This window comes from Streptomyces sp. NPDC007088 (assembly GCF_042869355.1).
GTDB lineage: Bacteria > Actinomycetota > Actinomycetes > Streptomycetales > Streptomycetaceae > Streptomyces.
The window spans coordinates 1-115,343 of record NZ_JBIAFO010000010.1 but is presented as its reverse complement, the minus strand read 5'-3'; the positions used below and the strand labels follow the sequence as shown (position 1 = coordinate 115,343).

Annotated in this window: 77 protein-coding genes and 6 pseudogenes (1 of these 83 running past the window's edge); 42 read left to right on the top strand and 41 right to left on the bottom strand. The window is 70.1% G+C overall.

Going from position 1 to position 115,343, the window contains the following annotated elements; translation table 11 throughout:
- The 6 genes in view from ACFYMP_RS17775 to ACFYMP_RS17750 are tightly spaced (at most 44 nt apart) and all read left to right on the top strand, a layout consistent with a single transcriptional unit that may run on beyond the window.
- Positions 1-6 carry the 3' portion of an AMP-binding protein gene (locus tag ACFYMP_RS17775; protein WP_388857798.1) on the top strand. It extends 1,551 nt beyond the left edge of the window, so the window shows 6 of its 1,557 coding nt (coding positions 1,552-1,557); its start codon lies off the left edge, out of view; its stop codon occupies positions 4-6.
- Positions 6-1,889, top strand: coding sequence for a hypothetical protein (locus ACFYMP_RS17770; RefSeq protein WP_388857795.1), 1,884 nt, complete (start codon positions 6-8; stop codon positions 1,887-1,889). Before ACFYMP_RS17775 ends, ACFYMP_RS17770 begins: the two co-directional genes overlap by 1 nt.
- A complete protein-coding gene (locus tag ACFYMP_RS17765) occupies positions 1,886-3,022 on the top strand; it encodes a 3-dehydroquinate synthase family protein (protein WP_388857792.1) in 1,137 nt (378 codons plus the stop codon). The genes ACFYMP_RS17770 and ACFYMP_RS17765 overlap by 4 nt, the downstream gene beginning before the upstream one ends.
- Positions 3,019-4,026 (top strand): N-acetylglucosamine kinase, encoded by a 1,008-nt coding sequence (locus ACFYMP_RS17760; protein ID WP_388857789.1) that lies wholly within the window; start codon positions 3,019-3,021, stop codon positions 4,024-4,026. Before ACFYMP_RS17765 ends, ACFYMP_RS17760 begins: the two co-directional genes overlap by 4 nt.
- Before the next feature lie 44 nt (positions 4,027-4,070).
- The gene (locus ACFYMP_RS17755) at positions 4,071-4,862 is read left to right on the top strand and encodes an inositol monophosphatase family protein (RefSeq protein WP_388857786.1); all 792 of its coding nucleotides are present in this window, start codon (positions 4,071-4,073) and stop codon (positions 4,860-4,862) included.
- Between the two features lie 13 nt (positions 4,863-4,875).
- Complete coding sequence (locus ACFYMP_RS17750; RefSeq protein WP_388857783.1) at positions 4,876-6,222, top strand: hypothetical protein; 1,347 nt, start codon at positions 4,876-4,878, stop codon at positions 6,220-6,222.
- On the opposite strand, the gene ACFYMP_RS17745 is transcribed toward ACFYMP_RS17750, so the two are convergent.
- The 4 genes from ACFYMP_RS17745 to ACFYMP_RS17730 all read right to left on the bottom strand — a co-directional run bounded on the left by ACFYMP_RS17745 (position 6,206) and on the right by ACFYMP_RS17730 (position 8,822).
- Positions 6,206-6,766: an NUDIX hydrolase gene (locus ACFYMP_RS17745; protein WP_388857780.1), complete on the bottom strand. Its 561-nt coding sequence runs from the start codon at positions 6,764-6,766 to the stop codon at positions 6,206-6,208. The genes ACFYMP_RS17750 and ACFYMP_RS17745 overlap by 17 nt on opposite strands.
- Before the next feature lie 99 nt (positions 6,767-6,865).
- Positions 6,866-7,540, bottom strand: coding sequence for a hypothetical protein (locus ACFYMP_RS17740; protein WP_388857777.1), 675 nt, complete (start codon positions 7,538-7,540; stop codon positions 6,866-6,868).
- The gene (locus ACFYMP_RS17735) at positions 7,537-8,130 is read right to left on the bottom strand and encodes a hypothetical protein (RefSeq protein WP_388857774.1); all 594 of its coding nucleotides are present in this window, start codon (positions 8,128-8,130) and stop codon (positions 7,537-7,539) included. Before ACFYMP_RS17735 ends, ACFYMP_RS17740 begins: the two co-directional genes overlap by 4 nt.
- Positions 8,127-8,822, bottom strand: a complete 696-nt coding sequence (locus tag ACFYMP_RS17730; RefSeq protein WP_388857772.1) for a hypothetical protein — start codon at positions 8,820-8,822, stop codon at positions 8,127-8,129. The genes ACFYMP_RS17735 and ACFYMP_RS17730 overlap by 4 nt, the downstream gene beginning before the upstream one ends.
- Positions 8,823-8,902: 80 nt before the next feature.
- On the opposite strand from ACFYMP_RS17730, the gene ACFYMP_RS17725 reads away from it, so the two are divergent.
- Complete coding sequence (locus ACFYMP_RS17725) at positions 8,903-9,679, top strand: isoprenyl transferase (RefSeq protein ID WP_388857769.1); 777 nt, start codon at positions 8,903-8,905, stop codon at positions 9,677-9,679.
- A 2-nt stretch (positions 9,680-9,681) separates the two neighbouring features.
- Here ACFYMP_RS17725 and ACFYMP_RS17720 read toward each other — a convergent pair whose 3' ends face one another.
- From ACFYMP_RS17720 to ACFYMP_RS17695, 6 genes are all read right to left on the bottom strand, one after another.
- Positions 9,682-10,527, bottom strand: coding sequence for a hypothetical protein (locus ACFYMP_RS17720; RefSeq protein WP_388857766.1), 846 nt, complete (start codon positions 10,525-10,527; stop codon positions 9,682-9,684).
- Complete coding sequence (gene uppS / locus ACFYMP_RS17715; protein WP_388857763.1) at positions 10,524-11,213, bottom strand: polyprenyl diphosphate synthase; 690 nt, start codon at positions 11,211-11,213, stop codon at positions 10,524-10,526. Before uppS ends, ACFYMP_RS17720 begins: the two co-directional genes overlap by 4 nt.
- The gene (locus ACFYMP_RS17710) at positions 11,210-12,298 is read right to left on the bottom strand and encodes a polyprenyl synthetase family protein (RefSeq protein ID WP_388857760.1); all 1,089 of its coding nucleotides are present in this window, start codon (positions 12,296-12,298) and stop codon (positions 11,210-11,212) included. Before ACFYMP_RS17710 ends, uppS begins: the two co-directional genes overlap by 4 nt.
- A 192-nt stretch (positions 12,299-12,490) precedes the next feature.
- Entirely contained in the window at positions 12,491-12,667 is a 177-nt protein-coding gene (locus ACFYMP_RS17705; RefSeq protein ID WP_388857757.1) for a hypothetical protein, read from the bottom strand.
- Positions 12,668-12,809: 142 nt separating this feature from the next.
- Positions 12,810-13,091 (bottom strand): hypothetical protein, encoded by a 282-nt coding sequence (locus ACFYMP_RS17700; RefSeq protein WP_388857754.1) that lies wholly within the window; start codon positions 13,089-13,091, stop codon positions 12,810-12,812.
- The gene (locus ACFYMP_RS17695; protein WP_388857751.1) at positions 13,088-13,387 is read right to left on the bottom strand and encodes a hypothetical protein; all 300 of its coding nucleotides are present in this window, start codon (positions 13,385-13,387) and stop codon (positions 13,088-13,090) included. Before ACFYMP_RS17695 ends, ACFYMP_RS17700 begins: the two co-directional genes overlap by 4 nt.
- 135 nt (positions 13,388-13,522) lie before the next feature.
- Here ACFYMP_RS17695 and ACFYMP_RS17690 point away from each other — a divergent pair, with 135 nt between their 5' ends.
- From ACFYMP_RS17690 to ACFYMP_RS17675, 4 genes are all read left to right on the top strand, one after another.
- Positions 13,523-14,080 (top strand): hypothetical protein, encoded by a 558-nt coding sequence (locus ACFYMP_RS17690; protein ID WP_388857748.1) that lies wholly within the window; start codon positions 13,523-13,525, stop codon positions 14,078-14,080.
- 23 nt (positions 14,081-14,103) lie between these two features.
- The gene (locus tag ACFYMP_RS17685; RefSeq protein WP_388857746.1) at positions 14,104-14,940 is read left to right on the top strand and encodes a hypothetical protein; all 837 of its coding nucleotides are present in this window, start codon (positions 14,104-14,106) and stop codon (positions 14,938-14,940) included.
- Positions 14,941-14,988: 48 nt separating this feature from the next.
- Entirely contained in the window at positions 14,989-15,696 is a 708-nt protein-coding gene (locus ACFYMP_RS17680) for a hypothetical protein (protein ID WP_388857743.1), read from the top strand.
- A 150-nt stretch (positions 15,697-15,846) separates the two neighbouring features.
- A complete protein-coding gene (locus tag ACFYMP_RS17675; RefSeq protein WP_388857741.1) occupies positions 15,847-16,044 on the top strand; it encodes a hypothetical protein in 198 nt (65 codons plus the stop codon).
- A 126-nt stretch (positions 16,045-16,170) separates the two neighbouring features.
- On the opposite strand, the gene ACFYMP_RS17670 is transcribed toward ACFYMP_RS17675, so the two are convergent.
- Complete coding sequence (locus ACFYMP_RS17670; RefSeq protein ID WP_388857738.1) at positions 16,171-16,668, bottom strand: hypothetical protein; 498 nt, start codon at positions 16,666-16,668, stop codon at positions 16,171-16,173.
- Positions 16,669-16,718: 50 nt separating this feature from the next.
- Positions 16,719-16,841: a hypothetical protein gene (locus ACFYMP_RS17665; protein WP_388857735.1), complete on the bottom strand. Its 123-nt coding sequence runs from the start codon at positions 16,839-16,841 to the stop codon at positions 16,719-16,721.
- Positions 16,842-16,953: 112 nt separating this feature from the next.
- On the opposite strand from ACFYMP_RS17665, the gene ACFYMP_RS17660 reads away from it, so the two are divergent.
- Together ACFYMP_RS17660 and ACFYMP_RS17655 are read left to right on the top strand one after the other, a co-directional pair.
- On the top strand, positions 16,954-17,157 hold the full coding sequence (locus ACFYMP_RS17660; protein WP_388857732.1) for a hypothetical protein: 204 nt from the start codon (positions 16,954-16,956) through the stop codon (positions 17,155-17,157).
- Between the two features lie 56 nt (positions 17,158-17,213).
- On the top strand, positions 17,214-17,492 hold the full coding sequence (locus tag ACFYMP_RS17655; RefSeq protein ID WP_388857729.1) for a hypothetical protein: 279 nt from the start codon (positions 17,214-17,216) through the stop codon (positions 17,490-17,492).
- Here the strand turns inward: ACFYMP_RS17655 and ACFYMP_RS17650 are convergent.
- Positions 17,492-17,578 (bottom strand): annotated as a pseudogene (locus tag ACFYMP_RS17650) (haloacid dehalogenase); the annotation flags it as partial. The gene ACFYMP_RS17655 and the pseudogene ACFYMP_RS17650 overlap by 1 nt on opposite strands.
- Positions 17,579-18,477: 899 nt before the next feature.
- The gene (locus ACFYMP_RS17645) at positions 18,478-18,993 is read right to left on the bottom strand and encodes a hypothetical protein (protein ID WP_388857726.1); all 516 of its coding nucleotides are present in this window, start codon (positions 18,991-18,993) and stop codon (positions 18,478-18,480) included.
- Between the two features lie 152 nt (positions 18,994-19,145).
- On the opposite strand from ACFYMP_RS17645, the gene ACFYMP_RS17640 reads away from it, so the two are divergent.
- Both ACFYMP_RS17640 and ACFYMP_RS17635 read left to right on the top strand, forming a co-directional pair.
- Complete coding sequence (locus ACFYMP_RS17640) at positions 19,146-19,493, top strand: DUF6233 domain-containing protein (RefSeq protein WP_388857723.1); 348 nt, start codon at positions 19,146-19,148, stop codon at positions 19,491-19,493.
- Positions 19,494-19,732: 239 nt separating this feature from the next.
- Positions 19,733-19,993: a hypothetical protein gene (locus ACFYMP_RS17635; protein WP_388857720.1), complete on the top strand. Its 261-nt coding sequence runs from the start codon at positions 19,733-19,735 to the stop codon at positions 19,991-19,993.
- A 200-nt stretch (positions 19,994-20,193) separates the two neighbouring features.
- Here the strand turns inward: ACFYMP_RS17635 and ACFYMP_RS17630 are convergent, their stop codons facing one another.
- From ACFYMP_RS17630 to ACFYMP_RS17620, 3 genes are all read right to left on the bottom strand, one after another.
- Entirely contained in the window at positions 20,194-20,871 is a 678-nt protein-coding gene (locus ACFYMP_RS17630; protein ID WP_388857717.1) for a hypothetical protein, read from the bottom strand.
- Positions 20,872-21,155: 284 nt separating this feature from the next.
- Complete coding sequence (locus tag ACFYMP_RS17625; protein ID WP_388857714.1) at positions 21,156-21,518, bottom strand: DUF397 domain-containing protein; 363 nt, start codon at positions 21,516-21,518, stop codon at positions 21,156-21,158.
- Positions 21,515-22,372, bottom strand: coding sequence for a helix-turn-helix domain-containing protein (locus ACFYMP_RS17620; RefSeq protein WP_388857711.1), 858 nt, complete (start codon positions 22,370-22,372; stop codon positions 21,515-21,517). The genes ACFYMP_RS17625 and ACFYMP_RS17620 overlap by 4 nt, the downstream gene beginning before the upstream one ends.
- A 512-nt stretch (positions 22,373-22,884) precedes the next feature.
- On the opposite strand from ACFYMP_RS17620, the gene ACFYMP_RS17615 reads away from it, so the two are divergent.
- From ACFYMP_RS17615 to ACFYMP_RS17595, 5 genes are all read left to right on the top strand, one after another.
- Complete coding sequence (locus tag ACFYMP_RS17615; RefSeq protein WP_388857708.1) at positions 22,885-23,310, top strand: hypothetical protein; 426 nt, start codon at positions 22,885-22,887, stop codon at positions 23,308-23,310.
- Positions 23,311-23,884: 574 nt separating this feature from the next.
- Entirely contained in the window at positions 23,885-25,114 is a 1,230-nt protein-coding gene (locus tag ACFYMP_RS17610) for a M14 family zinc carboxypeptidase (RefSeq protein WP_388857706.1), read from the top strand.
- Entirely contained in the window at positions 25,111-25,788 is a 678-nt protein-coding gene (locus ACFYMP_RS17605; protein ID WP_388857703.1) for a hypothetical protein, read from the top strand. Before ACFYMP_RS17610 ends, ACFYMP_RS17605 begins: the two co-directional genes overlap by 4 nt.
- Positions 25,785-26,594, top strand: a complete 810-nt coding sequence (locus ACFYMP_RS17600) for a hypothetical protein (protein ID WP_388857700.1) — start codon at positions 25,785-25,787, stop codon at positions 26,592-26,594. Before ACFYMP_RS17605 ends, ACFYMP_RS17600 begins: the two co-directional genes overlap by 4 nt.
- Positions 26,591-27,628 (top strand): endonuclease/exonuclease/phosphatase family protein, encoded by a 1,038-nt coding sequence (locus ACFYMP_RS17595; protein ID WP_388857697.1) that lies wholly within the window; start codon positions 26,591-26,593, stop codon positions 27,626-27,628. The genes ACFYMP_RS17600 and ACFYMP_RS17595 overlap by 4 nt, the downstream gene beginning before the upstream one ends.
- Positions 27,629-28,061: 433 nt before the next feature.
- Here the strand turns inward: ACFYMP_RS17595 and ACFYMP_RS17590 are convergent, their stop codons facing one another.
- Complete coding sequence (locus ACFYMP_RS17590; RefSeq protein ID WP_388857695.1) at positions 28,062-28,835, bottom strand: hypothetical protein; 774 nt, start codon at positions 28,833-28,835, stop codon at positions 28,062-28,064.
- Positions 28,836-29,024: 189 nt separating this feature from the next.
- On the opposite strand from ACFYMP_RS17590, the gene ACFYMP_RS17585 reads away from it, so the two are divergent.
- Complete coding sequence (locus ACFYMP_RS17585) at positions 29,025-30,146, top strand: hypothetical protein (protein ID WP_388857692.1); 1,122 nt, start codon at positions 29,025-29,027, stop codon at positions 30,144-30,146.
- Between the two features lie 414 nt (positions 30,147-30,560).
- The gene (locus tag ACFYMP_RS17580) at positions 30,561-30,815 is read left to right on the top strand and encodes a hypothetical protein (RefSeq protein WP_388857689.1); all 255 of its coding nucleotides are present in this window, start codon (positions 30,561-30,563) and stop codon (positions 30,813-30,815) included.
- Between the two features lie 282 nt (positions 30,816-31,097).
- Here the strand turns inward: ACFYMP_RS17580 and ACFYMP_RS17575 are convergent, their stop codons facing one another.
- The 9 genes and pseudogenes from ACFYMP_RS17575 to ACFYMP_RS17535 all read right to left on the bottom strand — a co-directional run bounded on the left by ACFYMP_RS17575 (position 31,098) and on the right by ACFYMP_RS17535 (position 79,260).
- A complete protein-coding gene (locus tag ACFYMP_RS17575; RefSeq protein ID WP_388857686.1) occupies positions 31,098-31,688 on the bottom strand; it encodes a hypothetical protein in 591 nt (196 codons plus the stop codon).
- Positions 31,689-31,843: 155 nt separating this feature from the next.
- Positions 31,844-32,323, bottom strand: a pseudogene (locus ACFYMP_RS17570) (integrase core domain-containing protein); the annotation flags it as partial.
- Between the two features lie 38 nt (positions 32,324-32,361).
- Positions 32,362-32,571: a hypothetical protein gene (locus ACFYMP_RS17565; RefSeq protein WP_388857683.1), complete on the bottom strand. Its 210-nt coding sequence runs from the start codon at positions 32,569-32,571 to the stop codon at positions 32,362-32,364.
- Positions 32,572-32,610: 39 nt separating this feature from the next.
- Entirely contained in the window at positions 32,611-34,716 is a 2,106-nt protein-coding gene (locus ACFYMP_RS17560; protein WP_388857680.1) for a hypothetical protein, read from the bottom strand.
- Between the two features lie 13 nt (positions 34,717-34,729).
- On the bottom strand, positions 34,730-47,047 hold the full coding sequence (locus ACFYMP_RS17555; protein WP_388857677.1) for a toprim domain-containing protein: 12,318 nt from the start codon (positions 47,045-47,047) through the stop codon (positions 34,730-34,732).
- 2,374 nt (positions 47,048-49,421) lie between these two features.
- Positions 49,422-76,994, bottom strand: coding sequence for an SNF2-related protein (locus tag ACFYMP_RS17550; protein WP_388857674.1), 27,573 nt, complete (start codon positions 76,992-76,994; stop codon positions 49,422-49,424).
- Between the two features lie 62 nt (positions 76,995-77,056).
- On the bottom strand, positions 77,057-77,539 hold the full coding sequence (locus tag ACFYMP_RS17545) for a hypothetical protein (RefSeq protein WP_388857670.1): 483 nt from the start codon (positions 77,537-77,539) through the stop codon (positions 77,057-77,059).
- A gap of 420 nt (positions 77,540-77,959) precedes the next feature.
- The gene (locus ACFYMP_RS17540; protein ID WP_388857667.1) at positions 77,960-78,694 is read right to left on the bottom strand and encodes a transposase; all 735 of its coding nucleotides are present in this window, start codon (positions 78,692-78,694) and stop codon (positions 77,960-77,962) included.
- Positions 78,691-79,260 (bottom strand): transposase domain-containing protein, encoded by a 570-nt coding sequence (locus ACFYMP_RS17535; RefSeq protein ID WP_388858332.1) that lies wholly within the window; start codon positions 79,258-79,260, stop codon positions 78,691-78,693. Before ACFYMP_RS17535 ends, ACFYMP_RS17540 begins: the two co-directional genes overlap by 4 nt.
- A gap of 1,000 nt (positions 79,261-80,260) precedes the next feature.
- Here ACFYMP_RS17535 and ACFYMP_RS17530 point away from each other — a divergent pair.
- From ACFYMP_RS17530 to ACFYMP_RS17515, 4 genes and pseudogenes are all read left to right on the top strand, one after another.
- Positions 80,261-80,395, top strand: a pseudogene (locus ACFYMP_RS17530) (transposase); the annotation flags it as partial.
- Positions 80,347-80,847, top strand: a complete 501-nt coding sequence (locus ACFYMP_RS17525; RefSeq protein ID WP_388857664.1) for a transposase — start codon at positions 80,347-80,349, stop codon at positions 80,845-80,847. The pseudogene ACFYMP_RS17530 and the gene ACFYMP_RS17525, both read left to right, overlap by 49 nt.
- 3 nt (positions 80,848-80,850) lie before the next feature.
- Positions 80,851-81,482, top strand: a pseudogene (locus ACFYMP_RS17520) (IS5 family transposase); the annotation flags it as partial.
- A gap of 937 nt (positions 81,483-82,419) precedes the next feature.
- Positions 82,420-82,908, top strand: coding sequence for a hypothetical protein (locus tag ACFYMP_RS17515; RefSeq protein ID WP_388857660.1), 489 nt, complete (start codon positions 82,420-82,422; stop codon positions 82,906-82,908).
- Between the two features lie 265 nt (positions 82,909-83,173).
- Here ACFYMP_RS17515 and ACFYMP_RS17510 read toward each other — a convergent pair whose 3' ends face one another.
- Entirely contained in the window at positions 83,174-83,494 is a 321-nt protein-coding gene (locus ACFYMP_RS17510; protein ID WP_388857657.1) for a transposase, read from the bottom strand.
- A gap of 119 nt (positions 83,495-83,613) precedes the next feature.
- Positions 83,614-83,946 carry a transposase gene (locus tag ACFYMP_RS17505; RefSeq protein ID WP_388857654.1) on the bottom strand — a complete coding sequence of 111 codons (333 nt, stop codon included), beginning with the start codon at positions 83,944-83,946 and terminating at the stop codon, positions 83,614-83,616.
- A gap of 782 nt (positions 83,947-84,728) precedes the next feature.
- Between ACFYMP_RS17505 and ACFYMP_RS17500 the strand changes: the two genes are divergently transcribed.
- Both ACFYMP_RS17500 and ACFYMP_RS17495 read left to right on the top strand, forming a co-directional pair.
- Positions 84,729-85,808 (top strand): ParA family protein, encoded by a 1,080-nt coding sequence (locus ACFYMP_RS17500; RefSeq protein ID WP_388857651.1) that lies wholly within the window; start codon positions 84,729-84,731, stop codon positions 85,806-85,808.
- Between the two features lie 869 nt (positions 85,809-86,677).
- Positions 86,678-87,166 (top strand): hypothetical protein, encoded by a 489-nt coding sequence (locus ACFYMP_RS17495; protein WP_388857648.1) that lies wholly within the window; start codon positions 86,678-86,680, stop codon positions 87,164-87,166.
- A gap of 286 nt (positions 87,167-87,452) precedes the next feature.
- On the opposite strand, the gene ACFYMP_RS17490 is transcribed toward ACFYMP_RS17495, so the two are convergent.
- The 3 genes from ACFYMP_RS17490 to ACFYMP_RS17480 all read right to left on the bottom strand — a co-directional run bounded on the left by ACFYMP_RS17490 (position 87,453) and on the right by ACFYMP_RS17480 (position 91,233).
- Positions 87,453-88,796 (bottom strand): helix-turn-helix domain-containing protein, encoded by a 1,344-nt coding sequence (locus tag ACFYMP_RS17490; protein WP_388857645.1) that lies wholly within the window; start codon positions 88,794-88,796, stop codon positions 87,453-87,455.
- Between the two features lie 787 nt (positions 88,797-89,583).
- Positions 89,584-90,393 (bottom strand): hypothetical protein, encoded by an 810-nt coding sequence (locus ACFYMP_RS17485; protein WP_388857642.1) that lies wholly within the window; start codon positions 90,391-90,393, stop codon positions 89,584-89,586.
- A gap of 462 nt (positions 90,394-90,855) precedes the next feature.
- Positions 90,856-91,233: a hypothetical protein gene (locus ACFYMP_RS17480; protein ID WP_388857640.1), complete on the bottom strand. Its 378-nt coding sequence runs from the start codon at positions 91,231-91,233 to the stop codon at positions 90,856-90,858.
- A gap of 383 nt (positions 91,234-91,616) precedes the next feature.
- On the opposite strand from ACFYMP_RS17480, the gene ACFYMP_RS17475 reads away from it, so the two are divergent.
- The 4 genes from ACFYMP_RS17475 (at position 91,617) to ACFYMP_RS17460 (ending at position 95,664) form a co-directional block, all read left to right on the top strand.
- Positions 91,617-93,212, top strand: a complete 1,596-nt coding sequence (locus ACFYMP_RS17475; protein WP_388857637.1) for an AAA family ATPase — start codon at positions 91,617-91,619, stop codon at positions 93,210-93,212.
- A gap of 184 nt (positions 93,213-93,396) precedes the next feature.
- Positions 93,397-94,416: a hypothetical protein gene (locus ACFYMP_RS17470; protein WP_388857634.1), complete on the top strand. Its 1,020-nt coding sequence runs from the start codon at positions 93,397-93,399 to the stop codon at positions 94,414-94,416.
- 319 nt (positions 94,417-94,735) lie between these two features.
- Positions 94,736-95,419 carry a hypothetical protein gene (locus ACFYMP_RS17465; protein WP_388857632.1) on the top strand — a complete coding sequence of 228 codons (684 nt, stop codon included), beginning with the start codon at positions 94,736-94,738 and terminating at the stop codon, positions 95,417-95,419.
- Positions 95,416-95,664, top strand: coding sequence for a helix-turn-helix domain-containing protein (locus ACFYMP_RS17460; RefSeq protein WP_388857629.1), 249 nt, complete (start codon positions 95,416-95,418; stop codon positions 95,662-95,664). The genes ACFYMP_RS17465 and ACFYMP_RS17460 overlap by 4 nt, the downstream gene beginning before the upstream one ends.
- Positions 95,665-95,795: 131 nt before the next feature.
- Here ACFYMP_RS17460 and ACFYMP_RS17455 read toward each other — a convergent pair whose 3' ends face one another.
- Both ACFYMP_RS17455 and ACFYMP_RS17450 read right to left on the bottom strand, forming a co-directional pair.
- The gene (locus ACFYMP_RS17455; RefSeq protein WP_388857625.1) at positions 95,796-96,614 is read right to left on the bottom strand and encodes an IclR family transcriptional regulator C-terminal domain-containing protein; all 819 of its coding nucleotides are present in this window, start codon (positions 96,612-96,614) and stop codon (positions 95,796-95,798) included.
- Positions 96,615-97,017: 403 nt separating this feature from the next.
- The gene (locus ACFYMP_RS17450) at positions 97,018-97,371 is read right to left on the bottom strand and encodes a zinc-binding dehydrogenase (RefSeq protein ID WP_388857622.1); all 354 of its coding nucleotides are present in this window, start codon (positions 97,369-97,371) and stop codon (positions 97,018-97,020) included.
- A gap of 216 nt (positions 97,372-97,587) precedes the next feature.
- On the opposite strand from ACFYMP_RS17450, the gene ACFYMP_RS17445 reads away from it, so the two are divergent.
- The 4 genes from ACFYMP_RS17445 (at position 97,588) to ACFYMP_RS17430 (ending at position 101,841) form a co-directional block, all read left to right on the top strand.
- Positions 97,588-98,247 (top strand): hypothetical protein, encoded by a 660-nt coding sequence (locus ACFYMP_RS17445; protein ID WP_388857620.1) that lies wholly within the window; start codon positions 97,588-97,590, stop codon positions 98,245-98,247.
- Entirely contained in the window at positions 98,240-99,517 is a 1,278-nt protein-coding gene (locus ACFYMP_RS17440; protein ID WP_388857617.1) for a DUF6545 domain-containing protein, read from the top strand. The genes ACFYMP_RS17445 and ACFYMP_RS17440 overlap by 8 nt, the downstream gene beginning before the upstream one ends.
- Positions 99,518-99,591: 74 nt before the next feature.
- Positions 99,592-100,896 carry an FAD-dependent oxidoreductase gene (locus ACFYMP_RS17435; protein WP_388857614.1) on the top strand — a complete coding sequence of 435 codons (1,305 nt, stop codon included), beginning with the start codon at positions 99,592-99,594 and terminating at the stop codon, positions 100,894-100,896.
- 24 nt (positions 100,897-100,920) lie between these two features.
- The gene (locus ACFYMP_RS17430) at positions 100,921-101,841 is read left to right on the top strand and encodes a phytoene/squalene synthase family protein (RefSeq protein ID WP_388857611.1); all 921 of its coding nucleotides are present in this window, start codon (positions 100,921-100,923) and stop codon (positions 101,839-101,841) included.
- 30 nt (positions 101,842-101,871) lie between these two features.
- Here ACFYMP_RS17430 and ACFYMP_RS17425 read toward each other — a convergent pair whose 3' ends face one another.
- Positions 101,872-102,612, bottom strand: a complete 741-nt coding sequence (locus ACFYMP_RS17425; RefSeq protein ID WP_388857608.1) for a helix-turn-helix transcriptional regulator — start codon at positions 102,610-102,612, stop codon at positions 101,872-101,874.
- Between the two features lie 598 nt (positions 102,613-103,210).
- Here ACFYMP_RS17425 and ACFYMP_RS17420 point away from each other — a divergent pair.
- Positions 103,211-104,125: a helix-turn-helix domain-containing protein gene (locus ACFYMP_RS17420; RefSeq protein WP_388857605.1), complete on the top strand. Its 915-nt coding sequence runs from the start codon at positions 103,211-103,213 to the stop codon at positions 104,123-104,125.
- Between the two features lie 416 nt (positions 104,126-104,541).
- Positions 104,542-104,745 carry a cold-shock protein gene (locus ACFYMP_RS17415; RefSeq protein ID WP_388857602.1) on the top strand — a complete coding sequence of 68 codons (204 nt, stop codon included), beginning with the start codon at positions 104,542-104,544 and terminating at the stop codon, positions 104,743-104,745.
- 540 nt (positions 104,746-105,285) lie between these two features.
- On the opposite strand, the gene ACFYMP_RS17410 is transcribed toward ACFYMP_RS17415, so the two are convergent.
- Positions 105,286-106,071 carry a helix-turn-helix domain-containing protein gene (locus tag ACFYMP_RS17410; protein WP_388857599.1) on the bottom strand — a complete coding sequence of 262 codons (786 nt, stop codon included), beginning with the start codon at positions 106,069-106,071 and terminating at the stop codon, positions 105,286-105,288.
- A gap of 503 nt (positions 106,072-106,574) precedes the next feature.
- Between ACFYMP_RS17410 and ACFYMP_RS17405 the strand changes: the two genes are divergently transcribed.
- Complete coding sequence (locus ACFYMP_RS17405; RefSeq protein WP_388857596.1) at positions 106,575-107,792, top strand: hypothetical protein; 1,218 nt, start codon at positions 106,575-106,577, stop codon at positions 107,790-107,792.
- 757 nt (positions 107,793-108,549) lie between these two features.
- Here ACFYMP_RS17405 and ACFYMP_RS17400 read toward each other — a convergent pair.
- From ACFYMP_RS17400 to ACFYMP_RS17390, 3 genes and pseudogenes are all read right to left on the bottom strand, one after another.
- Positions 108,550-108,696, bottom strand: coding sequence for a hypothetical protein (locus tag ACFYMP_RS17400; protein ID WP_388857593.1), 147 nt, complete (start codon positions 108,694-108,696; stop codon positions 108,550-108,552).
- Between the two features lie 165 nt (positions 108,697-108,861).
- On the bottom strand, positions 108,862-109,314 hold the full coding sequence (locus ACFYMP_RS17395; RefSeq protein ID WP_388857590.1) for a hypothetical protein: 453 nt from the start codon (positions 109,312-109,314) through the stop codon (positions 108,862-108,864).
- A 325-nt stretch (positions 109,315-109,639) separates the two neighbouring features.
- A pseudogene (locus ACFYMP_RS17390) lies at positions 109,640-110,262 on the bottom strand (PHP domain-containing protein); the annotation flags it as partial.
- Positions 110,263-110,776: 514 nt separating this feature from the next.
- Here ACFYMP_RS17390 and ACFYMP_RS17385 point away from each other — a divergent pair.
- A complete protein-coding gene (locus tag ACFYMP_RS17385; protein WP_388857587.1) occupies positions 110,777-111,445 on the top strand; it encodes a hypothetical protein in 669 nt (222 codons plus the stop codon).
- Positions 111,446-111,510: 65 nt separating this feature from the next.
- Here ACFYMP_RS17385 and mihF read toward each other — a convergent pair.
- Positions 111,511-111,798, bottom strand: a pseudogene (mihF, locus tag ACFYMP_RS17380) (integration host factor, actinobacterial type); the annotation flags it as partial.
- Between the two features lie 34 nt (positions 111,799-111,832).
- Positions 111,833-113,026, bottom strand: coding sequence for an aminotransferase class I/II-fold pyridoxal phosphate-dependent enzyme (locus tag ACFYMP_RS17375; RefSeq protein ID WP_388857584.1), 1,194 nt, complete (start codon positions 113,024-113,026; stop codon positions 111,833-111,835).
- Positions 113,027-113,420: 394 nt separating this feature from the next.
- Here ACFYMP_RS17375 and ACFYMP_RS17370 point away from each other — a divergent pair, with 394 nt between their 5' ends.
- Together ACFYMP_RS17370 and ACFYMP_RS17365 are read left to right on the top strand one after the other, a co-directional pair.
- Positions 113,421-114,677, top strand: coding sequence for an MFS transporter (locus ACFYMP_RS17370; protein ID WP_388857581.1), 1,257 nt, complete (start codon positions 113,421-113,423; stop codon positions 114,675-114,677).
- An 86-nt stretch (positions 114,678-114,763) separates the two neighbouring features.
- Positions 114,764-115,198 (top strand): hypothetical protein, encoded by a 435-nt coding sequence (locus ACFYMP_RS17365; RefSeq protein ID WP_388857578.1) that lies wholly within the window; start codon positions 114,764-114,766, stop codon positions 115,196-115,198.
- Positions 115,199-115,343: the final 145 nt, after the last annotated feature.

Here is a 115,343-nt window from a genome sequence, read left to right as displayed (position 1 = left end):
TCCTGATGCGTACTTCACCCCAGTCCCCGCCGGCCCCGCAGGACCTGACGACCCTCGCCCGCGGCCTGCGCGCCTTCGCCTTCGCCGCCAACAAGCACCCGGGCGGAGCCTCCTCCGCCATCGAGGCGATCACCGCCCTGTACTTCTGCGGCGCCACCACCCTCGCCGAGCCGGGCCCGGTCCGCGACCGGCTCATCTACTCCAAGGGCCACGCCGCCGCCGGCTGGTACGCCGCGCTGTGGACGCTCGGCGCGATGCCCCAGATGACGTGGCAGGACGCGACCGGCTTCGGGCAGGTCGGCCACCCGGTACCCCGCATGCCGGTCCGCGGGAGCGTGCCGGGCATGGAGATGAGCACCGGCGCCCTCGGCCAGGGCCTGTCCTTCGGGGTCGGCACCGCCCTCGCCGACCGGCGCGACGGCCTCGGCACCCGGACCTTCGTCGTACTCGGGGACGGCGAGTGCACCGAGGGCCAGGTGTGGGAGGCGGCGATGACCGCCGCCCGGCTCGGCCTGAAGAATCTGGTGGCGCTCGTCGACGCGAACGGCTCCGGCAGCGTCATCAAGCTCGACCGCACGCAGTGGGCGCAGAAGTTCGCCGCGTTCGGCTGGCGCGCGGTGGACCTGGACGGGCACGACATCGGCGCCATCGCCCAGGAGCTGCGCGCCGACACCGACCGGCCGACCGCGCTCATCCTCAACACCGTCAAGGGCCGGGGCCTGGCCCCCGAGGTCGAGGGCTCCAACACCCTGTCTGCGGAGGTCGAGGAGGAGCACCTGCCCGACTGGGACACCGGCGCGCTCATCGAGGCGGCCCTCGCCGTCATCGACCGTCACCACCCCCACGCCGCCCGGGCCCGTGCCGCCTCCGGAACGCGCCCGGCAGTGACCGCGCCGGTCCGGCCCTCCCGCGCCGAGCTCCTCGGCCAGCTCGCCGGACACCCCGACGGGGCCGAGGTCGTGGCGAAGAAGGCTCTCGGCGGGGACCTCGCCCAGGAGCTCGCCGGGCTGCCCCTGCTGTGGATGGCCCCCGACGCCATCCGCAACAGCGGCCTCCTCGCGCGGATGGAGCAGGTCGGGTCCTGGACGTGGGGCACCCCCGGCGCGGACGTGCTGCAGTGCGCCATCGCCGAGCAGGACGCGGCCTCCCTGGCCGCCGGCGCGGCGAGCGCCGGACTGTGGCCGGTGCTGTTCTCCATGGAGGGTTTCTACTGGCGGATGCTCGACCAGATCCGTGAGTCAATCGCCTTCCCCCAGTTGCCCGTTCTGCTGGTGGGCACCTCCGGGGGTCTGGGTGACCCGCTCGGCCCCATGGTGCAGTCCGATGGCTGCCTGACCGCGCTCGCCGCCATCCCCCAACTGGAGCTGTTCGAGGCCGCCGACATCAACACGGCCAAGGTCCTGGCGGCCGAAGCCCTCGCCTCCGGCCGCCCCGCCTACCTGCGGCTGCCGCACGAAGCCGTGCCCGTCCGCCACAGCCTCACCGAACTCGCCGCCCGCCCGGCCGACACCGGCGCCTGGACACTCGCCGACGCCGCCGACCCCGACCTCGTCCTGGTGACTGCCGGGGCGCTGCGCGAGCGTGCCCTCCAAAGCGCCGAGCAGCTGCACGCCCACGGCCACACCGTCCGGGTCGTGGAGATCTTCAGCTACAGCCGCTTCGCCCGTCTCAACGCGGACCAGCGTGCCCAGTTCTTGCCGCCCGGGGTACGGGCCGTCAGCATCCACAACGCTCCCAGCAGCTTCCTCGGCCACCTGCTGGGCGAGAACGGGCTGGCCATCGGCGTCGACACGTACGGCATCGCCGGCTGGCCGCAGAACGCCCTGTACGAGGCGGCCGGCCTGACCACGGACGCGCTCGTCGCCCGCATCCTCAAGGAGCTGGCATGACCTCCTCGCACCTTGGTCTGTCCTTCCGTGACCAGGGCCCGATCCAGGTCAGGGCGCACCGGGTCGACAGCTACACCGTCGACGTCGACGAAGGGCTACTCAGCGGCCTGGCCGGGCTTCTCACCGACGTCCTGGACCGGCTGGAGAGCCCCGACGTGGTGATCGCCGTCGACACCGGCGCCGCCGAGTACCATCTCGGCGCTGTCACCGCCGCCGTGCTGTCCACCGGCCGGCCCTTCCAGGTGGTGCCGGTCCCGGCCGGCGAGGCGAGCAAGTCCCCGCGCGGGCTGCGCGCCCTGCACCGCGCCCTGCACCGCCACTGTGCCTCCCGGCGCACCCTGCTGTTGGCGGTGGGCGGTGGCATGGTGTGCGACCTGGCGACCACCGCCGCCGCCGGGTACATGCGCGGCATCCCCTACGCCTTGCTGCCCACCACGGTCCTCGCCCAGGTCGACGCGGCGATCGGTGGCAAGGGCGGACTCGACGACAACGGCGCGAAGAACCTTCTCGGAGCGTTCCACCATCCCGCGGCCGTCTTCGTCGACCCGCTGCTGACCGGCACGCTGCCCGAGCGGCACGTCCGCAACGGCCTGGCCGAGGTCATCAAGGTGGCGCTCATCGACGACACGGACGACCTGTTCCACGTCCTGGAGCAGCACCCCGACCAGCTGCCGACCGGGCAGGCGCTGACCGGGATCGTGCGCGCTGCCATCGCCGCCAAGCTGCGTCTCCTGGCGGAGGATCCGTTCGAGCAGGGCGACTTGCGGCGGCTGCTGAACCTCGGCCACTGCATCGGGCACCCCTACGAGGCAGCCACCGGCTACCGGGTCCTGCACGGCGAAGCCGTCGCCGTCGGCATGGCGGCTGCGGCCGCGCACGCCCACCTAGCCGGCGTCACGGCCCTGGACGAGCGGGACCGGATCCTGCGTCTCCTCGATGCTTATCGGCTTCCCGCCGTTTTGCCCGAGGCGATGCGGGAGCGCACCTGGGAAGGGATGGGCACGGTCCGCCGCGTCCGCGGAGGCCCGCTTCACCTGGTCCTGCCCCGCACACCCGGCCACTGCACCGTGACCGACGACCTCGACCGCGCCTCCTACGACAAGGCCGTCTCCGAGCTGGCGGCCCGCCCGTGAGCGATCCCGATCCGTACTGGCTGCTGATCGAGGGCGGCGGGAGCCGCACCTGGGCTGCCCTGGCCACCTTCGGCTCCGTCCGCGCCGAGGGGGAAGGGTCCTCGACCAACCCCCGCTCCGTGGGCCACGACCAGGCACACGACACCCTGGCCGAGCTGATCCGCGCCCTCCCCCGCAGCGGAACGCTGCGGGGAGTCGTCGCCGCCCATGGCGCCGCTTCCACCCGCGGCTGCGCCGACGAGTTCGCCGCCCTGATCCGGCGGGCGATGGCCACCGCCGGCCACCCGCCCGTCCCGGTGCTGGTCACCAACGACATCGTGCCGCTGCTGCTCGACGGCGACGGCCCGCGGTGCGTGGTGATCTGCGGCACGGGCACCGGGTTCGCCGCCCGCAACGGCGACCGCTGGGCGCGGGCCTCCGGGCTGGAATGGCTGCTGTCCGACGAGGGCGGCGGTCATGACCTGGCGGCCCGCGCACTGCGAGCCGTCGTCCGGTCTCAGGACGGGCGCGGCCCCGCCACCGCGCTCGTCGACGCCGCGCGCCGATGGTGCCCGCCAAGCCCCGACACGGACGCTTCCCTCGGCGAGAGTCTCTTCCATGCGATACACGGCGACGCCGCCCGCAAGCCGTACGTCGCTTCGTTCGCGCCGTTCGTGCTCGAGACGGCCCGCGCCGGCGATCCGGTGGCGGCCGCGCTGCTCGACGACGCCGCCCGAGAGCTGGTCGAAGGAGCCGGGGCGGTCTGCCGCGCCGTCGGCCTCGGCACGGCGGCACCGCCCGCGCTCGTCCTGTCCGGTTCCCTGCTCCACTCCGACATCCTGCGCGAGCGGTTCCTCAGCCGGGCCCGCGCACAGTTCGGTGACGGCGTTGTTCCCCGGGTGGCTTCGGCCCCAGGGCCGGGCCTAGTGAACCTGCTCAGCCTGTGGCAGGGCCCGGCGGCGATTGCGGCCCTGGGCCGGGCCATGCCCGTGCACGCCGACCCCATCCCGGGAAGCGGGCCGTGACCGCGCGGTGCGCTGGGGCGCCTGCGCCACCGGCAGGCGCGGACGTGGAGCTCGGGCGCGCGCTGCGCTCGGTCCTCGGCACCTGCCGCCGGGACATCGCCCGCTTCCGTGCGGCCCCGGCCCCCGCGCGGGACAAGGCGAGTGTCCACGGCGGCCGCGAAGTCGTCACCGAGCTCGACCTCACCCTGCAGGACCGCCTCACCGCCGAGCTCTCCTGCGCGTTCCCCGGAATCCCGGTGATCGCCGAGGAGGGCCTGGCCGAGATCCCCCAACTGCCCGACGAGTGCCTGCTCGTGGATCCGCTGGACGGCACCGCGCCGTTTCTCGCCGGCAGCAGCGACTACGCGATCGCCGTCTGCCTGGTCCGCGACGGCATCCCGGCCGAAGGCGTCATCGACCTGCCCGCCCACGACCTCCGCATCAGCGCGGCGCCCGGTCTCCTCCATGTCACCGGCGACGTGACCCGGCTGCCGCACCACGGCCCCCGCGCCGTCCTGACCAGCCCCGGCCACACCGGCACCGTCCAGGACCGGTTGGCCGGGACCGGCTGGTCCGCGCACCCGGTCGCCACCGCCAGCGTGAAAATCGCCTTCGTCGCTCTCGGCCGCGCCCCGGCCGCCCTCTACCTGCCCCGGCCCGGCCGCGGCGCCGCGCCGTGGGACTACCCGGCCGCCGCCCTCGCCGTCGCCGCAGCCGGCGGAACCGTCCACGACACCACCGGCAGCGACCTGGCTCGCACCCGGCCCGGCCGGCTCGACGGCTGGCTCGCCCTGCTCCGACCACCTGACGCGGACCTGTCGGCGCTGCTGCGCCCACCGGCCGCTCCCCATCTGTAGAAGGACCTCTTCGATGCGTTCCCTCGCCACCACCACCGACGGCTGGCGCGGCCGTCCCGGCCCGGACTGGGCCGAACCGCAGCTCCTCGCCGCCCTCGACCATTGCGCCGCCCAGGGCGCCTTGGGCGAGCACGTCCTGATCGGGCACGACGCCCGGGCCGGCGCACGCGAAGTCGCGCACCTCGCCGCCGACCTGCTCGCCCACCGCGGGCTGAGGACCCACCTCGCCTCGACACCCGGGCCCACACCCGCGTTCGGAAGTCTCGTGCACGCAAGGCCCGACCTGACCGCGGCCGTCGTCGTCACCGCCAGCCACAACCCGCCCGGATACATCGGCATCAAGGTCCGCGACCGCTCCGGGCACGGCATCCCCTGGCCCCAGCCCCCGGCGGACGCCGCCCTCGACCCGGGCCTGTTGGAGGTGCGCCACCACCAGCGCACCGATGTCCTCAGCCCCTACATCGGTGCCGTCGGCGACCCGCTCAGCACAGCCGCCGGAGCCTTCGACGGTGACGTCCTCCTCGACGCCGCCCACGGCGCGGTCGGCGTCCTGACCGGGCTTCTGCCCGGCATCCGGGTCCTGCGCGGGCGCCCGCTGCCGTTCTTCGCCGGGCAGAGCCCCGACCCCGTCCCCCGCGTCCACGCCGAACGCACCGGCCGCGCCCTCCTGGACCGACTCGCCCACCGCGAGCGGGCCCTGCTGGCGATGACCGACGGCGACGGGGACCGGCTCGTGCTGTTCACCCACCGCTCCGGCTACATCCCCAGCGCCGAACAGGCCGCCGCGCTGCTGTACGCGGGGCTACCGGTGCAACGGCTGATCACCACCCACGTCGCCCCCCGCATGGCCTTGCGCGCCGCGCGGCGCGCGCAGGCCGGCCTGAAGGTCACCGAGACCGACGTCGGCTTCAAGCACCTCGTGGCGGCCTGGCGCGAGGCGCCCGTCCGGGCACTGGCGCTGGAGCCCAACGGTGCGCTCGTCCACGTCGCCGGCCCGGACGGCTACTTCGAGCGGGACGCCCTCACCGCCCTCACCGCCCTCCTGCGCACCTTCACGTCCTTGGAGGACCTGGACGACGCCGTCCATGACGTCCGCCAGGCCCACCCGCACACCCAGCTCGTCCACACCACGCCCGCCACGCTCACCGACGTGCTGCGCGCTCTGCCCGGCCTGCTGCCCACCTGGCGTGCCGACATCACCGGGCCCGTCGCCCACTACGACGACGGCGCGCACGGCCACATCGCCGTGCGCGCCTCCGGCACCGAACCGGGCACCCGCCTCTACATCGAAGCCCCGGCCGAGACGGCCGAGCTGCTCACCCGCACGCTCGGCGGGCCGGCGTTCAAACTGTCTGCTTGAGCAGGCCGGCGGCCACCAGCCCGGCCAGGCCCATGTCCGCGTCGGTCAGCTGACCGCCCAGGACATGGGCCACGTACTCCGCCACCGGCAGGGTGAACGGCTCCACGAACTCGTCTCCGTCGGGCCGGGGCTCGGCGACCTTGCGGCAGCCCTGCGCGAGGACCGCGTAGCGGACGTGGGTGGCGTACGAGGCCAGGTAGGTCTGCATGACGACGGTGAGCGACCGGGCCTCGAAGCCGGTCTCCTCCAGCAGCTCGCGGGCCGCGGCGTCCTCGACCTCCTCGTCCGGCCCGACCAGGCCGCCGGGCAGTTCCTTGAGGACCTTGCCGGGGCCGGGGCGGAACTGGCGCACCAGCACTCCGCGGCCGTCGTCCGTGAGCGCCACCAGCGCCACGGTCCGCGGTCCGTTGAGGATGTCCCAGTCGCCCTCGCGGCCGTCGGGGTAGCGGTAGGTGCGGCATCCGACCTTCAGGAAGCCGGCCGGCTCGGACCGTTCACCGGTCAGGGCCCATTGCAGTGCATCGCGATCAGTCACGGTACGCATCCTATTCGGCTCGAAGAGTGACAGTGCTGGTGGTGTGGCGAAGGGCGCGGGGGTGTTGCGCAGGCTCCGCAACACCCCCGTCCCGGTCTGAGCCGGGGTTCAGGCGGCTGTGATGACGCCCTGGTCGGCGAGCTGCTGCCGCATGGCGCGGTACTCGTCCATCGTGACCGGGCGCTGCCCGCGCGCGTGCTTGGGCTTGCCCGCCTGCGCGGCCTGCGGCCAGTCGTCGGCGGCGGGCAGCATGTCCAGCGCGGCATGGGACCGGTCCTTGGCCCGCGGCCCCCGGATGAACAGGGTGACCGTCCCGGGCAGCATGACCGTCTGGTGGATCATCGGGTGCCCGAGGGTGTAGGCCGAGCCGGGGCGCTCGATAGTGATGATGCCCGGCTCGATGTCGGCGGCGGTGAACTCTTCTTCGCTGGTGCCGGTACGGCGCCGCCACACGTGGATGTAGGCGCCTTTGAGGATCTTCACCGTGAAGGAGTACTTGTGGTCGTGCGGCACCAGCTCGCGGCTGCCGGGCGACATGTGCAGGCGGATCTGCAGACCGCGGGCGTCGTCCTGGTAGAGGACGAGCCGGTTGATCAGCGGGTGGATCTCGCTCTCGGCCAGGCGGTGCGGATCGTGCTCGATCTCGTGGACGAGGCGGGTCAGCAGTCCCTGGTCGGCGCCGAGGCGTTCGAGGATCTCGCTGCGGACGCGGTGGCTGGCCCGCAGGTCCGTGTCGTCGATGGCCGGCAGGTCGTCGAGCCAGCTCCGGGCGGCGGTCGTCATCGCGCGTTCACCTCCGTGGCCGCGTGGCCCCCGGTGAGCGCGGGCGTGATCAGCGCCTGGGCGGCCGCGAGTATCTGCAGGTAGGTGTCGGCGTCGAGAGTCGGCCCTTCCGGCGCCAGAGGGGCGCGGGCGACGACCAGCTGGGCGCCGTCCGGGCTGGTCTGCGTGGTACGCAGGGTCCCCGGGTGGCAGGCGTAGGTGCTTTCGGGCTGGAAGGTACGCAGGTACCAGGGGTGATCGGCCTCCACGTCGCCGCGGTGGCGGAAGCACTCCAGGTAGTGGGTGCCGGCCAGGGTAAGGGTGACGGTCTTCTCGGCAGCCTCGGCGGGAGCGGGCGTGCCGTCGGCGTGGGTCCGCAGGTACAGGGCCACGTCGTCCTCGCGGTGCAGGAGGAGGTGGGTGTGGCCGTTCCCGGTGAACGACTCCGCGGCGTTGGCGGCGTCCGCTGCGGTGATCAGGGTGAGGGCCTGGCGGGCCGCGTACGGCAGCCATCCGCCGTGGAGGATGTCGGGGCTGTCTGGGACGTCGGAGGGAGCGCTGCTCTGGTCGAGCAGCGCGGTCACAGGCGCAAGCAGGGCAAGGCGGGTCACGGGCGGGCGGGCCTTTCTGTGGTGATGACGCCGAGGCGTGCCAGCTCCGCGACGCGGTTCTGGAGCTGGGCGGGGGACATGGGGGTGGAGCGCCGGTAGCGGGTGTCGTCCCGGACCGGGCGTCCGTGGTCGTCCTGGTGCAGGTCGTGCAGGTCTGAGGCCGAGTGCCATCGGCTTTGGCGCGCCGGGCCGCGCAGGAAGAGGGTGACCGAGCCGGGCAGGACGGCGGTCTGGTGGACCAGGGAGTGCATGAGGAGGTATCCGCTGCCCGGCCCCTCGACGGTGACGGTGCCGGCCGCGAGGTCGGCGGAGGTGAACGGCCCGGTCTGGTCCTGGCCGGTGCGCCGGTTCCACGTGTGGAGATAGCCGCCGTGCAGGACACGGACGGCGAAGGGGTACTTGTGGTCGTGCGGTATCAATTCCAGCTCTCCCATGGGGAACGCGTGCAGACGCAGCTGCCACCGGTCGGCCCCGGTGGTGTCCTGGGCCAGGACGAGCCGGTCGACCAGCGGGTTGGTCTCGCACCTCTGCCGCCGGGCGGGGTCGTCCGCCAGGGAGCACACCAGCTCGGTCAGCAGAGCCCGGTCCTTGGCCAGGGCGCTCAGGACTTCCCTGCTGGTTTTCGCGCAGGCACGCGGCCGGTTCCAGTCGATCGTGTCGAGCGCGGTGGCGAGATTTGTGATTGTCAGCATCGAACCTGCTTCGGGCCGGTGAGGATGGCGATACGGTGACGCTGATCTGGCAGCGCGGATGAACAGCGAAGGGGAGCGGCGTGGCACTCAAGGCCGTCCGGCGGGCGTTGGAGAAGGTGTACGTCAGGCGCCTGGCCGGCAAGCTGAAGGGCGCGCCCCGGCCCGCGCACGTCGGGATCATGCTCGACGGCAACCGCCGCTGGGCCCGCGGACAGGGGCACTCCGACCCGCGTGAGGGCTACCGCATGGGCGGGGCCAAAGTCAGCGACTTCCTGCGCTGGTGCGTGGAAGCCGACCTCGAGCACGTGACCCTGTGGATGCTCTCCGACGACAACCTCAACCGGCCCGCCGACCAGCTCGGTCCGCTGCTGGAGGTCATCGAGGAGACCGTGCAGAAAGTCTGTGCCACGCCGGGCCCGTGGGAGATCGAGATCATCGGAGCCCTGGACCTGCTGCCCGGGGACAGCGCGCAGAAGCTGAAGGACGCCGCCGCACAGACCGCCGGCCGGGGCGGGATGCGCGTCGACGTCGCCGTCGGCTACGGCGGCCGCCGGGAGATCGTGGACGCGGTCAAGGCCGCGTTCGAGCAGCACACCGCCGCCGGTGGCGACCCGATGGAGCTCGCGGACAGGTTCGACATCGAGCACATCTCCGAGCACCTGTACTCCTCGGCCGGGCGCGACACCGACTTCATCATCCGGACCTCCGGTGAGCAGCGGCTGTCTGGCTTCCTGCTGTGGCAGTCCACCTACGCCGAGGTCCACTTCGTCGAGGTCCTCTGGCCGGCGTTCCGGCAGATCGACCTGCTGCGCGCCCTGCGGTCGTATGCGGCCCGCGAGCGCCGGTACGGCCGGTGACATCAGGCCAGATGCGCGGTGCGCGGGTCGGCGAGGATCGTCTCGATCGCTCGCTTCACTGAGCGGTCCTGGTCCTCGTCGTCGCTGTCGACCACGACGCACCGCCAGCTCTGCGCCACGTCCTCGAAGGCCTCTTGGACCCTCACCATCAGGTCCATGTACGCCTCCCGGCCGGTGCCGCGGCCGGCCAGCCCATGATGCTCCAACACGCCCAGGCCGCCGCGCGTGGCGATGAGCCGGTCGTACGCGCGCTGCGGGTCGCACCGTACGAGGACCGGCACGTCCCGGAAGGGGTCGGGCGCCAGGACCATGGTGGCCGAGCGCAGCGCGGTGACGGCGGCGCGCCCGTGGCGTTCGTCGGACGCGATCTGGGAAGCGAGCAGGCACAGCTTGGTGACCATCTTCAGCGGGTGGGTCTCCTCGATCACCGCAGTGCCCCGGTCCAGCTCGGGCTGGACGACGCTGGTGTAGTAGACGAGGCTGCCGGCGATCTCGCTCAATGCGGCCGCGGTGATGGCCTGCGGGTCGTTGGCGCTGATGCGGGCCCCGCTCAGCTTCTGTTCCAACACGGTGTCGCGGAGATCTCCCGACGGGCCGGGGAGCAGCTCCCCGAGCGCCTGCCCCTCGTCGTTGCGGGCGAAGGAGTACAGCGAGCGCAGCCCCGCGTCGTAGAGCGCCCGGTTGGCGTGAGCGACGTGCCCTTGAGGCTGTTCACGCAGGTAGTCGCGTCGCGACAGGATGCGCACCTTCCTGCCGGCCGCTGCCAGTTCCTCGCGCAGCGCTCGCGCGATGGTGGACTTGCCCGAGCCGTCCACGCCCAGAAAAGAGATGGATGATCCAGGGGTCATAGGTATGCCTTCCGGTGTTCGGCCAGGGCCCGGGCCAGGTCGTCCCGGCTGAAGTCCGGCCAGTGGGTGCGGGTGAACCACAGCCGCGAGTCGGCGGCCGTCCAGAGCAGGAATCCGCTGCCGCGTTGTTCACCGGAGGTCCGAATGAGAAGTTCGGGGTCCGGCTGGCCGCGGCTGATGAGCTGGTGGAGGTCTTCCGGCGTGAGCCGTTTGGCCGCTTCTCCCGGCGAGATCCCCTCGTCGGCCCAGCCGGCGAGCAGTCGGCGGATGCCGCCGGTGATCTCGCTGCGGCCTCCGTAGCCAATGGCCAAGTTCACGGTCAGCCTGTTCGGTACCTCGGCAGTGGTCGTCTCAGCGTGTCGCACGGCGGCCGCGACAGGCGGAGGAAGGAGCTCAGCGTCACCCAGATGATGGATGCGCCACCGCTTCGACCACGCCAGCTGGAGCGCCGCAGCCGTGATGATCTCCATCAGCGCGTCCACTTCCTCCCTGTCGCGACGCAGGTTGTCGGTGGAGAGCATCCACAGGGTCACGAAGGAGATGCCCGCCTCCTCGCACCAGGAAAGGACCTGCGGAATCCTGCCGAAGCCGATCCGGTGACCGTCGGAGGGCGACAGCCTGTGCCGCCGTGCCCATCGGCGGTTTCCGTCGAGGACTATGCCGACGTGGCTCGGGACGGTACTCACAGCAGACGCTCGATGCCCCAGACGGGGACGTCCCGGAAGAACGCCACGGCCTCGCCCTCGCCCCAGTCGGCCCACGCGGCCGCCTCTCGGCTGGCGAGGTCAGCGTAGCGGCGCATGGCGGTCAGCAGCGCCCGGTCAACGCGGTGGTCGCGAATGATCTGCCGGACGTTGTCCACGTCCGCCTCCGAGGCGTCCGGCCGACCCAGGACCGACTCCAGCACCTTCCGCTCACTGGGCGAGGCGGCCAGCAGCACCATGCGGATCGGGTAGGTGACCCGGCCGTCGCGGACATCGGCGCTGGCTGGCTTCCCGGTGACCTTCTCGTCGCCGAACAGGCTCAGGTAGTCGTCCCGCATCTGTCCCGAGACGCCGAAGGCCCAGGCGTAGCGGCGCAGGGTCTCATTGTGCTCGCGCGGGTCCTGTTCCGCTGCGAGCAGGCCGAGCTGGAGCGGGGCGAGCGCGGAAGAACGGGCGGCCTTGTAGTCGCAGATGGAATGCAGCAGGTCCTCGTCCGGAACGCCGAGGAAGTCCCGCTCGAGGTCGAAGATCTGGCCGAGGAACGTGGAGGTGGCCGCGGTGAGCTGCAGTTGTGTCATCGACTGAACCATCCAGGCGGGCAGGGCGGTGTCGGCGATCACCTGAAAGGACAGCGCCAGTGCGAGGTCGCCCGCGAGCAGGGCGAGCCCGAGAGCGTGCTGGGGCCGGTCCGGGATCGCGTTGCGGTAGGCGTAGTACGTGGACGGGCCGCCGCGGCGTGTGGGGGCGTCGTCGATGATGTCGTCGTGGATGAGGAGGTGGGCCTGGAGCAGCTCGATGCTCAGCGCGGCCGTGTCGACCGCATCCTGACGACCCGTGCCGGGCACCAGATTCATCGCCTCGTACACGAAGGCGACGCGCTGCCGCTTGCCTCCGCGCAGTGCCAGTTCCTCGACGCGGTCCAGGGCCTCGGGAGCGAAACGGCTGAGCTGCGGCACATCCCAGCTGTCGCGCAGCGAGCGAAAGTAGGCCTCGAACAGATCCTGGAATCGGTTGCGGTGGACGACGATGCGGCGCCCCATCTCGTGGGTGACCACAGTGGCGTTCATGCGCGAAAAGAGCCCTTCTGTGCACACCAGCCGGCGATTCCGTACTCGGTGGAATCGCTGATCAGGACGGAAAGCGGCCGTACAGGCAAATGCGCCCTGCGGCCACGGCCAGTGCATCCCGCCCAGGTGTTGCGCCGGTAGAGGTGACGGTGTCGCGGTTGTCGCGCAACAGCCGGGCGCGGGCCCGGAGGCTCAGCGGCGCCTGCCCATCGACCGAGGAACTGCCTGCGTGACAGCAAGATGCGCGGGCCGGGTGACCATGTAGGCGATGGCGTCGGCGACATCCTGCGCGGTGAGCGCCGCACGGTCCCTGCGCAGCAGGCCGGCGGTCAGCGCTGTGTCGACGAGACCGGGCTCGATGACGGCCACCCTCACTCCGTGCTGCTCCAGTTCCTGTCGCAGGCCCTCGCCAAGGCGACCTGAGCCCCGAGTGCGGAAAGCTCAAGTGCCGCCGCGCGGCCGATCCCGCTCGTGGCCCCGGTGATCAGGACGGATACGCCCGCCAGACGGCTCACCTCCCCCCCCCTTCTCCGACGCGCAGAGCGGGAGTTGCTCGTGACCAGCCCACCGGCCTGGCCGCGTATGTCGCGGCCGAAGCCGTGGTCGTCCCCAGTACCGGGCTGGTCGCGATGACGGTGACCTCGGCGTGCACATTGAGCAGAGCGAGTCCGTCCTCCATCGACTGCTGAAGGCCGGCCAGCGTCCGACCGTGCGGGTAGACACCGTGAACCGCTCGTTCGGCCGCCCACTGCCGTCCTACACGGACCGCCCTGACCTCGATGGGCTCGCTCATGCCGCCGCCCCCCGGAGGTCTTCGATGATCTGTGTCGCGAGAACGTCCGGAATCGGGGTGGGCAGGACGATACGTCGGGCGACCACCGCCCCCGTCTCACAGGCCAGCGCCGCCAGCTCTACCGCGTCGAGCGCAAGGTTGCGGCCGGTCGGCCGGGTCCCGGGCAGTAGCGCGCGCGCCTCATGCCGGTTGAGGAGCACCAAGTCGGCGCCCAGCGCCCGGATGCGACACCTCGCCCTCGTGGAGAACGGGCTGCGCTCGTACCCGCATGCCTCGTAGACTTTGCCTGCTGTCATCGGGGGGCCACCCTCCTGTGCTCCGCCTGGTGTGTTCGTGTACCAGGCGGAGCTTTTTTGTGCGTGTGTGGTGCACCCCTTGCCATAACGCCTCGCAGTGAGGCATTATGGAGTCATCAGCACCGAGGGGACCCGATGAGCAGCATCACCACCGCGCAGGCCGCCAGCCGAGCGCACGTCACCGTCGCCACCATCCGCGTCTGGGCCCGCAACGGCGTCATCGCCGCGACCAAGGCAGCCGGCCGCTGGTCCATCGACACCGCTTCCCTCGCCCGCCGCATCACCATCGGCGCCATGCGCGCCAGGAAGGCCACCCGGATCATGGCTGAGCCCACCGGAACGATCGTCTCCCTGCCCCGCGGCCGCTACGGCGTCCGCGGCAACGCCGAAGCCCTCGCCGCCGCCTACCGCGACCGCGCGCCTGTCACCCCCACCAATCCCCCCTACGCCCAGGACAAGGTGTTCCTCGGCCTCGCACGCCAGACCTACGGCGACTACGGCATCACCCCCGAGACCCTCGGCCTCTACGACACCACCGACGACGGCGACGCCGTCTACTACCTCGACACGAACGACCTCTCCCAGTGCCCGGCCTTCGCGACGGCGTACTGGGAGGCCATCGCACAGACCGACCAGGCAGCCGCCGCCGCGCAGGCCCGCGACGACGACTACCTCAACCCCCGCTACACGTGATCCACCGCCACCCAGGGGAGCCGATGGGCACCATCACCGCCGTTCAGGCCGCAGCTCAAGCTCGTGTCAGCATCCGTACGATCCACTCGTGGTGCCACCGTGGCGCTGTCACCGCCACCAAGCAGGCCGGCCGCTGGGTCATCGACAGCTCGTCCCTTCTCTGCCACGTCGCTCTCGTCACCCGCAAGCGCACTACGTACCGCCTGGAGCAGGAGAGCGGAATCAGCGAGGGCCACGAGTACACCTTCTGGAGGATCGCCCTCGCTGACGGCACCGCCAGTGGCCACGGACCGGGGAAGGACCCTCGTCTGGCCGGGAGCGAGAGCGTCTTCCACCGCAAGGAGACCGCGGCTTTCCACCTCCGCTTCTACGAAGAAACGGACTCCTGCTACCACATCCGCCTCCGCCGGCCGCCCGCCCGGAGCATCAGCCCCTCCCCATGGTGGGAGATCACTGGCGGAGAAGACGACGACCCCGCGCATTTGAAGCGCCGACTTCCCGTCACTCGCTCGGACACCTACGCGCTCTCCACCTGCGACGTGCTCATCATGTGGGCTCAGCAGCACGCCGCCGGTGCCACCGCACGCGTCATCAAGCATGGCCAGCGGAAACTGGCTGAGGCCGCTGAGGCGGCGGCGCGCAGGGCCCGCGCAAAGCGGCTCGCCGAAGCTGCTCGCCTCAAGGGGCCTCTGGCCACCGACCGCCAGGTCGACTACATCCTGACTCTTCTCGCTCGCCGCGAGCGCAACGGCGAGTGCGGCGGCTCCTTCGCCGGCCCCACCACTCGCGCCGGCCTGGAGGAAATGTCCCGCAGCCAGGCATCGGCCTGCATCGTCTCGCTCACCGACACCGACCAGTAATGAGGCGCCCTGGCGCCCGTCCCGACGCACTCTCATGGAAGGCGACACATGAAACTCCTGCCCATCCCCTACGACACGCCGGTTCTCATCAAGACCTCCAACTCCGGTCTCGACAACCGGCAGTACGTCAGCGAGCGCTACCGGGGCGGGTGGTGGTGCGAGGTGACGTGGGTGCCTGCCCGCAACGACTCGATCGCGCAGGTACACGCCCCGGGCCACCCCGACCACGACTTCCTCACCCTCAGCCTGCCTGCCGACGACCCCGACGAGGCGGAGGGAACCGCTCACCAGGCCATTCGGGTCGCGCGGGAGCTCGTCGCAGTCGTAGACCGGGACGACGCCGCCTGCGGGGACGGCCTCAGGGAGGTCATGGCGGCCCTAGGGAAGAGGACGGACCGCTTCGGAGGCGCGTGGAGCGAGGTCTTGGAGTGGGTCCCCCAGGCCCGGGCGGCGCTCACCTTCGAGGACCTGCCTGAACTGCACATCGGGGGTGCTGTCCCCGCTGACACGTTGTGGACGGTCAGCATGGTGGCGGGCTTCCTCGGGTATAGCGGGGATGCCGCGACTGGCAGCGCCCGAAAGTGGCTGTTTCGGCACGGTCTCCAGTCCGAGGGGCGGGAGGTGGGGCGGTGGGGCGAGTCCCTGTACTCCGAGGCCCGGGTGCGTGAGGCCGCCGAGGCGAGCCCGGGCAAGGGGCGCCGGGGCGCCCGCCGAGAAGACGGAGGCCGGTTCGCCACCGCGGACAGTGATGCGTAGTCCCGGATGTGGGCGGTGTGCCCGCTGCTGGCGCAGCACTTGACGCGGCCCGGCGTGATGAAAGCCCCCGACGCTGCTGGAGTAGCTGGCGAGGGCTTTCGTGCGTGCCCTGTGACAGTCGGGTGGGGGGGTGGGGCGTACTCTCCCGGGGTGGCTATCGAACTCCCTGACGACCTGATCGAGCTGGAACGTTCCGCTTGGGCGCAGATCCAGGCCGGCGCGCTCACCCCGGAGACGGCTGCTGCTGTGCATGCCCGGGTCACGGAGGTTGCTATCGCGGCGGGGGAGAACCGGTATGAGGTCGAGCGCGCTCTGAAGGCCATGGTGCGGCACCCGGGCAGTGAGTAGCCCCGGCGTGCTGTACGACGGGGGAGCCGAATAGGGGCCAGCCGGGGCCGGGGCTCAGTCTGCCAGTGGAGTGCGGCCCGCCGCGACGGGGGTGCGCGGCGGGCCGGTCTCAGTGTGGCGAGTCGGTCAGATCCCGGGCGGAATGACCTGCTGCGCCCAGGCCGGGAACGTCGTGGGCGCTGAGGGGTCGATGCCGATGCTCAGCACGTCGTTGACGTCCTTTCCCACCGTCATGGGCACGTCCCTGACGTACGAACGGATCTGGGCAGCCAGCACGAGGCCGACCCACGGGGGAAGGTCCGGGCCGAGGATACCCTCCGTCAGCTCCGCGTACTTCGTATCGATGTCAACCGGTACGGGGTCTCGCAGGATAACCACTTTTGCCCGGCTATCGTACTGTTCGGTTGATGTCATCGCCCAGATGTCGGTTACGGGGATTTCACCCAGGACCATCGACGCGTGGCTGTACGGGGTCATATGGTTCCCGGTGCGGTGCAGCGAGGTGACGGCCGGGATGCTGCCGACCTCCTCCTCGGACTCGGCTCCGAGCACGAAGAACGGGGTGTCGTGCGGCATCCCCATCGCTGCGCCGGGCATCACGAACGTCGTGTAGTGGATCGGCATGGGTGGAGCCTAGAGCAGCCACTGACACTGCGGGCGAGCTGCGCAAACAGCTACGCGAAAGGGGGGTTCTTGTCCAGCCAGTCCGACAGGTCGTGGGCGGACCCGAAGTCCTCGCCGCCCGGGCCCACGAGGGTCGCGATTCCTACCGCGAGGGTGATGTCCCCACTGTTCACTTGCTCACCCCCTTCCTGCTGAGGTGTCCTCAGCCTATGCCAAACGGGCTTGGCATGTCAATCCTGTTTGGCCCACTTTATTTGGCCTACCATGGTTGGCATACTGGAGCACATGAACACCCCCCTCAGCCGGGTCAGAACCGCGCACGCCCACCACGAGCAGCTCAAAGGCGAAACCGACGTCGCACTCCAAGCGCTCTACGCCGCCATCGCCGAGGCCCGCCGCACCGGGACCGCGCAGAAAGACCTCGCCGAGGCCACCGGCTACAGCCGGGAACGCATCCGGCAGATCTGCCGCGCCGCAGGCGTCAAGTAACCACCGAAAGGGACCCCATGGAGCACCAGGCTGGACTGGTCGTAAACCGCGCGAGCGTGTCGCTCATCGTGTACGAGGTGGCGTCGTCGGCCTGGGCTTCCGCCCCGTCCGACGAGGACGGCGACGCGTTCACCGCGGAATCCGACCTCGCCCCTGCCACGTATGACCTGATGGGGGACGAACTGCTGCGCTGCGAGGCCGCCTATGACGAGGAGGAGGACCCCATGCTCCGCGCCGTGGACGTCTTACGCGAGCACGGCTGGGGGGTCGCGGAGGATTGGGAGCCCGACGAGATGGGCTACCTGGCCGCTGCAGTGCCGGTCGAAGCCTGGTAGACGCCGAGCCAGTCGGCCCAGGTGCCGCACTCCCGCGTCTCGTCTACCAGGCATTCACCGACATCGAAGACCACCGCTCGAATCATGCCGGTGATCCTACGGAGGCTGCGCCGCGCGAGGTAGTCCACTCCTCCGTGGGTGGCCCGCCACGACGGGGGTGCGTGGCGTGCCGGCCGCAGTGTGGCAGGCGTTCAGCTCTCCTTCCGCTGAGGGGCGCCGCGCTTGCGGCGTGGCAGGCCCAGGCGGTCGGCGTGGCACCGGATCGCTCTGGGGCTTACGCCGAAATGCTCAGCGATCGCGGAGGTAGACGTGCCTGCCATCCACATCTCAGTCAGGGCTGCGTCCCCGGCTGAGCCTTGTCCGCCTAGCCCGTACTTCCGCCGCTTACCGGGGAGCCCGGCCATCTCGGCGAATCTGTGAACCGTAGCGCCGCTTCGGTTTACAGCGGCGGCGATGTCAACGACTGCTCGGCCGCCGCGCCACATGCTTTCCAGCGTGTCCCGCTGAGCGGCAGTGAGGGCCTGCTGTTTCCTCTCCGATGGCTGAGACGCAGGCCCGGGGCAGCGTGCAGGCTCGGGCTCAGAGTCGAACTCTGGCTCGTTGGGGCGAGGAGTGCGCTCCAGGTAATGCGCGCGGCGGCACTCGGGGCAGCGGCACTTCCCCCGGCTGTAGGCCCGGCTCGTGCCGTGCTCCAAGTCGGGGTCGCGACCCGCGCGGAGGGCTGTATCGAGCGCGAGCGCCCAGCGTGCGTCCTCGCGGGCGAGACGGTGCACGCCCAGTACCGGGAAGCCGACCTCCGTACAGGCTTCGGCGAGCGGGATGCCCTCTGCGAGGAGCCCAAGGAGACGGGCGCGCCGAGGTGTGGGGTAGCGCGCCTCGCGGGTGGCCTGGCGGCGTGCGCGGCTCTTGCGCCGGTGTTCTTCGAGGTGGCGCCGGCAGCGGGTGTGGCCCGCTGCCGGCGCCTCTCCGCATTCGACGCAGGCCATCAGGCGGTGGCCTCGGCGCGGCGGACCTTCTGGACGAGCTTATTCACGGTGGACTGGTCCATGCCCATGGCGCGGGCGGCGGCCGACTGGTTGCCGCCGCAGAATGCGACGACCTCGGCGACGGCCTTGGCTCGTTCCTGTGCGAGGCGGGCGGTTTCCGTTTCCCACAGCTCGTTCGCGCGGTGGGCCTTCTGTAGCCGGCCGGGGAGGATGCCGTCCGTGTTGGTGATGTCGGCCATCTCCTGGGCGACGGACGGGATCAGGCGGCCCTCGCTGTCGAGGGCGTCTTCGAAGAACTCGCCGTCGTCGATGGTGGAGCGTTCCATGAGGACCTGCACCTCGGTGCCGTCAGTGAGGGTGACGTAGTCGTAGGCGGTGGCCCGGTTGTCGCCGTAGGAGCTGTTGGCGATGTCGCTGTAGTTGGTGGTGCTGAACTCACCAGTGGCGGTGAGGACGAGGAGGTCGTCGCTGCCGTTGTGGAAGTCGGTGATGTCGTTGCCGGTGATGGGACGCATGGGATTTCCCTCCGTTGCGGGGCGAGTGCCCCGGTGAAGAAAACTATGGCACCCCTGCCATTGAATGTCAATGGCAGGGGTGCCATAGAGGGCCTCCTCGCGACGGGGCCCCGAGGGAAACGTGGGCTTCACTCACTCCTATTATCGAACGCATGTCCGAACCATCCCGTCTTGATCTCCTCCGCTTCGCGCGGCGTGTCGTCGAACGCAACGCGCTGCGACAGCTCGCTGAACTCGACCAGTGGATCGCTGACGAGGAGCGCCGCGAACGCGAGACGCGGCTCCAGGAGGAGCGGCGCCCGCCCGCGCCGGACTGGCTACTGGAGGTCGGGATCGGGGCCGGCTCCCTGCCCGTGCAGCTGCATCAGGGGGACTGCTGGAATCCGGGGAAGCGTCATCGCCCGGTGAGCGTGGAGCAGGCCCGGCGCGCCCTGGCCGAGCAGGTTCCGGCGTGTGGGCATTGTCAGCCGGACGTGGCGCTGGGCTGGGTCGACGGGTAGTCGTGCGGCAGGTGCCGCCCCCGGCCTGCCTGCTGTGCAGGGAGTCAGGCCGTAGCGGCAAGTCCGGGGAAGGGGCGCCGAGGTGCCCGGCGAGCAGGTGGTGGCCGTTTCGCTGCCGCGGACAGCGATGCATAGACGCGGGCCGGGATGGCAGAAGCGGCCCGTCCCTGCTGGAGCAGTGTCTGGGGCGCTTCTGCGCGTACCCTGAGACGCCGCAGGGGGCATACCGCGAGGATCTGGTGGCGGAGGACCGCGTCAGCATCCCGCTCACGCTCGACTCCCCCAGCGTCCTCTCCAGCCGCCTCGCCAATCTGGAGAGCCCCGCCGAGATGTACACGCTCATGTGGCCGGTGCCCAACAGCCGGCCGTGGGCCGCGGTCGGCGAGGAGTGGATGCGCTCCTTCACTGCCGCCGCGGAGCGTGCCGACCGCCTGGTGATCGACCACGATCCGCCGCGCAGCATCACCACCCGGACCAGCGGCCCCGAGGCGGAGAACTGATGAGCGAGCAGCGGACGACGCCCGAGCAGCGGTCGCGGAGGCTCGCGCCGCAGGAGCGACCGAGAACACATGATCAGTCCGGCCGGTGCTACCCGCGGGGCGTCCGCTCTCCAGATCGTGCTGTGCTTCCATCTCGCCTCCAAGGGCCAGTGGCCAGTCAACATTCCACGGTGCGATGCGGGTTGCTCCGGGCGCCTTGATTATGAGATCGCCAACGCGGCGGCGGCTGCGCGGGCCACCTCCGGGTCCGCCCGGATCGCTGCTGCGACCTCGTCAGCGGTCAGACCGGCGCCCTGGGCAGGCACGGTGCGGCACGCCCGGTCCTCCAGCCTGGTCAGCAGCGCCTGGGCAGAGGTGTACTCCTGGGCCACCTCCGGGTCATCTGAGGTGAGGTCGGCGCACACGGCGTCCAGGGCTGCGCGCAGGCCGGAGAACGCCACTTTCATGTGCCCGGGGCAGCGGGCCACCGCGAGACTGGGATACTTCTTGGTCGGCTGGTACACCCGGCCGAGGGTGGCAGCGGCCTCCGAGAGGTGGGCAACCACCTCGCACAGCATGGTGGAGGAGTCGCCGCCCATGCTCATCAGGGGGCTGTACTCGTTGCCCTCGCTGTCCTTGGCGAACTGACGGCGGACACCGAGGACGCGCAGTCCGCGGACGGTGGCCAGCTCCACGACAGAGGAGGAGACCATGTGGGCGGCCTGGACGATCTCTTCACTCATACGGTTCACGGTGCGGCAGCGCTCCCTCGCGGAGGTCTTGCCCGCTTCCCCCACCAGGGCCTGGTGCTCGGCCCCGAAGCTCTCGAAGACGGTGGTCAGTGCGGTCACTGCGCACCGGATGTGGTCCTCGGTGGCGGCGTCGTCCTGCTGGGGCATCGGCATCCTTCGTTCGACGCAGCGACGACCTGCCGCGCCGCCGCGCGCGGTGACGCGCCGGTCGGCCGCGCCATCGAGTACAACGGCGGTGCCCCGGTGAGGACACGGGTAGAAGTGAGTGCCGTGGACAGGCCCACGATCTGGCACCGATGCCCCGCGACCCTCTCGCGCTGCAAGCGCATGCGCGATCAGCGGTCCGGGGAGGACGGTAGCCGGGACCGGCGGAGGCCCGGTTCTCCCCGCATATGGCGTTGGGGGAACCGGGCCTCCGGGCTGACTGACGGTCAGGCCGCGATCAGTTGAGGCTCCTGCTTGTGGACACCGTCCAGGAAGCATGCCCACTCGTGGTGGGTGTAGGTGTGCGGATTGAGGGCTTCTCCGGCCTTGTCGGTGAGCTCCACCCCGTCGGGGGTGACGCGCGCGGCGATCCGTGATTCCTCGGCCGAGAGTGTCCCGCGCAGGTGGTCGAGGAAATCCGACCAGATCGTGATCGGGTAGAGGTGCGCACTCTTCGCCGGTTCCTTGCTGTCGCGTACCGCCACCAGACCGGTCCCGGCGGGGAAACCGACTTCGACGCAGCCGTTTGAGCTTTCGGACAGGGACGCCTTGTTCCACTTGACGTTGGTGAGATCAGGTTTAATGGTCATCGCAACTCCTTCAGCACGGTCTCGGTGATGTACAGCGCCGACTCGTGATCGTCGAGGGCCATACCGCGCAGATGGCTGTGTGACGCGTCGAAGCGGCGGGTGTCCTTCGGCTTCGCGAGGTACAGATTCCCAGCCGGTGAGTCCACGTAGACCACGGAGGGCTCCGCTGGGTCGGGAAAATCGAGGATGGCGAAGCCGCCAGTCAGGCCGGCGTGCGCACCCTTCTTGTACGGCAGCACCTGCAAAGTGACGTTGGGAGTCTCTACCGCCTCCTGCACGAGGCATTTCAACTGCCGCCGCTGGCAGTCGAGTCCGCCCACCTGGCGCCACAGCGCGGCTTCGTCCAGGACCACAACCAGGGCAAGCGGTATGGGCTCTCTGCTCAGAACCTGCTGGCGCTGTAGATGAAATCTGAGCAGGTCCTCGATCTGGCCGGCCGGTGCGGAGGGGTTGTCGCCGCGCAGGATCGCGCGGGCGTAGTCCTCAGTCCGCAGCAGGCTGTGCACGGTGGCGAGACTAAAGACGCGCAAGCTCGCCGCCTCAGCTTCGAGACCCACGTACGTATCGAGCTTGGGCGGCAGCTCGTACTTCGTCCACCACGCCTCGTCGGGTGTGGAGGCGTGCATGTCGAGCAGGTCGGCACGAGTCTCAGGCGTGGCGTTGTACGCCTCCAGTAGTCCCTTCAGCTCGATCAACTGTACCCGCCGCTTGCCGTTCTCGATGCGGCTGATCGTGGAGTCGCTGCGGTCGATCGCAGCACCCGCCGCTTCGATGGTGAGGCCAGCAGTTTCACGAAGCCCCAGGAGCACCCGCCCCATCTTAAGTTTCTGCACCATCGGGCCCTGATTCGCCATGCTCGTGCCTCCCCTCGCTTTCCGTCGTCGGACACGCCCCCATCCTGCCGTACTGCGCGGGGGCGGCGTAATCGGAGACGCCATGCATCCTCCAGACCGAGATCCAGCCCAAGAAGTTTCCTTGAATCTTCTCAGAGAAGTTGCAGAGAGAATCTTCAAGGGTACATATTTGGGTGACGGCTCGCCACGGCTGGTGATCAAGGACGCTGGCATGCCGCAGATCGTCGGTGCGTCCAGCCCCGAGCACTGCGGAAACAGAGCCGGGAGGGAAGCCTCGGATGCTCAACGATGAGAAAGCGCACCAGGCACTACTTCGCGATGAAGACGTTGCTCCTGCGCCTTCTGCGTGCTGGGCGGGCGATCAGCGCAGACCGCGCCTTTTCCCGCTTTCGGCCCCTACTGAGCAGGGAGAGCCGCAGAGGACAGCTCATCCGGCCAACGGCCCTATGTGCGACGCTCCTTTCGCCTGCATCCTGCGGGCGGCGATCTTGACCGAGCAAGCACGGACGAGGATGCGAGCTGAGGTCGCGGCGAAGACGGACCGGTGGGGGGGACTTCACGCGCGCCGTCTCGGGGACCTGCACGCGGTCCTGGAGCAGACCCGGCGCCCGATCAAGCTGATCCCCTACGCAATCGAGTCCGGCCCCGCCGGATCGGCGGCGGCACTCGGGGGCCTCGCGCGGTACGTCGAGAGGTGCGGGTGGCAGCCCCGGCCCGGTGCCCAAGATGCCCGGTCCGCTCTGAAGGCGCCGCCCTTGGCCCGCCCCGGCTTGCGCACCGCGCTGGGAGAGGTCAAACGAGGCCTTGCCCACGGGCTGATCACCCAGAACGAGGAAGCCATCGGACCGCCTGAACAGTACGCCCAGCTCCTGACCGACATGATGACGCGCCGACTCATCCTGGTGCACCAGACTCCCCTGTACACCTGGACACGGTGAGTCCGACGATGGCGACGCTCACCCCCAGAGCCTCCACACCCCGAACTGCCGGACGGCCCCGCCCCGCACCGGCCAAGCGTCCACCGGCTGAAGTCCTCGCTCGTCTGGCCGGCGCACTTCGCGAGCTGCTTCCGCTCGACATGATCCTGGACGACATCGGAGACGCGCTTGCCCCTCAGCCCCCGGCCGAGGATGAGGTCCATCAGGTCCACCAGGCCCTGACCGCAGGTCTGACGCGATTGGTCAACATCGCTGTGGCCGCCGCAGATCACGACCCGAGGTGCTGGACCTCGTTCAGCGCGCGCGTGCCGCGGCCGCGCTGAACGAGAAGCCGACCGGGGACTCTGGCGACCGCCTGACCCACCTGCGGCAGCGGGCCACTGTTGCCCTCCACCTTCTGGACCGCCTCGCGGTGACAGGAACCATCAGGCAGGTCGCGTAACCAGCACGGGCCAGCACGGGCCATACGCCCCACTGGATCTCGCGGGCTGAGCTGAGACGCCCGACAGCCCTGCGGTGAGGAAGTCGCCGCAGAGGCTCCCCCTCGCCCTATCCCCTACTCGCTGAGGACGTCATGGCCTACTTCAACCAGAGCAGATCGCGCACCGTCATACTGCCGGCAGGCGGACGCTTTGCGACTCCTGAGACGCTGACGGCCCGCGCGCACCAGCTCGCGGACGCCTTCCCCGACACATCCGTCCGTCTGCTCGGGCAAACCGACGAGGGCCGGCCCATCGAGGCCCTGACCATCTCCGGCGGTCCCCGTCAGGTCGTGGTCCTGGCCGGGGTGCACCCCGACGAGTCGGTGGGATATCACACCGTCAGTGCCCTGTGGGACGTGCTGGCGAAGCCCGGCGCCGCGCTGCGCGCGTGCACGTGGCACGTCGTCTGGTGCAGCGATCCAGACGGGGCGGCCCGGCACACCCCGATCCAGCCACTGAGTGTCGAGACGTACTTCACGGGCGAGACGTACTACCGCCCCGCACCCGCGGAACAACCCGAGTGGGGATACCGGCCTGCTCACCCTGCCGACGAGCTCGCGGCGACAAGGGCCGTGCGGGGCCTGATCGACGAGGTGCGGCCCGATGCCCTCGTGTCCCTACACAACGCGCTCAGCGGGGGCGCCTTCAGCTTCGTGACGCATCGCTTGGTACCGCTGCACCGGGCGATGGCCCGAATGCCCGCACGCTACAGCCTCCCCCTTGCCGATCCGGAGGAGGCAGGGGACGGACCCAGCACCCCCTGGGCGCCAGGAGTGTGGCGGGTACGGCGGCCCGCTCCGGCCCTGGGGGCGGGCATCAGCAGCGTGCAGTACGCCAAGCTCCGGTACGGGACGGTCGGGCTGATCCCGGAGGTCCCCCTCTTCCGGGCGCAGGCCTCGCCGGAGACCGGGCTGGAGAGCGCCGGCCGCGTCCTGGAGGCGGGCCTCAACCTACGGGCCGCCGCCTCCGCGCTGCCCGCGCTGGAGCAGACCCGGTCCGGGCGGGCCGCCCGCAGCCAGATAGGCATCCTCCCCGCGATCTCCGACGCGGAGGAGAAGAGGCGGCGCGCCAGCGCGTTCAGCCACTGGGCTGTCCTGCGGGCTGCCACCTCCTTGCTCCGGCATGCCCAGGACTCGTTCGTGCGAGACCTCGCAGCCCTGGAGCGGTGCGAAGTGCTGCTGGAGCGACACATGCGCACAACGAAGACCCACCTGGCCCCCACCCCCCACCCCAGCGAACTGGTCGCCGGGGCCCAGCTCGACCTGATCGTGACGCTGGCCGAGGCCCTGCACGACACGAAGAGCCTCCAGGAGCAGCGATGAGCGCTCCCGCCCCCGCCCCGTGCCCGTTCATCGCCCCGCGCGCGACGGAGATGCCCGTTGATGACCCGCTCGTCGTGCGGGACGGCCGGCTGTCCTACCCCGATCCGGACCCGGAGGACTGGGACGACACCGAGATCGGCGCGCTGTGGCTCCGGATGACGCCCCCGGGCCCGGGAGACACCACGACGCTCGGCGGAGAGGAACATCCGCGCTGTCAGAGGGACTTGATGGCAATGCTGGCGTGCCAGGTGTGCGGCGCCCACGACGGCGTCTACGCCGAGGGGCGCGGCGTCCCTCTTCAGCTGGCCTACACGTCCGAGGGAGGGCTGCTGCCTCAGCGCCGCTACGCGCCCGGGATCGGGTGGCAGACCCTGTACGCGCTGGAGGGCAACCCGCCGGTCTGCACGCGGCACACCGGCGCCCATCAAGCGTGCCAGGGCCTGCGCGAGCGGCGGGGTCACACCCTCCTGTGGGTGCGGCGGGCTCCCATCGTCGCTGTCCTCGGCGACGTCTACGACCGGGACGACCTGGACGCCGCTCCGGCCCGGGATCAGGTCGTGTTCGCCGGCGAGCCTCGCGTGCGCGCCACGCTCGCCCGGTCGCTGCTGCGCGAGATCCAGATCGGGTGGGTCGAGCGCAGCGTCCCGCCCGCCGACACGGGGCAGGGCCGGTGACGCCCCCGAAGGGCCCGCCCGCGGGCCTGATCGTGGTCGGCGCGCTGCTGCGCGCGCTGCGCCTGCGCTACGGCCGGCACACGCCCGCCGAACTGAGCGTTCTTGGCTACCCCGAGGCGGACCTCGATGCGATCGAGGCCGGCGCGAAAGCGATCGCGGTCGAGACGGCGAAGGCGCATGCCGACATGTACGGGGTTCCTCAGGGCCCGTTACGCGAAGCACTGGTGACGCTCGCCGAAAAGTCGTCGTGGCAGCCGGCGAGTCTCGTGGACGACCAGCCGGGGTGGTCTGACCGCCTCCTCGCGCTGGCGACGACCGCCCAAAGCGCCCGCGTGCACGTCCAGCACCTCCCCGCGAGTCTGGCCACCGTCGACGCCTTGCTCGCCTCAATGCACCGCCCCACTCCGCTGCCCCTGATCGCTGCCGAGTGGCCCCTGCAGAGCACCACGTGGCTACTGCCCAGCACCATCATCGAAAACCTGTGCGCGGTGCCCGGCGTCGATCAGCGGCGGCTGGTGGCCGACCAGCTCCGTCACCTGCACCAGCTCGTCGCCACGGAGCAGGCCGATGTGCGCCTCGTCGACACCCCTCTGCCTCCCCGGACCCGGGTCGTCGCCGATGCCCGGATCGGCGGGCAGGCCGTGTGCGTGCGGCAGCAGGAGCACAACGCGCACTACGCCAGCGGCTATCACGCCACGTGGGAGCGCGATCTCCTCGCCGCTGTGTACACCAAGGCGTCCTCGCGCGAGCACACGCTGTCCGTGCTCGCCTCCGGGGCCGACGCACTCTCTACGGAGGACTCATGACGAAGACGACCATCCGCCCCGGCACCTCGCGGGCCCGCTCCAGCAAGCGTCCTGCAGACGCCTTCGTCGTGCTCAGCGCCAACATCGAGCACGACGGGGGCTGGCTCGACCAGCACGGTACGCCGGACCTCGCGCGGAGCCTGGAGATCGCCCACCTCCTCGCGGAACTCGACCCGGACGTGCTCCTGCGGCAGGAGATGACGCACAGCCAGCTCGGTCGCGGTGACGCCCATCGCCATCAGGTGGCCGACATCCTGGACAGCGAGGTATTCGTCTCCCCCAACCAGTGGGGCAGCAACCCGAATGGAATGCTCGTCCGGCACGGCACCTTCGGGACGGTCCAGCAGCGGGGCGAGGCGGACCGCCCCTACCGGGCGGGCCCGTGGGGCACTCCCCCCACCATCGTCTACGCCACTTTTCAGGAGGCCCCGGAGCACACCCTGATCCTGGGGTCCGTGCATGCCTCCTCCAACTCCCCCAGTGTGAGGCGCCTGGAGGTGGAACACCTGAGCCGCGAGATCGACAAGGTCCCGCGCGGGGCAGGTCTCCTCGTCGGGGGCGACTGGAACGAATCCCCGCTCCAGGAGGGCGAGGAAGTCCCCGCGATCGACTGGCAGGCGCCTGAACTCACCGACGACGTACACCGCCGCCACCGCGCCGAGCGCGGCCTGGACGGCACGTGGCGCAGCATCACTTACATGGACCAGTACCTGCTCGATACGGGACTTCATGATCCCGCCCGCCACGTAGCCCGCGCCGGGAAGCCGGATGCGTTGCGCGCGACGGCCGGCCGGGCGCGGCCCGATCAGGGTGGGCCGCAGCGCATCGACCGTTTCGCGCTCGACCGCTACCTCATCACCGCCGTCGAGGACGTCGAGGTCATCAACATGAGCGGAGCGAGCGACCACGACGCCGTCTGCCTCGTCCTCTCCCGCCGCGGCATGATCGAGAGCTTGCGGCGCAGCGTGGCGCCGGCCCCGCGCTGGCCGGCCTGCGGCGAAACCCACCGAACGGTCACCGGCACCGCCCGGTGAGCAAGGACTCGGCCGGCTCACCGCCGCCATACGTTGACTTTCTCCGTGGACAGCAGCGGCACACCATGCGGGCCCTTCACGTGAGCGGCAACTGAGGTTGAAGGAATTACGCCCAGCAGAAGAGTGGCCCACCCTTTTGCGGGTGGGCCACTCTTCTTGAGGATGGCCCCGCAGGGCACTCTACGCCGCACGCCGGTACAGCAGGACTCCGCGCGCACCACGACGCCCCGCAGTCGAGCTCTGAGGTAAGCGGCGAACAAGGTCCATCAGAGCCTCACTTACCGGTGACGGAGGCTGAGGGCGCGGCGGGCGATCGACTCATGCAGGACGCGGATGCGGTCTTGGCGCTGACGCCGGGTGCGTCGAGCGGCTTGGAGAGTGAGGGTGGCGGAGGAGGAGGCACTTGCAGTGCCAGCGAGTTTGTTCATGCGGATCAAACCTCCTGTTGGGGCAGCTGCGCGCGGGAGGCGAGGTAGGCGTGAAGAGCGGCTCGGCGGGCGGGCAGTTCAGCCAGAAGCGGGGCCCAGTCGTCGCCGCTGAGGTTCAGGGCGCGATTCTCAATCTCCAGGTCAGCGGGCAGGAGTGCGCCGGTGACCAGTACCGTACCGGTTTCCTCCCAGGTGTCCGGGGCGGCGTCCGCGACGGCGGGCACGTCCCGGTCTGCGAGCCACCGCGCGATCTGCGGGAGCTGCTCGGTGGGGCGCTGCGTGGAGATGTGCACGCAGTGTCCACTCTGGAGCAGCGTGCGCAGGGCGTGGGGGGCGCCGGTGACGGCTTCCTGGAGACGTCCGCCCTGCCAGCCCTGCCGGTCGTGGATCACGCCGTCGAAGCGGGAGAGGATGCGCCGGGGCTGGGCGCCAGCCTGCTCTTCGAGCTGAGGGAGCGTCTGGGTCCAGTCGCCCTGGTGGAGGACGATGCCGCGTCCGATGCGGACGTCGGCCTGGACCACGTGGGAGGTGACCAGCACGGTGTCGGTCGAGTTCCAGAACTGCCGCTCGGGGTTGGTGTTGATGTCGGCGTGGATGCCGTGGCCGGTGAGCAGGTCGTGGACGGTGTCGGTCTGGGTGCGGGGGGTGAGGATGTGCGCGGCGTAGTGGGGGGAGGCGGCGATCTGCCGGATGGCGTCGACCGCGGAGGCGGTGGTGGGCGCGCCGAGCAGGGTGTTCGCGCGAAGGCCGACGGTCAGGGCACGGGGCGAGGTGGCCATGGGTGGCTCCTTTTCTCTGAGGGCTCGTCAGGCGTGCACCTCGCAGGGGGATCTCCGGGAGGAGACGCCTTCGTGGTGACGTGTCTTCACCGTAGCACGGGATTTAGCCGGGTGGCTAATTTTTTTTAGCCCCCCGGCTAAATCCCGTGCTACGGTGGGGCTGTAGCCGCCGAGATCAAGGAGAGCGCCATGAAGAACCGCCCCGTCGAGACGCACGAGCTGCACGCCGCCCTGGAAGCGGAGAAGGCCGCTGCCCGCGCGGAACGCGCCAGTGGTTCCTACTTCGGCCTGGAGCGCGCACGCCGCGTGCTGAACATCGCGCGCATCGCCCGCGGAGGCTCTGCCGCCGCCCACCTTCTCGGCGTCAGGCCCGCCACCGTCTCCGTCACGCTGGCGCGCTACCGGCGCGCGACCGGCAGGGACCAGACACTGCCCGGCGCGAGCCTGCTGGGTGTGCCGGATGCCGACCGGTACGAGCTGTCCGAGCAGTCGGGCGCGGCCGTGCACAGCCGGGACATCCCCGTGCTGGCCGGGACGGACTTCAGTCGCTCCATGCTGTCGCTCTACAGCACCAAGCTCCGCCAGTCCCCCCCGGTCTACGAAGAGCCGGTCCAGGCGGACGGATCGCCGCACGAGGAATGGGAGCGGCGGCTCGTGCCGGCGGTCATCGCGCGGGCAGCCGAGCTGCTGCCGGACTACGAGGTCGCGCCGACGGGTCTGTGGGCCCACAAGGACCGCGACTGGCAGTGGGCCTCCCCCGACCGCCTCCTCACCCGCACCGATACCGGTGCGACGGGCCTGCTGTTGTGCCAGGTCAGCAGCGAGCCGATCAGCGCGACCGAGGGCGGCCCAGGAGGACCGCGACGGGTACCGGACTCGCTCGCGGCCACCGCCCAGTGGGACATGGACACTCTCGGGCTGACCCACGCCTACATCGCGACCCTCCACCAGGGGCACGTCTTCCGCCTCTACCACCTCACCTACGAGCCGTCCCGGGCCGGGGAGCTGCGCCAGGCCGCGGAGGACCTGCTCGCCGCGGTACGCGACCGGCGGGAACCCGACGAGCACGACCGCCATTTCACCAAGGAAGAGCAGTCCGCGATCGCCGCCGCAGCCCGCCGCATGCTGCCGGAGATCGAGGAACAGGCCGACGAGGTGGTGGAGTACGGGTTCAACGCCCAAGAGGACATGGACCGCTACCGAACGGTCCGGGAAATCGCCGAGGCGGCCGAGCGCGGCAGCAGCAGCGACCTGAGCCAGGTCCTCACTCGCAGCGGCCTGCCCATGCAGCATTTCCTCCCCTCTCGGTGATGACTCGCAGCGCGGGAGCGCGCCGGACGGCCCGCCACCGCCAACGTCTCAGGTGCCTGTGCGACACCGGCCGGCCCGATCTCCGCGAGGCGAGATGTTGCCCGGCGATCACGGGCGGGCTGCTCAAGACATCCGCGCCAGAGTCCTCACCGCCTGGGATGAGGAACTGCGCGACGCCGAGCGCCATGCCAACGCAGAATTCGCGTTTTGGCGTCTTGGCACGGCTCCTGACAGCCCATCACCGATGCAAGAGCACATGTCGGAGAATGCCGCAGACTATCGTGGGGTATAGCGAGACGGTTATCAGAGTTTCGAAGGTCACTAGACACAACGTTTTTGTTAGCACGGCACGCCCCCTGTACGAGATCGCACCAGGGTGGTGCCTGTGCCTGTCCCCAGGCAGGAGGCCCAGCCATGAACAGTGGCAAGGACGACGGAACACCCCTCATCTACCGAGCGCAGATGGTTATCTCCCCCGACGGTGACGATGCCGTCGGCGCGACACCCGCCCACACCATTTACGGACGCGCAGTTACCGGCCGGCTGCCTGCCGGCTTGACTTTCACGTGCGTGCTCTATCCCGGCGCCGAGACGATGGACGTATCCGTCACTTGGCCTAAACCAGCAGGCGAGTTCGCTGCGAATTACGATTTCTCCCCCCGCACGTAGCCCTGAATGCCCTCGTGAGCCCACCGTGCCGTTTGACGTCGCCTTGACGGCCAGGCAGCGCCAGGGCCGGGCGTGCCGAAGAGTCACAGCGATGTGCGGGTCGGCCGAGTAGAGGTTGATGTCCGCGACCGCCAGGCAGGGGAAATTGTCAGCGCAGTACTGCGCCCAGCGCCGCCGGGGGCCACACGATCCCGGAGAGACAATTGCAGGGTGGGGCGAAGTTGGGTCGTGGATCGGCGGAGGGGGAGAGACAGCACGCCGGGAGTCATGAGGGACAGGCCCTTAGTTGGCGGTGGCGATGGCTTCCTGCGCGGACTGAAGTTTCGCGAGGAAGGCATCGCTTGCGCCTGGCGGGTACGACAATGCCGCGAGGGTTGTCCGGCGCCGTGTCAGGGATGTCTCAAGCCATGCCTGCCACTGTTCGCTGGCTTCGGCAGCGGCAATAGTGGCGGGTGACCACAGGCGCATGGGCTCGCCCGCCGTGCTGAAGTGCGGGTTAGACCGGGTCTTTTCCGCAGCGGGCAGGAAGTCCCTGATAGCGGCATCAGTCCAGCCGCGAGTACGCAGCATCGGTACGGTGATCCATGTGATTGCTCGGGCGGCGCGCGGAGAGCGAGGTGTTGTAGGTGGTTGCGTTCGCGCAGCGTGCACGCGTGCGATCTCCTTCTCCCGCGCTTTTTCCTCCCGGAGCTGCGCCTCTTGCTGCTTTGCCAGGCTGTAGGCGCGGCGGGCAGGGGTGAGCCAGTCGGGCCGCTCCTTGCGTGTCTGCCGTACGCGGGCGGAGGACCAGGGGCCGGCGGGCAGCGCGCTGGGGTACACGCCGAGACGTTTCGCGGCCTTCCCAGGCTTCAGGGGCTTGTCCATTTTGCTCATACGCCGATTATGCCTCGGAGGTCGGACCGTATTCGTGTTCTGCATGTTTGAGTTCGGCTTCTGCATGTTTGAGTCCGGAGTGGGCGACACCGGCGGTGCCGGGGGCAAGGAAACTGAGGCATCCGACTCCAGGTGGGCCCACCTCCTGGAGGGCACTAGGTGTATTTCCCTGTGAGGTTAGGGAGGCGGCTGGCGGGTGGTTGGCCTTTCAGCGCGGTGTGTCCGCGGTGGTGATTGTAGGTATGCAGCCAGCCGGGGAAGGTTTCGCGTCGTTCGGTCTCTGAGCGGTAGGGGCGGGCGTAGGCCCACTCGTCGAGCAAGGTGCGGTTGAAGCGTTCGACCTTGCCATTGTTCTGCGGCCGGTAGGGCCGGGTGCGTTTGTGGGCGATCCCGGCTGCTGCCAGCAGTTCGCGCCAGTCGCGTGAGCGGTAGCAGGCGCCGTTGTCGGTCAGGACCCTCTCGACGGTGATCCCGGCCTGGGTGAAGAACACCTGGGCCCGGGTCCAGAAACCAGTGGCGGTGTCCTTCTTCTCGTCCGTGTGGATCTCGCTGCAGGCGAGGCGGGGTTGGTCGTCGACGGCGGTGTGGATGTAGCTGTAGCCGGTCCCGAAACGGGTTTTGCGGCCGGCTGGCCGGACGGGGTCGCGTCGTACGGGCCCGTCCGGCCACCCGCTCACCGGATACCGGTGTAGGAGGTTCGAGGCAGCTGCGCGTAGCGCTGATCCTCGGCAGGAGGCACCTCGGCCTGGTGTGCCTCGTCCTGGGCCTGCCGTTCCTGGCTCTGCAACCGGAGGTCTGCTGCGACCTTCCTCGCGCGCCGCAGGTCCTCCTGCTCACGCAGTCTGGTGTGCCGCCGGTATTCCTCAAGCCGTGCGTCTTCCATGCGGTGCGTCCTCTCGTACGAGGGTGGTTGGGTCTGTGGTCAGCGCACGCCGATGCTGGCGCTCTGCTGGAGTTGCTGGGCGTTCTGCTGTGCCTCGTCCGCGGTGATGGCCTTGACTAGCGGGGTCTCGATGGGTGCCGGATGGGCGGCGGCCCGGGCTTCCGTGCCGGCCATCAGCCTCTGGCTGACTTCCATGACCCGGTCCTCGTGGCCTGCGAACAGCTGGTTGAGGTCCTTCTGGTCGCTCGGGGCCTGCGCAGCGGGGGCGGGGGCAGGGCGGGGGCCCAGGTTGCCCGGGTGGCGCCGCTCGGCGGAACGGTCCCGGCGCGGGAGCTCCGCCGCCGAGGCCGCCTGGGTCGGCTCGGCCGGCAACGGTGCGGGCGCGACCGGTGCCTGTACCCGCTCGGGTTCAGCAGGTACGGAGGGGGCGGCTTCGGACGCGGGGCGGGGTTCCGGCTGCGCTGCCGGGCCGGTTACCTCGGGTGCCGGGGAGGAGGAGACGGCCGCGGCTCCCCGCTGTATTTCGAGGAGATTCGGCAGACGCTGTTCGAGCAACTCCAGCTGCGCGGGCAGTTCGGTGCGGGAGACGGTGAGGGTTTCGCGCGGCTTGAGACCGTTGGGCGGGCCGACCACGTTGAGGGTCTGGAGCACAGCCAGAGCCCGCTCCGCCTGAGCGTGGGTGAGGTCCAGTTCGGCGATTTCGCTCAGCACAAGCGGGGAGGCGACCGTCCTCTGCTCGACCAGATGTGTAGCTACCGCGCGGACCTGTGCCGCGCTGAGGTCGGCCGCCAGAGCCTGTGCGGTGAGTTCCGGCGGTCCCGCGATCTCGAGCGCGAAGCGGTCAGCGACCTTGTTGAGGAAGTGGGCGTGTCGGTGGAAGGGGTTGTTGTCCACTCGGCGGTGCAGGGCGTCGATGAAAGCGCGGCGGGTTTCGACCGGGGTGTCCGTCGCCAGTCCGGCGACGTAGTCGACGGGCGGGAACCGGGGCCGGGTGTCCTTGTCCGGGTCTCCGTCGGCCGCGGCGATCTCCCTCTGCGCGAGGAGGAAACGGATCTGCGCGTCCGCACGGTGCTGAGGAGTGATGTTCTTGGCGCGCAACTCCTGTCCGGCGGCGCGTGACTCCTCGAAGAGGGCGTCCATGTACCGCTCGGGTGGTTCGCTCTCGTAGTGGCCGAAGTCGTGCTCGTCGTCCGCGCCGAGGGTGCCCCGCATGCGTTCCAGGCGCTGCTCGGCGTAGTGGTAGATCATCGCGGCGATGTTGCGGCGGCCGTCGGTGCTGCGGTCCTGGCTGTCGTAGCGGCGCATCGCGGCCCGCGCGATTCCGGAGATCATCTCGAAGCCGCGGAGTTGGACGGTCTCGACCATGCCGTGCAGGCGTACGTCGAGGGTGAGGCGGTGTCCGGCGCGGCGGGCCCGGCCGGCCATTTCGCTCAGGGCGGTCATCAGCTGGGATGCCTCTGCCAGTTCCGGGTCGGCCTCGGCGACGGTGGACAGAGCGCCCTCCAGTTCGGGGTCGTCCGGGTCGTCCAGGCCGAGGTTCTGCTCGGGGTCCTCCAGCTCCGCCCGCTTCAGTTCCCTGGTGAGCTTGTGGACGTGGGCGATGAGCAGCCGGGGGGTGTCCAGTGCCTGGACGGAGTCGAGACCGGAAGCCCGGGCGGCGTGGTCCTCGGCGCTGCGGGTGAGGGTGCGCATGGCCAGCCCGCCTGGCGTGTCGTGTCGCCCGCCGGCGTCGAGGTGGGCGCTGACCTTGGCTGCGTGCCGGGCGATGAGGCTCGCGGCCAGGGTGGTGATCTTGGCCGCGTTGATTGCTGCCTGGGGTTTGATCTCAGCCTGTTCGTTGAGGCGGGCCAGGCGCTCGTCGACCTGCCGGCGGATGTCGCGGATGGCATGCCAGTCGGGGTGACTCCAGTACCATGCCTCGTTGTTCTGCGCGGTCGTCATCGTGGCATCGAGGCCGGTCAGATCGCGGGGGCCCGCTGCGGGTGGCGCGTCCGCGCCGTCCAGGGCCCGCGCCCGGCGCATGCCGCGCTGCGGACTTGCGTGGCGCGCGTAGCGCTCGAGTTCTCCCACCGTCATGGCCGCCGGAGCGTCGGCGGACAGTTTGAGGACGGGCGGGGTCGGTTCGGTCTGGGTCGGTGTCGTCATCACGGTCTCCGCGTCAGGCCTGGCTGGGTGCGAGTGAGGTAAACTGCCCGGCCGCCAGGGCGTTGGCCTCGGCTTCCTTATGGGCGGACTTGCGCACGCGGGAGGCGGGCCCAGTGCGCTCTGCCGGCGCCGGTTCGCTGTGGGCCTCGCTGCGCCTTTGCTGGTCGGCGAGGATCTTGCTCACCATCTTCTGGATCCGGTCCTCGTACAATGCGTCGGGTGACGGTGTGGTGGCGGTCGTCGGAGCGGTGGCCGGGGTCGGCATGGCGGGCCGGGCGAGCAGGGTGTCGATGTCGCCGGGGCGTGCTAGGACGGCCCGGGGGGCGTCGGCCCGGTAGGGGCCGAGGATCTGCTGTTCCTCCAGGCGGTGCAGGAGCCGGTCCGCGCGCTCTGCGCTCACGTTCAGGGTGCGACGGAGGGTGAGCGGGGAGGCGTGCTGGTGGGACGTGACGGTGAGTGCGGCCTGCCGCAACTGGAGGGCGGGGAGGGGCCCTTGCGGGTCGTCGCCTGCGGGTGTGGCTCCGACGAGGCGCTGCTGGTAGGCCCAGGCCACACCGTTGAAGAGGTCAGCGGTGGGGTCGTAGGGGTTGGACTCCTCCCCCGTGTGGGGGTCGGCGTCTCGCAGTTCATCGACGCGGGCGGACAGGCGGTTGAGCAGCAGTTCGTGCGCGGCGATCAAGTTCGGGACGGGCGGGGCGCCGGCGACCAGGCCGTTGGCGGGGAGGAACTCAGCTGCTGGGGGCTGGCCGTGGAGTTGTTCGTAGCGGGCCCGCCAGCGGGCACGGTTGATGATCCACCGCTCCTGGAGTTCGCCGCGCTCGTCGAGGGTGGTGGTGGGGGCGGCCATGCGGCGCTCCAGGTCACGCTCGACATGGGCGAGGTCCTGCATGCGCCGGTCGACGCGCACGGCCCGCGGGACGGGCCGGTCTGCGGGATCCTGTCCGCGCAGGCGGGCGACGGTGCGTTCCAGGCGGGTACTCAGGCCGGTGAGCCGGATTTTGGATGCGAGAGTGGCCAGTCCTTCGAGAATCCGGACGAAGGAGGTCCTGGCCCGGTTCATCAGCAGCTGTCCGTCGGAGCCGTGCAGGCGGCGCAGGGCGGGCTCACTCGCGTCCATTTGGGCCACGAGGTCGGTGATCTTCTCGTAACGGGTGTTGGGCAGGCCGATGGAGTAGGGGCGGAGTACGGCGAGGGCTTCGTGCGCGCTGTGGTGGGCGACGATGAGGTCAGCCGGCATCGGTGCCGCTTCGGCGGGGGGAAGTGCGGTGGCGGTCTGGACGATGTCGGTGAGCTCGGCTGCCTCTTGGCTAAAGCCGTTGTCGAGTTCCTCCCAGCTCAGTTCGGTGTCGACGGCCTCTTCCTGGATCCAGGAGCCGTCGTTCTTCAGGACCCAGATGTGGCCCGTACTGGCGAGGTGATCGAGGGCCAGGTCGGGGTGTCCCGCGGTGTACAGGGCGATGGCCTGCTCGGCTCGGTGCCGGGTCCGCTCGTCGTCAGCGCCGTTGCCCTGGGCGATCGTGTCGAGGAGATCGGCGAGCTGGGTCGGGGTCGGCTGGGCGGGGAACTGCGGCGGGAGGATGCGGCGCACCGCGTTCCGCCAGGTCTGGCTGAGGGGGGCGCCGAGCAGTCCGGCGGTCTGGGCAGCGCGCCACTCGACCGCTGCGAGGAGTTCAGGGCCGGTCATGGTGACGAAGCGGCTGTAGGCCAGACGCAGCGAGTCGGAGCGGTCGGGGCCCAGCCACAGCACGACAGTGGGGTCGTCGCCGGTCTGGTCGTCCCCGGACGTGCCCAGGTCGACGCCGTGGACGGTGCCGAGGTTCAGGGGCTGGGGCAGACGGTCGGGCTCGGGGATTTCGGCGGTGTGCTGGCCCAGGCGTTCGTGTACGGCCGCGTGCAGGGCGTACGCCGCAGTGGTGCGGTCCGTGTGCTCGACCGGCTGCCCGTCCACAGGGCCGGGCAGGACCATGCGCAGTTCCAGCTCGCTGGGGGCGGGGGCTGGTTCGGCAGCGGCGCGGGCGGAGGAGGCGGGGCTGCTCGGACCTGTCCCGGTGGGCCACTGCCCGGGACGGCCGGCGCGTCGGGGCGCTGTGCCGTCCGGCGGCATGGGTGAGGAGACGTTTCGGCCCTCGGCGGCGGACTGGCGGCTACGGACGTGGGAGTCGTTGGCGAAGTAGTCCTCGGGGTCGGCCGCGAGCAGGTCCAGGGCCTGATCGTAGACCTCGTTCTCGTAGTCCTCGTGGTGCTTGCCGGGACCGAGCAGCACACCGGTGGCCGTCATCCACCCGGGGATGGACCACTGCTGGTGCAGCCTCCGCGCCCAGGTGAGTGCGGCCTGCTGGAGAGCGGAGGTATCGCCGGGTGCCTGCGTCTGGACCCACTGGTGGATGTAGTGCGCCGCCTCGGCGGCGATGTAATTGGTGCGCTGGAAGAAGGTGTCGGAGTCGAAGGCGTGGTTGGCGCGCTCGCCCTCGTCCGCCTTGCCCACCAGGACGGCCTCGACCGTGGCGTCCAGGAGCGGCTGGCCCGCTTCCAGGGCGCGCAGCACGGGGGCGGCGCCGTCACCGTCGGCTTCAATGCCCTTCTCCCAAAGCTTCGCCGCGTCCTTGGCGCCTGGTGCGGTGGTCACCGTCGTGGGTCCGGCGGCTCCCAGCAGCAGGTCCCGCTTGTCGAGCAGCACCTTGCGGCCGCTGTCATCGGCGTCCAGGAAGGCGATGTGGGGGCGGGGTTGGTCGGTGTTGGGCCCCCGCAGGACCGTGAGCTGCCGTTCGGTGAACGCGGTGCCCATCGGGGCGCCGACCACCGGCCGCTGATCGAGCGGCAGGGTGGCGGCCGCGCGTGCGACGGCGATCACGTCGAAGTAGCCCTCGACGCTGACCCGCGGACCGCTGCTGCCGGCGAGGGCCTGGGCCTGCGCTGGGTGATGAAGCCCGAAGACCAGATCGCCCTTGCTGAACAGGGCGGCTTTGTTGGAGGTGTTGAAGTACTTCTGGCTCTGGCGCTCCTTGGCCTCCTCTTGCGTTTCGGCGGGCCGGTCGATGCGCCGACCGCTGAAGCCGACGATGTCTCCGTGTTCGTCGTGGATCGGGAAGACGATGCGGTCGTCGAGATAGTCAATGAGGGTGTCGCGCTTGCTGCGCAGGGCGAGGCCCGCCTGCAGGAGTTCCTCGTCGGTGAAGCCTTGGTTCTTGAGCTCGCGGACCAGGACGTCGAAGCGGCCCGCGCTACGGTCGGAGGGGGCATACCCCAGGCCCCACTCCTGCTGTATCTCGGGGGGAAGGTGGCGTTCCTCGGCCAGGTAGGTGCGGGCCAGGGCGGCGTTGGGATCGGTGCGCAGCCGTTCGGCGAGAAGTGCTGCGGCCGCGTTGTTGGCGGCGACCAGCCGCTCGCGCGGGACCGGGACGGTCTCAGGTGCAGGCGCGTTGGTGGTCAGGGCACTTTGGCCCACCTGGCGGGTGTGCTCGATGTCGACGCGGTAGGCAGCCAGCCCTTGGTCCGGGTGCTCCCGTACTGCCTGGGTGAGGGCCGCGCGGAGGTTGTTCGAGGTCTCGCGGTCGCGCTCGGCGTTGCCGCTCGTCTCCAGGGTGAGCACCACCGTGCGGGGGGCTGTGAGGACGCCCGTTGCCTCTGCCGGGACGCCGAAGCCGGTCAGGGCGGCGCGGGCCAGGGTCGTGAGTTCGGCGGCGCGTTCCGCTTCGGTGGGAGCGGGCCGTTCAGTGAGCGGCGCGGGAGTGTTGAGTGCCGGCCGGGCCCCGTCGCGCTGCTGCTCGGCGGTGGAACCCGCAGTTGCTTCTGGCTGGGACGGCGTGCCGCCGGCGTCGAGTGACGGTGCCGTCTGCGCTTCCTGGATGGCAGGCGGCGAAACGGTCCCGGCCGGCGCCGTCGCGTCGGGGGCAGCCTGGGGATCCGGCGGCGGGGCGGTGCCGCGCTCCGGGGCGGACGCGGGCTGGTCGGCGACTTCCTGTGCCCCCTGGACTGCGGTCGGCTGGCTCGTCGTTGAGTCGGAGGCGGGGGCCGCGGTGGTCGGTGGGGCGGCGGTCGCGGTTTGGGCCGGGGCCTCCCCCTGAACTGGGGACGAGGGAGCCGGTGTCGCGGTCAGCGGAGCCTGGACGCGGCTGGCCGGGGCGTAGTCCAGGAGGGGGCGGGCCCCGGCGTCGGTCGCGTTCATCCAGGCGGTGACCGCCGCCAGCAACGACTGCGGGGCGACGGCCGCGAGATCTGCTCCTCGGAGGCTGACGGCCCGTGGACTTCCCTCTTCTCCCATCGCGGTGAGCCCGAGGTGGAGCACCGCTGCCGGGGTCCCGCCCTGGTCGACCATCGCGTAGATCGGGCTGCCGTGGACGTGAGCGAGGAGTTCGACATCGGTGTGCGCGGCGGCCAGGTGGGTCTGGGCCTCGGCGAGCAGGCGCGGCGCGGCCTGTTCGGCGGTCATGATGCTCTCGCCGGGCATCTCGAAGACGGGCAGTTGGATGTCGTCGTCCGGATCCGCAGCCACGGTGGTGGTCTCCTCTGCCATCGCAGGCGTCTCCTCGGCATAGCCTTCTGTGTCGGCGGGTGGCGGTGTGAGGTCCTGGGCGCGGTGCTGGAGGTACTCGCCGAGCTCCAGCTCGCCAAGCTCCGTCGCCTCACGGAAGGCGATGAACCCCCCGTGGAAGGCCATCTCGTACAGTTCGCGCAACCGGTCGGTGTGCGTGCTGCGCGCGGCCTGGCCGAAGACGCGCTTGGCCAGGAGCAGTTGCACGCACTGGATGTGGTGGCCCAGATGCTGCACGAGGCGGGGCCGCTGGTCAGCCTGGTCAGCCCTGGCAGTGAGCGCGCGCTGGAGGGTGAGCAGAGCGGTCAGGCTTTCCGGTCCGAGGGTGCTGTCCTCGACGAGGATGGCCGCTGCTTGTGCTGCTGCCGGGGTCTGGGCGAGCCATCGTTCGTGCTGGTCCAGTTCTGCCAGCAGCGCCTCGTGGCCAATGGCGTACGCGGCAGCGTCGGCGTAGGCCGTGGCGGTGGCGGGTTCCAGGGTGGGTTGCTCCTTCGGCCCAGCCGGGACTGGAGCGACGGACTTCTCGGTGGCGGCCGCACTCGGCGGCGGGCTGGTGGCCACGGTGCCCTCCTCACGTACGACGGCCGGTGGACTCGTCGGCGGGCTGTCTCCTGTGTCGGCCAGGACGGGTTCCAGCCGGTCGGCGGGCAGGTCGGCAGTGCTTTGGGCCTGCGCGGGCTCGGTCCCCCCGCTGGGCGCCTCATCCCGTCCGGCAGGTTCCGGCGCAGGTTCGGCATCGGCGAGCGCGGCGCGGCGGTCTGCCGGCGCCGCCGCGGACGGCGTCTCGGGCCGGGTCGGCGTAGTCGGCGCCGGAGCGGGGGCAGAAGCAGCGGTGGTCTGGTCGTGGGGCGGGCGAGGTCCTACCGCCTGTTCCGGACTTCGGGGGTCGGTGCGGTCCGGGGCCTGCGCTGATCGTTCCTGGGCAGGCCGCCTGGAGGCGGGGGGAGCTGGGCTGACGCTGTTCGCGGCCTGGATCGGTGCAGCCGCCTCGGCGCCGGTGGCCTCGGGCGCGGGCGCGAGGGTGGCCGGTTTGCTGGCGGGGCCCGGCGCCTGCGGCCCGGCGGGCGCTTGCTCGGCGCGGGTGCTCTCCTGCTGAGGTGATGCGGATGGGCGGGCCGCTCCGGCGGGGCTGACGCTGACACCCGAGAGGGAGATCCCGAAGGCCTTCGCGAATGCGCGCACCTCCCGGCCTTTCAGCGCCGTCTCGGCCAGTTGACGAGATCGGTCCGTCTCATCAAGGACGGCGACGTTCCGGTGGTCGTAGTGCACCCAGAGTCCGGAGAACTTCTCCAGCCCCACGCAGGTCAGGGTCGTTACACCGTCGTGTTCCTTGACCTCGATGACCAGCCGGGAGGTCCCCTGCTCGCCGTTCTCCCGATAGTCATGCATGACGTCACCGGGCCTGACCACGCTCGGCGGGACGACGCGCTGCCCTTCGGGCAGGGAGGCTGTCCACGCCGGCGCGGGCAGGTCGGATCCGTCATCAGCGATAACCCGGAGGAAGTTGTTCCTGCGGTAGTCGGGGAAGGCGCGGAATTCGTGTCCGTCGGGGTCACGCAGGACCGGGTTGTGGGCGTCGGAGACCACCCGTGCGGTCACGGTCTGGCCGTTGTCATCGCGGTGATCGACGAACTGGCCCACCTGATAGCGCAGGTCGAAGCGGCGATCGAAGCGAACCTTCACGTCCGTGGCCGCGTCGGGGCCGGGCGCCGTCTCATCTCCGGCCAGTAGGCCGCCCGCCCTCTCCTGAGAATCTTCGGGCGCCAACGGCGTTGTCCGGTCGGGGCGCGGCCCCACCGGACGCCACGTGGTGCGCCGCTCGGCGTGGGTGTCGACGGTGTCGGTCTCCCCCCGGGCGTAGCTGAGCAGGGAGTTGGCCACGTGTTGGGCGGCCTCCGCGACGTTCTCCGCCGCTGGGAGGTGCGGGTACTCCGCCGTTTGCCCGAGCGGGCGCAGGCTGCCTGTCCAGCCGGCGGTGTCTTCCAGAACGTGGACGATGGTGTCGGCGTCGAGCCCGTGCTCTTCGGCGTGGGTGCGCAGGTCGATGAGGTAGGTGATGACGATGCCGCGAACGCGGTCTCGGTGGACGTCGTCCGCCTGCACGCCCATGATGGTGCGCCACTCGGGGCTTCGGACGTTACGCACGTAGTGGTCCGTCGCCCGGTGACCGGCCTCTACCAGCGCGGTACGCAGATGGTGAACTGCGCGCGTCGCGTAGTCGCGGGTGAGCGGGTCGGTGACGTTCTCCAGGGCGGCTGCGGCGTTCTCGTCGAACTGGGCCAGCGGATGCTGCCGGCCCCACAACCAGCAGTCGGGGCCTGCTGCCAGGTCTGCCACGTCGCGGGCCGTGGACTGCGCCGTGCGTGCGGCAGCGTCCTCCGCCATGGCCAAGGTGGCCTGGATGGCCTCCTCGTCAGGCTGTCCGTAACGCCGCTGCCACCTGTCGGGCAGGGGTGCCGGAGCCGGCGGGCGGGGGCCGTCCTGCTGGTCGTCGGGCGCGGGAAGGACATCGAGGGGGGTGTAGTCGATCGGCGGAAGCGGCGCCTGCTCCACGGCCTCCACACTGCGTGCCGGGGTTGCGGGCGTGACCTCGTGGTGGGCGAACCAGGCGACGCCGCGGTCGGTCAGGTGGACCCTCCCGCTCGTCTCCTGGGCCAGTCCCTCGCGCAGGACGGTGCGCAGGTGGCTCTGCGAGGGCGCTGTTCGGATGGGGCGCCGTGGGTTGGTCAGCATGAACTCGCCGTCGATCACGCTGATGGTGTCGCGCGCGATGTCGTTGAGGGCTTGGAGGCGCTCCCTGGAGAACCGCGGCAGCGTCGACTCCTCCGTCCCCCCTGTCGAGGGAGCGGTCTCGGGTGCCGCGGCTTGACCGTCAGGGACTGGTGCGGTGGTGGGCTCCGGCGCCGCGAACAGGGCGGTCTGCTGCTCCAGGTTCTCCTCGACGGCAGGGGGCGACGGCGTGCTGTTCTGCCCGGTGCGTCGCAGCTCACCGACGTCCGTGAGTTGGGCGTGCTGGCGATGGCCGGTCTCGGGCTCCGCAGCCGGCACCGTGATGAGGCCGAGCGCGCTCAGGCTCCACAAGGCGTGCGTGGTCCGGTCGTAGGTGCCCTCGGTGCCTCCCTTCGGCCTGACGCGGTACCAGTCGCCCATGGAGCGGAAGATGATTCCGCGGGCCACGTCGTCCAGGGCCCGCTGCTCGTACTCGTTGAGCTCCACGGTGCGCGGGTCGCGTTTGTCGGCGGTGCGCGCTGCGTGCCGCCGCACCACTGGCATGATCTCGCTCAGGTTTTCCACGGCCTTGATCTGCTTCGATTCCCAGTCGCGTGTGGGGTCGGTGATGTAACGGACGCTGTACTTCTTGCGGTCGAACCCAGGGGTGCGGTAGCAGTAGCGGCCGCTGGGCAGGGTGATGTCGTAGTCCCCGTCGAACCGGCCGGCGTACCCCTCGAAGGACTCTCCCGCGCTCGGGTCGATGCCCAGCGCCTCGGCGCCGAATGCCGCGTTGTTGGCCAGTCGTTCGCGCCAACGTGCCTCGTGGTCGGGTTCTGCAGCTGGCTCGCTCGTCTCGGCGGGTGCCGTCGGCTCACCCGCCACAGGGGCTGCTGCGGCCTGCTCGGGGCCGGGCTCGTCAAGAGGACCGGACAGGCCGTCGGGGGTTGCGGGTGCCGCGTCGTCCCAGGCCGGTGCCGGCTGCCCTGCCTCAAGGGCCGACGGTACGTCGTCGTCCCAGCCCGTCGGAGCCAGGAGTTGGCCGCCGGCGGCGGGTGGTGACATCGACGTGGGAGCCGGAGTGTCGGGGGCCGGGACCGTCTCGGCCTGCGGCGTCTCAGTCTGTGCGGAGGGGCCGTTCATCATCGAGGTGGTCGGTGCGTGGTGCTCGGTAAGTTCCGGCAGGTGCTGGGTGATGCCGGCGTGCAGCGCATACTCACCGGGCCGCGCGCGCCGTACTCCTTCACGCAGAGCCACGGCCCGGGTGAGACGTTGCGCCTGTTCGGGGTGGCCTTCTGCCCACCAGTAGCCGGGGATCAGTTCGTTGTCCGTGCCGACCACGGCGGTGCCGATGGCGCGGCTGCCGCCCTGGAGTGGAGGGAAGTAGCCGGCCAGGCGAGAGGCGTACCGCAACTCGTCCTGGTCGAAAGTGAACATGACCTCGTCGCCCGGCATGAGGTCGGCCGGGTCGGCCGGGTGGATGTAGTCGTAGGACTCGAACCCGTGCAGCGACAGGTTCTCCATCCAGCGGTAGGCCCCGGAATCCTCGCGCAGGATGCGCAGCCGGTGCTGGAAGCCGAGGCTGTGATGGGACTGGTTGCTCTCCACCCAGTCGTAGAGGAGGTCGCCGCCCTGGAGCTCATAGGGAGTCCTGGCGGGCGGGAAGTCGTCGGCGTCCCAGGGATAGGCGCGGCCTTCGGTGTCGGTGAGGCGCTCCAGCAGCGTGGCGTAGCGCAGTGCGTGCCGACGCGTCTTCACGCTCCATGGCACGACCGCGTCGGCGGAGCCGGGTGCGACGACGTGCCAGCCGTCCTTGGCGGAGCCGTAGATCGCGAGGCGGCGGCTGGGGGTGAGTTCGAGGGTCGGCTCGTCTGCGAGTTGTCCCGCGAACTTGGCCCGTCCTCGCAGCTCGTAGCGGATAAGCCCGGCGGGATCGACCTCGATCTCGGGCAGGGGCCGCTGTGCCACATCGGCCAGGTGGGCACGCAGGTCGTCGACGTCGGCGAACCGGGGTGCGGGCGGGCTGGGGTCAGGGGCCGACGTTGCGGCCTCGACGCGCGCGGACAGGTCGGCGAAGTGCGCCCACTGGGCCGGGCCCGCCAGCAGTTCGGCCACCGTGTCGCGTGTGTGCGACGCCACCGCCTGGATCTCGATCAGTGCATCGCCGAACTCGCGTGGGCTGGTGCCGTCCGGAGTGGGCGGCGGATCCGAGCAGACGACGGCGGCCAGCGCAGCGCGCACCCTTGCCCTGGCCGCGGCGCCGGTCACAGAGGCCTCAGCGGCGTCGGTGACGCGCATGATGGTGTTCATCGCAATCCGGATGAACGGTCCGGCCAACGACGGCTCCATGGTGATCTGGAGCAGCTGGGCCGGGTCGCCTTCGGCGGCGCGCACCCGTTCCGAGCTGTAGGCGCGCGCCCGGGCCGCCAGGTCGGCGGCTGCTTCCCGGATCTCCCGGGCGGCGTCCGCCACCGCGGTGCGCTCATCGGGGCGGGCCAGCTGGAGCAGTTGGGACTCGATGTTGTCGGTGAACTGGGCGTAGGGGTCGTCAGGATCCAGTTCCCGGCGCGCGGCGGACAGCGGCGGTCGCTCGGCTGCGCCGGCCGCCAGAGCCTGCCCGTGAGCTTGGCGCCGCTTCTCGTCCCAGGCCAGCTCAGGCAGGCGGGGAACGGGCGGAGCCGTCGGCGGGTCGGCCTCGCGGCGAACGCGCGGTGCGGCTGGAAGGCTGCGCGCGGGATGGCCCACAACCAAGGGGCCCGGCACATGCTCGTCGTCCAGCTCGGGCCGTCGGCCGGTCAGCGTGTGCAGGGAGGGCAGCACGGGGGCGAGCGGGAGCAGCGGATCCGGTTCCTGCCCGGACAGCTCCACGCTGTGCTTGACGCGTGCGGGCCGGATCGGCCCGCGGAATTCGCCGATGACGTCGCAGCGACCGTCATAGCGGATGATCTCCGTGACCACGATGGGCCGGTCATCCAGGTCAAGGACCGTGCCCACTGTGAGCTGGGACAGGGCCACACTGTCGGGCGTCCTGGCCGCCTGCGGGGCCGGAAGGTAGTCGTTCAGCAGGTCCAGGTCGGCGCGGATCCGCGCCGCTCCGGGCAGGTGGAGAGCGGGTGCCTCGGCCAGTTCGAAGAGTGAGGGGCCTTTCTCCGCGTGCGAGGGGCTCGTGGCTCGGCGCCCCGTGGGAATCGGCGTCGTTGCGGTGGCCTCGATGACATGGTCGAGGATCCGGGTGATCAGCTGTTTGATCTTCGCGCGCAGGTCGCGGCTTACGTCCAGTTGCCCGGTGGCCGCGAGCAGGGCCTCACCGCGCAGCCCGGCTTGCAGGCGGATTCGTGCTGTCTCGGCGGCCTGCAGCAAGCCGAGGACTTCCGGGGTGCTGGCGTCGCGCAGCCAGGTGCGGACGCGGTCCCAGGGCATGGTGATGGTCTGGTCACCGATGTGCGCCTGGAAGTTCTTGGCACTCCGCTTGAACTTGACACTCTCGGCAGGTGCCAGCTCCTTGTTGACCTGCGCTGTTCCCTCGCTGAGGTGGCGCAGGTGGTTGCTCTTCCAGCGGGAGAACGCCTCGTCGTTATCGACCGCGGCCAGGAGTTCGATCAGGGTGTGATCGGCGAGGACACCGCGCAGGGCCCAGGCAGCGAGAGCGGACTCCTCACTGTGCGGCTCGCCCGGACGGGACAGGTCGAGGGTCCAGTCCCCGGCCAGTGTGCCGGCCTGAGTGTGCGGCGGGTCCTTCTCCTCGGTGACGATGCCGGTGGTCATGGCCGCGGTGGTGTCCGGCGAAGCGCTGTGATGCGGGTGCGGCGATGCCTCGCTCGCGAGGGGAGGAGCCGGCGTGCTGCTGGGGGGCGTCGCCGACTGCGAGGCATCCCGGTCCTGGCCGGGCGTCGACGGCGGAGTGTCCGAGGGCGCCGCCACGGCGGCACGCTCGTCATCACCGCCAACGTCCTGCCCCACTTCCCCGGCCAACTTCCCCGGCTGGGCCCCGTCTGCGTGTGGGGCACGGGCGGCGTCCGACGAGCGCTCACCCTCGCTCATAGCCGCCCAGCGCCATAGCCGCTGCGCCCGATCCGCCATGTCGGCATGCTGGGCGGCCGCATCCGCGCTGATCTGGGGAAGCTGGCCTTGGTCCAGCAGCACCGGCTTCTCGCGGACGGCCCGCACCGCATGAGGGGCCAACGGCGGCAGCCGCCGCGCCGCCGACTTGCGCTCCTCGCTGTTCATCCACGGCCGGCGCGCCGCCGCGTACCGCGCCTCATAGGCAGCGCGCTCATCCGCGTGCAGGCCTTCCGGGTACAGGGTCGCCAGGTACAGCGCCTCTCGCCCCATGTCCGAGGGATGCAAGAGCGTCGGGGTCTCGCCATCGGTGCCCGTCACCAGGAACCCGGCCGCGCGCAGCATCGCGACCCGCTCCGCGTTCACCTTCCGTCCCGCCACGACCCGCCCGTCGGCGGACTTCTTCACCAGCCGCGGGCTGCCGGTCTCGTCCAGCAGCAGGCGGCCCTGGTGCGCGTACGCCATATCCGCGGCGAGTGCCGGCCACCAGCCCAGGTCGGGCACGTCGTTCTCGGCACGCCACCGAGCGTCTCGCAGCAGGTCACGGTTAGTAGCGTCCAACCGTGTCACCGCCGTCAGTTCCTTGTCCTCCTGTGCCCTCAGCCGGTCGAGCTCCGCCTCAAGTTGCTCCCGAGCCTCCGCCTCCCGGGCGCGCTGTGCGGCCGGCTTCAGACCCTCCAGGACCTCTTTGAGGGCGTCCGCTGTCGTGGCGAGGCCCGCGGTCCGCTGGGTGTCCACCGCGGCATCGATCACCTCGGACACGCTGTGCTCCAGCCGCGACCTGTGCCCGTCGGCGTGCGCCTCCTGCGCCATACGGTGATGGCGTTCAGCTTCGAGCCAGTGGGCGTGGGCTGCGAACATCACCGCATCCAGACGCTCCTGGCTGCGGGTCGAGGACCGTGCCGCGGCTCGCTGCGCCCTGTTGACAGCCTCGTCCGCGTACTGGAACGCCCGGTCAGCCACGTCCATGAGAGCGGCGAGCTGTGCTTGTGGATCGGACTCTTGCGGATCCTCGCCTCCTGCTGCGGTCATGTCGCTCCCCTCCCTTGGGCCCGTGGGCACAGGGGCGGTGGGCTGCGGCTGCTGGACGTCGTCCAGCTGCTCCACCGGGGTGCTCTGCTCGTTGGGCCCGGCATCTGAGACAAGAGGCGAGTCGCCGCTCGGCGCCGGGTGACCTTGGCGGATATCGTGGCCGGCAGTCTCCGGCGGGGCAGAGCGGGTGGGGGCGTCTGGGTCACCGCGTGCGTCGGCGTCGGCCTCCTGACTGCCGGCGCTGCGGGGGCTGCGCGCCGCCGTGCGGGGTGCTCCTGCGGCCGCACGTCCCGTCGCCGGGGCTGTCTCGGGGGTGGCGATGAGCCTGTCCTGAGCCGGAGGGCTGGGGCGGGCGGAACGGTCTGGAGGCCTGGGTGCGGGTGCGAGGATCCGGGGCACGTCATCCTGCGCGGACCACCCCGGAGCTGGTGCGGGGGCAGCCAGCCCGGAGGGCGGCTCATCCTGCGCCGTCCATCCGGCCGGGGCCGCGATCGTGGAGCCGGTCTCCGCCGGAGCCCGGTCCAGCGCGCGTGGGGCGTCGTCGGTGCTCGCCCACCCCTCGGCCGTCTCGCCCAGTGCCGAGGGTGCGTCCTCCCCGCCCCAGGCACCGCCGATGCCGCTCGTGACGGCGAGGGAGTCTGCCTCCTCGCCGTCCTGCCCGAGCCCTAGAACCCGGGGGACGTCGTCCGCCGCGGACCAACCCGCAACCGCGTCGGGCAGCACCAACCCCGACGGCGGCTCCTCCTCCGCCGTCCAACCGGGGCCAGGCCCAGGCGGGATGGTGTCCACAGCGCGCGGGGCGTCCTGGTCGCCCGCCCGCCCGTCGGCCACAGGGTAGGTGGCCGAGGACACATCCTCGACTCCCCACGTACCGTCCTCCCTGCCGTTGACGGCCGCTTCACCTGTCCCTACGACGGCCTGGCCGGGTGCGAGGACGCGGGGGACATCGTCCGTCGCGGACCAGCCCGTGACGGGCTCGGGAACGGTGAGTCCTGACGGGAGTTCTTCTTCCGATGCCCAGCGCGAGTCGGGTGCAAGGGCGCGCGCCGCGTCGTCGTTGCTTGCCCACCCCTCGGCCACGTCACCCAGCGCCGAAGGTACGTCCTCCTCGCCCCACGAGCCGGCACCGCCGGTGATGACGACTGAACCGTCCGCTCGTCCGACATCCTGCTCGGGTGCAAGGACGCGGGGGGCATCGTCGGCGGCGGCCCAGCCGGCTGCCGCGTCGGGAAGCACCAGTGCGGACGGGGGCTCCTCCCCCGATGCCCAGCCTGTCTGTGGCGCCGGGCTGCGGACATTCTCGCCGCGTGGCCGTCCTTGGGCTGAACCGTTGAGTGCCGACGGCGCCTCCTGCCCCCAGGCGACGTCCGTGCTGGAGGCGAAGAACTCACCGCCTGCAGGATCAACACGCTGGTCGGGTGCGAGGACACGGGGGGCGTTGTCCGTCGCGGACCAGCCCGCGACGGGGTCGAAAGTCTCCAGCCCGGAAGGGGGCTCCTCCTGCGACGCCCAGCCCGCTTCAGAGGACAGGGCGCGCGGTGCGTCGTCGTCGCTTGCCCAGCCCGCGGGCAGCTCATCGAACGCTGACGGTGCGTCCTGCTCTCCCCAGGTTCCGTTTGCACCGCTGGTGCCGCTGGTGACCCCGCGGCCGTCCGTTCGCCCAGCGCCGCGTCCAGGCACGACAGCCCGGGGAGCGTCGTCCGCGTCCGACCACTTCGTCGGGGCCGGGACCACCAATCCGGACGGAGAATCCTGTGTCCAGGCCGTGTCAGGGGCATCCGCGGGCACGCGCTCCCCTGCTGAAGCGTCATGGACACGGGGCGCGTCCGCGTCGCTCGCCCATCCGGCCGGAACGCCGTCGAGCGTCGGCGGGGCGTCCTCGTCCCTCCATGCGCCATCCGCACGGGGGCTGAGGGCCGGGCCCTCACGCCGCCCGGCATCCCGCTCGGGGGCCAGGGCGCGGGGAACGTCCTCGGACGCGGCCCAGCCGGCCCCGACGTTGGGGAGCAGCAGACCCGAAGCGGAGTCCTCCTGCGGCGCCCCGTCCGCTTCGGGTGTCAGGGCGCGCGGTGCGTCGTCATCGCTCGCCCATCCCACGGGCAGGGCGTCCAGCGCCGACGGTGCGTCTTCCTCCCAGGCGTCGTCGCGTCGGGGCGGAGGCGGGAACTCTTCAGGAGCGGTGGCCAACTCGTCACCTCGTTGATGATCACGGGTGGCGGCCGGGCCGCCTGCATTCCCTGGGCAGATCAAGTGCCTTTCGACGCTAGGGATCACCGCCCCGCGCGGCCGCCGTGTGCCGGTCGGCCTCCCGCCTGGGGGGAAGAGCGGTCCAAGAGATTGGTGGCCGATCCCCCCAGGCGGTCCGTGCCCTGTGTCACCGGCTCGGCGACGCAGCCGGTGCACCCTCCCGTCCGTGCTCGTCCGGGCGTGGCTGGTGGATGTGCCCGGACGGCGCGTTGGAGGTCGCCTGCTGAGGCATCTGGCGTTGACGGACTGCGGTCTGGACGCGGTCGCGGACCCGCAGGGCTCGGTCGGTGTCGATGCGCTGCTGGACGAAGGCCCCGCCGTAGCGCTCCACGCGCTGCTGGACGAAGGCCTCGCCGTAGCGCTCCACGGTCTGGAGCAGCTTGTGGCTGGTGGCGCCTTGGAGGTCGCCCCGGGTGAAGAGGCCAGCCGGTGCGGACTGGGCATCGAATCCGAAGCGCAGCACGCTCCCGTGCTCCGGGTGCCCGGTGACGGCCACGTAGAAGTTGAGGGCGCTCATCTTGCTCTGGAGGGTGGGGACGCTGGGTGCGGCCGGGTTGTCCATGAGGTTCAGCAGGTCCTCGCGCAGCCGGTCGGGGACGAGTGGCCCGGGGTCTGCCGGCACCGGCCTGGGGCGCCGTGCGAGCACCCCGCGCAGCACCTGTTCTCCGGTCGCGCCTTCGAGGTCTGCGGCAGTGAACTGGGCGGCGGCGCGCGGTGAGGTGGGATCGAACCCGAAGCGGACGACGCGTCCGTGCCGGGGGCTGTGGGCGACCTGCACGTAGAGCGGGGAGTCCTCGACAACGGTGTGCTCGGTGGGAGTCGACGGTGCCGCCGGGTCACGCAGGAGGCGCAGCAGGCTCCGTCGCAGCGCCTCGCCCTCCGATGGCCGGGCGGGGAGAGCCGTCACATTCCGCGGCGCCTGCTCGGGCACGGTGTCTTCCGGGTCCGGCCCGATCTGCGGTTCGGCGTCCGCCTCGGCCTCGTGATCCGGCTCGGCGTCGTCGGCTTCCAGCTCCGAGTCGGCCTCCAGCTCCTCCTGCTCGCCGGCGGTGGGTGCGGGATCCGCTGCCGGTTCTTCCTCGTCTGCTTCGGGCTCCGCCTCCTGCGGTCCGTCCTGCTGCAGCGCTCGCAGGGCTTCTTCCCAGGCGTCCTCGGAATCGGTCTGCGCGGCGAGTTCGAGGTCTGCGCCCGTTTCGGCGTCGAGGTCCGCTTCAGGGTCCGGGGCGGTGTCGAGGTCCGGTTCCTGCTGCGGGGTCTCCGGCAGTGCAGTGGCGTCTGCGGCCGGTCGGGGCATGGCAGTTGCCTGCGGCTGGATGGGCTGGTTCGCGAGTGCTGCCCGCGGGGAGAGCCGGTAGACGTGCTCGGGCAGTTCGTAGGCGGTTAGGGCGAGGTCGGCGGATGCGGCCTCGATGGTGGTGCTGTTGACGAGGGTGGCGTCCATCAGCAGGGTGCGTTCGCCGCCACCGTGCGCGTGGCGGTGGGTCACCAGGGCCCGGCCGCGGATGCGGGTGGTGCCGGGAGCAGGTATGCCGCCCGGGCCGGAGGGCGCCACGGCGTTGCCGTTGCTGTCCAGGTCGAATTCGATGATGTCGTCGTTGAGGACGAAGTCGGCCTCCAGACGTACCCCGATGGCGTGTCCGTCGGCGTCGAGGACGGTCTCGTCGCCGGTCTGCGCGATCGCGAGGTTGCGCGGGACGTGGCAGGTGCCTCCGTCGTCGAGGGTGAGGGCGACGGTGCCGAATTCGGTGACCTCGCGGTCCAGGATTTCCCACGGCTTGCGCTCGTCGTTGATCGTCAGCCAGACCCAGGCGCCCGGCGCGAGTTCGTCCGCCCAGAGGTGGCCCTCCTCCGGCTCTTCGGGGCGGCGGTCGCGCTCTTCGAACAGGGCCCACAGGTGGTCGCTGGGGGAATGGTCGTACTCGTGGGCGCGGTCGTGGTGGGCGCGCTCCTCCAGGATCGTGTGGTTCAGCCGCACCATGTCCACGTCGTCGATCGCGAGACCCAGCTGTGGGTCACTCCAGTCGATCGGGGTGTCGTCGTTGAGTCGCAACTCGGTGAGCCGGCCCGCGAAGTCGCGGGCCTCCTCAAGCGACGGGAAGTGCTCCAGCGGCTGCGGCACGACGGTGAGGTCGCGGCGCACCTGGGAGCTGAGGTAGAGGTCGGGCAAGAAGCCATCGAAGGGCAGGCCAGTGCCGGCGGGCAGAACTTCGTAAGTGTCGGTGGTGGGGTTGTGCCGCAGGGCGAACTGCCCGTCGGCGGTGAGTTCCACGAGTTCGCGGTCCTTGGCCAGCTTGCGTAGGTCCTTGCGGCGCTGTGGGGTCAGGCCGGGAATGCGGTCATGTGTCAGGTGGGTACGGACCTGGCCCAGCGAGGCGAAGCGTTGCTGGACAGGAGGGATACCCTCAGGTGCCGGTGCCGCGTCCAGGGGCGCGGCCACCAGGACGTGGTCGGTGGAGCGGATGGTCTTCAGTGGTTCGCCAGTGGCCGCGTCCAGGAGCTGGCCCCAGCCGATGCTCGCGCCCTTCTCCGAGGCGGACTCCCTGATTCGGACGAGGACAGGTGTGTCGAGCGGAGTGGCGGCGGAGCGCCGTTGGGCCCGAGGGTTGTTGACCATACCCTTCCACCAGAAAGTGCCGTCGGCTGCCGTCACTTCGCCGAGCTTCATGACCGTGGTGATCTTGAAGGCGTCCGGTACTGGCATGGACGGGTCAGTGTGCTCGGGCGCGGGCCGTGGCGTGGGGGCCAGCTGGGCCGGTCCCCTCAGCTGCTGCCCGGTGCTCTCGAAGTACGCCTTCGCGTACCGGCCGTCGCGCTCGTCGAGGCCCTGGGTGACCAGGGCGTACCAGATCGCCTGCTCGATGTCGTGGCCGTGCTCGTCGACCCAGTGCATCGCCTTGAGCTGCAGCGCCCGGAAGGTGGGGTTGGGCATGTCCCACGGGAACGGCTGGCCCTGTGCGTCGCGGATGCTCTCCAACGCGTCCGCGACCCGGTTGGCACGCTCACGCGAGTCGAGCTGCTTGCCCCACGGTCCAAGGACGTGGGTGAGCCGGTCTGGAGCACGGACGTCGTAGGTGTCGGGGGCAACCGTGATGATCGCGAGGCGACCACCGGAGCTGAGGTGCGTGCCGGCCTCGGGCTTACCGTGCTTGTGGCAGAGCTCGATCATCATCCGCTGGCTGCGCTGATCCGGATCCGCCTTGTGGCGGACGGCTCCGCTCAGGTGCGCCTTGAGCAGCATGTTCGGCTCGGCACCCGGGTATGCCTGCTTGTCCTGCTTGGTGAGGACGAAGCGCGGCGCCGCAACCGGCGCGGGCTCGGTGCCGCGCCCGGGGAGGGGCTGGTCCTCGGGGACGCCGGCCACGAAGCGGCTGAGCGCGACCGCGGCACCTTCGGGGCTGGCGTAGGCCGTGCCTTCGGCCAGGGCCAGCTGGCCGTCCGCGGCGAAGTGGAAGCCCTCCGGGCTCGCCACGATCGTGCCCAGCAGGGCGCCGTTACGGGTGACGTCCTGGATGCCGCCCGCGTCGGCCGGCTCCACGGTGAGTGCGGCCAGGTCCCGGCGGAAGGCCTCGGGACCGCCGAGCTGTTCTGCATCCGTCTGCCGGCGGCTGCGGCGTGTCAGTTCGGCGCGCATCGTGTCGCGCTGCTCGACGGCGCGGACGCTGGCGCCGCTGTCCTCGCGGGAGGCGTACGCGTTGAGCCACTGGTCCAGGGCGGAGGCGCTGGCTTCGAGCTCGGCGCGCTTCATGCTCTGCGGCGCGCGGGAGACGAGCGGCGGCTTCGGGGTGGACTCCTGCACCAGGACGGGGGCGGCCGCGTCGGGGCGGGGCGCGCGCTCGGGACGGTCGAGGAGGGTGACGAGCTGGGTGGCGTCCCGCCAGGCGAGGACTTCTTCGAGTCCGTGGTAGTGTCCGCGCTCGTCGCGCAGGTTGTGCTCTCCGACCTCGACGGCCTGGGCCCACTCGCCGCTCTTGCGCAGCAGGACCTCGACGCGAATGCCGTCCTCGCGCGGCTGCAGTTCGGCCCCGGTCCAGCGGTCGGCTCGCCGCGAGTAGGTGAATTCGCGTCCCCTCAGCCGCGAGAGGAGGGCGGCCGGGACGTCGCGCGCGGTATCCGGGTCCGGGGTGGTATCGGGGGCTGGGGCGGTCTCCGGGGTCGGGGCCGTCTGCTGCGTCTGCGGGGGCGCGCCGGTGGCCTCTACCGCGATCACCTGATCGCGGGTGAAGTCCAGGGTGCGGGCGTCCGGCGTGGTGCCGATGTAGTACGTGCCTTCGGCCAGTTCCACGGTGACGGTGCTGTAGAACTGCGCGCCCCCTCCCGCGGCGGCGTGCGCGGGGTGGTGCGGGTCGAGGACGCGGACCCGCTGGCCCTCCTCGATGTCGGGCTGGGCGCTCGGGTCGGCGGGTATCCAGCCCTGGGGGACGGGCTGCGTGCGGTTGCGGCGGTCGTGGGCGGCCGCTTCGCCTTCCACGGTGCCGCCCTCGACGGGCGTCTCGATCCGCCCGTTGAAGTGGGCCTCCGCGCCGAGGGTGCCGGAGAGGAACACGGGCTGGTCGAGTTCGACCTGGTGGGCGCCGACGGGGTTCCAGGCCACGAAGACGCGGGAGGCGCCCGTGCCGTCTTCGACCTGAACCTTGACCAGTTGGGCGGTGCCCCGGGTGTCCTTGGCGATGACCGTGCCCAGGACCGGCGCCAGTGCGGGGCCGGGCTGAGCGGCGACCGCGTCCGGCGCGGGGTTCGCCCGCTCGGGGGCGGGGACGCGCATGTCGGGTGCGAGGGCGAGGCTGCCGTGGATTCGTTCGGCGTCCTCCCTGTTCGCGAAGATCGCTTCGAAGGACTCTTCGCCCTGGTGGTGGATCCAGACGACGTCTCCGCTGGCGCGGTCCACGACGGCCCAGCGCTTGCCTGCTTCCGTGGCGCGGGCGCTGACCCGGAACGCCGGGACTTCTGCGGGCGGCTGCTGCGCCGTGACCGTGCCGGAGTCGGCGGTGGCGGCATCCGGCCGGTCATCTGCCGAGGGTTCGCGCCCCGCGGTGGGTGCGGCGTCTTGGACGCGCGGCGCCGGCGCGGGGGCGGGGGCGGCTGGCGCGGCGAAGAACGGGGTGCCGGTGCGGATCCGCTCGATGTGGGTGCCGGTTGCGGCCTCCTCGACGTCGACGACACCGCGGGGCCCGAACGTGAGACGGACGAGGACTGGCTGCGTGATCGCGTTCTTGCGGCCCGCGGCCCTTCCTCCCCACCACAGGGTGCCGTCCGCTGCAGCCAGACCGCCTGCTTCGGCGGGCTTCATGACCGCGAAGGCAGACCGCAGAGGTGCCGGAGTCTGCTCGGCGGCTTCCTCACTGCTGGCGGCCGGTTCGCTCTGCCGGTCCTGCTCCGGTGCGGCCTCTGCTGGACTCTGGGGGGACGGTATCGCCGGGTTCGGCTCGGCGGAGGCCCCCGCTTCGGTCGCGGGCGCCGGCTGCTCGGCTGCGGGGCTGAGCGTGTCCGGCGCCACGACGGAGGGCACTGTCTCGGGCAGCTTCTCGGGGGCCGGTGCGGCCGGCGGGGTGCCGTCGGCGCCGGGCTCCTGCGGCAGGCTGCTGTGCGCGATGGCGGCGATGGCGGTGACCGCGTCCTCGATCTGCGGATGAGAGAGGTCCGGATTGTCGGTCAGGACCCGCTGCAGGTCACTCGCCGCGGCGTGCAGGGCGGTCAGTCCCCGCACGGCGTCCTGGACGTCGTCGACCGTCTCGGGAAGCTGGTCGCCGAGCATGACGTCCCGAAGGGCCGTGCCCGCGGTGGACGTGAGGTCGTAGCCGGAGCTGACGATCGTCCACCATTGAGCCCAAGCCTGCGCGTACGCCCGCTGGTAGGTCCCGAGCGCGGAGTCGTCGGCCACCGGCGTCTTGAAGACGGCCTGCCAGGTCATCGGGCGTTGTGCTGTGGCGAGGGTGCGTGCCGCCAGCGGCTCCGCGAGGCCGGCGAGCGCCTCGATCCGTCGGCGAAGGGCCGGGGTGTTCTCGCCCCGCAGACGGTCGGCGACCGCGCGCGCGGCCCGCGCCAGCTCAACGGTGCGCGCAAGTGCCAGCGGCTGGGGGGCCCGGAAGAGATCCTCGCCCCGTACGGCGTCGATCGCGGCGCTCAGACGTCGTGCGTCGTGGCGCCCCTCCCCGCCCGACGTCGTCATGCGGTGCCAGGCCGTGCTGTGCCACAGGCCGGTGTTGTGAAGGGCCGCGATGTTCCGGAGGGTCCTGCGGACCTCGGCGGTGGTGTTGAAGACCGGGCCGGGCTCCAGGTCGGGGATCGCGGCGAAGCGCATGTCCTGCGGGTAGACGGGGGTCGGGTCGCCGGCGAACGCCGCCTGCTTGGCCTCCAGGCTCTCGAAGACGGGTAGGTCACGGCCCCGCTGGGCCATCATCGTGCGCAGCGTGTCGAGTTTCTCCGTGCGGGTCGCGTAGGAGTAGTTCGATGGCAGGGCATGCCAGTTCATTCCGTGCCGCTGGTGCGGCTTGTCCACAATGCGCCGGTTGAATCCCTGCGGCCCCCCGGCGATCTCCAGCGCGAAGATGAGCTCCCGGTACTGCTGGTCGGCTCCCCACACGTAGGTGTGCTCGCGGTTGTGCTCGATCCAGACGTCGAGCCAGAGCTGCTGGTTGGGCTGGTCGGTGAGCTCAATGTGCGCTTCGATCAGGTGGCGGACCGACCGTTCAATGGTGTCCTGCCCCTTGATCGGGCTGTCGCCGTACAGGGTTTTGTGCTTGCCCTGGCCGTAGGTGCGAGTCTCGACCGAGCCGATCTTGCTCCGGTCCGGGCCGTACACCACGACCCCGGGGTACTCCCTGGCCTGGTGGTAGTCGGGGTAGCGCGGTACGGGGGTGGCGTCGTCGGGCTGTTCGTTTGCGCGGGGGGCCGGTGCCTGGTCGAGGCCGAACTCCCTGCGGAGGGCTTCGCGTTCCTCTCGGGTGGCTTCCCACATGTCGTAGGCCTGGACCACTGCGGCGACGGCGCCGGCCGTGGTTTCGTAGGGGTCCTTGGTCGTCCAGTTGTCGATGGTCGTGGCGGCGTACCCGCCGGCGGACCTGGTGACGATGGAGCCGATGTTCTGGCCGTCCAACAGGACGGGCGCACGCATCAGGTGCCCGTCGGCCTGCAGGTCTCCCACCGTGGCGCGGGCCAGCAGGGCCTGGGCGATCTCCTCGCCGTCGAGGCGGAACGCGTCATAGGTGGACAGGGGGGCGGACGCCAGGTCGATGCCGGACGTGGCCGGGCCGCCCGCTTCTGCGGTCTCGGGGGCCAGCGGTGTGCTGGACCTCTGCTCCTCCCTTTGCTGTTCGGCCTGTTCCGGCCCGACGGTGGCGTCGCGAGACTGGCTTTCGGCCCGTCGACGGTCGAAGGAGGCAACGGTCCAGGCGATGGCAGCGCTCTGGCTCTCGAAGGTCTCACCGCGGTCGTCCGCGTCGATGCCCTGGGGCCTCCAGCCCTCGCCTTCCGGCCGAATGTGCCCGACGGTGACGCCGTCCAGCAGCACGTCGCGCCGGCCGTCGTCGGCTACGTCGCCGAGCGCGGCGCGGGAGGCCAGCTCCGTGGCAAGGGCGCGGCCGCCTAGGCGGAGCGCGTCGTAGTCGGACAGGCCGGGCTGTTCCTGCGGCTCCGCGTCGATCGCCATCTGTCCTTCCGGCAGCACGGCGGTCTGCGGGGTTCCGGAAGCCGGGGCGGCTTGGAAGTCCTCGCGGCTCATCTGCGTCCAGGGCCGCCCGGTGTGCGCCTCGGGACCGGCATCGTCCGTGGGGGCCTGCCCTGCGGCGTTGGCTTCCGGTGCACCGGTCTCTACGGCGGCGGGGGCCGGAACCATCGCTGTCGGTGCTGGGGTCAGCCGTGCGGCGGCCGCGTCCAGGTCCTGAAGCTGTGCGGACCAGTGGTCCATCACTTCGACCCCGGCCAGGGCCCGATCGGGCATCACGTCCACGCCGTCCGCGCGCGCAACGTCCGCCAGGTGCGCGAGAGCGGCGCGGGCCGTGGCGATCTGCTGCTGGAGCGTCGCGAGCGGTGTCGGCCGGCTCTTGATCGCTTCTGCGGCGGCCGTGACCGCCCCCATGCTGCGGATCAGCTCGTCGTGGCCGAGCATCGGGAATCTCACGCCGTTGGTGGGGTGCACAAGGGCGGCGAGCAGGGCGGGACGTGCCGCCCGGGCAACGATGGTCTCGGGCAGGAGGGTCAGGTCGCCGACGGCTTCCCGCAAGGGTCCGGCCTCTGCCAGGGCCGGGCTGAGACGATGGCTGACGGGTTCGCCCTCAAGGGTCCCGTCGATGGTCACTGAGCCGTCCGCGTCCCGGTGGACTCCGGTCACCGTGAGAGCCGGCGTCCAGGACTCGGGGGTGAGGCGGCCGTCCTGCGGAGCGGGAAGGCGGATCGTGGCCCCGGGGCTGATCTGGGACCAGAAGCCGCGCCGCCAGCCGCCGGGGGCGGCCTCATGACGGCGGTCCTCTCCGATGATGGCGTACTCGTCGGCGGCGCCCTTGCGGGACATCGACACCGCGTGGCCATCCAGGTCGGCCACGATCCACTTGCTGCTCTTGGTCCGCGTGCCGGGCGGGTTGGCCATCTTGTCGCGGTTGATGACAGCGCCCAGGTGCTCACCTGCCTCGTTGAACAGCGCCTTGCCGCCGAGGGCCTTGATCTCCTTGGGATTGGCGACGATCGCCTGAAGTTGGCGCCGCTGCTTTTCGCGCTGGGCGAGCTTCCCGGAGACTCGCTCGCGTTCGGTTGTGATCTGGGCGCGGCGCGCCTCGACGAAGGACGCATGCTCCGGACTGGCCAACGGCAGTTCCAGCCGGGCGTGTTCGGCCTCCAAGACCTCGGGGGGTGCATTGCGCAGCGCGATGCTGCCGGGCCGGGCCGTGGTGGGCTCGCCGACCTCATCGGCGGCGGTCAGCAGGTCCTGCCCGCGGCGGCGGGCCAGCACCTTGCCGTAGTACACGGTCTCCAGCTCTACCGAGAGCTGCTCGGGCTGTACGGCGGTGACCGCGTGCCACCAGGTGTGCGAGCCCGCCAGGAGTACCTCGTCGCCGACCTGGAACTCGATCGGGCTCCAGTCCCGCTGCTCGGCCGGCGGGAGGGCGTCGAGCTGGCCGCGCTGCTCGATGTCGAGTTCCGGCAGGGCGGTGTCGGCGGGTGCGCCGTCGCGGGTGTAGTGGACGGCGATGGAGCGGCCGTGCTTGAGCATGCGGCGTACGAACTGGCCGGTCTTGTAGGCGCGGGTGTCGGGCCGGGTGCCGGCCCGCTGGACGTGGGCGTTGTGGTTGGGGGCCCGGAGGAAGTCCTCGGCCTCCAGCGCCGCACGCGCGTCCTTGTCGGTCTCGTCGACGCCGTAGACGTAGGTGCGTGTCTCGTCGCCGTGCTCGCGCTCGTGGTAGACCCAGACGGCTTCCGCGTCCCGGGGACCGGCGAGAGAGGCGGCCTCCTGGAGGGCCTGGTGGCGTTCGGCGATCTTCTTCGCGCTGGCGGACGGGGTGCGCTCGCCGGGCATGTGATCGGTGCCGACGGCAATCTTCCACTTGACCGTGCCGTCCCAGCTGCTGGGTCCGTACCCGTGTCCGATCTGCTCACTGCCGTGGCCCACGGTGATGCGCTCGACGTCGTCACGGGAGCCCACGCTCGGCGGCTCCAGGCGCCACCAGTAGCCGGGCATCCCGGTGATTTCCTGTGCGTCGAACGGCATGGCGGGGCTGTCCACGGCCGACGCGGCGGCCTCGGGGAATGCCGCGGTCTCGGCGTGCTGGGCGTGGTGGCGTTCGGCGAGGTGCTTCGCGCTCTCGGACGGTGTCTGTCCGCCCTCCACCAGTTCGGTGCCGTCGGGGATCGTCCAGCCGGTCCTGTCCTGCCAGCCGGGTCCGTGTGCCTCGCCGATCGGTTCGTCGCCGAAGCCGACCGTGATGCGCTCCGTGGTGTAGCGGTCGGTGGCTCGCGGGGGCTCCTCGCGCCACCAGTAGCCGGGCATCCCCTCGACTTCCCGGGTGTCGTAGCGGCTGTCGGTCTCAGGGGTCGGTGCGGAGGCGGTCTCGGGGGCGTCCGCGGCCGTGGCGGTGCTCTGATCGGTGAGCGGGACGGCTGTCTGTTCTGCGGGCGCCTGGGGGGCGGCCTGCTCGGCCGGCGCAGGGGACTCCTGTGCGGCGGGGGCGGGGACCGCCTTGTAGCGGCGCATCGCGTTGAGGGCGTCGTCCACTTTGGGGTGTACTTCGCCGCCGCGGGGACCGGTGCGGTCGTCGGGCCACCAGGCCCAGGAGCGCTGCTTGTCGGCGGCGTATCGCCCCTTGCGCAGCCCCCATTCGAGGCTGAACTTCCAGTGCCCGACGGTGGTGTGGGCCTCCAGGAAGACATTGAACCGGTCGACGCCGTAGTTGCCGCGGATGGTCTCGCGGGTCATGGTCCATCCGCGGGCCCGGGCGGTCCTCCACAGGTCGTCGACCGTCGCGGGCACCGGGTAGTCAGGCTCCCAGACTCCGCCGTCCTTGACGGGTGCTCCGTCATCGCCGGCAGGCGCGGGGGCGGCCTGTCCCGCCGAGGGCGCGGGCTCGGGTGTCGAACGCGCGTCGGCGAAGCCGCGTAGCCGGCCGGGCATGTCGTGCGCCCGTCCGGACAGTGCCCGGACCAGCCCGTACAGGTCGCTGGTGTGCAGGTCCTCGTTCTCGAGCTGGGCGCGCAGGGCGTCTGCTGCGGGGGCGAGGGATTCGAGGGCGTCGGCCTTGGCCCGCAGCTGGTCGTCGTCGAGGCCGGTCCGCTGGTCTGCTTCGAGCTGGGCGAGTGCGCTCAGCACGGCGGTGAGTGCGGGCTGCTGCTCGTGGGTGAGCGGCCAGGTGTGGCGGCTGGCGGTGCGCAGCGCGGCGGTGAAGGGGACCAGGTCGGCAAGGGCCCAGGCCGCTTGCGTGGCATCGGGGTAGGTGGGGTGGCCGGGTAGGGGCTGGTCGTTGTCCTGGGCCCAGACGCGCAGGGCGTCCAGGACGGCGTGGTGGAAGTTGTCCGCGCCGTGAGGCTGCGGGGGCAGGATCGTGAGCGGCTGGTCGGTGTGCGGGGGCAGGTGCTCCCCCATCACGGTGTGCCAGCTGGATCCCTGCTTCACGAGCGTGGCCACGGTGGTGTCGCTGGGGGTGCGCAGTGTGTAGCTGGGGCCGTTGAAGACGCCGGGGTGTGCCACGACGGTGAAACCGTCGGTGCCGGGGACGGCGTAGGCGAGCCGGCCCGGGTGCTTGGCGTGGGAGATCTGCTGGTAGGGCTGGCTGACGCCTGCTTCGTAGTCGTCCAGCGGCGTCACGGTCTGGGCGGTCGCGTCCAGCGGTCGCGGGTCGGGGTAGCCGAGGCGCCCCAGGAGGAAGGGGTCTTCTTCCCACAGCTCCACCGTGGAGGGGAAGACCTGGCGCCACTGTTCGCCCCACGCGGTGGCGGCGGTGCGGTCGGCGTGGTCCCGGGCGGCGTCGGCGAAGGCGGAGAAGTCGGGTCCCAGCTCTGCGGGGAGGCTTTCCCGAGGGCTGGTCTGGGCGGCGTGGGCCAGCAGCAGGACGGCGCGGACGGCATCGTGCGGGGTGGTGGGGCTGGCCGCCCGCAGTGCTGCCATCGCCTCGCGCAGGGTCTGGGTGTGCGGGCCGGTGTCCGGCCAGTGCGGGTGGGTGCGCAGGGCCCAGGCCGCGGTGATGAGGTTCTCGGTGGCGCGGGTGAAGTCCTCGATGCTGCCGTACGGGGCGCCGCCGGGGGCGGTGGTGGTCTCGAACAGCGACTGCGATCCCGTGTCCGGCCGGGGGGCGAGGTAGCGGTTCCAGGAGGCGGCGAGCGCCTCAGCCGTGGGGCCGCCCGCGTTCTGCAGGGTGTCCCAGACGTCCTGTTCGACCGCGTTCAGTCGGGCCCACACCTCGTGGTTCTGGGTTGCCGCCGTGAAGAGCGCGTCGGCGTTCAGCAGGTCGCGTCGCACGTCGTCGTTGAGGCCGAGGTGGATCCAGGCGGGCAGTTCCTCCCAGCGCATCACCATGCTCATGGCGGGCCGGGTCTCGGTTCCCTGGGTGGAGATGAGGATGCCTTCGGCGGAGGCGTCGACCCGGCCCAGGGTCTGGGTGTCGTTGCCGCGGCGGGATCCGCCCAGCCAGGTTCCGCGCTGGGTGGCGACGAGCTCGTCGCGCCAGGCGCGCCAGCGTGCCGGGTTGGTCATCCTCACGACGAACGCGGCGAGTCCGGAGCCGGGTTGATGGACTCCGTTGCTGAGGCTGCCGAAGTCGTTGATCATGGTGCGGATCGCGGCGTGCTGTTCGGCCAGGGTGATGCCGGGCACGGCCCATTCGGCGACGTCAGGGCCGTCCAGTGCGGCGGGTGCCGGGGAGGCCGGGTCGGCGGTGGTGGCGGTCCGCGCTGTGGGGAGGCCTGGGCGGGGTGCGCCGTCGAAGAGCGTGTCCCAGGCGGCCGAGGCGACCGTTGCCCGCCATGCGGCGGCGAACGCGTCCGCCGCTCGCACGGCCTCGGCCAGGGCTTGCTCGGCGTCGGCGGGCGAGGCGATCTGCATCCAGGCGTCGCTGACGGCATGGACGGCCACGTGGATCTGTTCGACGGCTGTGTGGAAGTCGCCGGGCTGGCGCAGGGAGACCCGCGTGAAGGTGTCCAGGGCCTCGCCCAGGGCGCTTTCGACGCCGGCGGCCTGGGCCAGCTGCTTGAAGTGCGCGGTGCGTCCCAGTGCCCGAACGGCCTCGTTGAGCGCACGGCGCGGGCCGCTGATCTCCTTGAACCGGGTGAACGGAGCGGCGGCCGGTGCAGCCGCAGCGGCGGCGGCCGGCTGGTCGGCGGGCTCCTCGGGTTCGTCGTTGCCACCGGGGGCGGGCGGCGGCGGGGCGTCGTGCCCGGCCCCTCTCCCGGCAGCGGGCGGCAGCGGGGCGGGCGGCGCGTCTACGCCGCCGTGCTGCGCGCCGGGCGTACCGGCCGCCGGCTCTGCGGACTCGGCGCGGGGGGAGGCGGCCTTGGCCGGCGCCTGGCCGGACGGGGAACTCGTGGGGGCCTGCGGGGGCGTGGCCTGGGCGACGGTCTGCGGCTCGGTGGTGGCCGCGCGGTGTTCCTCCCAGGTGGGGCTCGGGTTGATCAGTTCGGAGGCGGCCCAGGTGGAGTGGCCGCGGGCGTAGTCGTCGAGCAGGTGCCGCAGCCGGGTCGCGCGGGCGCGCACGAAGGCGGCGCTGCCGTCGCCGTGCACGTCGGTGAGGGCGCGCTCGATGGCCCCGGCCCGGGCGCCGTAATCGTTTTGCAGTTGCTCCAGCAGCCGGTAGATGCCGGTGGCGTGCAGGGCGTGGCGTCGTGGCGACTGGTCGAGCATCCCAGGCGGGTTGCTGGCCAGGGGGAAGCCCCGGTCCAGGGCGGCCAGTTCGTCGTACAGGTCGGCAAGACCTTCACCGGCGTTGAGTCGCGGGTGGCTGGTGTGGAGGTAGTCGAGCAGGGAGGTGAGCTGGGTGTGCAGGGGGCGCAGGGCAGCGGTGATGGCGCCGAGCCGTACGGCGGCGGGCCGTGCTGCGGCGGCGGGGGTGTGGTCGCCGATGGGGACGGCTCCCTCGGGCCGGTGGACCACCACGGCGCCGTCGGCGAGCCGCTCGGCGGTGTATCCGGAGGCGCGGATGTCGCGGTCGATCGTGAGGTGCCCGTAAGCCACGACGGCCGGTGTGCTGCTGGCACCGGGGACGTGCCGTTCGGTTGCGGGGTAGATCTGGAAGCTGGTGCCTCGGTCCAGGCGGGAGCGCTTGGCCTCCAGGACGGCGCGGATCTCACTGGCGAGGTGCCAGCGGTCCGCGTCCAAGCCTCGGGGAGGGGCGACGGTGACGATGCGGGCCTCGCCGCGGTGGGCGCTGCGCGGGTTGTCCTCGGCGACGGTGACCGGCTCCCAGCCCAGGGCGTGCAGGCCGCCGATGCGGGCGTCACGGACGTTGGGCGCCTCGAACGGCATCATCGTCATGGTGACGGCGACGCTGCCGTCGAGACGCGGCTGCAGCGTGTAGCCGCCGCCTCCCCAGGCGGCCGGTGTGAGTCCGGTGCCGTCCAGGACGCGGGCCACGGTCCGCTCAGCCGGCGTGACCTGATCCAGGAGCGCGGTGGCCGGGGAGGGCGGGCACATCGGGAGGTGCTCGCTCTTGTTCTTGCGGAAGAGCTGCGTGCGGCCACGGTCGTCGTGGGCAGAGGCGACCCAGTCGGCGGCCAGCGCGGCGGCGTCCTTGCCCAGGGCCGCGATGACGTCGCGGTCGTCCGTGGGCAGTTCAGCGCGCAGTGCGTGCACATACAGGCAGCGGGCGGCCCGGGCCAGGTCGAGGCTGGCCCGGTAGGCGTCCGGGCGGTTCTCCAGCCGGTCGTCGCGGGCCAGGATCGTGGCGGCGCGGCGCAGGGAGGCGGCACCGAGGTCGTCGAGCGCGGGGGTGGAGAGCCGTTCGCGGACGGTGTCGAGGGCCAGGACCTTCTCGACCTGGTCCAGCAGCGGTCCGCGCGCGCCTCGGAAGGGGGTGATGGAGCGGCGCACCGTTCCGTCGGGGAACTCCGCCCGCAGTGCCGCGGCGGTGGCTGCGGGACGCGCGGCCTTCACCGTCTCCCACCATGGCCCGAGCACTCCCCCGCTCAGGAGGCTGCCCTGGGCGCGGCCGATGGCCTCTTCGAGGAGGTGGACGTGTGCTTCGGGCAGGCCTTCGTGCCACTCCGGCCCGAGGAGCCAGGCCCCGACGGCCTGTTCGGCCAGGTGCTGGGGGGCGTCGGGTTCGGCGTGTGCGATCAGCGTCGCGTCGGCTTCCAGCCGGGAACGCAGCTCCAGCAGCGCGAGCTGCAGGCGGGGGTCGGTGTCGCGTTCGGTGGCGGCCAGCCTCCCGGCGTGCTCGGCCGCGGCCCGGGCCGCTGCGTCGAGTCCCGCGCCGCCGGGGATCCGGTTCTGGCGGCGGAGGTGGGCCGTCTCCCGGGCCTGTTCGGCGAAGTCAGCCAGGGCGGCGTGATCGCTGTAGGCCTCGCCCCGCTCCCTGGCCTGCAGGAGTCCGGCCAGGACGATGGGCGTGTTCCCCACCCGGTGCGGATTGTCGGCCACCACCGCCACGTCGAGTACCAGTTGCACGAGCTCGTCCTGCGCGGTGCGCGCGGCGGCGGCATCCGCGTAGGACTCGGTGCCCGGCGCCACCGCCGTCATGGCCTGCGGTGTCTCGGTCGTCGCGGGGCGGGCGGGCTGGTGGTGCTCGTCGGTGGGCAGTGTCGCCAGGTGGCGGGTGAGCCGGTCGGCGTGGCGGGCGGCCGTCTCCTGCAGCTCGCGCGCCCACGGCGTCCAGCTGCCGCTGCGGCCCTGGGCCAGAGCCGTGGCCTCGGTGGCCAGGAGCCGGTACCGGTGGATCTCGCCGGCGACGCCGCCCACGTCCCGGTGCCCGGCGACCAGGCGCAGCGCCGCGTCCAGTTCCGTGCTCGGCTGCGCGGGCGGGGTGTCGGAGTGGGGCAGGTTGTGCAGGAGGTAGGCCAGTGCCTGGATCTTCTCCTGGACGTAGAGCATGTCCTGCTCCGGATACGTCTCACCCGTGGTGGTGGTCTGCCGCGGCGTCAGCGTCTCGGTGAGCCGGTCCGCCGCCCGTTCCACGAGCAGCAGCGCGTGGTGGGCGGGGACGGCGGTGTGGTGCCCGCTGTGCCGCCCGATGAGGTTTTCGACGCGTGCCCGGGCGTGCGCGGCGGCGGTTGCCAGCGAGCGTGCCTCTGCGGCCTGGACGTGCCAGTCGCGGCCGCCCCCGAGGTAGGGCATGGCCTCCTCGAAGGCGTCGACCTGCTCACGGTCGGCGTCGGGCAGCAGGAACCGCAGGTGGCGCGCCGCGCTCTGGTGCAGCTCCCGCAGCGAGGCCACCGCGGCGTCGAGTCCGGCGTCCGTGGTGAGGGGCTCGGCGGTGGTGTTCTCGACGGCCTGGGCGAGTTCTTCCAGCGTCGGGCTGAAGGGACGGCGTCGGCCCAGGTTCATGGAATCGGTGGGCTGCTCGCCGACCGGCGTGAACACGCGCCGCTCGCCGCCGCCGACGCTGAGGGCGAGGGCGCCGTTCTCCCAGACGGGGGCCTCGGTGCCGGGGCGCAGGGCGATCGTGTACAGCTCGGGTGCGGTGTAGGTGATCGTCTCGTCCCAGGTGTCGCCGGCGGCGGTGCGCATCAGCTGGGAGGCGGGCATGTGCTCGGCGATGCTCTGGGCGAGGATGCGGGCACCGGTCTGCTCGGCGTCCTCTTGGCCTGCCGGCCATCCGGTGTCCGGGGAGGTGGCCTGGGCGGTGAGGTGCATGCGGGAGGCGTGGTCGTAGGCGGCCGAGGCCAGGTTGCTGACGGTGGGCTCGTTGATGCTGTCCTCGTCGAGGCGGGCTTCGAGGGCGTGGGCGAGGTCCACCAGCCGCCGGGTCCACTGGGCGGCGTCCGGGAGGAGGCCGGGCTGCGGGGCGGTCGCGTCCTGCCACAGCGCTGCGCCGGCCTCGTCGGAGATCTCCTTGAGTGCCCTCTCGCTGATGTACTGGCGGCCGCTCCAGGTGCGGGTGAACGCGCCGAGGGCGGCGGCCAGCCGCAGGGATCCGCTGCGGGCGGCGGCCTGGTCGGGGTAGGGGTCCTCCGCATCGCCCATGCCCTGCGGGTCGGCCATGTGCCAGGCGGCCAGTTCGGTGACCTCAGCGGGCGCGGCGGGCTCGGGAGGTGTGCTGCCGGCGGCGGCGAGGCGTGCGGTGGTCTCGGTGAGCAGGTAGGTGTGCAGGATGTCGGCGGCGGTGACGGGCGCGTCGTCGGGGGTGAAGTACGGGCCGGTCAGCTCGGCGGTGTGGAAGTCCTGTTCGTCGGCGAGGTACTTCTCGGCGAAGTGACGGATCACCTCGTGCGGGTCGTCGCCGAGGTGGCCGTCCACCCGCAGCCGGACGTCGATGTCGCTGCTGGCCGCGTCGGCCAGGGCGGCCAGTTGCGTGGCGAAGGGCTGCCACGGGGTGGGCAGGGGGGTGCCTGCGGACGGCAGGGGGCCGGGGGATGTGTCGTTGGAGGGGGCCGTGACGCGCAGGGTGTGCCACATCGAGCCGAACAGGCCGGTGAAGTCGCCGGTAGGGCCGATGTCGCTGTGCAGGGCGCGCCGCAGGCGGGGCGACATGTCCTGCTGGCGGGCTTCGAGCCACGCCCACAGCGCGGGCGCCTGGGGCACCTCGGAAGCCGAGGAGGCGGTGTAGGTGACGGCGGCCATCAGCTGCTCGTCGGCCGCCGCCTGCGCGGTGAGCGCTTCGGCTTCCTCGCGTACCTGCGGGTCGGCTTCGTCGACGAGGCTCTGGGTGACGGCCGCAAGGCGGGCGGCGTCGCTGTTGAGCGACATCAGCAGTTCGGCGTTGGCGCGCAGGTCCTCGTCGGCCTGGACGTGCCAGACCTTCAGGGCGCGGTCGCTGATCTCGTGCAGCAGGGCGGGCAGTACCGGGGAGATCCCGGCGCTGACGTCGGCGTGGTGGTCCAGGAGGGTGTCGATCAGGCGTAGCAGGGTGCGCTCGTCGCCGCGGTCCTCGGGTCGCAGGGCCTCCTGCTTGTCCTTGAGCTGCCGGGCGCGGTTGATGAGGTAGGTGTGACGTGCGGTGAAGTCCTTGACGCTGGTGGGCGGGTTGGCTGGCTCCAGCTCGGGCCGGGTCAGGTGCAGCACTCCGCCCTGGCGTGCGGCGCGGGCGGCGGTGTCGGGCGCGTCGCGCATGGTGGCCGCCCACTGGTTGCGCAGCGTGTCGATGGCGTCGGACAGGGCTGTCCAGCCCAGGGTGTGGTCGGAGGCGGTGCGGGCCTGGGCCCGGGCGAGGTCGCCGGCCTGCGCGAGCAGGGCGTGCCAGCCGCCTGGGGTGGCTCCGGGCTTCGGGTCGTCCAGGAGGGCGTGCAGCCGGATGACCGTGTGCCGCTCGACGTCGGCCAGTTGCTCAATGGGGCCCAGCTGCTGCGCCCAGTCGCCCCAGGTCTGCTGGAGGTCGGCGAGGGCCGCGGTGGCGTCCTGTGCCTGGCCGAACGGTGCGGGCGCGGCTGCGGCGGCGCCGGCGAGTTCGGTGCTGCTGGGGGCGGGGATGCCGCGGACGGCGGTGCGCGAGAGGTAGTTGTCCACCGAGCGCAGCAGCGGGGCGAGCTGATTGAGGGCCCGGTCGCGTGAGCGGGCGGTGTCGGCTTCGGTCAGGCGCTGCTGGATGACCCGCAGCCACTGGCCGGCCGTGGCGACTTGGAGCCAGTGCTCGGCGGGACCGCCGTTGCCGACCGGCTCGGGAATGCCGGACTCGGCCTCCTCCACGGCGTCCTGCGCGTCTGCGGCGGGCCACCGCGCGAACTCCTCGAGAAGTTCGTCGTGGACGGCCAGCCACTCGCGGATGTCGTCGAGGAGACGGTCGACGGCCTGCACGGCCTGGGGCCCGGGCGGGTAGGGCGTGGGGTGGAGGATCTCCAGGTCCCACTCCCCCGCCTGCGGTTCGGTGACCGTGATCGCGACCGGCGGCGGGAGGGCGCCGGGGCGGCTGCCCGGCGGGAGGGTGGCGTAGGCGACGAGCGCCTGGCGCAGCGGCTCATCGAGGGCGGTCAGGGCGGGCCAGTCCTGTGCCTGGTCCTGGAGCAGGGCGGCGGCCTCGTCGGGGGTGCGGTGCCGCACGGCGGTCGTGAACTGGTCGGCTTCCGGCTGCGGGAGCGCGTGCAACGTGCCGGCGCGGCCGTTGCCGGGCGACCACAGGGAGGCGAACGTGCCGTCGCCCGGTACCAGGCGCAGTCCGTTGCCGGGGCCGAGCCACTTGGCCAGTTCCTCGCCGCGGCACACGAAGGGCTGCGGTCCGCGCTGGACGGCGAACAGGGCGCCGGGCTCGGGGATCAGCGCGGTGCGCGCCCGCTGGGCGGTGTGGGCGGCGACGTGGGTGACCAGCGGGTCCAGGGTGTCGGTGTCGCCGAAGAACGCCTCGATCAGCTCCCGGTCCCCCGGGTCGCCGGGCTCGGAGAGCCGGTTTGCGACGGTTTCCTGGATGAAGGTGCGGACCGATGCCAGGACGAGGGGGTTGGAGGGGCTGTTGCTGATGAGCGCGCCGCTGATGTGCGGATCGGCGGCGGCGGCCTCCAGCAGCGCGTCGACGGCCGCGGTGTGCTGCTCCCACTGCGGCGGGGCGGGCAGAGGTGTGGTGGTGGGCGGGACGTCGGTGCCGGTGGCGGCGGCGGCCAGCGTCGAGGCCAGGTGGCCGAAGACGCCGGTGAACCCCTCCGGCGTGGTGTCCGCGGCCAGGGCGTGCCGCAGCAGCGGGGACATCGTCTCGGCGCGCTCGGCGAGCCAGTTGAGCAGGGCCGGGGGGAACGGTACGGGGGCGTGGCGGGTGAGGTCGGAGGCGGGCGTGCCGAGGGAGGCGAGAAGGCGGGGGTCCTCCAGTGCGGCGCGCGTGAGGGTGTGCACCTCGCCGTCGAGGGAGCCTTCGGACTCGATGAGGGTGCTGTGCAGGCGCCGCGCGTGCCGCATGGCCGCGTCGGCGAAGTCCTCGAAGTAGTCCTCCCGGTAGGCGCGTTCCTGCTCGTCGGCGTGCTCGCGCATGACCTGGCGGGCCAGGTCGGCGGCGGTCGCCAGCAGGTGCGGCCAGAACGCGTGAACGCGGCCCTCGAACGTGTGCACCAGCGGGCGGAGCTGGATCTCGGCGCAGACGGCTGCCAGGCGCCGCTCGGCGGCCGAGGTGTTCTGCTTGCGGCACTGCTCGGCCGCGCGCTGCGCCCGGCTGGTCACGCTCTCGTGGGCCTGCTGGATCGCGGCGTCGTCGACCGCGCCGTCGGCGCCGGCGTACGGTGCGGCCGCGGGCAGCTCGCGGTAGGGCGCTTCGAGGGTGCGGGGCTGCTCGGGGAGTGCGGCGTGGGCGATGTCGGGGTGGGTGAGCAGGGTGTGGGCCAGGCGTCCGACGTGGGTGGGCAGCGGCTCTGTGCTGCGGGTCCTGGGTACTGGGGTGCCGTACAGCGTGCGGACCAGGCCCTCCATGGCCATCAGGTGGGCGAGTGCGCCGCGTGGGGCGCGGGCGGCGTCCAGGCGCGCGCGGCTGAGGCCGCCGCGTGGGGCGCGGGCGGCGTCCAGGCGCGCGCGGCTGAGGGCATCGCCGGAAGTGTCGATCCGGTGGTGCAGGTCGGCGAGGGCCTGGGTGAGTTCCTCGGTGGTGGTGTACGGCTCGAATGCGGCGCTGGCCAGGGTGTCGACGAAGGCCGGGTCCGGTTCGTCGTGGGGGGTGTGGGCGAGGCGGTCGATGTGCACTGCGGTGCGGCGGGCCAGGTGGCGCAGCCTGCCGGTGGGGGTGTCTCCGAGCTTGCGGTGCCTGGACAGGGTGAGGGTGGCGGCCTGGGCCCGGGCGTAGCCCTGAAGCCCGGCTGCCCAGTCGTCACCGTCGAGGGTGTAGGTCTCTCCCCAGGCCGCCGTGAACTCGGCGATCGCCGCCAGCAGTTCGGGTTCGGTGGCGGGGGGCAGGGCCTTGGTGAGGTCGGCGTGCACGAGGGCCACCAGCGTGTTCAGCTCGCCCACGGCGGTGGTCGCGGTGTCGCCCTGCGGCTGGTAGGCCGCGGGCCGGTCCTCGGTGACGGGCCACCGGGTGGTCGCCGGCGGGTACTGCCCCGCAGGGCTTTCATCCGGCTCCTGCGCGCCGGCCTCGGGCTCGGTCTCGGGCTGAGGCGCCGGGCCGGGGGCGGCCGCGGCCGGGGCGCGGCGTTGGGCCTCTCGGGTCTCGTCGGCGCGGGCGAGGATCGTAGTGAGGGCGTCGCTCAGCTCGGTCAGTGCGGGCTTGGCACGGCCCGAGTAGTCGACGCCCGGCCGGTCTTCTATCTCTGTGAGGACGGCCTGCGCCGCGTGGAGGGCTGCGCGGAGTTCGCTCATCGTGGGCCGGCTCGTGCGGCCGGGCCGGCGCAGGTTCTCGATCGCCTCGGCGTACCGGTAGGAGTCGGTGTGGGAGCCGCCGATGAACAGGTCGTCGCGCAGGCCGGTCACAGTCCATGCGGCGAGCGGCCCGTCCAGGCCCGCGAGGGCGTCGCTGATCTCGTCGTCGGTGGTGAACGGGCCAGGCGTGCCGGTCTGCTGCTGGGGCCCGGTGTCGCTAGTGGGGCGGGTGGCGGGTGCGGCGTCGGCCGCGCCGGGGACTGTCGGGGCGGCGGGGGGTTGGGGTGTTGGGGTGGTGTTCCCCGCGGCGTGGTCGGGGGTGTTGCCCGCGGCCGGGACCGGTTCGGTGTTCTGCGCGCTCCAGGTGCGCATGAACTCCTCGAACTGGGCGCGCGCGGCGGCTTCGATGGTGCGGGTGACGTCGTCCTGCGCACCGCGTTCGGCGACGGTGGCCCGGTGGCTGGCGAGGAAGGTCCGCGCCAGGTGCGCGAAGGTGTCCAGCGGAGGCTGCATGGTGGCGCGGTCGCCTCCGCGCAGGGTGCGCAGGAGTCGTTCCACCTCCTGCAGGCTCTTGGTCAGCGAGCTGTCGGTGTCGCGGAAGTCGCCGTCCTCCATGGCGGCGACCGCCGCGAACAGGTGGTGGCGCAGCTGGGTGAACGCGTGGGGGATGTCGCCCCGGGCCCACGTCGCATCGGCGGCGCTGCTCAGTGCTATCTCGGCGGCATCGACCCGGACGAAGGCGTCACGCCACTGCTTGTGCGTGGTGAACGGAACAACCGGCTGCGCGGGCCTCCCCCCGGACGCTGCGGGGGCCGGGGTCGTTGGAGCCGGAGCTGCCGGTGCGGGGGTGGAGTCGGGCTGTTCGCGCCGGGCAGAGGGTGCCGGCGGGTTCTGGGCAGCGGGGGTGTCGTCGGCTTCGGGAGTGGTGCGCTGCGCCGGGGCGCGGCGGGCCACCCCGAGGAAGCGGGCGTCGTTGGAGACGGCTTCCAGGCTGGTGTGGTCGCGGCGCCGGGCGGTGAGCTGGCGGCCGGCGCTGACGATGCTCAGCAGGAGGGGGGTGTCCTCCATCAGCCGCCGCAGCAGGGCGTGGGCGGCGACGGGTTCGGTGCCCAGCGTGTACTTGTCGCTCAGGCCGAGGTCGTCCAGGCGCACGTATTCGCGGCCGCTGTCGCCGCCGCCGGGGTCGGCGGTGGGCTCGGCGGACTGCTGCCACTGGGCGAGGGCGGTGGGCGTGGCCAGGGTGGCGCTCCAGCGCTCCTCGTGCAGGGCGGCCAGGCGTGCCAGGCGCTTGAGGTCGGTGGCGGCGGGGTTGCTGCCGAAGGCCTTGACCGCTTGTGCGATGGCGGTGCGCCACCAGTCGGGGGGCACGATCGCGGCACTGGGTGCGATGGACTGGCCGTCCAGGCGGCGCCGGCGCAGTTCGCGGCTCTCGTCGTGGAAGCGGTCGACGGCCTTGGCGAGCTTGCGGCCGGCGGGGCTGGTGGCTGCTTCGGGGTGGCCTTCGACGACGGCCCGCAGGGCCTCGGTGAGCAGTCGCTCGGCGAGGAGGGTGGAGAGGCGGTCGGTGTAGTGCCCGGCCCGTTCCTGACTGTTGTCCTGCTCGTCGCCGGTGGGCTCGGCGCCGTCCGCGCCGCCGGAGCGGCTGCGGGAGCGGGAGCGGCGTGAGCCGCCGCCCCCGCCTCCTCCCCCGCCGGCCATCGCGACGCCGCTGGGCTCGGCGCCGCCGGAGCCGTAGCTGGGCACGGCTTCGCCCGGTCCGCTGCTCTTGATCTCCGCTTCGGATTCCAGCTCGGCCATCAGGGAGGCGACCTTGGCCTTGGCCTCGGCCAGGTTGTCGCCGTCGTGGTAGACGGTGCCGATGTGGGCGCGGGCGTTCTCCACCTCGCCGAGCGCCGTGGTGCGGTCCGTGTGCGCCTTGGCGAGGTCGTCCTCCAGGTGCGCGAGCCGGTACTCCAGGGACTGGATGGTTCCGGCCGCGGAGCCGGGGTCCTCGCGGATCCGGCCCGGTTCGACCTTGACCTCCTCGCCGACGCCGGAGCGGGTGCCGAAGTTGAGGTACAGGTCGAACAGGCCCATGCGGGCGTAGACGGGCACGCCGCCCAGGCGGCCGACCTCGACGGGATCGTGGCCCGCGCCCTGGCCGCGCAGTTCGTCGATGACGTCGACGAGGTGGAAGGCGAGGGCGCCGGCGGCCTTCTTGCGCGCCGTGTAGGTGCGCCCGGCGACGGTCATGACGAAGTCGTCGCCGCGGGTGGACTGGCGTGTGCCGGGGGTGGTGGCGGTGCCGATGTAGCCGTTGAGCAGGTTGATGTCGTTCTGCAGCACTTCGGCGAGCCTGGCCTGACTGTCGATGGTGTACTGCAGGCCGGCCTGGGCGGCGTTGTGGGCGTGCTTCTCGGCCTCCAGGCCGTCGATCTCCTTCTGCAGGCGGCCGACTTCGAGCAGGCGGGGGTCTCCAGCGCCGATGCTGACGGCTTCGAGCATGTGCTCGAAGTCCTCCATCGCGATGTCCTCGATGGTGCGGTCGGTGAGCTTGCCGGACATCAGCTGGGTGATGAAGCGGGCCTTGCCGAGCACGAGCTGCCATACGTAGGCGTCGAAGCTGTTCTGGGTGACGTAGTTGTAGACGTGGACCTCGCGGCCGAGGTCGTAGTTGAGGTTCTTCTGCCGCACGACGCGGCCGGTGCGCTGGTGCAGGTCGACGGGGCGCCAGGGGCAGTCCAGGTGGTGCACGGCGATGGCCCTGCGCTGGACGTTGGTCCCGGTTCCCATGGTCTCGGTGGACCCGACCAGGACCGATACCTTGCCGTTGCGGCAGTCGCGGAAGAGGGCGGCCTTCTCGCGGTCACTCTGGGCTTCCTGCATGAAGCGGATGCCCTCGGTGGGCACGCCGCGGGCGGCGAGCTCCATGAGCAGGCCGTCGTAGACGGTCCACTTGCCCTGCTTGAGGGCCTCCTTGGACGGGGTGCCGAGGTCGGCGAAGACGAGCTGGAGGCTGCCGGGCAGGTCGTCGCCGTAGTCGTCGTTCTTATGCTGCTCGTACAGGGCGGCGATCTTGTCGGCGGCGATCGAGATCTTCGTGGGCTCGTCGGGGTCGAGGGCCTTGCCGATCAGGCGGGGATCGAGGGCGGCCTGCCGCATCCAGGACGCCAACTTGAGCATGTTGTCCTCGTCCGGGGCGACGGCGCGCGAACGGATCGCCGCGGCCCGGGACTTGGCTTCGCGGGCGATGTCGTCGTTGACGCTGGTGGGCGGGCACTCGACCATCTGCGGGCCGCCCTTGAAGACGGCGGGGACGGGCAGGCCCAGGTCCGCGGCGGTCTTGACGTCGGTGGGCACCCACCAGGCGGTCAACAGCTCCGGCATGTTGGTGAAGCGGGCGAAGCGGGACTTGGACTGCAGGCCGCCCTCGGGCGCGATCTCGATGCTCGTCTCGATCTCGGCGTGGTTGGCGACCCAGTCGTCGAAGGAGCGCAGGCCGAGCGCTTCGAGGATGTCGGGGCGCAGGAGTTTCATCCACACGTACGCCTCGGCGATGGAGTTGACCACGGGGGTGGCGGAGGCGCCGGTGACCACGCGGGACCCGTAGGTGCGCCGCATGTATTCGAGCTTCATGTGCAGGTCGGTCGCGCGGATCGACCCGGCTATGGACAGCCCGGCGTTATTGGACGGATTGTACAGATTTTTGAAGTTGTGGATCTCGTCGACGAACAGGTAGTCGATGCCGAGCTGCTCCCAGGAGAGGCCGCCGTCGCGGATGGAGCGCATCCGCTCCCGCAAGGCCTGCTCGCGGATCAGCTTCTTGCCTTCGACCTCCTTGACGGTGTCGTCGTCGGCGGGGTCCTTGCCCTCGGCTATCAGCTTGGCGCGGCGCCGCTCGAGGTCTTTTTCGAAGTCGGCCAGCTGGTTGGCGATGTAGTTCTCGTGCTCGGCCGAGGAGAGCGGGATCGCCTTCATGACGCCGTACGTCATGATGATCGCGTCCCAGTCGCCGGTGGCGGCCTTGGCCGCGAACCGCTTGCGCTTGCGGCGGGTGGAGAGGTCCTTGGTGGAGGCGGTGAGGATCTTCGCGCCGGGGTAGGCCTGCAGGAATTCCCGGGTCCACTGCTCGGCCATGTGGTTGGGCACCACGATCGCGGGCTTCTTCGCCAGGCCCAGGCGCCGCAGTTCCATGGCGCCCATGGACATCTCGAGGGTCTTGCCGGCGCCGACTTCGTGGGCGAGCAGGGCGGAGGGTTCGTTGAGGATGCGGGAGACCGCGGCCTGCTGGTGCGGGCGCGGGGAGAACTCGTTCGACAGGCCCGGGAACGCCATCGCCGGGGTGTCGTCGTAGTTGCGCAGGACGATGGAGTTGAACCGCGTGTTGTAGAGGTCGGCGAGGGTCTCGGCCCGCTCCTCGTCGCGCCACAGCCACCTGCGGAACTCGTCGTTGATGCGGTCGGCGTACTTGTTGGCGATCGTTGTCGCGAGCATCGCCTCGGCCCGCAGCGCGGCCTTCTCCGCGGCCGTGGCCTCTTCGGGGAAGTTGGGTGTGATGCGGATGGGCTTCTGGTTGAGCAGGGCCCGGGCGATCTGGATGGCGGGCATCTCCTCGGTGCCCCAGACCGCGGTGGTCATGACGTTGCGCTCGGTGGAGCAGTTGACCGTCCACGTCGAGCCGGCCGCCCGCTCGACCTTGATGGAGTCATCGCGCAGCAGTTCGCGCAGGAACTCCTGCACGTAGGGGGCGGCGACCCACGGGGCGCCCAGCTTGACGCGGATCTCCTGCGGGGGGATGTCCTTGGGCTGGACCTCGGTGAGGGCGCGGACGTTGACGGCGAACGCCTCGTCCATGTCGGCGGCGTCCTGGGCCTGGGTGAGCTTGACGCGGACGTTGCCCGACAGGTACTCGGCGGCCGGCACGAGGCGTTCGGTGTGCGGCTCGGTGAACACGACCGTGCCCAGGGCGGTGCGCGCTGCCGTCTCGTCGGCCAGGTCCAGCAGGCGGGCCACGACGTCGAGGCGGATCTCGCCGTGCATGTCCAGGCTGATCGCGGCGGCTTCCTCTGGCGTCCCCGCACGCTCGAGCATCTGGCGGGGCGCGGTGACGCGCTTGGTGAAGATCTCCGCCTTGGTCGCGGTGTTCGTCTCCTCGTCGAACTCCTCCAGGGCGTAGACGAGCGGGGCGTGGGGGTCGTCGGCGAAACCGCCCTGGGGCGGGGGCACCCGCGCCCAGGTGATGAGCTTCCCGGCCTCCTTGAGCTCGGCGTGCAGAGCGCGCAGCTCGGCCAGCGGCTCGCGCAGCGCCTGCGGGGCCTTGGCGGGTGCCCAGTCCAGGAGCACCTTGAGGTCGTCGTCGACCAGGGTGCCGTCGCCGAGGTTCTCGATCGCGGCCTGCTGCTTGGACCCCAGCCGGCCGTCGACGTCCAGGGCCGCGTCCATCAGCTGCTCGGACAGCTCCTCGGGCACGTCGTCCCAGGCCAGCTTCCGGGTGCGTTCCTGCCGGGTGAAGCGGGTGACGGGCCCGTACTTGGCGACGTAGGCGTCGTAGTGCATGTTCAGCGCGCCGCGTAGGAACGCCAGGTAGGCCTCGTCGGCGTCCGGGCTGGTCTCGGCGTCCAGGAGGTCGGAGACCGCGTCGCGGATGTCGAGCAGGGCCCGCAGTTCCTTGCGCTGGGTCTTGGCGCACGGGTGCGGCTCGCTGTCCTCCAGCCGCGCCGCCCAGAAGCTGCCGTCGTCGAGCTCGATGATCCGGCCGTCGAACCGTTCGGCGTCCGCACCGAACTTGGTGCGCGCGTCGGGTCCGAGCAGTTCCTCCTGGCGGCGCTCGGGGTTGGCGGTCATCGCCATGCCGTCCTCGACGGCGGCCGAGATCTCCCGGTCCAGCGCGTCCTGGAGCCGGGCGGCGGTGTCGCCACGGCCGGCGCGGACCTCGGGGCGGAACTTCCCGCCGCGCTTGCGGCCGGGAACCAGGGTGCCGAGCACGTTCAGGGGCCGCCCCTGGAAGTACTCGTTGACGTCCATGGACTTGGCGTCTTCAGTGGTCAGCTTCTCGGTCTTGGCGAAGACGGCGCCCTGGCGCTTGTGGGAGGGCGCCTTGCGCCGGAACACGAGGAGGTCGGTGGCCACGTCGGTGCCTGCGGCCGCGGCATGCGCGCCGTTGGGCAGGCGGATCGCGCACACCAGATCCGCGAGCTCGGCCATCTCCGCCCGGGCCGCCTTGGACGTCTTGTCCATCGTGCCGGTGGAGGTGATGAACGCGGCCACTCCCCCGACCCGCACACCCTCCAGCGCCTTGATGATGAAGTGGTCGTGCATGGGGAAGTTGCCCGGGTTGTGCCGCGGGTCCGTCAGCCGCGCGGAATGGAACGGCACGTTTCCGATCGCCGCGTCGAACTCGCCGGTCTTGATCCGGGAGTCCTGGAAGCCCTCATTCACGATCCGGGCCTGCGGGTAGAGGGCCTGGCTGATCGCCGCGGTCACCGAGTCCAGCTCGACACCGGTCATCTCCGCGCCCTCGGGCGCCATCCCGATGAACGTCCCGACGCCGGAACCCGGCTCCAGCACCCGCCCGCCCTTGAAGCCCAGCGCCTGCAACGCCCGCCAGATGATCCGCACGTACGCGGCGTCCGTGTAATGGGCGTTCAGCGTGGTCCGCAGCGCGGCCGCATACTCCTTCTCGCTCAGCAGCTCCCGCAGCTCGGCCTGCGCCGCCTCGTACTGGGTACGTCGGGCCTTCGTACGCTCCCGGGAAGGATCGAAGACGTTGGGCAGGGACCCCCACGACGACCAGCGGGCCAGTACCCGCTTCTCCTCGCCGGTGGCTTCCCGCTCCTCCCTGTGGATCTGACGCAGTACCCGGAGCGCCGCGAGATTGGCCTCCAGACGGGGCATCGCCGCAGCTGGCGCAAGATCGTTCTGGCTCCCGGGGCGGAAGGCCCCCTCCTCGGCGGCCATCACAGCAGTCCCTGCCGGCCCAGAGCCTCATCCGAGAGCCCCGTCAACTCCAGCAGCCGTCCGGGGGCCCCGTTACGCAGCCGAGTCCGCTCCGCCGCAGTGAAGTCCCCCGGCTGGCTACGGCCAGCCAGAAGATCGTGAAGACGCTGCTCACGCCATTGTTCTTCCGCCGTCTCGGTGCTGGTGAGGTGGGGGTCATCGGCCAGGTCGGCGTCATCGTTGGCGGGCAGCAACACCAGCTCGCGAAGGACCTCTCCTTCGGTCTCGTGGCGCAGTTGCTGCAGGCGGCCGAGGCGTTCGAGGTAGGACTCCCCCGGTACGACGGGCTCAGCCAGACGTGCGGCGGTCCAGCGGGCCCGCACCTCGACCTGAACATCAGTGCCGAGGGCAATAAAGAAGGTCTCGGGGTCATCGAGCTCCGCGATGTTCCCGGGCCTGTGTGTCTGCCAGTGCCGCTCTGCGAGCCGCCCGTACTGATTCACGTCCACACTCCCCACGTCCGGTGGGCAGCGCAGAACGATCAAAGGACTAAGAGAAACTCCTCCTACGCTGCCAGCAACCGATGCTTGACGGCGAGAGGAGCTCAAAACGGGTCTGAGCTGGGCGATCCCGTCCAGCGGGACCAATGAAGGAGGAATCTGTCGCTGTGGTCCGCACCGCGGACTTGAGGCGGGCTGACAGCATCGGAAGGTTCGAAATCAACATGTCTCTTGACGGTCAACTGCGGACCGTACATCCCAGGGGCGCTGCCCCCGACCCCGGCAGGGGGCAGCGCCCCCTCCAACCCCGTACTGGGCGCCTACTCGCCCAATGCAGTTGCTTTAAGGCGGTGACGGGGGCGGGGACGGATTGAGCACGGGTCTCCCCGCCCGTCGGTTGCTCCTCTGCTTCTTGGTCTGGTTTCAGGACCAGCGGCCCGGTTCGACCATTCCTCGTTTGGCGCGGATCCGGTGCACGGGCCACCGGTTGGGCTTCTTGATCGCTCGTGGGCAGTTCCGGTTCCGGCGAGGCGGGAGTAATCGGCTGCGTGCCTCCTGCCCGGCCTCGGGGAGGGAGTGGGTGAGCTTGGCGATGGTGGCTCCGAGCTGGAATGAAACACTTCGGCGGATGATGCGGACGCACTTGAGGTAGGAGACGCGGTCCGCGTCGATGGCGGGGCCGGCGAGGGCTACGTCGTGGGCGAACCGGCGGATCGCGTGGTGGATGGCGAGGTAGGCCCACAGCTCCTGCCGGACGCCTTCCGGCGTGCGGGACCGGATCGGGCCGCCGGGTCCGAGGTGGTTCTTGATCTCGTCGAAGGCCAGCTCGATCTCCCAGCGTTCCCGGTAGAGCGCGACCAGCTCGGCCGCCGGGTACTCGTCGGGGCCCAGCAGGGTCGTGCCGAGGAAGGCGAACTTGTCGTCCTTCGTGAAGGCGATGACGCGGTAGATCGTGTGCTTGGGCAGGGTCCGGCCCTCCCAGGCGGCTCGGAATCGGACGTCCTTGCCCGGACGCGCCATCGACAAGTAGGAGCCGTCGGGAAGCTCCTCCTGGAGGGTGCCGAGGTGGTTGGACTGGAGCCGCACCAGCAGGTCCGCGCCCGTCGCAAAGAGGGCGTGCGCGAACTCGACCGACCAGAAGCCGCGGTCGGCGATCACCAGGCCAGGTTCCCGGCGCCGGTGGAGCCAGCCAGCTGGTAGACGAGGCTGCGTTCGCCGCGGTAGCCGCCGAGACGGGCATCGAGCACTCCGTGTGTCCCGATCTCGGCGAGGACCACCGCCCTCACCTGGAGGAATCTGAAGGGGAGGCCACCCGTGGTGGACGGGCCGTCGAAGGTGTCGCCGTTGCTCACCGAGTCGGGAAGGTCGAACTGGGTGCCGTCCAGAGCGAGCAGCCGTAGTCCGCGCCACCATGCCCCGGGTGTGTCCGGGGTGGCGAGTGGATCAGCCACCTCCCTGAACTGGGTCTCCAGCACATCCTCGCCGAGCCGGGACCGCGCTCGGCATAACGAGGACCTGTTTACCCTGGCCAGGGCCCGGCTTCCTGGTATGCCGCTGGTCAGCACGCGCAGCACCTCCTCGTACGACTCGCGGGCGAACATACACAGGGCCAGGACGAAGTACACGACCAGCCGCGCCGGTAGGAGGCGGCGCCGCTGCTCGGTCCGGCTGTGCTTGGCTATCGCCGCGTCGACCAGCTCGACGGTGAACACCTTCGTCAGAATCCCGATCCGGACTCGCTGTCCTGCACTGTGCTGCCCCTCTCAAGGTCAACGTCGTTCGGCGCTCTCTGGGCACGGGCGCACCGGGTCGGTAGCTCCTCAGCCCTGGCGGGCTTGCGGTGCCCCGCCGGAGTGGCTGGGCACCATCGGCGAGCGTGAGTTCGCGCCTGCCTTCAAACGGGAGGCGTGGTTGCTCCCGGGAGTGGTTGCTGGAGACACACGTGCGCCTCCTCGGTCGGCTCACCCGCCGCCTGGGCTGACTTTCCGTGGTGCAGGCTCAGACTGCGAAGCGGCGCCTAACGCAACTGCACTGACCTACTCGCCCGCCAGCCCCCCCCCCCCAGCGCCAGGCCCTTGGCGGCCTGGACCAGCCCACCCCGCATGCCCTGCGTCGGCTCCTAACGTCGCCCATGCACCACTCGGGCGCTGGGCGCCCTCCTTGGGCAAGCGGGAAAGGAGAGGGGTCGAACAGTCAACCTTGGTGCCTGACGTTACTTGGCTGCGTAGTCAGAGTGCTGCCCATGTTGCATTCAGGGCTGGATGTACAGGTCGTTCAGTGGGATACACCAAGTTGCGAGGACGAAAGCTAACAGTCGCACAAGTAGCCCAAGATGCAGAGGTGGACTCCATCAGAGGTGCAGAGTGTTCTGGTGCTTGCATAGTGGGGGACTGATGGGATATCACGCGCGCGCACGCTCTAGATGTTCATCGGGTTCTTGTTTATGCAGGTCAGAGACTTGAAACTGAGAACGATCATGACGTGTAACTCATACACCGACTGCCGCCGTATGAACGGAGCAGCCTGTTCGACCGTGTTGATTGCGCGACATGCGCGCAGTGTTGCGCTATTCATGCCTACGGACGCTGACCTGATGCCACGTCACGAGGCGTCACGCCTAGACTTTCGATCATCGGATTGTTGGTCCGGTTGTGTGGGACAGGGAGATTTCTGACGCTGCGTGGGCCGTGATCGGACCGTTACTGCCGCCTGCTGGTCGAGCTCGTGGCCGGTGGCGGGACCATCGCCAGGTTCTTGAGGGCGTTCCGCACCGGGCTGCCCTGGCGGGACCTGCCCGAGCATTTCAGCCCGTGGCAGACCGTCCACGGAAGGTTCGCCCGCTGGGCCGCCGATGGCACCTTCGACCGCCTGCTGACCGCGACCCAGACGCGGGCGGAGGTGGACTGGCTGGTCGCGATCGATTGCACGATCGTCCGAGCCCACCAGCACGCGGTCGCCAAAGGGGGCTCGAACTCGCCTGCGACGGCCGGGCCAGGCCGTTGGCGTTCCTGGTCACCGGCGGCAACCGCAACGACTGCACCCAAGCCGAAGCCGTCATCAGACTGATCCGCGTCCCCGGGCCGGGACCGGGCAGGTCCCGCACCCTGCCCGATCACGTCGTCGCGGACAAGGGCTACTCGGCCCGCACCTTCCGGGCCTACCTCCGCTGGCGAGGGATCAAAACGACCATGCCCGAACGCGTCGCCCAACTCGTCGCCCGTAAACGGCGACATGAACAGCCTTGCTGGTTCGACAAGGCCGCCTATCAGCGGCGCAACGTCGTCGAACGCTGCTTCCACCGCCTCAAGTAGGACCTCGGCTTCGGCTCGGGTATGACGTGCTGGCGCCGTCTGCGGGACTGGAACGAAGCCGGAGTGTGGCAGCGGCTGCACGAGGTCCTGCTGGCCGAGCTGAACGCGGCCTCCCGGCTGGACTGGTCCCGCTGCGTGGTCGACTCCTCCCACGTCAGAGCGCTAAAAGGGGGATCCATACGGGCCCCTCGCCGGTCGACCGAGGCCGGGCCGGCTCGAAGCACCACCTGATCACCGACGGGCACGGCACCCCGCTCGCCGTCCTGCTGACCGGCGGCAACCGCAACGACGTCACTCAACTTTTGCCCTTGCTCGACGCGATCCCACCGGTCCGCGGCCGAGTCGGTAGGCCGCGTCGCAAGCCGGACTCGCTGTTCGCCGACCGCGGCTACGACCATGACATCTACCGCGACCAGGTCAGCGCACGTGGCATCGTGCCCGCGATCGCCCGCCGCGGCACCCTGCACGGCACCGGACTGGGCACCTACCGCTGGGTGGTCGAGCGGAGTTTTGCGTGGCTGCACGGCTTCCGACGGCTGCGCATCCGATGGGAACGGCGAGCCGACATCCACGAAGCGTTCCTCAAACTCGCCTGCTGCCTCATCACCCACCGACAACTCGGCTCATTGTGTTAGCCGTTGTTAGGGCCCCAGGCGCATAAGCCCCGGCAGAGCCCGCACGGACCGATGGCGGAAGACCTCGGATCCTTGGGCATGCGTTCATGCTCCGCAGCTCATACTCAACACGCCAACGCGCACATACGGCGCGTCGTTGCGCAGTATGTGCGCAATCAGTAGGGTGCTCTTTGTCTAGGATTCGATCATGAGGAGTGCTCTTCGCCATGTCGGCAAGTTCCGCACGAGGCCCGGACGTTGACGGCTCCCTCGGGCCATCTCCCGTTCCCGGCAAGAAGTCAGCTCGACGAGCTAGTCCCTACCGACAGCCGGGGAGCCTCGCGCATCGTCCGAACGTCGTTGAGCTGCCCGATGGCCACCGAGCTCACGTCGAGCCACCCCTCACAAGCGATGGTTTCATCGGCGGTGGGTTCACAATGGACTCGCTTGCCTTCATGCGTTGGGCTTCTACCTACTTCTACGACGACAACGTCAGCCTCTGCGTCCTCCTCTTCCTGATTGGCAGCCAGGAGCCAGGCGGTCTTGCATGCGTCACCCAGAACGAGATCGCTCAGGGAATTTCGGAGCAGATGTGGGAAGACCTACGCAAACGACGTGATCAAAGCCAAGTCTCACGGTCCATCTCGAAGCTCACCGCACTTGGCCTGGTTCACATGCCCAAGCGAGGGCACTACCAACTCCAGCCTGCCGCCACGTTGCGAGGCGGTACGCAGACATTTGAGCGACCGGTGCGACAGCGAAGTGGGGCCCGGACAGAGAAGGTGCGTGTGAGGGTTGACCAACTGAGTATCCTGGCGGATCTTCTAGACGATCCGAAAGTACCTAAGGCTTTCAAGCAGCTGGCTCTGCCCGCTGCTGAGCTTCCTCTGCGTCGAGGGGTGGCCAAGCAGTCTGAAGCGGAGTTCCCCGGAGGGCAGTGTTGATGGCAGAGGTTCCCATGGCTGACGTGGCCCCGGCGGAACTCACCTGGGGCTCCTTCAACGTCTTCGCGTACACGCCGAGCATGCCGGGCATCGCATACCGAGTACGCGATCACCTGCTGGGCGATCAGAAGCCTGGTGGCCTATGTCAGACCACTGAGGTGGAGATTGCCGAAGCTCTGAAGGTGCATCGTTCACAGGCCGGCCGCGGGTTGCTGCATCTGGGGCTTGCTCGCATGGTCTTTCGAAAGACCAAGGGCCTCTACCAGCTCAACCCGATGATCAGCGGCTTCCGCACCCCCGCGGAGCAGAAGGCAGCCATCGACGGCATGGCCGAGGAAGACTGGCTCGATGTCGAGGACTACCAGGAGAGGTACGACAGAGCCCTCGCAAGGCACGAGGAGGAAGTTCGGCTCCGCACGCTGGAACGCAAGCACGGCAAGGTCCCGACAGCATCAGGTGTAGCTGACCTGAGTGCCGCGCGTCGCCGGGGACGCCAACAGTAGGCCAAAAACAGCGAGGCCCCACCTGAGGTGGGGCCTCGCTGCGTCTAAGATTCTTGACTAGTCTAACCCGAAACTGGGTCTCCACGCCAGTTGAAGAATCTGACCAGGATGAGAGGCCCTTGCGCGAGATTGCTTGTGCAAGGCGAGGGCCTAGGACTGTCCGCAGTGTCGGTGGGTCGTCGGAACCGGCGCCAGGTCCTCAACACAACGCAACGGGATGCTGCGGAAGCCGTCGACGGGACCGACCGTAACGTGGGGCCGGCGCCTAGTAGGGCTTTGTTACTGAGGTTTTCAAGGTGGGGTCGGTGGGTCGGTGGGGTCGGAGTTGGATCCTGCGTAACTCGCGGCGGAGTGTGCGGTCGAGGTCGTCGGGTGTGTCGAAGGCGGTGTTGGCCATGGCCCTGCGCACGAGGGACCAGACGGCCTCGACGGGGTTCAGGTCGGGTGCATACGGCGGAAGCCGGACGCTGGTGAGCCACTCGTGCTCAGTCTCGTACCGCTTCAGTCTCGCGGGGCTGATCGCCCAGTGGCCAGAAGGGGAGAACGAGCCGGTCACGTACTGGATCTCCAACCTGCCGGCCGACATCCCGGCCCGGGATCCTGTCCGGCTCGCAAAGGTCCGTGACCAGCACCGCCGGCCGCAGCCCGACCGTGGCCAGTTCGTCGAGCATGTCCAGCGCGAGCTGTCACTTCGGCCGGTGATGCTCACTCTTGGGGACCCGGCACCGGGCCCGACGACCGGCAGCCTCGCTCCCGTCCCAGCTGCCAGGACAGCGGACACGACGCGGCGTCGGACGCCGCGTGGACACTGACCCCGATCTGGCAGTTCCCGACCTTGCCCAGGGTGCCGGAGTACTGCCTGGCCACCCCGGGCGAGGACGTCCCGTCCTTCGGGAACCCGGTGTCGTCCACCACCCACACCTGCGGCCGCACCACCGCCACTGCCCGGCGGGCCAGCCTGGCGCGGACGATGTCCACCGGCCAGGTCGACGAGGTCATGAACTGCTGCAACTGCTGATGGTCCACGTCGGATGACAAGTTCGTGATGCTCCGGTCACTGATGGATGCTGCATGGAACCCATATTGGTCGCGGGTGGCCGACGGAGTGTGCTGGTGAGTAAGTGAGGAAAGTGCGTGAACTTGCGAACAGCCATCTTTGGCACCGGCACCGCAATTCTCCGGGATGTCAGCCATTGCACGGGTTGGCTGCCCCGCCTCTTCAAGTTGCTTGAGGCTACGGATCGCCGACAAAGTCCTCCTGCGAGGCGCGCGTTTATGCCGGTCCCTTAGTCATGGAGCGTAGCAACCAGCGTTTCCACTCCGTGCGTACACGTCACAGGAGATGGCAAGGTAATGGCAAAATGGCCCCTGACCTGCAGTTTTCACAAGTTCACACACTTTAATCATTTACTCACTCACCTCATCAGGACACTCCGACGAGCACGGGAAGCGAGTTGAAGGGGTTGCGTGAACATCCGTCAGAGGATCATCCATGGGGCATATTCGGTTATGCTTTGATGAGAGCTGGAGGATAATCCCTCGGTCGGGCAATGCAGTGAGATGAATGGCGCGAGGGAAGAGAATGGGGGAATTGGTTTGCGGTTCGCTGCACGGCTGGGGGGTCGTTGGGAGAGAAGGTCAACATTTGGATCAGCTCCGAACGCGTTCGGTTCGCCTGATGGGGCGTGACTTTCTAGACGATGCGCATGTATCATCCACCGCAGGTCTTGACGAGTGTGCGAGTCAACCTGTCGGTAGCCGTGCACGCGTTCAAGGAACCGGACTAACCCACCATCAGAACATCCATTAATGGAGAGTCAGTGCATCTTCACACCTTCGAATCGCTGGCACCGAGGCTTAGGATTGTGAGCCAGTTCAATGCTATGACGCCACCGGACAGGCTCCAGGATCTGGTCGGACAGTTGAGGTCTAGGCTGCGCAACGTTCTTGGCGTGACTATCGGAAAGGGGGGCGAAGGGAAGACCACGACAGGTGTTAACCTCAGCCACATGCTCGCCCAGGAGCAGCAGGATCGTGCAGAGCAGGGTCACGAAGCTAAGCCCGTTCTCTATATCGAACTGGATAGCAACGGGAACGGTCGACTCGATCTGAAGATTCTCGGTAGCGAGGTGGATGACGACGGGAAGGCTTTTGTTGAAGCTGTTACTGAAGATAAGGCGTTCTCGGTCGTCCGGAATGTGAAGCCGTACCTGGATATGACCGTAGCGGGATCAGCGAACTCGGAGCTCGCTACAGAAATTGGTCGGTTGGCGGGCAAGCACGCTCAGGCTCCGTATCTCATGCTCGCAATGCTCCTCGCGCAGATCTCGCACCTCTACGCCTGGATCGTCGTTGACTTCTCTCCCGGCGACGTGAATGTCCAGCGGCTCGGCCTCGCGGCGGTGACGCACATCGTGACACCAGTCAAGAATTCCGATGACGCCATGCTTGGTGGCCTTGAGGCAATCGCTAATCTTGTGGCTGAAATCCGACTCATCAACCCGGAGCTCGGCATCGTGGCCATTGGGTTCCTGGGATTCAAAAAGGTCACCGGTGAGGCGACTGGAGAGCTCGACATCGTGCGGACCAAGATTGAGTTGCTGCTTGAGGCGGCTGGGCTTAATCCGAGCATGGTCATGCGGGACCATATTCGGGAAGCTCGACACATCGCGACTGTCAGCCGCAACAACGGAATGCCAGCAAGGGAGCTCGCACTCGCTGCGAATGAAATGCTTCTGGACGAGTCTGGCAAGCCTGTGCCGCGCCCTCGCTACGCCAACGGCCGCCTTGTGGAGCCTGGCAAGGCACTTGACTTGGCTGACGACTGGACGGTCTTCACTGGCGATGTGATCAAGCGTGTTGTCAGCCGGAACATTGAGCTCGAGGGAGTAAGCGCATGACAAGCCGCAACGGATCCGGCAAGAAGGCTGCTGCTAAGCCGTCGAAGTCCAATGAGACTCCTGCGCAACGTAAGGCTCGGGAAGCTGCGGAACGGAAGACGAGGCTCGCTGCTCAGATGCCCAGCTTCTCGCTGAGAGGTTTCACTGGGACAGCGAAAGAATCTGACTCTAACGGCAGTCAAACCCCAGGGGAGGCTCAAGCAGAGTCTCGCCCTGCAGCGACGAATGGGGACGCCGCTGCCTTCATCGCAGGCTTCACAGTAGACCCGGCAGGGGATTCTGCGGAGGCGGGCGAGATCCTTGGCCCTCCTCAGCCGCAAGGCTCTTCGGCGGCTGGCACTGGAGAGGAAGAGGAAATGGACACCGGCGTGTCCGCACGGGGCGCCGCCGACTCGTCTTCTCACGCCATGGCACCCTTGGGTGGCGGAGACGCTCCGGACGCGCGTCCATCGGCAGCTCCCCCCCTTCAACAAGCTGCATCTGGGACCGTGGAGCAGACGCAACCCCAGGATGGCGAAAGCTCTGGCAGCCACGAACGGGCCCACAGTGCAGCGGTCACCGCACCCCGTAAGGAGGCTCCTCGTCCCACTGCTGCTTCCGAGTCGGAGGGGAATGCCTACCGCCCCGCAGCCGGGACCAGCAGTGAGATGGCTCGGCAATTGGCCAGCTATGGCAGGCAGCCGATCTCCACTGCTCAGCAGGGGGGCCTGGCACCTCGTCGAGTTCGCCGGCCGCGTGTTGCACGGTTCGACCCGAGCCAGCAGCAGACCAGTCGCGAGGACGCTCTGCGTGATTTGCAGTCAGCCGCTCCACGCTATTCTGCTCTACTGGTTGCCTATCGGGTGGGCCAGCTCAGCACCGTTCCGAGCGTGAACAGGAACATCCACCTCTATGGGGCCGCTTTCGAGCAACTCGCCAATCAAGGGACCAGCGATAAGGCTCTCTTCATGGCGCTCACCGGACAGCGCCACAAGCTCACTCCGGCTCACTACGTCGACGCAGTACTTGAGGCAGCACTGGGGCCGCTTGACCCTACGTGCGTGGACGAGGACCTGATCGAGGACGAGAAGGACCACGTCGAGCAACTAGCGGATATGGCCTACAAGTACCGCGGGTACATCCTCAGCAACCAATACCTTGCGGACATGGAGAAGCAGCGGTTCTCTTGCACTCTTCGCAAGGACGTCAATGCGAAGGTCAGCAGGATGATGGACCTGCTTAGCAGCATGCCAGCCATAAAGATCCAGCCGTTCGAGATCATCAGTGCTGTAGTGGCTGACTATCTCAATGGTCTTCCTGCCGAACGCCCTCATGTTGAAGCGTTCTTCGCGCGCACTATCGAGACTACGTATCAATGAGATCCTCGCTCTGCTGATCGCACCAGGCCACGAGCGTGTCGAGGCCCGGGAAGGGGACGCCGTGCGTCTGGAGCGTTTGGTAAGCCCCTCTGCCCAGGTGCCAAGGGACGCGACCGCGATGACCAACCCTCACGCCACGGCACCGGGGCATGGCGAATGGGAGAGGTGTTAGGGCTCGCCCGGTGGGTGATCTATACCCCTGACTCCGAGCTCAGGATGAGCCAGGACGGCGGGCTTTGGTCTGAGTGCCGCATGGAGGACGATGGCCAGCCGACCCTTCGTGAGATCAGGTGTTCTTCCCCATGACGTCATGCCCTGCCGCCTTTTGCGAGTAGTTGAGGGCGTCCAGGCCGTCATATGGCTCTCTCATAGTTGGCCTGGGCACGAGAAGCCAGCGGCCGTCCGAGGCCCTGTATGGGGCCTGGATCGTCCCTACGGAGACGGAGTCGATAGCCCACCCCTTGGCGCGCACGTGCTGAGGGAGGGCAAGCGCAGGGTGGGGGAGAGCGAACTGCGCTGCGCGGCGCTTCTCGGCAAGGCGCACTTGTTGGAGTCGCCAGTGGCCTCGTTGGACTTCGTGGTGACGCCGCCGTCGTTCTGCTACTCCCGCCGTACCCAGTCTCTCGGCAGCCTCTGCCCAGCTGACCACAGGATCGGTGCAGTGCTGCGTCGGCTCTCCAACGCCTTCAAGCGCGTCAGGTGAGAGGTGGTAGAGCTCACCCTCGTGGCGGACGAGGCCGAGGTTCTTGAGCTTGCCGATCTGTCGATAGGCGGTCGGGCGGGATATGGAGGCGCTTGTTTGGAGCTCGGTGATGCTTTGTCCGTCCTGATCGGCAAGGGCCGCGAGAATGACCAGTCCGCTACCGCTCAGTCCGTGGTGGGCGAAGGCGTCAAGGCTCATCAAGCCGCTAGCCGCCATGGAGTTGAGGCTGGCATTCGTGTCGGCTTGTCTCACTGCTGGGCCACTCATGGCCCCCCCAGCCTTCGGCCCTTTGGGGGTGGACCAGTGCTGAGACGTGGTGGAAGACAGACGGGAAATAAGCATCCAGCGCGCGCCTTCGGTGGCGGAGCCGTTGTCAAGCTGGCGCAGCATCCTGGTGGTGAGGAGGCGTTGGTTGGAGTTGTGGGCGGTGGTTCGGCTGCACCCCATCCTCTCGGCGAGGTCGCGTTCGGAGACGGTGTGGTCCCAACTTCCGGCCTGAGAGCAAACATTCATGCGGACGATGAGGTTGCGCAGGTCGGTCTTGCCGGCGATGCCCTTCCAGGGCGTGCACTCGATGCGGGCGCGGAAGGCGGCCAGGGCGGCGTGGAAGTCCTGGCGGGTGCTGATGGGGTCGGTGGACCGGACGTACTGCTGTGCGCCGTCCCAGGCCCGCTGGAGCCAGGCGGCTGCCTTGTCGTAACCGCGGCGGTGCTGGAGGGCTCGGGCGTGTTGGCCGGCCTTGTAGGGGCCGTCGAGCATCACTTGGAGGAAGGAAGGCCGGCTCCAGCCCGCGCGGACGGCGTCGGCGGCCAGGGCGCGGGTCATCGCCCAGGCGTGGTCGGAGGCCGCCGTGTTCTTCCCGCCTCGCTGGAGGTTCCCGGTCGCGTACGCGGCATCCTGGTCGCCGAGGACCAGGAGCTTGTGCATGCGCGTAGACAGGGGCGGCAGTGCGGCAAGGAGTCCGGTCCTTTGCTGTGAGCGTGGGACGGCCTCGGCGTGGAAGCCGGAGGGGTTTGTCGTCGGCTGTCGGATCGCCGACTGCGCTCGCGGGGCGGGGGAGTAGCTCAGTGCGGGTATGAGTTGTGGTCCGGCCGCAGGGTGGGTGGTTATCGCGCTGGTCACGATCACCGCACCGCCGCAGCGATCGAGACGCACGCGGTGGGGAAGTTTCGCGTGAAGGGGCCCGACGCCGCGTTCCCGGTGCGTGTGCGTTCCTGCGGTGAGGCCGGAAGGATCTTTGGGCGGTGGACAGAGCAGGATGATTGGGGCAGGGGTGGGTGACAAACGGCAGCCGTCTGCTGCATCATGAACGCGATCCGTTCCCGGTTTCGTGGAACGTCAAGGCCCTTGTCTGGGCCGTGAGCTCCGGAGTAGGAGTGATTTCGCCCGGCTGCTTCGGCAAGGAGACGCCGGGACTCGCTCGGCTGGCAGGCCGTGCGATGACGAAGGGCCTGCGGGCGATGAGGTGGTGGCACACCGCATCGAGCGCGAGGCCGGGCCCGTGTGTGGTTGTGGCATCACCGGGCCGCGGAGAGGCTAGATCATCGGGAGCTCCCTGCGGAGTGCTCTGCCGTTCCTGACGGACACGTCGTCCTTCCTGACTGGGTGCGGCCTGTGGTGGGCCACGTGCGTGTGCGCCCGGCAGTGTGGACTGCTGCGCGGGCGACGGAGGGGCCGCTGCGTCGTTGGCAAGGCCCTGGCGGCTGGTGCTGGGTCATGCGGCCCGGGCGGCGGCGAAGCGGGGGGTTGCGATGACGACGCTGGTCTCGATGGCCTCCTGCACGGCGTTGTGCATGAGCCGCCCGTACGCGATCAGCGGGTCCCCCTGTGCGTGGTCGGGGGCCATGATGCTGACGGCGGCGACTACCCGTGGCTCGGCGCCGGGAATGGCCGGGGTACCGGGCAGGCGCCTGAGGGGGACGGCGACCAGGAGCCAGCCGGGCAACGGGGCTTCGCTGAGCGCCACTTGGGCGGACCGGATCCGGCGAAGATCCTGGCGCAGCGGGATGTCGTGGCCGGCGAGGTTGGCCAGCATGGCCAGGCCCGGGGCGTCGGAGTCGAGGGGAGCCCGGCGGAGTCGGTCCACCGCCCCGGGAGTGAAGGCCAGTTCCTGCCGCAGCCGCGCGTCGTGGACTCCGGCGGCGGCGATGCACAGGCGCTCGCCGGTGACGGGGGAGTGGGTGTGAAGCAGCACGGCGTGCTGGGTGCGGCGGTGAAGGTTCTGCAGGAGGAGGGAGACGTCCAGCAGGGGAGTGGTGTTGGGGTGCACCAGTCCGGGGACGTCCGACGGCGTCGCGGTCACGGGGCGGAGCTCCCAGTATCCGTAGCGAGGGCGGTAGCACACCTTCGCCTCGAAGAGCTGGAGCAGCCGCCGTCGGACCTCGTCCGCGTCCATGGTGGTGAGGGCGTCGACGATGTCGCGCGACTTGTGGGGACCCGGGCCGAGCTGCAGCAGCGCGTGGAGCACGGCGTTCGTGCGGTCCCGTCCCCTGCGCTGGTGCGAGCTGCGTGCACCGATATCCACGATTCCTCCCCGATGTGGCAAATCAGCATGTCAGCCGTGGCTGTTGGTGCTGATGAGTTGTCCACATGATCTCTATCTGCACGCATGCGGGGTTGACCAGGAACACCCCCTTCCGGAAGACCCTCTTCCTGTGACGGATCGTGAGGGGTGCGCCGTCGGTTTACGCGGAAAATGGCAGCTACAAAGGGCATTCGTCGTCATCGCTGTCAGATGTGTCGAGATTTTCACGTTTCCGCGAAATGTCGATAGATAGTCACCGTCTGGCGCGTCATTTCTTCCGTCGACGGGGCGATGGGTGACTCATGAGCTCGGCATTAAGCGCAAATAGGCGGGTCACTGGTGTAGTCCCCTGCCGGGCGGGGCCGCCCCACGTCCACCACGAGGATGTGAGCCAGGCGATGGCTTTCGAGACCTTCGGAGAGAACGCCCCGGAAGGCCCATGCACCGTGCGGGCGGCGCCCGTCAGGGCCAAACGGCTTCGGCAACGGTGATCGGCGGGAGTACCGCGTCCCCGGCGGGGGCGGCATCTAGCTCGTCGACGACGGCGGCCGCGGCGCGGTACACGACCCGACACAGGGCGCGGCCCGAGGGGTCCTCCCCGCTCCACCAACGAGCGCTCCGAGCCGACACGTCCAACAGTTCCACCAGCGCGAGACCGGACAGTTCCACGCGCACGAGTCCGCCGCCGGCCAGCTGCTGGGCATCGGAGAAGTGCACGGTGCCGAAGCGCCGGACGCACCGGGTGAGCATGGCCGACCACGCCGACGGCGCGCAGACCAGCTCGACCCGGATGATGCCCACCGTGGCGGGCAGCCTGCGGCGCCATCGCACCCACTCCATCCTCCGCCTCCCCGTGACGGACCCCGGCGGTCGACGCCGTACGCGGCCTGCTCCCTGCCACCTACGCACGCGCCGAGCAGCAGCGAACCACGCTCGGCCGCACGGATGTCAGCCAGCGGGATCTGATCGCAACTAGTGTTCTTCCAGGCGGGAAGAACCGTCGTGGGGCACCGATCCGCAGTCGCCTTTCGGGCACGCTGGGCGCGACAGTACCGAAGCAACCGCCCTGCAGGGGCGACGTCGCAGCAGCCGGGCGTGAGCGAGAAGCTGCGGACTCGGGGCCGAGCAGGGGGCAGCGCTCACCTCCTGGTCCCGCCCCGGCCCCAGGCTCGACGTCGCGAACTGCACCGGCCGCACGGCGGTTGCCAAGATCAGGAGGAAGCATGCACAGCCAGCCAGCAGAAGGAGACGCGGGCTGGGCCCCGAGCGCACAGAACCGGCCGACCAGCGGCGACGAAGCGGCTGCCGACCACGGGCCCTTCGCCATCACCTACACCGGCCCGGACTGGTACATCCCGGCCGTCCCCCAGCCCATTCCCGTCCCCGTGCCCCTTGCGCCGAACCCGTCCCTCCCCCAGGCGGGCCAGCCCACCGCGCCTCCAACGACCCAGGCCTGGTCCGGCCAGCCGGTCCACGCCGTTCAACCCCAGCACCCCACCTACACCGCCCCGCTTGCGGAGTTCGCCTATCCGCAGCCGCTGGCAGAACCGGCGCCCCCGCAGCCCGGATACGGGTATCCGCCCGCCGTCCCCCACCCGGCCCTGGCCGCGCCCCTCCCCCCGCCCAGCGGGCCTGCGCCCGCAGCCACCGCATGGCCGCCGCAGTCCGCCGCAGCACCGGTCGCCGCCGCGCACCCGGCGCCCACGCCCTACGTGCCGGCACCTCAGCCGCCCCCCGGCCCGTCGCAGGCGCAGGCACCACTGGGGCACAGCGCCGCCACAGAGCTGTCGTCCGAACGGCTCCTGCGCGGGGCTCCGCCCAAGGCGCGCAGCGCCCGCCCAGGCAGCCGCCCCTCGCGCTTCCGTCTCGGCGGCGCGCGGGAGGATGCCGAGACACGGCGCAAGCTGGAGCTCATCCGCACACCGGTGCACTCCTGCTACCGGATCGCCGTGATCAGCCTCAAGGGCGGCGTCGGCAAGACGACGGTCACTACGGCGCTGGGAGCCACGCTCGCCAGCGAACGCCAGGACCAGATTCTGGCCATCGACGCCAACCCGGACGCCGGCACCCTTGGACGGCGGGTGCGCCGCGAGACCGGAGCAACGATCCGCGACCTGGTGCAGGCCATCCCCACCCTAAACACCTACATGGACATCAGGGCTTTCACGTCTCAGGCGCCCTCCGGCCTGGAGATACTCGCCAACGACGTCGACCCGGCCATCTCCACGACGTTCAACGACGAGGACTACCGCCGCGTGATCGGTGTCCTGGGCCGGCAGTACCCGATCGTCCTCACCGACTCCGGCACCGGCCTGCTCTACAGCGCGATGCGCGGAGTCCTGGACCTGGCCGACCAGTTGATCGTGGTCGCGACCCCGTCGGTGGACGGCGCCTCCAGTGCTAGCACCACCCTGGACTGGCTCAACGCCCACGGCTACACGGATCTGGTGCGCCAGGGCCTCACGGTGGTCTCAGGCGTACGCGAGGAAGGGCGGATGATCAAAGTGGAGGACATCGTCGCGCACTTCTCCTCGCGCTGCCGCGGTGTCGTCTCGGTCCCCTTCGACGAGCATCTGGCAGCCGGAGCGGAAGTCGATCTCGACCTGATGCGGCCCAGGGCCCGCGAGGCATACTTGGACCTGTGCACCCTCGTCGCCGAGGGTTTCACCACCCGCAGGACCAGCCCACCCGCCCCTGCTCACGCCGCTCCGGCGGCCTCCCCGTTTGCGCCCCCGCACACGGAGCCGTACGGCTACGGCACACCTCACGGCTATCCGCAGACCAGTCCCTTCCCGCCGCCGCAGCCGCAGCCGTACTGACCCCACGGCGCACCGCGAGGTGGGCACAGGGAACACGAGCACGCCGTAGGCAGCCGAGTCCGCCGTGGGGGAGCGGTGCTCATCCCGTCTCCCACCGGACGGGAAACCTGGACGTGCCGGACGCCAGGGGACTTCGCAGGGCCGCAGGCTGCTCGGAGCCGCCGTCGCACCGAGGAGAATCCGCATGCCGCACACCGCCGAACCCCGCTCCTACGCGGTGCGGGCCGCAGCAGCCGCCATCGGCCTGACCACAGCCCTGAGCCTGGCCGCCTGCGGGGGCGGCGCGCCTTCGAGCGAGCGTGCTCCGGCCTCCCCCAAGCCCTCCGCCACCGCGAGCTCGACCCCCGTCCCCCACAGCGTGGTCACCCTCAGCGAAGCCAACAAGATCCTCGACAACTACCAGGCAGTCAACAACCGCGCGAACGCCACCCGCGACGCCAAGCTCCTGGCCACCGTGGAAGCCGGGCAGCTGTACGCACGCAGCAAAGCGGAGTTCGAGCAGTTCGAGACGCTGAGCAAGAAGGACCAGAAGGACTACAGCAGCCCGTTCACCTTCACCGACCGCACCTTCTACCTGCCGGCCAGCGGCGACTGGTTCGCGGCCCAGGCGACGACCACCGGCAAAAACCACACGCTGCTGGTGTTCGAGAAGTCGCCGGCCACGGGCAACGCGTGGAAGAAGGTTGTGTCCCTGTTCCCCGCCAAGGCCCTGCCCTCGGTGGACACCATCGGCGGAGTGGCCCAAACGGCCGCGGCGTCCGGAACAGCGGGAAAGCTTGCGCCCGACGGCGTGACGGCAGCCGTCGAGGACCTCTTCACGACCGGCGGCGCCAAGCAGGGCGCCGCCTTCACCCGGACCAGCGACAACGTGAAGAGCATCCTCAAGACCTACAAGGAGCGCGGCGAGGACCTGGGCCCGCACGCCAAGGTCAGCTTCTTCCCCTCCACCCCGCTCCACGACACGGTGTACGCCCTGGGCACCCATGACGGGGTACTGGCGATCGCGCCTCTCGCGCACCACGAGGAGAGCCTCGTCCTGCAACCTGGCCTGCAGATCAACCCGGGGAAGGTGGGCTCCGTCTACGACAAGTCACCGCGCCCAGTAATGGTCGACTCCTTCCAGGGCGAGGCCCTGGTGCTCCTCCCCGACAAGGGGCAGCCCGACATCCTGGACTACCGCTACGCCCAAACCGGCTCCCGCTGACGGCATGATGGTGCCCGCACCGGGAGCACCGCGGTGGCACCGCGGGGGAGAACAGACGAACGCGGCTGGCAGGCCTGGGCGTACCAACCACGCCCGGCACGCCCAGGCCCAAGCGCAGTCCTGCCCGAAGCGTGCCCGAAGACCGTGCCGGGTCCTTCGCAGCCCGGATGCTCCAGCGCGTGCCTGCGGCCGCCCGGGACTCCGCGCAGCGTGACGGCGCGACGACCGGTCCGTCCGCACGACACCCTTGCGGCATAACGTTACACGTTATATAAACAACGTAGCGCGTTACTGTCTTCGTGGTGGAGAGGATCCAGCCGTGACCGATCAGAGTCAGACCGTTGCGCCCAAGCCGGCCCAGCCGCACCGCATCTGCGGCGAGTGCGGCCACACGCACGCACGCGCGATCGGGCCCCAGCCCGGAACGCGCCGCTGGTTCGCCTACAAGGCGGGCACCAACCTCATGCTGGCCATCGTTCCGGTCCTGCCGCTGGTGAAGGGAATCACGAACCTCATCCACCCCAGCGCCGAGGTCGACCTGACGGGCGCGCAGCGCGAGGCGCTGAACGCGCAGTTCGAGGTGAGCGGACACACGGCGACCACCGTGCGCCAGGTGACGGTCGAGTTGGACCACCCCTCCCTGATGGACCGCCTGGTGGCAGCCGGGCCGTCGCTCCTGCTGGCCGGCCTCCTGCTCTTCCTCGCGTACGCGTTGTGGCGGATCGAAATCAACATGACGGCCGGTCCGCAGCAGCGCCCCTTCACGGAGAAGGACCAGCGCGTACTGTCCCGAGCAGCGCAGTATCTGTGGGGCTTCTGGTGGGCGTTCCTCGCGCTGGAGGCCTTCGGCTTCCGCGCCCTGCACCTGGGAGGCACCGGAGCCGCCGGGTCGCTGACCTCCGGCTCCATCGTGGTCCTCGGCCTCTCGGTGCTCGTCGGCTCCTTCGCGCGCACCTACCGCAAGGGCCGGACCGCGTACAACGAGATGCAGGGCATCGTATGACCGGCGGCCTGCCGGAGCAGATCGCCACCGAGGAGAGCGCGGAACCGGGGGTGCGAGTCCACCTCGCTGAACTTCTGGCCCGTCGGGGTCTGGGGGTGGCAGAGCTCGCGGAGCGGATCGGCATTCACCCGAACAACGTCTCGCGGATCAAGAACAGTCACATCGACGGCATGAAGTTCGCGACGCTCGGTGCCATCTGCCGAGAACTGGAGTGCCAGCCCGGGGATCTGCTGACGTTCGAGTGATCGCGAACCGCGGTCGACGGCGCGCCTAATGCCCCGGCCCGCGTCCGGCCGGGCCCGCCTCGCGCGGCTTCCCCGGAGCACGACAGAACTGGGCGCGGCTTCGGCTGAAGTCGGCGCGGTGACGCGTGGGATCAGGGCTCGGTGGTCCACCCGCCGAGCGAGCTGAGGTCGGAGCCGGCCTTGACCGTCGCGGCGATCACGGACGCCCGAGCCTTCGGCATCACGTCGCAGGGCTTCAGCAGCAGCACGGCTCCCATGACCGTGTTGCGGTGGATGATCGGCGCGGCGCAGGAGTTCCAGGCCTTCATGCACTCCTGCTGACCGAGTCCGTAGCCGACGTCACGGATCTCGGCGAGAGAGTCGAGGAATTCCTGCGGATCGCGGAGAACACCGGGGCCAGCTTCAGCGGGGATGGGCTCGGCGGCGACGCGCTGCTGGATGTCCTCACTGAGGTAGGCCAGGATCGTGCGGCCTGAGGCTCCCGTGCGCAGCGATCGTGTGACGGAGAGGACGTCGCGCGGCGTCATGCCGAGTTCCTTGAGGTCGGAGTCGCCGACCGACATGTCGAGGCATTGGCGGCCCGCGATGCCGAAGGGCGCCTTGAGGTAGAGGAAGACCAGCCCTTCGTTGGTGGCGTGGCGGAGGGTGTGGAGGAGTTCCTTGGCCTCGTGGCCGCTCAGGGAGTCGTTGTTACTCAGGGCCGCGAATCCGAGATCAGCCGCTGCGGATCCGAGGTCGTAGCGGCCGCGAAGGGGTCGCTCGAAGTGCCCGGTGTAAATGCCACTTTGCAGTATGCGGCCCACGGTCGAGTCGTCCAGGCCACTGGCCTTCGCGATGTCAGCGGGGCGGAACGGCCCGGGGCCCTGCCGGCGGAGGTCGACGAACGCCTGCTGCACACGGAAGACGCGCTCGCCGTGCCTGGACCCCCGTGCGTCGTTCGGTGGGATCATTCGCCAGTTCTCCCTGCTCTGGGGGTGCTCCACGCCTTGGAGTACTCGTCGGGGCGGCCCGGAGGAACGGCTCCGAATATGCCCATGGCAGTGGATCGTACTGGGCGGTATCGAGACTGAGCTTGCCGGATACCGTGCGGCCGACGAGGTCCCGGTGGGCCTGTGCGGCGTCGCCCGGGGCGTAGGTGCCTCCGCTGATGGCGCGCAGGGTGCCGTTGCTGATCATCCCGAACAGTACGGGCGTTGAATGGTTGAGGAAGGTGTTGCGGCCGGCGTACAGGTAGGGGAGCCAGAACCCGCTCACGGTGATGGACTGCTCCAGCATCGTCTGCAAGCAGCTCCTTGTGGAGCTCACCGCCTGCGTAGCCGTAGACGGCCAGCCGACCCAACGGAGCGAGCGCGCTCACCGTCTGCTCGAAGGCGGGACCCCGGTCATCTCCAGGGCGGCGTGCGCCTTGCCGCGGGCGGGCCTCCTCGATCCGCGCACCCAGATCGGTGTGTGCGAGGAGTCCGCCGCGGCCTTGGCGCCGAGCTCAAGGGTCAGGGCACGCTTTTTCTCGGTACTCGCCAGGGCGATGACCTCGGCTCTGGTCTGGCTGGCCAGCTGCACGGCGATGGAGCCGACTCCGCCGGCAGCCGCGGAAACGACGACTTTCTGGCCAGCCCTGAGCTGGAGCACGTTGAAGATCAGGTGCCATGCAGAATGATTGAACTCTGCACTTCTCGCCTGGCGAGAAGCGGCAATTGTTGCTTGCAATTGTCCGAAACTACGGGACATAGTTGGGCCTGCGTTTGAGCCGTGCGTGATCATGCGGTCGCTTCCGGTGCCGGAACCTGCCGTTCCGCAAGCACGGACTGCGCAACGTAGCCGAAGAGCCTGTGAAGGTGGCAGGTTCGCACGGCAAATAGAACTCCAGTACGGGGACGGCGTGGAGGCAGTACCAGAACGACGGGGCCGGGGCGAGGAGGACGGGTGAAGAGGTGCGGTCATCAGACAGCGCACTGCGGGGATGAGGGAGGCGCCGGCGGCCGGCTCAAGGGGAAGGGCTGTGACGTCCGGGCCCGTCGCGCTGCTCTTGCCCGTCGCACCGCCCGCCGGTGGAGAAACCTTCTCGACGGCGTTGCCATCTACCGCGACGCCCGCCGAACGGCACGGGTCATCCGCAAGGATGTGGGCCTGCTGGGGGTGTGTGACATCGACGACCTGATCAAACTCGTCTCCGCCCGGCGAGGACGGCCGATCACCGTGCGCGCCGAGCCCCTTCCCGTCAGCGCGGCTTGCGGTTCCAGCCTCTACAGCGACTCGATCGTCGTCGACTCCGGAGCCAGCGCCCTGACTCAACTGCATGCGAAAATGCACGAACTTGGACACCTCCTGTTCGACGCTCCCAGCTGGGAGTGCGAGCGTTCCACGGAAGCGCACGAACCCATGGCGCCCGACCTGGCCCGGCAGTTGTTCCCCGGGCTCAAGGCCGACGAGGTGAGCAGCTTCTTCAAGCGCTCGCGCTACGACAGCAAGCAGGAACGCCGGGTTGAGATTTTCGCAACCGTGATGCTCGAACGCCACCTGCTCCTGCACGAGAGCGCCGACTCCGTCGCCTCCACCTTCACTCACAGGAGGGCCGGTGTCTGATCCGACGACGACCGTCTACCTGCTGATGACGGTCATCTACCTGGTCATCGCCGACTGGAAGGCTCTCGCACTGCTGCGGGAACCCTCGCTGCCCCTCGCCCTCATCACGGCGGCGTTCTTCGTCGGCGGAGTCGTCTACGCCATGGCCTCACCGGCCGGCTACCGGCTCATGGGCGCGGAACTCGGCCAACCGCGCATCGCCACGCTGTTCATCTACGTCGGCATCCTGCTGTGCTACGCCGACACCCACATCCTCGCCCTGCTGTGGACTCCCGCCCGCGACGCGCCCCGCCGGATCGTGCGCAGGACCGTCGCGATGTGGACAGCCGCCTACGGGCTGGCGATCACGGCGATGGTCACCGAATTCCTGCACGCAGACCTCGACGGTCCGGCCGACCCGCTCCTGTTCAACACCCAGCAGGCCGACGACCCCCACGTGCTGGTCTTCCTGTCGATCCTGCTCGTTGTACTCACCTGCGGAACCCTCAACACCTGGCAGCGCTCGAGGCGGACCGCAGGCACCGATCCCCGCATCCGCCATGCTCTGCGCTGGTTCGGCGGCAGCATGCTGGTGACCTTCGGATACGTGCTGTGCTCAACACCGGCCATCTTCCTTGCAGCCATCGGCCACCAGGAGTTCCAGACGCTCGGCGTGATCGGGGCCTACTTCGGTATCCTGGGCTGCCTGGGCACCTGCTACGGCATGAGCGGCGCCGCCGTCACCGCCTGGCTGCGCGAGCGGCGCGACACGGTTGCGCTCCAGCCCCTGTGGAAGCTCGTCGTGGGCGACTTCGACGAGGAGCTGATGTACAGCCCCACCTCCGCCAGGCCGCACGTGTGGGGGATCCTCCGCATCGTGCTGACCCGCAGGATCATCGAGATCCTCGACGGCATCCGGGCCGTGCAGCCGTGGGCCAGTGCGGAGGTGGCACGAGCGGTACAGGACCTGACGGACCGTACGCTCCCCGAGGAGGAGCTGGAGGCGATCATCACCGCGGCCGTTCTTCGTGATGCTGCCACTCGCTACAAGGAAGCCGCCCGGGCCGCACGAGCGTCAGACCAGAGCTGGGTGCGGCCGCCGTCCGGCGCCGGTCACACCACGGGCGCACTGCCGGGAACGGATACCGCCCCCCAGGACGAGCGGGCCCGCCTGGTGCGCGTCGCGCGCGCTATGTCCCACCCGCTCGTCCTCGCCGCGCTCGAACGCACGTCGACCACACGCAACCGCCCCTCAGCTCCGCGCGAGGAACGGGCCGGCGGCCGCAAGTAGGGCTGGCCCGGACACCGCCGGGAACAGCAACACTCAGGCGCACAACGAGAGCCGAACGGCTCGGAGGGGGAAAAATGCGGGCAGTTGTACTCGGCGGATCGTTCGCCGGCCTCCTCGCCGCCCGGGTCCTGCACTACCATGCGGACGAGATCATCGTCCTGGAGCCGGACGGAACGTGCACACCCGCAGGTGCAGGAGCACCGCAGCGCTCCCAGCTGCACGCTCTGCTGTCCATGGGACACGACCAGTTGGAGCTCCTCTTCCCGGGCATCACCGAGGAGATGGTGACGGCAGGCGCGCTCATCGGCATTGGCGAGCAGGTGCAGTTCTACGTCGACGGGCGCCTCAAGGTTCCCTCCAGGGATGCGCGCATGATCGGTGCGAGCCGGTCGTTCATCGAACAGCACGTCCGCCGCCGGGTCCTCGCCCTCGGCAACGTTCAACTCCTCAAGGGCAAGGCACTCAGCGTGCGGACTCGCTCCGGGCGCGTTTTCGCCGTGCCCTACCGAGACGCCGGCGGCCGGGCCGCGGAACTGCCCGCCGACTTCGTGGTCGATGCGATGGGGCGCTCCAGTCGGCTGAGCCAGTGGCTGGAGAAGGGAGGGTGGCCCGCACCACGCACCGAGCGGATGCGGATCTCGCTCGGGTACGCCACGGCTCGCTTCCACCGCGGTGACGAGCTGCCCACCACGGTGGTCGCGCACGCCACCCCAGGGCCGGCCAGCAACTACCTGCCCGCCCTGTGCGAGCCCGGTGCGCTGGTCGCCGTGGAGAACCAGCAGTGGAACGTAGTCCTCGCCGGCTACGACGGCTACCGCCCGGGCCGTGACCCGGACACCTTCCGTGCACGAATGCTCCGATGCGTTAAGCCGCTTCAGCACGTCGCCGAGAGCTGCGAGATGGACGGCCAACCCACCGCCTACCATTTCCGCGAGAGTAAACGCCGCCACTACACCAGCCTTCCCCGGTTTCCCGGGGGCCTCGTGGTCATGGGCGACGCGCTCGCTTGCGTCAACCCGATCTATGGCCAGGGCATGACTCTGGCCGCGCTCCAGGCAACCGCGCTGGCCCGGTACCTCGCCTCCGGCACCCCCAAGCACAAGCCGGCCCACCCCTACTTCCGCCGCACGGCGGCGATCGTCAACGCCGCCTGGCAACTGTCCACCACAGCCGATCTCGCACAGCCCCACGTCGACGGGCCCTACCCCTTCGGCTACCCCCTCCTTCGATGGGCGGCCGATCAGGTGACCAGGGCCTCCATCGTCAACCGGCACGTCAACGGCACCTACATGGACGTCGTTCACATGCGCCGCCATCCACGGGCCCTCACGAGCCCGCGGATCCTGCTGCACACCGCCCACACACTCCTGACCAAGTAACCACCCGCACGACAAGGAACCGCCATGACCACGTGGCCCCGCACGCTGCGACAGGCCGGCATCACCGAGCCGGACCTGCAGGCCGCGTACGGCCGGCAGCGCACGCTCGTCCGGCGCTTCAAGCGGGAGGAGTACCTCACGGTCCGGCTCCTCCTGCCGGCGCACCTGCGCCCGCACGTCATCGCCGCGGTCGCTTTCATGCACGAGACGGACAACCGCATCGACACCGGCACGACCGACGCCCGCAGAACGGCACTGGGGGAGTGGGAGGCGGCCACCCGCAAGACCCTCGGCGGAGATCCCGCCACCGACGCGACACTCCTCGCACTCCAGGACGCGGCGCGCAGTCGGCCTCAGCTCGTCCACCGGGTCGAGGGCTTTCTGCGGGGGGCCCGCCACGAAGTGGACTACAGCGGGTTCACCACCGAGGAGGAGCTACAGGCCTACGTCGACGGATACTCACTGCCCGCCTTCATGCTCCTGGCCTGTCTGCTGGACCTGGAGCCCCCGGCGGACACAGACGCGTTTGAGCGCGGCTGCCGTGACCTCATCGAAGCGATGCAGCGCGTCGACTTCCTCGACGACCTCGCCGAGGACGCGGCGCAGGGCCAGGTCGGCGTCCCCGCCGCAGACCTGGACCGTCACAGCTTGTCCGTCGCGAACCTTGCGGATCCCACGGACACAGTCCGCTCACGACTGGAACAACTGGTCCAGGAACAGGCGGAACTGGCCCGGCCGCGACTGTCCGCGAGCAGGCGCCTGGCCGGCATGGTGCCGCAGGCGAGTCGCCCGTTCATCACCGCCATGCTGCAGGTACAGGAGTTGCGGCTGAACGCTGTGAGAAGAAAGGGCGGCCACCTCGTCGACGGAGGGGCGCGTCCCGCGGTGCCGGCACTCCTGGGGATACTGGGACGTCAGTACCGGGCCGCACGGCGGTCCCGGTAGACACCACATCCGCTCGGCCGGCGAAGCGAACTACCGGGCGGCCGGGGGCGCCCCTTCGTCCGTGTCGGAGTGCGCCAGACCAAGGACGCCCCGCACCACGTGCATGACGCTGCGCCGACGTCCGGCCGGCAGGGCTCGCATCGTGTTCGTAAGCTCCGTCAGCTCCCTGTCCTCGGGCTGCGGCGTCGGTGCCGGTGTGGTGAAGCCGCTCAGGAGCGCCTTCCGCAATTGCTGGGACAGCTCGTCGTCACCAGTGGCGATGCTGCCGCGCAGCGCCAGGTGCTCGACCTTGACGCCCCTGAACCGACACAGAAACAGGACCTGATCGCTCACTCGCTCCAGCGCCTTGACCAAGGCCTCGGCACCGCTCATCGTGAAGAAGCCGGAAGGCACGTCGAAGAACCGCTCCAGAGCGGTGTTCACTTCCAGGTTGGGGTTACGGTCACCGCGGAGCACCGCGGTCATCGTCGGCTTGGAGATACCAACCTGATAAGCCAACTGCTCCGCGGAGTACGGCTTGCCGTCATCCCGCGGGCGGGTACGGCGCAGGAACTTCAGCCGTTCGGGGAAGGACAGGTCGAGTTCCTCCGGCGGGACTACCTCACCGGCGAAGAGACGCTGCACGACGCCAGCCGGGATGGCCGTCGTCTCCTCGATGTGATCGAAGTCGATCAGAGCCTCGGGGGGTGTGCCCAGCGGCTCGATCTGTTTGGTAAGCGCAGCTACAACCGCCGCAACGTCCTGCCCTCCGGGCATGTCGCGCATGTCCATAAATGGGCGGTCTCCTGCTCTTTGCGTAATCTGCTTGATGTACAGCGGGCGTTACGCTACCGCCTTTGCCGAATAACTTCACAACTCATGAACTAAATTTGTAGCCGTAACGGCGATGGGGTAGGTGGCAAGGCTACAAATCTTGACACCGGGGTGTGTGTGCAGCATGATCGCTGCTTGTGGTTGAACTGTCTACCCGCCCGTGAGGGATGGATGCAGAACTGGCCACGCTACGCCCTTGCGCGACCCCTGCGGTCATCACTCACGGAGATGTTGCATGAGCCCGGCACCACCCCCCCTCGGAGGTACACGGCAATCGCGCCGTGGGTACTCCGGTGACGCGGGGGGCGGTGGTGGCGATGCGCTCAGGAGGCCCGCGTTCGGCCCATCCCGGAACAGCGGGCGCCGGAGCACCTGCCACCGGATTCCGGGCACAGGCGACGAGGAAGCCACGACGTACAGCACGGAGGGCCAGGCGCTGGGGCGGCGCCCAACCGTGAATCCGGCGGCAACAGTTCACGACGGTCCATCAGGTCGAGACCGCTCCGCGGTCACCCGCGGGCCGAGGACCGAACCGCGTCGTTAAGGGGGAAGCGCAATGCGCACGGGCTCTCATCAGGAAGCCGACCACGGGGACAACGACAGCCTGGCCGCAGAGATGAAGGCCAACCGCCTGCAGCACTTCCTCAAAGGGCGTCGCGATCACCTTGCCCTGAGCCAGTATCAGGTCGCTGAGCGTCTTGCCATCAGCGACCGCGCGTACGGCAACTGGGAGCGGGGCCGGGTTAAGGAGTGGACGGACGAGAAGCTGTACGCCCTGGCCGAAGTCCTTGAGATGTCCGAGTATCAGACCACGCGTCTGTTCCTCTACGCGGTCGGCCGCGCGCCGCAACCCGATCTGCGTGCCACATTCTGCCGCGCCGAATCGCAGGACCCCGGCGTCGCCGCGTTCCTCGATGACTACACCGTCATGATGGACGCGCTGTCTCTCCCCACCTTCGTCATCGACCAGCGCTGGGACGTCAAGATGGCCAATAGGGCCTACCGCGACCTGTTCTGCAAGGTCCGGCCCCATGCCGCGATGCCCTCGGACAACTTCCTGCGGTTCGGCCTCTTCCACCCAGACGCCCCGACCGTGCTCGTGGACCATCTGAAGTGGCAGCTGGCCATGCTCGCCCAGCTCTCCTCCAGCCTTGAGCGCCACGACGATGACGCCGGACTCCAGGCCATCCGCCGCGACGTCTACCTCCACGCCGGCCTCCGCGACGCGTACGTCAACGACATGCCCGACTGGGTCCTGGGCTCCGGCGCCGATCTGGTCCATCACGAAGGCGCGGTCCGTCAACTGCGCCATCCCGACGCGCACGTTGGCCTCCAGGGATGCCGACTCGTCGAGGAGACCCCGCGCTCGCTGAGGGCGCTCGGACTCACGCGAATGACCCTGGTGCTGGTCGACCTCGACGACCGTCTCTCGCCTGAACGCTGCACGGCGCCCGATCAGCAAGCCGCCTGACGGCATGCCCTCGCCCGTAGCGTGAGCCGACGGTCCCCGCTGCCGATGCTGTCACCCTACGAGAGGCGACGGTGCACACCGAGCGGCAGCCTCTTCTTCACTGCCGGGAGGGTGCTGGCATCCGGGCCCGTACGACAGCTGGAGCGCGCCACACCTCCGCGCCGGTGACCGCCCAGCTGGCCGCCAGCGCCGACCGCCACCGGGACGAGGGCGGTGGCCGGGCGGCACTCCCCGGCGTGAGCAGCCGTTGCTCTCTGGCGATAGCCGATCCCAGCATGTAGCGTCGCGTCGAGATGTCGTGGCTCGCAAAACCTGCCCGCGCTTTGGCGCTGGCGCTTCGGTGTGCAGCGCGTGACCAGGACGATCGCCTCCCGGGCCGTACAGTGCGAACCCGATACCGACTGAGAGGTACCAGCATGGCCAGCGGAACCGTGAAGTGGTTCAACGCCGAAAAGGGCTTCGGTTTTATCCAGCAGGATGGCGGAGGCCCGGACGTCTTCGCGCACTACTCGAACATCAACGCCTCCGGCTTCCGTGAGCTCCAGGAGGGCCAGGTGGTGACCTTCGACGTCACGCAGGGCCAGAAGGGCCCTCAGGCGGAGAACATCACGCTCGCCTGAGTCGGCTCCCGTCCCTGCGGCTCCCCTGGCTTGCCCCGGGAGCCGCAGGGCACCGCGCACCGGTGCGCACGGCTGCACGGAAGTTGTCTCCGCAGCCAGAGACCACGCGTCACCGGATGGCTGGAGGCGCCGGTACTGGCTCATCGGAAGCGATAACGTCTCAAGTCGAAGGCGACCAGATGGAGCAGCGGCCATGCTGGCTACGGCAGAGACGGTGCGGACGGGCACACTCAGGGATGCGACCACGGTGCTGGTCTGGCATCTGCTGGCCCGGCCCGAGACGTGTGACGGCGATTGCGACTTTCACGCCATCGCGTGCGCGCTCAGCGAGAACGACGGCATCAACCTGTTAGGGCCGACGGCGAGGTGCCGTTGCAGCTGGAAGCGCCAGGCGAGCGGTGGTGTACGTCCTGCCTCGCCCGTGCTCAGGCGAACTCCCCCTCACTAGGGTGACCAAGGCCCGGTTCCGTAATGCGACGGTGGCACAGCTCGTCGCGCGACATGCAGCGACGATGGCCGGTTCTGCCGCGTCAGCAGGATTCAACTGGCGAGTCGCATCGCACCGCTTCCCAGCTCGCAGCGGGCGCTCAGCCGGGCGGCGCAGGCCAGCGCGGCCGCGGCGTACTCCCGACGGTTGCGCTCCATCTGCGGGCGCAACCCCATGACGGCCAGCGATCCGTACACGATGGACCCGCGCCACAAGGGGACGCCGAGCATCTTCCAGTCCGGCAGCGGCGACTGCGTCAGCACGTAGCCCTCGGAGCGTATTTCTCGCATGAGGTGGGTGTGGGGAGCACCGTCGAGGTGCGAAAGGATCGCGAGCCCGGCGGCGTCTCCGGTGAGGGGGGCGTAGCGCAGGGCCACCTTGGTGTCGACGTCGGCGTGGTTGAAGGCCCCCTGGAAGTCACTGCGTGGTCCGTAGGTGTGGTTGAGCATCAGTCGGCCCGGGGTGTCGTCGATCAGCACCGCGCTGAAGGCCATGGCGACCTGCGCGGTCTGCCGCTGGAGCACTGTGGTCTCGCGGTCCAGGGCGCTGTCGTGCGGCAGGTTGAGGTGCACGCTCGCATCCGGGCGGTGGTTGGCCACGTCGGTGGCGATGCCGTAGCGGCCCGGCTTGCGGTAGATCAGGTGCTTGGCCTCCACGCCGGCCCGCAGGATGCGGTGGACGGTCGACTTGGTGACGCCGGATTCGTCGATGATGCGCCGAAGCGGGTGGAGCCCGGGGCCCATGCTGTTCAACGTCTGTAGAACGAGGTAGACCCGTGCGTGGGCGGTCATGCCGTCGTCCACCGTGCTGGCGGCCTCGACGAGCTCGGTGTCGATCACTGGCAGTCCCTTCCTGGTAGGCGCGGGGCTGGATCCCGCCTCACGGGCCCCGTCAGGGATATCTCTACCGTCAGGACGGGATCTTGAGGAGGAACTACCTCTTCCAGGAAGAGGGACTTCCGGTGGCCACCCAAACACACTTCGAGCGCTGGGGGTTGACCATAATCAAGCGAGGAAACAGCGGGTCAGGGGCTGTCTTCTCTCGACTGGTGACCTGTTCCGACAGAGGAGGGTCGGACGCGCTGCTCTGCAGCTGCCGGTGTCATCCTGCGGACTCTCATCCCTTGTGCGAGCGCTCTGACCTTCGTCGATACCCCGCTCCGCCATGGTGTGGACCACGTCCCGCCAGCAGCAATCGGAAGTTCAGTTCACGTCCCGCTCTGCGACACGACGAGCGTGATAGCGCCCGCAGTCAGGGAACCGGAGCGAGGAGACATTGCCTCACCTCGGTCGCCCGGCGAAAGTGGCGCAGGCACCACTTCCTACCTTCTGGAGCACCGCCCGTGAACACCCACGCGCCTCAACAGGACGGCCTCGCCGGGCATCTCCTCGTTCTGGGCAGCGGTCCGCAGGCGGAGTGGGAGTACGCCATGCAGCGTTTCGCCGTGGGCTCTCCGCTGCTCCTCATCGATGAGGAGCAGCCGTCCTGGCAGGCTCCGCTCCTTGCCGGAGCTCGGACAGCCGACCTCCTCGACCCACCCCAAGTCCTTGAGGAAGCACAGAAGCTGGCCATCACATGCCCGATCACCGGTGTCCTCAACTTCCATCCCGCCCATGCCCGCGCCGCCGAGCTGATCCGCCGCGAACTCGCCCTACCGGGCCCGCCCGCGGCCACCCTTGATGCCAGCACCCTGCGCCACCAAACGGCCCAGCTCCTCGCCGGCGCAGGCGTGGAACACAGCGGGGCCCTGTACGCGGAGTCGTACGACGAGGTCCTGGAGGCAGCGCATCAGATCGGCTTTCCCTTGGTGTGCAAGCCCGCATCCCCCCGCACGCGGTACGCCGCTCGCCGTGTGACGCGTCTCGAGGAGCTCCCGGAGGCATTCGCGGCGGCCGCCGCCGCCAGCTGGGCCGGGACCGGCACCGTGATCGAGCCGCTGCTCGACGGCATCGAGGCCACCGCCTACACCACCGACTCGCCCTTGGGTCCCAGAGTGGTGGCGATCTCCCACACCACCTTCGACCCGCAGGCCGAACCCGCCCTGCTCCCGGTAGAAGTCGTCGTGGACGCGGACGATGTGTGCGCACCCGCCATCGAGGACACGGTGAGCCGGGCGCTCGCAGCTGTCGGGCACTGTTCAGGGCCCGCGCAGATCCGTATGCGGATCACCTCGACAGGTCCACGGGTCATCAGCGTCAGCACCCACCTCACAGAACCGCTGATCGGCATGCTGATCGAGCAGGTGACCGGGATCGACCTCCTCACTCAGGCCGGCCACAGCGCCCGCGGTCGGACACACCCCGGCGACGAGAACCGCCTCGGCGCCACCGCCGTCCGCTTCCTCCAAGGCCCCGGCCCCACCGCGCTGCCGTCGCCGGAAACGGCGGCACACGCCCACGTCACCCCGTACGCAACCCTTCAGCAGTACCCGGCCGAGCTCCCGGTCGGGCCCCTGCGAAGAAGAGGCCACCTACTCGTTTCTGGTACCGATTACCCCCAATGCATCGCCCGCCTTCGGAGCGCCGCCACCGAACTGCGCTCCTCACGCCTCACCGCCTAGCCAACAAGGAGTTGTGTGGGATCTCAATCCCGTGTCGGAATCTGACGGCCAATGTCGGATCGACGTCGAATGCGACACCGGCCGTGAGACCGCCCAGGTCAGAGGACCGGCGGCCCGAGCTGCTCCGTGCGGACCGTCGAGGATCCGACACGGTCGTGAGACTTCAGCGTCCGACACGTCGTGAGACTGCGGACGAAGCCGCAGGTCATGAAGGCGACGGCCGACATGAGCGGCGAGAACCTACAAGTGCGCCCATGTGCTCGCGCTCCCTCTTCACCTCCGAACTGCCCGACCTTCCCTCCGTGGACAGGCGCTCGTCGACTGCGCACCTCCACGCTCCAGCTCCTGCGGACACCAGCCCCACGGCAGATCGCACCGCCCCGGGACGGAGTGAAGGCGAGCGTGAACTCCGCAACCTGGGCCAACTCGCCGAGACGATGGGCTGATCCGACGTCACCGCCCGGCTCTCTACCTCCCGGCGCTGGTCCTGGACCGCGTCGGCGAAGGGACGCCAACCCCGTCGCCGCGCAGGACATCCTCGGGAGAGGATGGTGGCGCCCGCCTTCGACGCGGTGAACGCGCTGCACGAACGCTGCTCGCTCCACACGCGCTTCGCCCGCTATCAGGCCTGCTCGGCGGTCACTTCGGCTCGCTGAGTTCCATCACCTGACCCGCCCCGACCGTAGCCTCACCTAGGTCACCCTTCTCAAGGACGGTCCAGGACAAAATCGTCGCCACCAATCTGGTCCGGACAACCTCAGCCGGCGCGGCCGAACTCGGCATCATGATCGAAGATCCATGGCAGAGCCGCGGTGCAGTACGCCCGTACGCAGGCACGCACCTTCGGCTGTTCAACGATCGTCATCATGACCGGCTCGGACAACGTGCGGATACTCAAGATCATGACGGCGCTCGGCGCCGTCCGGCCGACCATCCGCAGCTCAACGGTGATCCTCGCACTCCCCGGCGGGTGGCCCGAAGCCCACCCCGCCACCCCCGAGTGCCGCCGCTTGCTCCGGCTGGACGGCGCCCACCTCACCATCTCGCTCTACGCCCGGAGCCCGCGTGGTCACCGATGTACACGGCGAGCGAGGGAGACGCGGGTGATGATTTGGTCGCCGAAACGGGCACGCGCGGCGTCCGAGATGGCTTCGAGGCGGCGGGTGTCCTCGTCGGCGGTCCCGAGGAGCAGTTGCTGATGAGCTTGGTCGGCGGGTGTGAGGCGGTCGGCACGCAGGGTGATCTGCCGGACCCGGGCGCGCTGGAGGCCGAGCTGGTCGTAGAGCTGCTGTGTGAGGGGGGCGAGATGCGGCGAGTGGGAGGTGGGCTCGGGGAGCTGGCGGGTGCGGGTGGTGTGCGTGCGGTCGGCGTAGCGGATGGTCAGAGCGAGCGCCCGGCAGACCTCGCCGTCCACGCGCAGCCGTGCGCCGAGCTCGTCGGCCAGGCCGAGCAGAGCGGCCCGGTGGTGGTCGGGGTCGAGGTCGTCCGTGTCAAAGTCGTGCCGGGCGGCGGTGGAGCGCACGAGGGCTTCGCGCTGGACGAGGCGGGGGTCGATGCCGCGGGCGCGGGCGGTGAGTTCGTGGTCGGCGTGCGTGCCGAGGAGCCGGGCGAGATTGAATGGGGGACGGCGGCAAGATCCCCGATCGACTGGATTCCGTACCGGGCCAGGGTCTTGGATGCGGCGGGGCCGATGCCGGGCAGGGCGGCGACGGGGCGCGGGTTCAGGAATCCGGCCACGGCTTGGTCTGCGGAGTCGATGACGGTGATGCAGCCTGGAGGTGTGGTCGCGGCGGCCATGGCGGCGATCATCGGTGAGCGGCCGCCGCCGATCGCGGTTGGCACGCCGTGTCGCCGAGCTGTACCACGCGGCCTGCCAGCCGGGCCGGTCCCAGCCCGGTCCGGGCGCGCCCGAGGTGAACGGCTTCCAGACGTAGACCCTCGCCAGTGGCGACCCGCCACGGTGCGAGCAGTTGCTCCGCCACATCCGGACGCCCCGCCGTCAGCGCGCCGACCGGCTCGGAGGCCGGTCCCAGCACCACCACCTCGTCCCCGAGCTGCTCCTCCAACACAGGCCACGAAGCGACGGGCGCACCGTCGACGGGGTGTACGCGCGCGGCCGACACGATCCGGCAGATCCGCGCCCAACCGGCCGCCGACCTGGCCAGCAGCGTCACGCGGAAGCGGCCTCCACGACCTGCGCGCCCCCGCGCGCCGGCACCCGCAGGTTCCGCTTCCTCCCGCTGGCCGGAACAGTGGAGGCGACCGCGACATCGACACCGAGGAGCGGCTTGACCCCGGCCGTCACAGCGGCCTTCACGAATCGAACGGCGCCCGCAACGGTGTCCCGGTCGGTCAGCGCCAACGCGGTCACGCCGCGCTCCGCTGCGCGCTGCACCAGGATGCCGGGAAGAGCCGCGCCGTAGCGGGCGGAGTAGCCCGACGCGACGTGAAGGTGCGTGCTCCCGGACAACCAGCCCACCTCCGCCTTACACCAGTCCGCGTTCAAGCCAGGTGGCTCGACCTGTACCCAATGTATCGAGCATAAATGGAACAATGCTACCGGTACGAGTGAGGTCCCGGTGACCGATCTCGACGCAGGTGCAGCGGTCTCACCGAAGACTCCGTCGGGAGCACGAAGGGGTTCTCCACGCGAGGAGGCTGGCGGCTACCCAGGCACCCGCCAGCCTTCGCCCGGTGAGATCACGCAAAGGGCGCTCGACGAGGCGGGCGCCGAAAGCCGCTCCTCGGTCGGCACCCCGGCGAGAGCGCAGCAGGGTAGGGCCCGACAGGCCTTGCAAACGGGCGTGCCGGGCCACGGGCCCGTGCAATGCGGTGCCGATGCCTTCTCGGTGCTCGGGGTCAGCACACGTTCGGCGTACTCACCGCCGAGTGTCGGGCAACTCTTCGCGTGCGCCCGGGAGGCGTTGATCGATACGAGGCAGTATGGTCATGGCCGGTAATCGGGGAGGGAGTTGAGTCATCTGATGCGTATCTCAACCGGGACACGACGGTGGATGCTGGCCACCGCGGTGTGCGGGGTGCTGATCACAAGCTGCAGCAGCGGGGGAGGAGGCGACGAGGCGAAGGCCCAGGCAAAGCCGACGGTCGAGCCGAAGCCGCTCACCGAAGGCGCCCTGCGTCCCCTGCTGCTCTCGCAGGCCGACCTTGGAGCCGGATACGTACAGGTCCAGGAGAAGGCCGACACCGGGAAGTACGACGATGTCTCGGTCCAGGGGTGTCCCTCGCTGGAGAAGCTGGGACAGGGCGGCGATAAGGAGATGTTCGCTGCGAAGGCGGAGACCAGCTTCACATACGACACGGACGCCACGCTCGGCGAGGAGCTGCACAGCGACCGCCCTTCGGTGCTCTCGAGCAAGTTGCGTGAACTGTTCGGGGCCTACACGGCGTGCCCCACCTACACGATGACGGCGGGCACCACACTCATCGAGGTGAAAGTCTCCAAGTCGGCCACCTCGGAGCTCGGGGACGAACAGTTCGCCTACACCTCGACCATGGAGCTGCCCTCCGGCGCCCAGGTCCTCAAGACGATGGCCGTGCGCAAGGGCAACGTCGCGGTGATGCTGGTAGGGGCGCCCGCCTTGGTAGACCGCCACATCAAGAGCGCCGTCGGCAAGCTCCCGGCGGACAGCTGACTATTCCCGGCGCCGCGACGCCCACCAGGCAGGTGGTCTACGCGGCGGCCCGGGAACTCCTGCAGGAGCTTGGCACGCTGAGCCGGTCCCAGGCCCTGCACACGGCGGCCTTCCGGGATGCCCAGCGCCTTCATCGACCGGGCGGCGCGCACCGGTCCGATGCCGGGGAGCGCGGTCAGCAGTTGTCGTACCAGCATCCGGCCAACGACAACGTCTGACCGGTCCAGTGCCTGATGGAGCGTCAACGTGTCGACCTTAAGGCTCGCGCGCACTGCGCTGCGAGCCTGACGGGCGAGGATGGCCTTCTGGCGTGCAGCGTCACGATCGTTGTCGGTGAGGGTGGGAAGGGGCACGATGTTTCTTTCGTTGATGACCACTCGTGGTGCTTCACGCCGCCCGGCGGTAGTGGGAGAGCAGGTCGTCGCGCAGTGCGGTGAACACGCCGATCACCGCCTCCAGCATGTCGGGGCTATGCGCGTCCGTGCAGGTGAGCATCAGCTCGAAGCCCTCGCAGGCGGGCGGGCGAACGGTGGTGAACACGCCGTGATCGACCAGCAGACGCTGCGCCGCCAGCATCGTGACCTCGTCGGAGAACCGCACAGGGACATGGGCGCCGGCGTCGCCGGCAACGTCGTAACCGAGCGCGTCCAGGGCCCGCCGCAGGTGCACGGCCGCCGCCAATGCGTCGGGCTCGCCATCGGCACGCCGACGGATCTCGCGCAGCGCGGCGTGCGCGGCCGCGGTGTCGGCAGGACTCAGCCCCGTTGAGAAGACCTGCGGCCTGCAGACGTGGCGCAGGAAGTCGATCGTCTTGGCGTCGGCGAGGACGGCTCCGCCCTGCGAGGCCAGGGACGTGCCGAAGGACAGGGTCATCATCGGCACCCGGCCCTCCAACCCGAGGTGTTGGATCACACCGCGGCCCAGTCCGAACACCCCCACCCCGTGGGAGTCGTCGACCAGCAGGGTGGCGCCGTACTCCTCGCAGACCGCTAGCAGTTCGGCCAACGGCGCCAAGCACCCCTCCACGGGAAACAGACCGTCGGTGACGACCAGAACAGACCGGGTCGGCGCGCTCGCCAACTGCCGGGCGAGTTCACCGGGGCTGGCGTGGCCGAACTCCCGAACCGCGGCGCCCGAGGCCTTCGCCAGACGGGCCCCATCTACGAGAGAGGCGTGTGCTCTCTCGTCCAGATACACCTGATCGCCGTCGCCGGCGAGGCCGGATACGACACCGAGGTTGGTCATGTAGCCGGTGGCGAAGACCAGGGCCGCCTCATAGCCGAAGAAGCCCGCGAGGTCGGCTTCGAGCTCCTCGTGGAGGTCCAGGTTTCCGCTCAGCAGTCGTGTCCCGGCCGCGGACGTTCCGTAGAGGGCGATCGCGTCCTGCGCGGCTCCGACCACCTCCACGTTCGTGCTCAGCGCCCGGTAGTCGCTGCTGGCGAGCATGCAGACCTCGGCGCCGTCCAGCGCGGCCCGCCCACCCCCGGAGGGGCCCTGGAAGGAGGGGTAGTAGGGATAGAGCCTCGCGTCGCGAATCTCATCAGTCCGCGTATAGACGCGGCATTTCTTCAGCAGGTCCATCAGGTGAGATCCGATCTCTCGCGCAGGGCGGCCCAGTAGCGGCACCACCATCTCTCCGCCGCGGACAACACGGGCCCACCTGCTGCGACGGTCCCGAACTGTGGCGCCGCGATCTGCCGGTGTGTTCCGCCTCACGGGACAGCGCAGCCCGAGGTGAGGGCTGAGGTCCGAAGCACCCACGCGCCGGAGCCGCGGCGCTGGATCACCATAACGGCCCATCTCGCGGAACCCAGATGAAGATCGCTTCCCGCCGGGCGGCGCTCTGCGCCCCAGGTACCCCCGGCCTCACCAGATGCACCGCATCATCGGACCCGAGTCGCCCGGCCCATGCCGCGCGACACGGCCGGGCAACCCTGCCTGCGCCTCCAACTGCCCATCCAGCGAAGGAGAAATGGTGGCCCGGAAGAACGGCACCACCCCCCAGCCTCACTCGGCGTCGCTCAAGGCGCCGGCCGCGTACTGGATGTTGGTGGTCGGCTTCACCATCTGCCGCAGCGGATGCATCGTCGTGCCGTTCCTCTCGCTGTATCTGGTGCGTCAGCAGCACTTCAGCGCGGCGGACGCCGCTCAGGTCAGCGCGGCCTTCGGCGCGGGCTGGGCCATCGGCCCCGTCATCGCGGGTTGGCTCGCTGACCGTATCGGGCGCGGCAAGACCCTCCTGCTGGCCCTGTCCGCCGTGACCGCCGTGTACCTCACCCTCCCGACCTTGCAGACACTGGTAGCATTGACCATCGCCGCCTTTGCCGTCGGGCTCTTCTTCGACGCGCCTCGGCCGGCCGTCCTCGCCCTTGTCGCAGATCTGGTGCCCGAGGCAGCCCGCGGCCGGGCATACGCCCGCCTGTACTGGGCCTCCAATATCGGTGCGGGCGTCGCCGGGGGAGTCGGCACCCTCCTCGCGGACGCCCACATCACAGCGCTCTTCTACGTGGCCGCGACCTCCAACGGAGCCTTCGCGGCCACCGTGCTGATCTGCAAGATCGGAGCAACGCCACCGTCCCTGGCTCTTCACCCCCGCAGCACTGCCACGGGCTACCGCGCCATGCTGCGCAACGGGCCGTTCCTCGCCCTGACCGGCCTCACGCTTCTGTACCTGTGCTCCTACCAGCAGATCTTGTTCGGACTGCCGGTGGCCATGGACCGCGACGGCATGAATCCGTCGGCGTACGGAATCATCAGCCTCATCAACGCGATCGGTGTCGTCGCCTTCCAACCGCTCCTGCAGCCCTGGATCGACCGCCGCACCCCCTTGGTCGTCTGCGCCGCCGGTGCGATCGCCCTGGGCCTGGGCATGGGCGGAAACTTCGGCGCCCAGCAGTCCCTCATCGGCTACGGCTTCGCCGCTGCCGTCTGGTCCTTGGGCGAGGTGCTGTTCTTCAGCAGCGTCATGACGGTGGTCGAACGCCTCGCACCCGCCGATGCGCGAGGCCGTTACACCGGCATCTGGGCGTCCACGATGGGCACCTCCGCCCTCATCGCCCCGCTCATCAGTTCCGCCACCCTCCAAGCCGGCGGACCAGAACTCATGTGGACCACGAGCCTAGCCCTGGGCGTCCTCGCGGCCGTCGGCCTCCTCGCCCTGAAGCGGCACCTCGACACCACCTCCACCACGCCCGAACCAGCGGAGCTGGAACTCGCACCCAGCCCGGTGTGACCCGTTGCCCGGCTAGCGCGGGCGCTGCCTACCGTCCCCTCGCTCGCCCTGCCGGACCGGCCGGCAGCACCGACGCCGAGGACGACATGCCCGCAATCACACGTATCGACCACATCCCCCCAGCCCACACGATCTTCCCGCCCGACAGCCACCCCGACCTTCAACAACCCGGATCCGTGCACCACGGCTGGAACACCGGCCGCCAGCTGCTCCTGCACGCCGTCGGCAGCCCCCTGGCCAACCCGATGAACGCGCAAGACCAACCACGCAGGCAGCAGGCAATCGCGCAACTGCGCGCGCTCAGCCCGAACCTCCACGAGGTCGCTGGACCGCTCACGCTCGCGCTCCACGTCAGCGCCCTCCAGCAACCATCACCGGACACGGACCCCCTCTCTCTCGCCCCTCTGATCGCTGAGGCCCTCGCGGACCTGGGCGGCTGGGGGATCCGCGCCCCCCTGCCCGAGCAACTCGAACTAATCACCCGATCCGTCCACCTCATCACGCCCTGCATGCCCGACTGACTGCCTCCCACCGGGGTGGGGGGCCGCCCCGCGGGGCCCCCCCCCCCCGCGCGGGGGCGCCCCGGGGGGGGGGGCGGGGGGGCCACCCCGCCCCCCCCCCCCCCGCGGGGTGGGTCCCCCGGGGGTTTTTTGGGGGCCGGCCAAG

Bases quoted from the DNA above. Each gene is read 5' to 3' on its own strand.
- ACFYMP_RS17770 (WP_388857795.1), top strand. From the start codon at position 6: ATGCGTACTTCACCCCAGTCCCCGCCGGCCCCGCAGGACCTGACGACC.
- ACFYMP_RS17765 (WP_388857792.1), top strand. From the start codon at position 1,886: ATGACCTCCTCGCACCTTGGTCTGTCCTTCCGTGACCAGGGCCCGATC.
- ACFYMP_RS17750 (WP_388857783.1), top strand. From the start codon at position 4,876: ATGCGTTCCCTCGCCACCACCACCGACGGCTGGCGCGGCCGTCCCGGC.
- ACFYMP_RS17745 (WP_388857780.1), bottom strand. From the start codon at position 6,766: ATGCGTACCGTGACTGATCGCGATGCACTGCAATGGGCCCTGACCGGT.
- ACFYMP_RS17740 (WP_388857777.1), bottom strand. From the start codon at position 7,540: ATGACGACCGCCGCCCGGAGCTGGCTCGACGACCTGCCGGCCATCGAC.
- ACFYMP_RS17730 (WP_388857772.1), bottom strand. From the start codon at position 8,822: ATGCTGACAATCACAAATCTCGCCACCGCGCTCGACACGATCGACTGG.
- ACFYMP_RS17720 (WP_388857766.1), bottom strand. From the start codon at position 10,527: ATGACCCCTGGATCATCCATCTCTTTTCTGGGCGTGGACGGCTCGGGC.
- ACFYMP_RS17710 (WP_388857760.1), bottom strand. From the start codon at position 12,298: ATGAACGCCACTGTGGTCACCCACGAGATGGGGCGCCGCATCGTCGTC.
- ACFYMP_RS17700 (WP_388857754.1), bottom strand. From the start codon at position 13,091: ATGAGCGAGCCCATCGAGGTCAGGGCGGTCCGTGTAGGACGGCAGTGG.
- ACFYMP_RS17695 (WP_388857751.1), bottom strand. From the start codon at position 13,387: ATGACAGCAGGCAAAGTCTACGAGGCATGCGGGTACGAGCGCAGCCCG.
- ACFYMP_RS17690 (WP_388857748.1), top strand. From the start codon at position 13,523: ATGAGCAGCATCACCACCGCGCAGGCCGCCAGCCGAGCGCACGTCACC.
- ACFYMP_RS17685 (WP_388857746.1), top strand. From the start codon at position 14,104: ATGGGCACCATCACCGCCGTTCAGGCCGCAGCTCAAGCTCGTGTCAGC.
- ACFYMP_RS17680 (WP_388857743.1), top strand. From the start codon at position 14,989: ATGAAACTCCTGCCCATCCCCTACGACACGCCGGTTCTCATCAAGACC.
- ACFYMP_RS17670 (WP_388857738.1), bottom strand. From the start codon at position 16,668: ATGCCGATCCACTACACGACGTTCGTGATGCCCGGCGCAGCGATGGGG.
- ACFYMP_RS17660 (WP_388857732.1), top strand. From the start codon at position 16,954: ATGAACACCCCCCTCAGCCGGGTCAGAACCGCGCACGCCCACCACGAG.
- ACFYMP_RS17645 (WP_388857726.1), bottom strand. From the start codon at position 18,993: ATGCGTCCCATCACCGGCAACGACATCACCGACTTCCACAACGGCAGC.
- ACFYMP_RS17640 (WP_388857723.1), top strand. From the start codon at position 19,146: ATGTCCGAACCATCCCGTCTTGATCTCCTCCGCTTCGCGCGGCGTGTC.
- ACFYMP_RS17630 (WP_388857717.1), bottom strand. From the start codon at position 20,871: ATGCCCCAGCAGGACGACGCCGCCACCGAGGACCACATCCGGTGCGCA.
- ACFYMP_RS17625 (WP_388857714.1), bottom strand. From the start codon at position 21,518: ATGACCATTAAACCTGATCTCACCAACGTCAAGTGGAACAAGGCGTCC.
- ACFYMP_RS17620 (WP_388857711.1), bottom strand. From the start codon at position 22,372: ATGGCGAATCAGGGCCCGATGGTGCAGAAACTTAAGATGGGGCGGGTG.
- ACFYMP_RS17615 (WP_388857708.1), top strand. From the start codon at position 22,885: ATGCGAGCTGAGGTCGCGGCGAAGACGGACCGGTGGGGGGGACTTCAC.
- ACFYMP_RS17610 (WP_388857706.1), top strand. From the start codon at position 23,885: ATGGCCTACTTCAACCAGAGCAGATCGCGCACCGTCATACTGCCGGCA.
- ACFYMP_RS17605 (WP_388857703.1), top strand. From the start codon at position 25,111: ATGAGCGCTCCCGCCCCCGCCCCGTGCCCGTTCATCGCCCCGCGCGCG.
- ACFYMP_RS17595 (WP_388857697.1), top strand. From the start codon at position 26,591: ATGACGAAGACGACCATCCGCCCCGGCACCTCGCGGGCCCGCTCCAGC.
- ACFYMP_RS17590 (WP_388857695.1), bottom strand. From the start codon at position 28,835: ATGGCCACCTCGCCCCGTGCCCTGACCGTCGGCCTTCGCGCGAACACC.
- ACFYMP_RS17585 (WP_388857692.1), top strand. From the start codon at position 29,025: ATGAAGAACCGCCCCGTCGAGACGCACGAGCTGCACGCCGCCCTGGAA.
- ACFYMP_RS17580 (WP_388857689.1), top strand. From the start codon at position 30,561: ATGAACAGTGGCAAGGACGACGGAACACCCCTCATCTACCGAGCGCAG.
- ACFYMP_RS17575 (WP_388857686.1), bottom strand. From the start codon at position 31,688: ATGAGCAAAATGGACAAGCCCCTGAAGCCTGGGAAGGCCGCGAAACGT.
- ACFYMP_RS17565 (WP_388857683.1), bottom strand. From the start codon at position 32,571: ATGGAAGACGCACGGCTTGAGGAATACCGGCGGCACACCAGACTGCGT.
- ACFYMP_RS17560 (WP_388857680.1), bottom strand. From the start codon at position 34,716: ATGACGACACCGACCCAGACCGAACCGACCCCGCCCGTCCTCAAACTG.
- ACFYMP_RS17555 (WP_388857677.1), bottom strand. From the start codon at position 47,047: ATGACCGCAGCAGGAGGCGAGGATCCGCAAGAGTCCGATCCACAAGCA.
- ACFYMP_RS17550 (WP_388857674.1), bottom strand. From the start codon at position 76,994: ATGCCCCGTCTGGAGGCCAATCTCGCGGCGCTCCGGGTACTGCGTCAG.
- ACFYMP_RS17515 (WP_388857660.1), top strand. From the start codon at position 82,420: ATGGCTGACGTGGCCCCGGCGGAACTCACCTGGGGCTCCTTCAACGTC.
- ACFYMP_RS17510 (WP_388857657.1), bottom strand. From the start codon at position 83,494: ATGTCGGCCGGCAGGTTGGAGATCCAGTACGTGACCGGCTCGTTCTCC.
- ACFYMP_RS17490 (WP_388857645.1), bottom strand. From the start codon at position 88,796: ATGCACAAGCTCCTGGTCCTCGGCGACCAGGATGCCGCGTACGCGACC.
- ACFYMP_RS17480 (WP_388857640.1), bottom strand. From the start codon at position 91,233: ATGGAGTGGGTGCGATGGCGCCGCAGGCTGCCCGCCACGGTGGGCATC.
- ACFYMP_RS17475 (WP_388857637.1), top strand. From the start codon at position 91,617: ATGCACAGCCAGCCAGCAGAAGGAGACGCGGGCTGGGCCCCGAGCGCA.
- ACFYMP_RS17470 (WP_388857634.1), top strand. From the start codon at position 93,397: ATGCCGCACACCGCCGAACCCCGCTCCTACGCGGTGCGGGCCGCAGCA.
- ACFYMP_RS17460 (WP_388857629.1), top strand. From the start codon at position 95,416: ATGACCGGCGGCCTGCCGGAGCAGATCGCCACCGAGGAGAGCGCGGAA.
- ACFYMP_RS17455 (WP_388857625.1), bottom strand. From the start codon at position 96,614: ATGATCCCACCGAACGACGCACGGGGGTCCAGGCACGGCGAGCGCGTC.
- ACFYMP_RS17435 (WP_388857614.1), top strand. From the start codon at position 99,592: ATGCGGGCAGTTGTACTCGGCGGATCGTTCGCCGGCCTCCTCGCCGCC.
- ACFYMP_RS17430 (WP_388857611.1), top strand. From the start codon at position 100,921: ATGACCACGTGGCCCCGCACGCTGCGACAGGCCGGCATCACCGAGCCG.
- ACFYMP_RS17425 (WP_388857608.1), bottom strand. From the start codon at position 102,612: ATGGACATGCGCGACATGCCCGGAGGGCAGGACGTTGCGGCGGTTGTA.
- ACFYMP_RS17420 (WP_388857605.1), top strand. From the start codon at position 103,211: ATGCGCACGGGCTCTCATCAGGAAGCCGACCACGGGGACAACGACAGC.
- ACFYMP_RS17415 (WP_388857602.1), top strand. From the start codon at position 104,542: ATGGCCAGCGGAACCGTGAAGTGGTTCAACGCCGAAAAGGGCTTCGGT.
- ACFYMP_RS17400 (WP_388857593.1), bottom strand. From the start codon at position 108,696: ATGATCTTGAGTATCCGCACGTTGTCCGAGCCGGTCATGATGACGATC.
- ACFYMP_RS17385 (WP_388857587.1), top strand. From the start codon at position 110,777: ATGCGTATCTCAACCGGGACACGACGGTGGATGCTGGCCACCGCGGTG.
- ACFYMP_RS17375 (WP_388857584.1), bottom strand. From the start codon at position 113,026: ATGGACCTGCTGAAGAAATGCCGCGTCTATACGCGGACTGATGAGATT.
- ACFYMP_RS17365 (WP_388857578.1), top strand. From the start codon at position 114,764: ATGCCCGCAATCACACGTATCGACCACATCCCCCCAGCCCACACGATC.